Annotated in this window: 109 protein-coding genes and 2 pseudogenes (1 of these 111 only partly in view); 73 read left to right on the top strand and 38 right to left on the bottom strand. The window is 60.7% G+C overall.

Features of this window, described 5'->3' with window-relative positions; genetic code table 11:
• The first annotated feature begins 76 nt into the window (after positions 1–76).
• From AC1DTQ_RS16930 to rarD, 3 genes are all read left to right on the top strand, one after another.
• Entirely contained in the window at positions 77–898 is an 822-nt protein-coding gene (locus AC1DTQ_RS16930; protein ID WP_477851080.1) for a bifunctional transcriptional activator/DNA repair enzyme AdaA, read from the top strand.
• Between the two features lie 208 nt (positions 899–1,106).
• The gene (gene yedA / locus AC1DTQ_RS16935; protein ID WP_477851082.1) at positions 1,107–2,054 is read left to right on the top strand and encodes a drug/metabolite exporter YedA; all 948 of its coding nucleotides are present in this window, start codon (positions 1,107–1,109) and stop codon (positions 2,052–2,054) included.
• Positions 2,051–2,965, top strand: coding sequence for an EamA family transporter RarD (rarD, locus tag AC1DTQ_RS16940; RefSeq protein ID WP_477851083.1), 915 nt, complete (start codon positions 2,051–2,053; stop codon positions 2,963–2,965). Before yedA ends, rarD begins: the two co-directional genes overlap by 4 nt.
• Here rarD and AC1DTQ_RS16945 read toward each other — a convergent pair.
• The 3 genes from AC1DTQ_RS16945 to AC1DTQ_RS16955 all read right to left on the bottom strand — a co-directional run bounded on the left by AC1DTQ_RS16945 (position 2,962) and on the right by AC1DTQ_RS16955 (position 6,399).
• A complete protein-coding gene (locus AC1DTQ_RS16945; protein ID WP_477851084.1) occupies positions 2,962–3,573 on the bottom strand; it encodes a hypothetical protein in 612 nt (203 codons plus the stop codon). The two genes, rarD and AC1DTQ_RS16945, sit on opposite strands and share 4 nt — an antisense overlap.
• A gap of 10 nt (positions 3,574–3,583) precedes the next feature.
• Positions 3,584–5,794 (bottom strand): xanthine dehydrogenase family protein molybdopterin-binding subunit, encoded by a 2,211-nt coding sequence (locus AC1DTQ_RS16950; RefSeq protein ID WP_477851085.1) that lies wholly within the window; start codon positions 5,792–5,794, stop codon positions 3,584–3,586.
• Positions 5,795–5,943: 149 nt separating this feature from the next.
• A complete protein-coding gene (locus tag AC1DTQ_RS16955) occupies positions 5,944–6,399 on the bottom strand; it encodes a (2Fe-2S)-binding protein (RefSeq protein WP_477851087.1) in 456 nt (151 codons plus the stop codon).
• Between the two features lie 95 nt (positions 6,400–6,494).
• On the opposite strand from AC1DTQ_RS16955, the gene AC1DTQ_RS16960 reads away from it, so the two are divergent.
• Together AC1DTQ_RS16960 and AC1DTQ_RS16965 are read left to right on the top strand one after the other, a co-directional pair.
• Positions 6,495–7,457 carry an XdhC family protein gene (locus AC1DTQ_RS16960; protein WP_477851089.1) on the top strand — a complete coding sequence of 321 codons (963 nt, stop codon included), beginning with the start codon at positions 6,495–6,497 and terminating at the stop codon, positions 7,455–7,457.
• Positions 7,454–8,080 (top strand): nucleotidyltransferase family protein, encoded by a 627-nt coding sequence (locus AC1DTQ_RS16965; protein WP_477851091.1) that lies wholly within the window; start codon positions 7,454–7,456, stop codon positions 8,078–8,080. The genes AC1DTQ_RS16960 and AC1DTQ_RS16965 overlap by 4 nt, the downstream gene beginning before the upstream one ends.
• Positions 8,081–8,083: 3 nt before the next feature.
• On the opposite strand, the gene AC1DTQ_RS16970 is transcribed toward AC1DTQ_RS16965, so the two are convergent.
• The 4 genes from AC1DTQ_RS16970 to AC1DTQ_RS16985 form a co-directional block, all read right to left on the bottom strand.
• Positions 8,084–9,394: an ABC transporter permease gene (locus tag AC1DTQ_RS16970; protein ID WP_477851092.1), complete on the bottom strand. Its 1,311-nt coding sequence runs from the start codon at positions 9,392–9,394 to the stop codon at positions 8,084–8,086.
• Positions 9,395–9,406: 12 nt separating this feature from the next.
• A complete protein-coding gene (locus AC1DTQ_RS16975) occupies positions 9,407–10,567 on the bottom strand; it encodes an ABC transporter permease (protein ID WP_477851093.1) in 1,161 nt (386 codons plus the stop codon).
• 10 nt (positions 10,568–10,577) lie between these two features.
• Complete coding sequence (locus AC1DTQ_RS16980; RefSeq protein ID WP_310091857.1) at positions 10,578–11,267, bottom strand: ABC transporter ATP-binding protein; 690 nt, start codon at positions 11,265–11,267, stop codon at positions 10,578–10,580.
• Positions 11,268–11,825: 558 nt separating this feature from the next.
• Positions 11,826–13,076, bottom strand: a complete 1,251-nt coding sequence (locus tag AC1DTQ_RS16985) for an efflux RND transporter periplasmic adaptor subunit (protein ID WP_477851095.1) — start codon at positions 13,074–13,076, stop codon at positions 11,826–11,828.
• A gap of 249 nt (positions 13,077–13,325) precedes the next feature.
• On the opposite strand from AC1DTQ_RS16985, the gene AC1DTQ_RS16990 reads away from it, so the two are divergent.
• The 4 genes from AC1DTQ_RS16990 (at position 13,326) to AC1DTQ_RS17005 (ending at position 16,895) form a co-directional block, all read left to right on the top strand.
• Positions 13,326–14,240: an ABC transporter ATP-binding protein gene (locus AC1DTQ_RS16990; protein WP_477851096.1), complete on the top strand. Its 915-nt coding sequence runs from the start codon at positions 13,326–13,328 to the stop codon at positions 14,238–14,240.
• Positions 14,241–14,251: 11 nt separating this feature from the next.
• Complete coding sequence (locus AC1DTQ_RS16995) at positions 14,252–15,034, top strand: ABC transporter permease (protein WP_477851236.1); 783 nt, start codon at positions 14,252–14,254, stop codon at positions 15,032–15,034.
• A gap of 91 nt (positions 15,035–15,125) precedes the next feature.
• Positions 15,126–16,211, top strand: coding sequence for a sensor histidine kinase (locus AC1DTQ_RS17000; RefSeq protein WP_477851238.1), 1,086 nt, complete (start codon positions 15,126–15,128; stop codon positions 16,209–16,211).
• Between the two features lie 81 nt (positions 16,212–16,292).
• Positions 16,293–16,895, top strand: a complete 603-nt coding sequence (locus tag AC1DTQ_RS17005) for a response regulator transcription factor (protein ID WP_477851097.1) — start codon at positions 16,293–16,295, stop codon at positions 16,893–16,895.
• Positions 16,896–17,067: 172 nt separating this feature from the next.
• On the opposite strand, the gene AC1DTQ_RS17010 is transcribed toward AC1DTQ_RS17005, so the two are convergent.
• Together AC1DTQ_RS17010 and AC1DTQ_RS17015 are read right to left on the bottom strand one after the other, a co-directional pair.
• A complete protein-coding gene (locus tag AC1DTQ_RS17010; RefSeq protein WP_477851099.1) occupies positions 17,068–17,595 on the bottom strand; it encodes an REP-associated tyrosine transposase in 528 nt (175 codons plus the stop codon).
• Positions 17,596–17,850: 255 nt separating this feature from the next.
• Positions 17,851–18,039 (bottom strand): hypothetical protein, encoded by a 189-nt coding sequence (locus AC1DTQ_RS17015; RefSeq protein WP_477851100.1) that lies wholly within the window; start codon positions 18,037–18,039, stop codon positions 17,851–17,853.
• Between the two features lie 211 nt (positions 18,040–18,250).
• Here AC1DTQ_RS17015 and AC1DTQ_RS17020 point away from each other — a divergent pair, with 211 nt between their 5' ends.
• Positions 18,251–20,581: an alpha-amylase family glycosyl hydrolase gene (locus tag AC1DTQ_RS17020; RefSeq protein ID WP_477851101.1), complete on the top strand. Its 2,331-nt coding sequence runs from the start codon at positions 18,251–18,253 to the stop codon at positions 20,579–20,581.
• A gap of 276 nt (positions 20,582–20,857) precedes the next feature.
• On the opposite strand, the pseudogene AC1DTQ_RS17025 reads toward AC1DTQ_RS17020, so the two are convergent.
• Positions 20,858–21,100, bottom strand: a pseudogene (locus AC1DTQ_RS17025) (leucyl aminopeptidase family protein); the annotation flags it as partial.
• Between the two features lie 38 nt (positions 21,101–21,138).
• Here AC1DTQ_RS17025 and AC1DTQ_RS17030 point away from each other — a divergent pair.
• Positions 21,139–22,404, top strand: a complete 1,266-nt coding sequence (locus AC1DTQ_RS17030) for a glycosyltransferase family 39 protein (RefSeq protein ID WP_477851102.1) — start codon at positions 21,139–21,141, stop codon at positions 22,402–22,404.
• A gap of 150 nt (positions 22,405–22,554) precedes the next feature.
• On the opposite strand, the gene AC1DTQ_RS17035 is transcribed toward AC1DTQ_RS17030, so the two are convergent.
• The 8 genes from AC1DTQ_RS17035 to AC1DTQ_RS17070 form a co-directional block, all read right to left on the bottom strand.
• Positions 22,555–22,890: a PLDc N-terminal domain-containing protein gene (locus AC1DTQ_RS17035; RefSeq protein WP_477851103.1), complete on the bottom strand. Its 336-nt coding sequence runs from the start codon at positions 22,888–22,890 to the stop codon at positions 22,555–22,557.
• On the bottom strand, positions 22,890–24,260 hold the full coding sequence (locus AC1DTQ_RS17040) for a leucyl aminopeptidase family protein (protein WP_477851104.1): 1,371 nt from the start codon (positions 24,258–24,260) through the stop codon (positions 22,890–22,892). The genes AC1DTQ_RS17035 and AC1DTQ_RS17040 overlap by 1 nt, the downstream gene beginning before the upstream one ends.
• A complete protein-coding gene (locus AC1DTQ_RS17045) occupies positions 24,257–24,979 on the bottom strand; it encodes an HAD family hydrolase (protein ID WP_477851106.1) in 723 nt (240 codons plus the stop codon). The genes AC1DTQ_RS17040 and AC1DTQ_RS17045 overlap by 4 nt, the downstream gene beginning before the upstream one ends.
• A gap of 124 nt (positions 24,980–25,103) precedes the next feature.
• Positions 25,104–26,207 (bottom strand): AI-2E family transporter, encoded by a 1,104-nt coding sequence (locus AC1DTQ_RS17050; RefSeq protein WP_477851107.1) that lies wholly within the window; start codon positions 26,205–26,207, stop codon positions 25,104–25,106.
• 297 nt (positions 26,208–26,504) lie between these two features.
• Positions 26,505–27,002 carry a protein sip-5 gene (locus AC1DTQ_RS17055; RefSeq protein WP_477851109.1) on the bottom strand — a complete coding sequence of 166 codons (498 nt, stop codon included), beginning with the start codon at positions 27,000–27,002 and terminating at the stop codon, positions 26,505–26,507.
• Positions 26,999–27,529, bottom strand: a complete 531-nt coding sequence (locus AC1DTQ_RS17060) for a phage holin family protein (RefSeq protein WP_477851110.1) — start codon at positions 27,527–27,529, stop codon at positions 26,999–27,001. The genes AC1DTQ_RS17055 and AC1DTQ_RS17060 overlap by 4 nt, the downstream gene beginning before the upstream one ends.
• Positions 27,530–27,538: 9 nt before the next feature.
• A complete protein-coding gene (locus tag AC1DTQ_RS17065; protein ID WP_310091825.1) occupies positions 27,539–27,910 on the bottom strand; it encodes a hypothetical protein in 372 nt (123 codons plus the stop codon).
• A 150-nt stretch (positions 27,911–28,060) separates the two neighbouring features.
• Complete coding sequence (locus AC1DTQ_RS17070) at positions 28,061–29,527, bottom strand: Do family serine endopeptidase (RefSeq protein ID WP_477851111.1); 1,467 nt, start codon at positions 29,525–29,527, stop codon at positions 28,061–28,063.
• 587 nt (positions 29,528–30,114) lie between these two features.
• On the opposite strand from AC1DTQ_RS17070, the gene AC1DTQ_RS17075 reads away from it, so the two are divergent.
• From AC1DTQ_RS17075 to AC1DTQ_RS17100, 6 genes are all read left to right on the top strand, one after another.
• A complete protein-coding gene (locus tag AC1DTQ_RS17075; protein WP_477851112.1) occupies positions 30,115–32,271 on the top strand; it encodes an adenosylcobalamin-dependent ribonucleoside-diphosphate reductase in 2,157 nt (718 codons plus the stop codon).
• Between the two features lie 182 nt (positions 32,272–32,453).
• On the top strand, positions 32,454–32,966 hold the full coding sequence (locus AC1DTQ_RS17080; RefSeq protein WP_477851113.1) for a hypothetical protein: 513 nt from the start codon (positions 32,454–32,456) through the stop codon (positions 32,964–32,966).
• A 121-nt stretch (positions 32,967–33,087) separates the two neighbouring features.
• Positions 33,088–33,936: a TSCPD domain-containing protein gene (locus tag AC1DTQ_RS17085; RefSeq protein ID WP_477851114.1), complete on the top strand. Its 849-nt coding sequence runs from the start codon at positions 33,088–33,090 to the stop codon at positions 33,934–33,936.
• Between the two features lie 75 nt (positions 33,937–34,011).
• Complete coding sequence (locus AC1DTQ_RS17090; protein WP_477851115.1) at positions 34,012–34,470, top strand: SHOCT domain-containing protein; 459 nt, start codon at positions 34,012–34,014, stop codon at positions 34,468–34,470.
• 172 nt (positions 34,471–34,642) lie between these two features.
• Positions 34,643–35,530, top strand: a complete 888-nt coding sequence (locus AC1DTQ_RS17095) for a hypothetical protein (RefSeq protein WP_477851116.1) — start codon at positions 34,643–34,645, stop codon at positions 35,528–35,530.
• A 337-nt stretch (positions 35,531–35,867) separates the two neighbouring features.
• Positions 35,868–36,326, top strand: coding sequence for a hypothetical protein (locus AC1DTQ_RS17100; RefSeq protein WP_477851117.1), 459 nt, complete (start codon positions 35,868–35,870; stop codon positions 36,324–36,326).
• A gap of 86 nt (positions 36,327–36,412) precedes the next feature.
• Here the strand turns inward: AC1DTQ_RS17100 and AC1DTQ_RS17105 are convergent, their stop codons facing one another.
• Positions 36,413–38,233 (bottom strand): hypothetical protein, encoded by a 1,821-nt coding sequence (locus AC1DTQ_RS17105; protein WP_477851118.1) that lies wholly within the window; start codon positions 38,231–38,233, stop codon positions 36,413–36,415.
• Between the two features lie 408 nt (positions 38,234–38,641).
• Here AC1DTQ_RS17105 and AC1DTQ_RS17110 point away from each other — a divergent pair, with 408 nt between their 5' ends.
• From AC1DTQ_RS17110 to AC1DTQ_RS17150, 9 genes are all read left to right on the top strand, one after another.
• Positions 38,642–39,436 carry a type I restriction enzyme HsdR N-terminal domain-containing protein gene (locus AC1DTQ_RS17110; RefSeq protein ID WP_477851120.1) on the top strand — a complete coding sequence of 265 codons (795 nt, stop codon included), beginning with the start codon at positions 38,642–38,644 and terminating at the stop codon, positions 39,434–39,436.
• Positions 39,437–39,609: 173 nt separating this feature from the next.
• Positions 39,610–39,936: a hypothetical protein gene (locus tag AC1DTQ_RS17115; RefSeq protein WP_477851121.1), complete on the top strand. Its 327-nt coding sequence runs from the start codon at positions 39,610–39,612 to the stop codon at positions 39,934–39,936.
• A 49-nt stretch (positions 39,937–39,985) separates the two neighbouring features.
• Positions 39,986–40,531, top strand: coding sequence for a hypothetical protein (locus AC1DTQ_RS17120; RefSeq protein WP_477851123.1), 546 nt, complete (start codon positions 39,986–39,988; stop codon positions 40,529–40,531).
• A 342-nt stretch (positions 40,532–40,873) separates the two neighbouring features.
• Positions 40,874–41,101, top strand: a complete 228-nt coding sequence (locus AC1DTQ_RS17125; RefSeq protein ID WP_477851124.1) for an XAC0095 family protein — start codon at positions 40,874–40,876, stop codon at positions 41,099–41,101.
• A 271-nt stretch (positions 41,102–41,372) separates the two neighbouring features.
• On the top strand, positions 41,373–41,834 hold the full coding sequence (locus tag AC1DTQ_RS17130) for a hypothetical protein (protein ID WP_477851126.1): 462 nt from the start codon (positions 41,373–41,375) through the stop codon (positions 41,832–41,834).
• Positions 41,835–42,152: 318 nt separating this feature from the next.
• A complete protein-coding gene (locus tag AC1DTQ_RS17135) occupies positions 42,153–42,626 on the top strand; it encodes a hypothetical protein (protein ID WP_477851127.1) in 474 nt (157 codons plus the stop codon).
• 946 nt (positions 42,627–43,572) lie between these two features.
• The gene (locus AC1DTQ_RS17140; RefSeq protein WP_477851128.1) at positions 43,573–43,896 is read left to right on the top strand and encodes a hypothetical protein; all 324 of its coding nucleotides are present in this window, start codon (positions 43,573–43,575) and stop codon (positions 43,894–43,896) included.
• A 58-nt stretch (positions 43,897–43,954) separates the two neighbouring features.
• Positions 43,955–44,239 carry a hypothetical protein gene (locus tag AC1DTQ_RS17145; protein WP_477851129.1) on the top strand — a complete coding sequence of 95 codons (285 nt, stop codon included), beginning with the start codon at positions 43,955–43,957 and terminating at the stop codon, positions 44,237–44,239.
• A 457-nt stretch (positions 44,240–44,696) separates the two neighbouring features.
• Positions 44,697–46,220, top strand: coding sequence for a tryptophan halogenase family protein (locus AC1DTQ_RS17150; protein ID WP_477851130.1), 1,524 nt, complete (start codon positions 44,697–44,699; stop codon positions 46,218–46,220).
• Between the two features lie 150 nt (positions 46,221–46,370).
• On the opposite strand, the gene AC1DTQ_RS17155 is transcribed toward AC1DTQ_RS17150, so the two are convergent.
• Positions 46,371–48,410 carry a M13 family metallopeptidase gene (locus tag AC1DTQ_RS17155; protein ID WP_477851131.1) on the bottom strand — a complete coding sequence of 680 codons (2,040 nt, stop codon included), beginning with the start codon at positions 48,408–48,410 and terminating at the stop codon, positions 46,371–46,373.
• 322 nt (positions 48,411–48,732) lie between these two features.
• Between AC1DTQ_RS17155 and AC1DTQ_RS17160 the strand changes: the two genes are divergently transcribed.
• From AC1DTQ_RS17160 to AC1DTQ_RS17175, 4 genes are all read left to right on the top strand, one after another.
• Positions 48,733–48,876, top strand: a complete 144-nt coding sequence (locus AC1DTQ_RS17160) for a hypothetical protein (RefSeq protein ID WP_477851240.1) — start codon at positions 48,733–48,735, stop codon at positions 48,874–48,876.
• A gap of 342 nt (positions 48,877–49,218) precedes the next feature.
• Positions 49,219–50,091: a tyrosinase family protein gene (locus AC1DTQ_RS17165; protein WP_477851132.1), complete on the top strand. Its 873-nt coding sequence runs from the start codon at positions 49,219–49,221 to the stop codon at positions 50,089–50,091.
• Positions 50,092–50,137: 46 nt separating this feature from the next.
• Positions 50,138–51,451, top strand: coding sequence for a discoidin domain-containing protein (locus tag AC1DTQ_RS17170; protein WP_477851133.1), 1,314 nt, complete (start codon positions 50,138–50,140; stop codon positions 51,449–51,451).
• A 184-nt stretch (positions 51,452–51,635) separates the two neighbouring features.
• Positions 51,636–51,989, top strand: a complete 354-nt coding sequence (locus AC1DTQ_RS17175; protein WP_477851134.1) for an FKBP-type peptidyl-prolyl cis-trans isomerase — start codon at positions 51,636–51,638, stop codon at positions 51,987–51,989.
• A 152-nt stretch (positions 51,990–52,141) separates the two neighbouring features.
• Here AC1DTQ_RS17175 and AC1DTQ_RS17180 read toward each other — a convergent pair whose 3' ends face one another.
• Entirely contained in the window at positions 52,142–53,332 is a 1,191-nt protein-coding gene (locus AC1DTQ_RS17180; protein ID WP_477851135.1) for a serine hydrolase domain-containing protein, read from the bottom strand.
• A gap of 426 nt (positions 53,333–53,758) precedes the next feature.
• On the opposite strand from AC1DTQ_RS17180, the gene AC1DTQ_RS17185 reads away from it, so the two are divergent.
• The 8 genes from AC1DTQ_RS17185 (at position 53,759) to AC1DTQ_RS17220 (ending at position 59,535) form a co-directional block, all read left to right on the top strand.
• Entirely contained in the window at positions 53,759–54,043 is a 285-nt protein-coding gene (locus tag AC1DTQ_RS17185) for a hypothetical protein (RefSeq protein WP_477851136.1), read from the top strand.
• A gap of 59 nt (positions 54,044–54,102) precedes the next feature.
• Positions 54,103–54,441 (top strand): hypothetical protein, encoded by a 339-nt coding sequence (locus AC1DTQ_RS17190; protein ID WP_477851137.1) that lies wholly within the window; start codon positions 54,103–54,105, stop codon positions 54,439–54,441.
• A 66-nt stretch (positions 54,442–54,507) separates the two neighbouring features.
• Positions 54,508–54,819, top strand: a complete 312-nt coding sequence (locus AC1DTQ_RS17195; RefSeq protein WP_477851138.1) for a hypothetical protein — start codon at positions 54,508–54,510, stop codon at positions 54,817–54,819.
• A gap of 601 nt (positions 54,820–55,420) precedes the next feature.
• The gene (locus AC1DTQ_RS17200; RefSeq protein WP_477851140.1) at positions 55,421–55,993 is read left to right on the top strand and encodes a dihydrofolate reductase family protein; all 573 of its coding nucleotides are present in this window, start codon (positions 55,421–55,423) and stop codon (positions 55,991–55,993) included.
• Between the two features lie 113 nt (positions 55,994–56,106).
• Positions 56,107–57,021, top strand: a complete 915-nt coding sequence (locus AC1DTQ_RS17205) for a DUF2268 domain-containing putative Zn-dependent protease (protein ID WP_477851142.1) — start codon at positions 56,107–56,109, stop codon at positions 57,019–57,021.
• A 117-nt stretch (positions 57,022–57,138) separates the two neighbouring features.
• On the top strand, positions 57,139–57,570 hold the full coding sequence (locus tag AC1DTQ_RS17210; protein ID WP_477851143.1) for a GNAT family N-acetyltransferase: 432 nt from the start codon (positions 57,139–57,141) through the stop codon (positions 57,568–57,570).
• 734 nt (positions 57,571–58,304) lie between these two features.
• Positions 58,305–58,676, top strand: a complete 372-nt coding sequence (locus tag AC1DTQ_RS17215) for a VOC family protein (protein ID WP_477851144.1) — start codon at positions 58,305–58,307, stop codon at positions 58,674–58,676.
• A gap of 790 nt (positions 58,677–59,466) precedes the next feature.
• Positions 59,467–59,535: a hypothetical protein gene (locus AC1DTQ_RS17220; RefSeq protein ID WP_477851241.1), complete on the top strand. Its 69-nt coding sequence runs from the start codon at positions 59,467–59,469 to the stop codon at positions 59,533–59,535.
• A gap of 66 nt (positions 59,536–59,601) precedes the next feature.
• Here the strand turns inward: AC1DTQ_RS17220 and AC1DTQ_RS17225 are convergent, their stop codons facing one another.
• Together AC1DTQ_RS17225 and AC1DTQ_RS17230 are read right to left on the bottom strand one after the other, a co-directional pair.
• Positions 59,602–60,996, bottom strand: a complete 1,395-nt coding sequence (locus AC1DTQ_RS17225; RefSeq protein ID WP_477851146.1) for a DUF1501 domain-containing protein — start codon at positions 60,994–60,996, stop codon at positions 59,602–59,604.
• Positions 60,997–61,012: 16 nt separating this feature from the next.
• Positions 61,013–62,815, bottom strand: a complete 1,803-nt coding sequence (locus tag AC1DTQ_RS17230; RefSeq protein WP_477851147.1) for a DUF1800 domain-containing protein — start codon at positions 62,813–62,815, stop codon at positions 61,013–61,015.
• A 607-nt stretch (positions 62,816–63,422) separates the two neighbouring features.
• On the opposite strand from AC1DTQ_RS17230, the gene AC1DTQ_RS17235 reads away from it, so the two are divergent.
• A complete protein-coding gene (locus tag AC1DTQ_RS17235; RefSeq protein WP_477851149.1) occupies positions 63,423–64,136 on the top strand; it encodes a carboxylesterase family protein in 714 nt (237 codons plus the stop codon).
• A gap of 193 nt (positions 64,137–64,329) precedes the next feature.
• Here AC1DTQ_RS17235 and AC1DTQ_RS17240 read toward each other — a convergent pair whose 3' ends face one another.
• Positions 64,330–64,863 carry a PadR family transcriptional regulator gene (locus AC1DTQ_RS17240; RefSeq protein ID WP_477851151.1) on the bottom strand — a complete coding sequence of 178 codons (534 nt, stop codon included), beginning with the start codon at positions 64,861–64,863 and terminating at the stop codon, positions 64,330–64,332.
• Between the two features lie 48 nt (positions 64,864–64,911).
• On the opposite strand from AC1DTQ_RS17240, the gene AC1DTQ_RS17245 reads away from it, so the two are divergent.
• The gene (locus AC1DTQ_RS17245; protein ID WP_477851152.1) at positions 64,912–67,038 is read left to right on the top strand and encodes a M13 family metallopeptidase; all 2,127 of its coding nucleotides are present in this window, start codon (positions 64,912–64,914) and stop codon (positions 67,036–67,038) included.
• A gap of 99 nt (positions 67,039–67,137) precedes the next feature.
• Here AC1DTQ_RS17245 and AC1DTQ_RS17250 read toward each other — a convergent pair whose 3' ends face one another.
• Both AC1DTQ_RS17250 and AC1DTQ_RS17255 read right to left on the bottom strand, forming a co-directional pair.
• The gene (locus AC1DTQ_RS17250) at positions 67,138–68,580 is read right to left on the bottom strand and encodes a M20/M25/M40 family metallo-hydrolase (protein ID WP_477851154.1); all 1,443 of its coding nucleotides are present in this window, start codon (positions 68,578–68,580) and stop codon (positions 67,138–67,140) included.
• A gap of 257 nt (positions 68,581–68,837) precedes the next feature.
• Entirely contained in the window at positions 68,838–69,803 is a 966-nt protein-coding gene (locus tag AC1DTQ_RS17255; RefSeq protein ID WP_477851156.1) for an NmrA/HSCARG family protein, read from the bottom strand.
• 113 nt (positions 69,804–69,916) lie between these two features.
• Between AC1DTQ_RS17255 and AC1DTQ_RS17260 the strand changes: the two genes are divergently transcribed.
• From AC1DTQ_RS17260 to AC1DTQ_RS17270, 3 genes and pseudogenes are all read left to right on the top strand, one after another.
• Positions 69,917–70,822 carry a LysR family transcriptional regulator gene (locus AC1DTQ_RS17260; protein WP_477851158.1) on the top strand — a complete coding sequence of 302 codons (906 nt, stop codon included), beginning with the start codon at positions 69,917–69,919 and terminating at the stop codon, positions 70,820–70,822.
• 460 nt (positions 70,823–71,282) lie between these two features.
• The gene (locus AC1DTQ_RS17265; protein WP_477851159.1) at positions 71,283–71,609 is read left to right on the top strand and encodes a hypothetical protein; all 327 of its coding nucleotides are present in this window, start codon (positions 71,283–71,285) and stop codon (positions 71,607–71,609) included.
• Between the two features lie 272 nt (positions 71,610–71,881).
• Positions 71,882–72,106, top strand: a pseudogene (locus AC1DTQ_RS17270) (Imm63 family immunity protein); the annotation flags it as partial.
• 139 nt (positions 72,107–72,245) lie between these two features.
• On the opposite strand, the gene AC1DTQ_RS17275 reads toward AC1DTQ_RS17270, so the two are convergent.
• From AC1DTQ_RS17275 to AC1DTQ_RS17285, 3 genes are all read right to left on the bottom strand, one after another.
• The gene (locus AC1DTQ_RS17275; protein WP_477851160.1) at positions 72,246–73,163 is read right to left on the bottom strand and encodes a pirin family protein; all 918 of its coding nucleotides are present in this window, start codon (positions 73,161–73,163) and stop codon (positions 72,246–72,248) included.
• 17 nt (positions 73,164–73,180) lie between these two features.
• On the bottom strand, positions 73,181–73,591 hold the full coding sequence (locus tag AC1DTQ_RS17280; protein ID WP_477851162.1) for a DoxX family protein: 411 nt from the start codon (positions 73,589–73,591) through the stop codon (positions 73,181–73,183).
• Positions 73,592–73,710: 119 nt separating this feature from the next.
• The gene (locus AC1DTQ_RS17285) at positions 73,711–74,322 is read right to left on the bottom strand and encodes an isochorismatase family protein (RefSeq protein WP_477851164.1); all 612 of its coding nucleotides are present in this window, start codon (positions 74,320–74,322) and stop codon (positions 73,711–73,713) included.
• A gap of 120 nt (positions 74,323–74,442) precedes the next feature.
• Here AC1DTQ_RS17285 and AC1DTQ_RS17290 point away from each other — a divergent pair, with 120 nt between their 5' ends.
• The 5 genes from AC1DTQ_RS17290 (at position 74,443) to AC1DTQ_RS17310 (ending at position 77,559) form a co-directional block, all read left to right on the top strand.
• On the top strand, positions 74,443–75,306 hold the full coding sequence (locus AC1DTQ_RS17290) for a LysR family transcriptional regulator (protein WP_477851166.1): 864 nt from the start codon (positions 74,443–74,445) through the stop codon (positions 75,304–75,306).
• Positions 75,307–75,603: 297 nt separating this feature from the next.
• A complete protein-coding gene (locus tag AC1DTQ_RS17295; protein WP_477851167.1) occupies positions 75,604–76,011 on the top strand; it encodes a DUF4259 domain-containing protein in 408 nt (135 codons plus the stop codon).
• Between the two features lie 59 nt (positions 76,012–76,070).
• The gene (locus AC1DTQ_RS17300; RefSeq protein WP_477851169.1) at positions 76,071–76,484 is read left to right on the top strand and encodes a hypothetical protein; all 414 of its coding nucleotides are present in this window, start codon (positions 76,071–76,073) and stop codon (positions 76,482–76,484) included.
• Positions 76,485–76,568: 84 nt separating this feature from the next.
• A complete protein-coding gene (locus tag AC1DTQ_RS17305; RefSeq protein WP_477851171.1) occupies positions 76,569–76,883 on the top strand; it encodes a hypothetical protein in 315 nt (104 codons plus the stop codon).
• A 220-nt stretch (positions 76,884–77,103) separates the two neighbouring features.
• A complete protein-coding gene (locus AC1DTQ_RS17310; protein ID WP_477851173.1) occupies positions 77,104–77,559 on the top strand; it encodes an SRPBCC family protein in 456 nt (151 codons plus the stop codon).
• A gap of 207 nt (positions 77,560–77,766) precedes the next feature.
• On the opposite strand, the gene AC1DTQ_RS17315 is transcribed toward AC1DTQ_RS17310, so the two are convergent.
• Positions 77,767–79,839, bottom strand: coding sequence for a putative bifunctional diguanylate cyclase/phosphodiesterase (locus AC1DTQ_RS17315; RefSeq protein WP_477851242.1), 2,073 nt, complete (start codon positions 79,837–79,839; stop codon positions 77,767–77,769).
• A gap of 404 nt (positions 79,840–80,243) precedes the next feature.
• On the opposite strand from AC1DTQ_RS17315, the gene AC1DTQ_RS17320 reads away from it, so the two are divergent.
• Positions 80,244–81,419: a glycoside hydrolase family 18 protein gene (locus AC1DTQ_RS17320; RefSeq protein ID WP_477851175.1), complete on the top strand. Its 1,176-nt coding sequence runs from the start codon at positions 80,244–80,246 to the stop codon at positions 81,417–81,419.
• A 208-nt stretch (positions 81,420–81,627) separates the two neighbouring features.
• Positions 81,628–82,440 carry a type II toxin-antitoxin system RelE/ParE family toxin gene (locus AC1DTQ_RS17325; RefSeq protein ID WP_477851177.1) on the top strand — a complete coding sequence of 271 codons (813 nt, stop codon included), beginning with the start codon at positions 81,628–81,630 and terminating at the stop codon, positions 82,438–82,440.
• 53 nt (positions 82,441–82,493) lie between these two features.
• Here AC1DTQ_RS17325 and AC1DTQ_RS17330 read toward each other — a convergent pair whose 3' ends face one another.
• Positions 82,494–83,423 carry a winged helix-turn-helix domain-containing protein gene (locus AC1DTQ_RS17330; protein WP_477851179.1) on the bottom strand — a complete coding sequence of 310 codons (930 nt, stop codon included), beginning with the start codon at positions 83,421–83,423 and terminating at the stop codon, positions 82,494–82,496.
• Positions 83,424–83,558: 135 nt separating this feature from the next.
• On the opposite strand from AC1DTQ_RS17330, the gene AC1DTQ_RS17335 reads away from it, so the two are divergent.
• The gene (locus tag AC1DTQ_RS17335) at positions 83,559–84,200 is read left to right on the top strand and encodes a YceI family protein (protein WP_477851180.1); all 642 of its coding nucleotides are present in this window, start codon (positions 83,559–83,561) and stop codon (positions 84,198–84,200) included.
• A gap of 113 nt (positions 84,201–84,313) precedes the next feature.
• Here the strand turns inward: AC1DTQ_RS17335 and AC1DTQ_RS17340 are convergent, their stop codons facing one another.
• A complete protein-coding gene (locus AC1DTQ_RS17340; RefSeq protein WP_477851182.1) occupies positions 84,314–84,793 on the bottom strand; it encodes a VOC family protein in 480 nt (159 codons plus the stop codon).
• A gap of 223 nt (positions 84,794–85,016) precedes the next feature.
• Between AC1DTQ_RS17340 and trmY the strand changes: the two genes are divergently transcribed.
• The 8 genes from trmY to AC1DTQ_RS17380 all read left to right on the top strand — a co-directional run bounded on the left by trmY (position 85,017) and on the right by AC1DTQ_RS17380 (position 94,280).
• The gene (gene trmY / locus AC1DTQ_RS17345) at positions 85,017–85,610 is read left to right on the top strand and encodes a tRNA (pseudouridine(54)-N(1))-methyltransferase TrmY (protein WP_477851184.1); all 594 of its coding nucleotides are present in this window, start codon (positions 85,017–85,019) and stop codon (positions 85,608–85,610) included.
• 23 nt (positions 85,611–85,633) lie between these two features.
• The gene (locus tag AC1DTQ_RS17350) at positions 85,634–85,930 is read left to right on the top strand and encodes a 3-keto-alpha-glucoside-1,2-lyase-like domain-containing protein (RefSeq protein WP_477851186.1); all 297 of its coding nucleotides are present in this window, start codon (positions 85,634–85,636) and stop codon (positions 85,928–85,930) included.
• Between the two features lie 21 nt (positions 85,931–85,951).
• Positions 85,952–86,470 (top strand): hypothetical protein, encoded by a 519-nt coding sequence (locus AC1DTQ_RS17355; protein WP_477851188.1) that lies wholly within the window; start codon positions 85,952–85,954, stop codon positions 86,468–86,470.
• A 379-nt stretch (positions 86,471–86,849) separates the two neighbouring features.
• Complete coding sequence (locus AC1DTQ_RS17360; protein WP_477851190.1) at positions 86,850–87,293, top strand: low molecular weight protein-tyrosine-phosphatase; 444 nt, start codon at positions 86,850–86,852, stop codon at positions 87,291–87,293.
• Positions 87,294–87,633: 340 nt separating this feature from the next.
• On the top strand, positions 87,634–89,409 hold the full coding sequence (locus AC1DTQ_RS17365) for a UDP-N-acetylglucosamine 2-epimerase (protein WP_477851192.1): 1,776 nt from the start codon (positions 87,634–87,636) through the stop codon (positions 89,407–89,409).
• Positions 89,410–89,516: 107 nt separating this feature from the next.
• The gene (locus AC1DTQ_RS17370; RefSeq protein ID WP_477851193.1) at positions 89,517–91,757 is read left to right on the top strand and encodes a polysaccharide biosynthesis tyrosine autokinase; all 2,241 of its coding nucleotides are present in this window, start codon (positions 89,517–89,519) and stop codon (positions 91,755–91,757) included.
• Positions 91,758–91,764: 7 nt separating this feature from the next.
• Complete coding sequence (locus AC1DTQ_RS17375; RefSeq protein ID WP_477851195.1) at positions 91,765–93,180, top strand: asparagine synthase-related protein; 1,416 nt, start codon at positions 91,765–91,767, stop codon at positions 93,178–93,180.
• A complete protein-coding gene (locus tag AC1DTQ_RS17380; RefSeq protein ID WP_477851197.1) occupies positions 93,177–94,280 on the top strand; it encodes a right-handed parallel beta-helix repeat-containing protein in 1,104 nt (367 codons plus the stop codon). The genes AC1DTQ_RS17375 and AC1DTQ_RS17380 overlap by 4 nt, the downstream gene beginning before the upstream one ends.
• Here AC1DTQ_RS17380 and AC1DTQ_RS17385 read toward each other — a convergent pair whose 3' ends face one another.
• A complete protein-coding gene (locus tag AC1DTQ_RS17385; protein WP_477851198.1) occupies positions 94,281–95,096 on the bottom strand; it encodes a 7-cyano-7-deazaguanine synthase in 816 nt (271 codons plus the stop codon).
• 387 nt (positions 95,097–95,483) lie between these two features.
• Here AC1DTQ_RS17385 and AC1DTQ_RS17390 point away from each other — a divergent pair, with 387 nt between their 5' ends.
• The 8 genes from AC1DTQ_RS17390 (at position 95,484) to AC1DTQ_RS17425 (ending at position 104,589) form a co-directional block, all read left to right on the top strand.
• The gene (locus tag AC1DTQ_RS17390; protein WP_477851199.1) at positions 95,484–96,677 is read left to right on the top strand and encodes a right-handed parallel beta-helix repeat-containing protein; all 1,194 of its coding nucleotides are present in this window, start codon (positions 95,484–95,486) and stop codon (positions 96,675–96,677) included.
• Positions 96,678–96,918: 241 nt separating this feature from the next.
• Positions 96,919–98,094 carry a glycosyltransferase family 4 protein gene (locus AC1DTQ_RS17395; protein WP_477851201.1) on the top strand — a complete coding sequence of 392 codons (1,176 nt, stop codon included), beginning with the start codon at positions 96,919–96,921 and terminating at the stop codon, positions 98,092–98,094.
• Complete coding sequence (locus tag AC1DTQ_RS17400; protein WP_477851202.1) at positions 98,091–99,380, top strand: MATE family efflux transporter; 1,290 nt, start codon at positions 98,091–98,093, stop codon at positions 99,378–99,380. The genes AC1DTQ_RS17395 and AC1DTQ_RS17400 overlap by 4 nt, the downstream gene beginning before the upstream one ends.
• A gap of 41 nt (positions 99,381–99,421) precedes the next feature.
• Entirely contained in the window at positions 99,422–100,534 is a 1,113-nt protein-coding gene (locus AC1DTQ_RS17405) for a polysaccharide pyruvyl transferase family protein (RefSeq protein WP_477851203.1), read from the top strand.
• Entirely contained in the window at positions 100,531–101,388 is an 858-nt protein-coding gene (locus AC1DTQ_RS17410) for a glycosyltransferase family 2 protein (protein ID WP_477851205.1), read from the top strand. The genes AC1DTQ_RS17405 and AC1DTQ_RS17410 overlap by 4 nt, the downstream gene beginning before the upstream one ends.
• Entirely contained in the window at positions 101,385–102,452 is a 1,068-nt protein-coding gene (locus tag AC1DTQ_RS17415) for an EpsG family protein (RefSeq protein ID WP_477851206.1), read from the top strand. The genes AC1DTQ_RS17410 and AC1DTQ_RS17415 overlap by 4 nt, the downstream gene beginning before the upstream one ends.
• An 8-nt stretch (positions 102,453–102,460) precedes the next feature.
• Complete coding sequence (locus tag AC1DTQ_RS17420; RefSeq protein WP_477851207.1) at positions 102,461–103,237, top strand: YdcF family protein; 777 nt, start codon at positions 102,461–102,463, stop codon at positions 103,235–103,237.
• Between the two features lie 305 nt (positions 103,238–103,542).
• A complete protein-coding gene (locus AC1DTQ_RS17425) occupies positions 103,543–104,589 on the top strand; it encodes a polysaccharide biosynthesis/export family protein (RefSeq protein WP_477851209.1) in 1,047 nt (348 codons plus the stop codon).
• Between the two features lie 130 nt (positions 104,590–104,719).
• Here AC1DTQ_RS17425 and AC1DTQ_RS17430 read toward each other — a convergent pair whose 3' ends face one another.
• Positions 104,720–105,148: a CBS domain-containing protein gene (locus AC1DTQ_RS17430; RefSeq protein WP_477851210.1), complete on the bottom strand. Its 429-nt coding sequence runs from the start codon at positions 105,146–105,148 to the stop codon at positions 104,720–104,722.
• A gap of 316 nt (positions 105,149–105,464) precedes the next feature.
• Between AC1DTQ_RS17430 and AC1DTQ_RS17435 the strand changes: the two genes are divergently transcribed.
• Positions 105,465–105,968: a DUF6496 domain-containing protein gene (locus AC1DTQ_RS17435; protein ID WP_477851211.1), complete on the top strand. Its 504-nt coding sequence runs from the start codon at positions 105,465–105,467 to the stop codon at positions 105,966–105,968.
• An 85-nt stretch (positions 105,969–106,053) separates the two neighbouring features.
• Here AC1DTQ_RS17435 and AC1DTQ_RS17440 read toward each other — a convergent pair whose 3' ends face one another.
• Entirely contained in the window at positions 106,054–106,860 is an 807-nt protein-coding gene (locus AC1DTQ_RS17440; protein ID WP_477851212.1) for an arginase family protein, read from the bottom strand.
• Between the two features lie 210 nt (positions 106,861–107,070).
• Between AC1DTQ_RS17440 and AC1DTQ_RS17445 the strand changes: the two genes are divergently transcribed.
• The 5 genes from AC1DTQ_RS17445 to AC1DTQ_RS17465 all read left to right on the top strand — a co-directional run bounded on the left by AC1DTQ_RS17445 (position 107,071) and on the right by AC1DTQ_RS17465 (position 110,669).
• On the top strand, positions 107,071–107,505 hold the full coding sequence (locus tag AC1DTQ_RS17445; RefSeq protein WP_477851214.1) for a hypothetical protein: 435 nt from the start codon (positions 107,071–107,073) through the stop codon (positions 107,503–107,505).
• A 109-nt stretch (positions 107,506–107,614) separates the two neighbouring features.
• A complete protein-coding gene (locus tag AC1DTQ_RS17450; protein ID WP_477851215.1) occupies positions 107,615–108,253 on the top strand; it encodes a glutathione S-transferase family protein in 639 nt (212 codons plus the stop codon).
• A gap of 108 nt (positions 108,254–108,361) precedes the next feature.
• Entirely contained in the window at positions 108,362–108,868 is a 507-nt protein-coding gene (locus AC1DTQ_RS17455) for a DUF2569 family protein (protein ID WP_477851216.1), read from the top strand.
• Positions 108,869–109,085: 217 nt separating this feature from the next.
• Positions 109,086–109,424: a YegP family protein gene (locus AC1DTQ_RS17460; protein WP_477851217.1), complete on the top strand. Its 339-nt coding sequence runs from the start codon at positions 109,086–109,088 to the stop codon at positions 109,422–109,424.
• A gap of 156 nt (positions 109,425–109,580) precedes the next feature.
• Positions 109,581–110,669 (top strand): hypothetical protein, encoded by a 1,089-nt coding sequence (locus tag AC1DTQ_RS17465; RefSeq protein ID WP_477851219.1) that lies wholly within the window; start codon positions 109,581–109,583, stop codon positions 110,667–110,669.
• Positions 110,670–110,701: 32 nt separating this feature from the next.
• Here AC1DTQ_RS17465 and AC1DTQ_RS17470 read toward each other — a convergent pair whose 3' ends face one another.
• The 3 genes in view from AC1DTQ_RS17470 to AC1DTQ_RS17480 are tightly spaced (at most 2 nt apart) and all read right to left on the bottom strand, a layout consistent with a single transcriptional unit that may run on beyond the window.
• A complete protein-coding gene (locus AC1DTQ_RS17470; protein ID WP_477851220.1) occupies positions 110,702–111,463 on the bottom strand; it encodes an NADPH-dependent F420 reductase in 762 nt (253 codons plus the stop codon).
• A 2-nt stretch (positions 111,464–111,465) separates the two neighbouring features.
• A complete protein-coding gene (locus AC1DTQ_RS17475) occupies positions 111,466–111,936 on the bottom strand; it encodes an SRPBCC family protein (RefSeq protein WP_477851221.1) in 471 nt (156 codons plus the stop codon).
• Positions 111,923–112,230, bottom strand: partial view of an ArsR/SmtB family transcription factor gene (locus AC1DTQ_RS17480; protein WP_477851222.1) — the 3' portion only. Its footprint extends 22 nt past the window's final position; only the last 308 of its 330 coding nucleotides appear in the window; the start codon falls outside the window, past its right edge; its stop codon occupies positions 111,923–111,925. The genes AC1DTQ_RS17475 and AC1DTQ_RS17480 overlap by 14 nt, the downstream gene beginning before the upstream one ends.

Consider the following 112,230-nt stretch of genomic DNA (forward strand, 5'->3'; position numbering starts at 1 on the left):
CTTCTCCCAGGGGGAGAAGGAAACGACAGCAAGAATCGGATAGCGGGCGCCCAGTGCGCCCGCTACGCTGTGGGCCATGGATACTAACGACGAAAAACTCGAACGCGCCCGCGTCCTGCTGGACGGCGGCGAACCTACGTTGAACGAATTGGCGGCGGCGGTCGGACTCAGCGCTTCGCACCTGCAGCGCAAGTTCCAGGCCCGCTACGGCATCAGCCCCGCCGAATACCTTGCGCAGAAAAAACTCGGCGCACTGAAATCCGGCTTGCGTGCCGGCAACGACGTCAGCGCCGCGCTTTACGACGCCGGCTACGGATCGCCTTCGCGCGTGTACGAACAGGGCGCGGTCAAGCTCGGCATGACGCCCGCTACCTACCGCGCGGGCGGTGCGGGAATGGAAATCCGCTGGGCGCTGGTAGACACCGTGCTGGGCAGCGCTTTGGTCGCGGCCACCGAACGCGGCATCTGCGCGGTGGAGCTGGGCGACGATGCGCAAGTCCTGGAAAAGCGCCTGCGCGAGGAATTCCCGCAGGCAAGGATCGAGCGTGTGGACGCGGGCAGCGACGACTTCCTTGCTCCGCGTTTGCGGGCGGTGGCCGAGCGCTTGGCGGGCCGCAGCAGCGACGTGCCCGTGGATCTGATGGGCACCGCCTTCCAAAAGCGCGTCTGGGATGCGTTGATGAAAATTCCTTCCGGCCAGACCCGCAGTTACGCCGAACTTGCCGACGCGCTGGGTTCGCCCAAGGCGACGCGCGCGGTGGCCAGTGCCTGCGCCAATAACCGCATCGCGGTGGTAGTGCCGTGCCATCGCGTCATCCGTGGCGACGGTTCCTTGGGTGGGTATCGCTGGGGCCTGCCGTTGAAACAGGCATTGCTGGAACGCGAGCGCGCCGCGTGAATGCATGCAGCCGGCTCTTGTCTGTAGGAGCGACGCGCGTCGCGAAGCTCTGAAACCTTCACGCCTTCGCGACTCGCGTCGCTCCTACAAAGGCGCGCTGCAGGCTTGAGCCAGACGCAACACTGCATGCCAAAGCTTTCAACCCGGCCTGACTGCAGCTGACCGGGACGCGGGATTACAATGGCTCCTTGACTGTCGGTTATCCCCCATGAACTCCTCCGTTTCCAACACGCCGGCTCCGGCGCGCGGTTTGGCCATTGCCGTTGCCCTGGCTGCCGTCTACCTGATCTGGGGCTCCACCTATCTGGGCATCCGTTTCGCGCTGGAAGGCGGCTATCCGCCGCTGCTGATGGCGGGCGGCCGCTTCCTGCTGGCGGGAGCGATGATGTTCGCCGTGCTGCGCCTGCGTGGCGAACGCGCGCCGACGCGCGCGCAGTGGAAGAACATGGCGTTGATGGGTTTGCTGATGATGGGTCTGGGCAACGGCATGGTCAGCATCGCCGAGCAATGGGTGTCGTCGGGCCTGGCCGCGGTTGCCATCGCGTCCACACCGCTGTGGATGGGCCTGTTTTCGCTGGCCCGCGGGCAACGCCCTAGCGGGTTGGAGTGGATCGGCATCGGGATCGGTTTCATCGGCGTGCTCTGGCTCAACGCGGGTAGCACGCTGTCGGCCACGCCCGCGGGCCTGGTGGCGCTGCTGATCGCACCGATCGCCTGGGCCTTCGGCTCGATCTGGAGCAAGGGCCGCGATCTGCCTTCGCCTTTCATGTCCGCTGCCGGACAGATGCTGACCGGCGGCCTGATGATGTTGCTCGCCGGTTTCGTCACCGGCGAAAGTTTCCACGGCATGCCGACGCTGAAAGGCACGTTGTCCGTCGTCTACCTGATGACCTTCGGTTCGATCATCGGTTTCACCGCCTATGTGTGGCTGCTGCACCACGTGCGTCCCACGCTCGCCGGCAGCTACGCTTACATCAACCCGGTGATCGCGGTGATGCTGGGCGCATGGCTGGCCGCGGAGCAGTTCACCGCTCACGACCTGGGTGCGATGGCGGTGATTCTGCTGGGCGTGGTCGCCATCACGTTGGGTAAGGGGCGCAGCCCGAGCACCTCCAAGCCGGCCGCTCTCAAAACCAGTCCGGAGCAGGCGGAATGACCGCAGCGGCCATCGACCGTCGCGGTCTTTGGGCCGCCGCCGGATCGTTCGTGATCTGGGGATTGATGCCGTTGTATTGGCATCTGCTCAAGAACGTGCCTTCGATGCAGATCGTGATGCACCGAATCGTGTGGAGCGCCCTGCTGGTCGTCGCTGGCTTATGCCTCACCCAAGGCCTGCGATGGTTGCGCACGGCTATGGCACGGCCGCGTGTGCCCTGGATGCTGGCTCTGAGCGGCCTGCTGATCGCCTTCAACTGGGGGCTCTACATCTGGGCCGTCAACGCCGGCCATGTGGTGGAAACCAGCCTGGGCTATTTCATCAATCCGCTGCTCAACGTGCTGCTGGGCGTGCTGCTGTTGCGCGAACGCCTGACCGCGGCCCAGTGGGTATCGGTAGCGGTCGCTGCCGCCGGCGTGCTGTGGCTGACCTTCAACTACGGCAGCTTCCCGTGGATCGCACTGTCGCTGGCGGCTTCGTTCGGGTTCTACGGTTTCATTCGCAAACTGGCGGTGGTGGATTCCATTCCCGGCCTGGCCATCGAAAGCCTGTACCTGTTCCTGCCGGCGGTCGCGGCGCTGGTCTGGCTCGAGAGCCACGGCAGCGGTGGATTCGTCGGCAGTTGGAGCTGGCAGACAGACGCGCTGCTGGTATTCGGCGGCGTGCTGACCGCGTTGCCGTTGATCGGCTTTTCCTATGCGGTGCGACGCATTCCCTACAGCGTCGTGGGTTTCATGCAGTATCTCGCGCCGACTTTGCAGTTGTTGATCGGCGTGCTGGTGTTCGGCGAGATCTTCGACCGCGATCGCGCGATCGGTTTCGTCTTCATCTGGATCGGGCTGGCGATTTTCGCCGTCGACGGCGTCTGGCGCTCGCGCAGGCTCGTGCCGATCGTCGCTACCGAAAGCTAGGCGTCGCCCGGGCAGGGCCCGCCCGCATCGGCCCACAGTTTGAAGGCGGCGACGAACTGGTCGTGCGGCACCGGCACCGGCGCGCGGCCTGCACCCGGATTCCAACCCCACAGCACCAGCTTGTCTTCGCCCACATGCTTGAGCAGTGCGGCGAAATCGCGGTCGCCGTTGCTCTTCTTGTCCTTGATCATCGCGCACAACTGTGCGGCGGGCAGTCCGATCCACGCCATCTTGTGTTCCGGCGGCGGCAGCGCCCAATGCGGTGCGCCCGGAGGCGCATGCGGTCCGTAGCTGGCCGGTGGATTGGCTTCGGCATGGCAGGTGGCGCAGGGCAGGCCTAACGCACCCTTTCCTTCGGGACCGCGCACCACGCCCATCTGGTGCGGCGTCTGTGCGTCGAACTGCAACGGCTGGTCGCCGGGGATGTGGCAGTTACTGCAGCGTGGATGCTGGAACACTTTCTCGACCGTGGCGAAGGCCTCGACGGCCTTGGCCTTCTGTTCCGGACTGACGCGCGGGCCGCAAGCGGTCAGCGCAAGCAGGAAGAGGCTGGCGAACAGGGGGCTTGCGAATAGAAGGCGCCCTTCGACGCGGCTCAGGACAGGCATCGTCGTCTCCTCACGCCTTCGCCGGCGCGGCCGGCGTCTGCGCTGCAAGCTGGAAGGGAAGTTCGCGCAGGCGTTGTCCGTTCAAGGCGAACAGCGCGTTGGCCACCGCCGGCGCGATCGGAGCGGTGCCGGGTTCGCCGACGCCGCCGGACTTTTCCGTGCTCGGCACGATATGCACTTCGACCGCCGGCATCTCGCTCATGCGCAGCACCCGGTAGTCGTGGTAGTTGGATTCCTGCACGCGGCCCTCCTTGAAGGTGATGTGGCTGTGCAGCGCCGCGCCCAGGCCGAAGGCGATGCCCGATTCTATTTGCGCGGCGATGCCGGCCGGGTTCACCGCGATGCCGCAGTCGACTGCGCAGACCACTCGGTGCACGCGGATCGCGCTGCTTCCATCAGACGTGGGCTCGACCGACACTTCCGCCACCTGCGCGATGAAGCTGCCGAAGGATTCGTGCACCGCCACGCCACGCCCGCGGCCTTTTTCCAGGGGACTGCCCCAGCCGGCTTTTTCGGCGGCCAGGTTCAGCACGCCCAGGTGCCGTGCGTGATTGGCGAGCAGGCCGCGCCGGTATTCCACCGGATCCTTGCCGGCCGCGTGGGCCAGTTCGTCGACCAGGCTTTCCATGGCGAAGGCGGTGTGGCTATGTCCGACCGAACGCCACCACAGCACCGGAATGCCGGGTCTGGGCGAATGCAGGCCGACGCGATGGTCGGGGACGTCCTTAAGGTAGGGAGAATCGGCGACGCCCTCGGTCGACGTTGCATCGATGCCGTTCTTGACCATCATCGGTTCGAAGAACGTACCGGCGATGATCGATTGGCCGGCGATCACGTGCTGCCACGCCATCGGCTTGCCGTCCGCATCCAGACCCACTTTCGCTTTGTGCACGAACGCAGGGCGGTAGAACCCTCCGCGCATGTCGTCCTCGCGGCTCCATACGGTTTTCACCGGCGCGTTGGCGGCCTTGGCGATGTGCACGGCTTCGAACGCGATGTCGGGCGAGGGATTGGCGCGACGGCCGAAACCACCGCCCAGAAAAGTGGTGTGGACGAAGACCTGTTCGGGTTTGAGTCCGGTGATTTCCGCCGCGGTTTTCTGTTCCAGGGTCTGGAACTGAGTGCCCATCCAGATCTCGCACTTGTCCGGAGAGATCATGACCGTGCAGTTCAGCGGTTCCATCGGCGCATGCGCCAAATACGGAAGGGCGTATTCGGCCTCCACCGTCTTGGCCGCCTTGGGCAGCGTGGCCAGGACATCGCCGGCCTGCGCGGCAGGCAGCCCCGGCGTGCTTGCGAGTTCGGCGAACTGCGCGCGCAGCGCCTTGCTGTCCAGCGCTGCGTTCGGCCCCAAATCCCATTCGACCTTCAGCGCATCGCGTCCCAGTTTCGCCGCCCAGTAATGGTCGGCGATCACCGCCACGCCAGTCGGAATCTGCACCACGTTGCGCACGCCGGCCACTGCCTTGGCTGCGGCCGCATCGAACGACTTGACCTTGCCGCCGAATACCGGCGAATGCGCGACAACGGCGGTCAGCAGCCCCTCGAACTGCACGTCCATGCCGAACTGCGCGCGGCCGGTGATCTTCTCCGGCGAGTCCAAGCGCTTGGTCGGTTTGCCGATAATCTTCCAGTCCTTGGGATCCTTGAGCGTGATCGCGGCCGCATCCGGCGCTTTCAACTTGCCGGCGGCGTCGGCGAGCGCGCCATAACGCACGCGCTGCGTGCCAGCGATGGCTTCGCCGTTTTCGGTGCGGATTTCCGCTGCCGGCACCTTGAAGTGCGCGGACGCGGCCTGCACCAGCATGGCGCGCGCCGCAGCGCCCGCTTGCCGGTAACGATCGAATTCGGACCAGGTGCTGGTCGAGCCGCCGGTGCCCTGCATGCCGAATACCGGACTGAAATACGCCGGCGCCGCCGGCGCGTGCTCCACCTTGATCTTCGACCAGTCCGCATCCAGTTCTTCGGCGATCAGCATCGGCAACGCGGTCCACACGCCCTGGCCCATTTCCGAATGCGACAGCAGCACGGTCACGCTGTCGTCGTTGCCGATACGTAAGAAGGCGTTGGGTACGAAGCTGGCGATCGCCGCGGCGGCCGCTGGTTGCGCAAGGGCCAGGCGTTTGGCGCCGGGGATGACGAAACCGATCACCAGGCCGCCGCCGAGCAGGGCGCTGGTTTTCAGGAACTGACGGCGCGAATTGCTGGATTCTGCGTTCACGGTGAGTCTCCGTTACTGTTCCCTTCTCCCTTCGGGAGAAGGTGGCGCGAGGCATCGGATGAGGGTGCAGCGGAGTCCCATGATGTTTCGGACGTTAGCGACTTCGCCGTACCCTCACCCCTCTCCCGATGGGAGAGGGGCTCTATAAATCAGCCCTTGTCTATCTCAGCCGCGCGATGCACCGCCGCGCGGATGCGCGGATAGGTGCCGCAGCGGCAGATGTTGCCGGACAAGGCCTGGTCGATATCGGTATCGGTGGGCGTAGGAATCTTCGCCAGCAAGGCCACCGCGGACATGATCTGTCCGGACTGGCAATAGCCGCACTGCACCACGTCCAGTTCCGCCCATGCCTGTTGCACCGGATGCTGTCCGTCGGCGGAAAGTCCTTCGATGGTGGTGATCTTCTTTCCTGCGACCGCCGCGACCGGCGTGATGCAGGAACGCAATGGCGCGCCATCGATATGTACGGTGCAGGCGCCGCATTGGGCGATGCCGCAGCCGAACTTGGTGCCGGTGAGTCCCATCAGGTCGCGCAGGACCCACAGCAAGGGCATGTCGGCCGGCGCATCGACTTCGCGTTCGGTGCCGTTGACGTTCAATTTCATGGAGAGTTCCCTGGCGGCAGCTGGGGTGCCGCTCACCTTACTACCGCCGTTACGGGTTGCCAACTGTGTCCGGCTTAGTCCATCGTCTAATGCCTATGAGCAGCTATCGTCGCATTCTTGAAACCTCCGCCGCCGCGCACCAACGCGGGGATTCCGCCGCGCTGGCAGTCGTGGTCGAGACCGAAGGTTCGACCTATGTCAGTCCCGGCGCGATGGCATTGTTCGGAGCGCGTGAAGGACAGGTGGGGTGGTTGAGCGGCGGTTGCCTGGAGCCCGAAATCGAAAAGCGCGCACACGACGCGGTGGCGCATTCGCGCATCGAATGGATGGACATCGATACCCGCGACGACGAGGACCTGATCGGCGGCTCTGCGCTCGGCTGCCGCGGCCGCCTGCGTCTGGCGCTGTTGCCGCTGGCTGCGTTGCGCGGCTGGCCTGTGTTGGTGGAAGCCTGGCGACAGGGGCAGGGAACGTTGCGGCTTTCGGTTTCTTCGGAGGGAGAAATCTCAGCCGAAGTCGGCGAGCTGAAACAGCAATGGCGGATGGACGCTGCGCATTCGGAAGAGTTCCATGCGTCAGCAGCAAGATGGAACCTGACGGTTTCCGCGCCGCCTGCCGTGCTCGTGTTCGGCGCAGGCCCCGAAACGCCGACCTTGCTGCCGTTATTGCGCAGCCTGGGCTGGATGACCACGCTGGTGGAGCGCCGCGCGCGCTGGCTGGCCGAAGCCCATCATGCTGATGCGCTGATCGAAGCTTCACCGGAAGCGGTGGCGTCGACGCCCGGGCAAACCTTCGATGCCGCGCTGGTGATGAACCACAACTTCGAAATGGATCGCGAGGCGTTGTACGCGCTCGCTGCCGGCGAACTTCCCTTCGTCGGTTTGCTCGGTCCGATGCGGCGCCGCGAAGATCTGTTCCGCGTACTGCCGGCGACGGCACGCGAAGCCCTGCTGCCGCGCCTGCGTTCGCCGATAGGGTTGAAGCTGGGCGGGCAGGGACCCGAAGCGATCGCCTTGAGTATCGCCGCGCAGTTGCAGGCCTACCGATTCCCGCAATGAATCCGCCATCGACTCCGCACGTCGCCATCGTCCTGGCAGCCGGCGGCAGCCGCCGGCTCGGCGCGCCCAAGCAGTTGTTGATGCGTGGGGGAGAAACGCTGGTGCATCGCGCGGTACGGTTGGCTATGGCGACGCACCCGCAAAGACTGCTACTGGTCGTCGGCGCTCATGCGGAGGAAGTGCGCGAGGCGGTCGCCGATCTGCGCGTGGATATTCTGACCAACGACGCGTGGCAGGAGGGACTAGCCAGCAGTTTGCGTGTGGCGGTCGGTGCGCTCAGCGAAGACGACGCCTCCGCATTGATCCTAGGCTGCGACCAACCGGCGCTCGAACAAATCCACCTGCAGCGATTGCTGGCGGGCGCAGCCGCTTCGTCCTCGGGCTGTGCGGCGACGCGGCATGCTTCGGCGCGCGGCGTTCCCGCGGTCGTGAATGCGGCCGTGCTTGGCGAGGCACGCGATCTGCAGGGCGATCGCGGCCTGCGCGGCTCACTGCAACGCCTGCCTTCCGACTCGATATTTTTGTTGGAGGCGGTCGAGATGGAGTTCGACCTCGATACGCCGGCAGATGTGGAGAAGGCCATCATCGATGGCCTTCTCGATTCGCTTTCCGAGACAGATTAGCTGTCAGGTTGCGCGCAACGCTTCCGTCACCGGCAGTCGCGCCGCACGCAGCGCCGGGAACAATCCGCCGATCAAGCCGATGCCCAACGCCCACTTCAAGCCGCTCCACAAAAGCTCCGGCGAGACCTTGAACTGGAATACCACTTGGCTGAAGTTCGCACCCAACGTGGCCACGCTGTAGCCGTTGAAGACGGCCCAGGCGATGAAGCCGCCCAATAGGCCTCCCAACAGCGCCAACAACATGGTTTCCAGCATCACCGCCATCACCACTGGCGTGCCGCGGAAGCCGATCGCGCGCATGGTAGCTATCTCGCGCGCGCGACCGGCCACTGCCGCATACATGGTGTTGAGCGCGCCGAATATCGCGCCGATCGCCATGATGCCGCCGATCACCGTGCCCAGGATCTTGATCAGCTTGGTCAGGCCGGTCGATTGCTTGGTGTAGTAGTCGCGCGTGGTCGAAACATCCAATTTCAGTCGCGGATCGCTCGCCATCGCATTCTTCAGCTCGGTGAAGCCCGCCTTGCCGTTCACGCCCGCGGTGACGGATTGATAGGCGCGGCGATCGTACGCGGACGCAAGCGTCTCGATGTCCGTCCACAATTCCGAATCGTGCGCGTCTCCGGACGCGAACACGCCCACCACCGTCCACGACTGATTGCCGAGCTTGACCTGCTTGCCGATCTCCAGCCCGCGGTACTGGCCTTTCGCGCCCTGTCCGACCACCAGCTCGCGCACGCCGACGTTGAACTTGCGGCCTTCGATGATCTTGATTTGCGGACGGATCGCCCAGGCCGCCTCGCTGACGCCGCGGAACTGCGCATTCGCATCCTCGCCAGAACTCGCGGTAGGCAGGTTGACCACCTGCGACAGCTCAGGCGAAAGGATCGGTTTGCCCGCTGCGTCCTTGCGGATGCCGGGCAGGGTGCCGATCAGCGGTACCTGGTTGCGCATGATCACCGAGTTGGTTTCGGCCTGCGAGCCGCCGCGCAGGATGATGGCGGTGTCGTCGCTGCCGGTCTGTTGGAGCGTGGCCGAGAAGCCTTCGCCCATCGCGAGCATCGCCACCAGAACGCCGACCACGCCGGCGATACCGACGATGATCACGCTGGACGCGCCCCAGCGCTGGGGCAGGCTGGCGATGCCGATACGGGCGGCGGCCAACGCCAGGCGGCCGGTGCGGGTGAGCATCAGCCACAATCCGAGCGCCACCGCTACCGCGGCCACGCCGTACCACGGCAGGATGATCCAGACCACCAAGCCGATCACCAGGAACAGGATCGAAAGCGCATTCCAGAGCCATTTCTTCTTCATGGTGTTCTCCTTTTAGCGTCCAGCCAGCGCGTCGACGATCTTCAGCCGCATCGCGCGCAAAGCCGGCAACGCGCCGACAACGATGCCGATGGCCAGCATCAGCGACAGGCCCAGGGTCCAGGTTTCGACCGGAATGTTGGGCAGGTTGAGCAGTCCGCCGCTGGCCGCGCTCAGCACCGGAATGATCACCGCCGCCAGCCCCATGCCGATCACTCCGCCCAGCACGATCAGCAATACCGATTCCACCAGCACCAAAGTGAGCACCGTGCCGTTGGTGAAGCCCAGCGTCTTGAGCACGGCCAGTTCCGGGATGCGGTCGCGCACCGCTTGCGACATGGTGTTGCCGGTCAAGAGCAGCAGGGTGAAGAACACCGCCGCCATGATCGCGGTGACGATCAGGCCGATGTCGGCGAACTGCTTGGCGAAGGACTGCTGGAACGCCTGTTCGGTCTGGCTCTTGGTCTCATGGTCCGAGTTCTGCGAGATCGCATCGATGGCCTTGGCCACGCGTGTGGCGTGGTCCACGTTGTCCAGCTTGACGATGTACCAGCCGACCATGCCGTTGGTGTACTGGTTGGCTTCGTCGAAGTACTTCCAGTGGAACACCAGCTGGTTCTCTTCGCCCTTGCGCTTGCTGTCGTTGAGCTTGAAGGTGCCGCTCATCTTCAGTGGCCAGGCGTTGCTTCCGTCCTTCTGCGGAAAGATGGTGGCCTGCAGCGGAATGGTGTCGCCGATCTTCCAGCCGTTGCGCTTGGCCAGAGACTCGCCGACCATGGCTCCGGTGCGTTCGGTTTGCCAGGCCTTGAGTTCTTCGGGTTTGATGACGAACTCCGGATACAGCTCGAAGTAGTTCTCGCTGACCGAGAAGTTGGGGAAGAAATCCTTCGGATCGCGATAGATGCCGCCGAACCAGGCCGCGTACGCCGACTTCTTCACGCCCGGGGTGGCCGCGATCTGCGGGGTCAGGCTGTAAGGCAGCATCTGCGTGATCGACAAGCGCGAAGCTACCACCAGACGGTCGGCGCCGGCCACGCTTCCGCCGCTATTGAAGGCGACGCGCACCGAGTCCAGCAGGCCGAACAGCAGAAACGCGGCGATCACCGACAGCAAAGTCAGGAAGGTGCGCGTCTTGCTGCGGAACAGCGCGGACCAGATGAGGGAGAAATATTTCATGGCGCCCTCCTCAGTGAGCGGCCGGCGTGTCGGCCAGTTCGCCCTTATCCAGGTGGATGGTGTGGGTCGCGTACTCGGCGGCCTTCGGGTCGTGGGTAACCATGATGATGGTCTTGCCGTGTTCCTTGTTCAGCAGCTGCAGCAGACCCAGCACTTCCTCGGCCGAATGACGGTCCAGGTCGCCGGTCGGTTCGTCGCAGATCAGGAAGGTCGGATCCGAGACGATGGCGCGGGCGATGGCCACGCGCTGCTGCTGGCCGCCGGAGAGCTCGTTGGGGCGATGCGAGCCGCGGTCGGCCAATCCCACCAGCTGCAGCGCGATCTCCGCGTTGCGCTTGCGCTGCGCGCCGCCAAGCTTGGTCAGCAGCAGCGGCAGTTCGACGTTCTTCTGCGCCGTCAGCGTAGGCATCAGGTTGTAGAACTGAAACACGAAGCCGACGTGCTGGCTGCGCCAGTGCGCGAGCTGTCCGTCGCTGAAGCTGTCGATGCGCTCGCCTTCGATCTCGATCTCGCCGCCGGTGGGCGTATCCAGGCCGCCGATGAGGTTCAGCAGCGTGGTCTTGCCGGAGCCGGAGGGACCCATCAGGGCGACGAAGTCGCCGCGCGGGATTTCCAGGTCTAGGCCATGCAGGACGTGGACCTGTTCGGGGCCGCGCTGGTAGTTCTTGGTGAGGTTACGGATGGAGACCAGTGAGGACATGTGCGTTTTCCTTCTTGTGAAGTTGCTTTCGTCTGAGGTTCCAACGCCGGGCGCTGATCGCGCATATCCCCGTCGCCGTCATCCCAGCGCAAGCTGGGATCCATCTTGATCTTGCGTTTATTCGTATTGTTTCCGCGTTTGCTTGTGCTTCTGCTTCTGCCTCCTCCCTTGCGCACAGCGCAGGGGAGGATTGAGGAGGGTGCCTTTGATCTTGCTTTGGTCGTTGCTCTTCAGTTCTTTATCTGAGCTAAAAGCGTTTCGCGCTTTGCGCGAGTCACTTTTCTTTGAACGGCAAAGAAAAGTAACCAAAAGAAAGCCGCCCTGCGTCGCGCCCCACGATGGAGCCGTGGGGTCCGCAAGCAGGCCAGGAATTTCCGGAAGACACATCCTGTGTCTCCGGAAACGGCGCACATCCTTGTGCGCCGCCCTTCGGGTTTTTCCTGACCTGCTTGCCGCGTCTCACGGGATTACTCAAAAGACGATGGAGCAACAGCAAAATCGACAGCAATTCCTACTTAATTCGTTCTGGGGAGATAGAAATCACGAGGCGGCCGTGTTTTATTCGGCCGCTTCCTCCGCCATCTTCACCTTCACGCCTTCCTTCAGTTCCGCCGGTGGGTCCAGGACCACGGATTCGCCGGCCGACAGGCCTTGCAGCACTTGGCGGTCGTCGCCCATTTCGCGGCCCAGCCGGAGTTCGCGCTGTTCCACGGTGTCTTCTTCGGTCACTACGAAAGCATAGTCCTTGCCGTCGCGGTTGCTGATGGCGGCGCTGGGCGCGCGGACGCCTTCGTTCTTCGGCTGCGTGCCGGCGGGCTTGGCCGCTTCCAGGAAGCTGACCTTCACGCCCATGTCCGGAACGATGCGCGGATCCTTCACGTTCAAGGCCACCCGCACCTTCACCGTGGCCTTGCTGCGGTCGGCTGTCGGAATGATGGCGATCACTTCGCCCGGGATCTTCCACTCCTGGTAGGCGTTGAGGGTGGCTTCGATGGGCATCTTCGGCTGTACGCGACCGATGAATTGTTCGCCTACTTCCACTTCCACTTCCAGCGAATCCATATCGACGATGGTGCCGATACCGGTGCGGGTGAAACCGCCGCCGGCCGACAGCGGCGACACGATCTCGCCCGGCTGTGCGGCTTTGGCGGTAATCACGCCGGCGAACGGCGCGCGCACCACGGTGTTGTCCACGCCGTTGTCGGCGATGGTCAGGCGGTCGGCGGACACCTTGGCGTTGCGCTGGGCGGTGACCAGCTGCGCGCGCAGGGAATCGCGCTGGGCGACGGCCTGGTCGTACTGCGATTTGGAAACCAGCTGCTGCTTGACCAGGGTCGACAACCGCCTGGCGTTGGCTTCGGCTTCCACCAGCTGCGCCTGCGTGCCGGTGACCTGGCTTTGCGCGGCGCCCAGCTGGGCCGCGTATAGAGAGCGTTCGGCGTTGGCGTCGATGGGGTCCAGGGTGGCGAGCACCTGGCCGGCCTCGACGCGCTGGCCTTCCTCGATCATCACTTCCTTCACCTTGCCGGTGATTTTGGCCGATACCGTCGCCATACGCCGCGCCACCACGTAGCCACTGGCGTCCAGCACAGAGGCCGATGCGGTGCCCGCGCCGATCGCGGCGGTCGGTGCGGTACGCACTTCGATCGCCTTTTCGCGGCCGAATACGAACCACCCGGCGATCGCCAGCAGCAGCAGGACCAGGGCGAGAGCCGGCCAGAGCCACAGCCCACGCCCTGATTTCTGCGGCGGCGGCGGCGCCTTGCGGTCGATACGGAGTTCTTTGAGCAGGTCTGCGGAAGTATTCATCGAGTAGCCAGACGGGGCAGGGCGGAGAGTGTGACCGGCAAGGTTAACCGAGCCCAGTTGCCGAAAGTCACTTTCTGCGGTTTCCGTTGCAGCGGGAACTGACAACAGTGGCGATGCGACGGCGGCCAGCTTGCCCGCGGCCATCGCAGGGAACCAGTGACAGCTGTCACCCGATTGGGCTGATGGCTTGCACTGCAACGCCGGCGGTATGCGGCGGAGGATGGCGTTACTTTCATTTGAGACGTCGCCATGTCTGCTTCCATAGTTTCCGCTCCTGTAGTCCTGGCCCGGCTGCGTTCTGCGCGCAAATCTTATGGCAAGGTCGTCGCACTGGACGAGATGAACCTGCAGTTGCGCAGTGGCCAAGTGCTCGCACTGCTGGGCGCCAATGGCGCGGGCAAGAGCACGGCGGTGTCGGTGATGCTGGGGCTATGCGACGCCGAACAGGGCGACGCCAGCCTGCTCGGCCAGCCCCCACAGGCGATGGATGCGCGCCGCCGCACTGGCGTGATGCTGCAGTCCACCCAATTGCCCGACACGCTGAAGGTCGGCGAGTTGCTGGCGATGACGCGCGGCTACTATCCGCAACCGCTCAGCGTGGCCGACTGCGTGGCGATGGCCGGGCTGGACGGCCTGCTGGAACGACGTTACGGCAAGCTGTCGGGCGGACAGCAGCGTCGCGTGCAGTTCGCGATGGCGATCTGCGGGCGTCCGCAGGTGCTGTTCCTGGACGAACCCACCACCGGCCTGGACATCGAGGCTCGCCAGCAGATGTGGGCGGCCATCCGCGAACGCGCCGCCGCCGGCTGCGCGGTGCTGTTGACCACGCATTACCTGGAGGAAGCCGAGGCGCTGGCCGACCACGTGGTGGTGATGCAGGCCGGTCGCACCCTGGCCGAGGGCAGCGTCGAGCAGATCCGCGAACGCGTGCTGCAACGGCGCATCCGCTGCCAATCGCGGATGGACGAACAAGGCATCGCCGCCTGGCCGGGCGTGCGCCGCGTACAGCGCGAGGGCGGCCTGCTGGAAATCCAGGCCGAACCGGTGGAACCGGTGGTCGCACGCTTGCTGGCCGAGGATCCGCACCTATCCGCACTCGAAGTGCACCGCGCCGGCTTGGCCGACGCCTTCCTTGAAATCACCCGCGCCGCGGAGGCCGCATGAACATACCCGCTATGAGCACACTCGCTACGAGCGCGCTCGCTCCAGTCCCTCTCTCTCCTCGTGCGATGGCCGCGCTATACCTGCGCGAAGCCCGCTTCGAATTCCTGCGCGTGCTTCGTGCGCCCGCCTTCAGCGTGCCCACGCTGGTGTTCGCACCGATGTTCTATCTGCTGTTCGGCGTGCTGCTCAATCGCGGCAACGCAGGCGCCGCCAGTTATCTGATGGTGACTTACAGCGTGTTCGGTGTGATGGGCCCAGGCCTGTTCGGTTTCGGCGTGGGCCTGGCGATGGATCGCGAGCGCGGCCTGTTGACCCTCAAGCGGGTGCAGCCGGTGCCGGCCTCGGCATTGCTGCTGGCCAAGGTCGGCATGGCGATGATCTTCGCTGTGTGCATCGGCGCGATGCTGCTGACCCTGGGCATCGTTCTGGGCGGCGTGGACCTGGACATATCGCAGGTCGCACGGCTGCTGTGCGTGGACGTGCTGGGGGTGATGCCGTTCTGCGCACTCGGCTTGTTGATCGGTACGCTGGTCAACGGCAGCGCGGCAGCGGCGGTAGTGAATCTGATCTACATGCCGATGGCGCTGCTGTCCGGCCTGTGGCTGCCGCTGCGCATGCTGCCGGAGATGGTGGAAAGGATCGCACCGCTGTGGCCGGCCTGGCACCTGAGCCAGTTGGGGCTGAAGATCGTCGGCCAGGACAGCGGCCGCCCGGTGTGGATGCACGTGACGGTGATGCTGGGCTTCACGGCGATATGCTTGTTCCTGGCGCAACGACGCCTGCAACGCTCCTGAGGCTGCCGTGACCATCGCTTTGTTCGCCTCATTGTTCCGTACCGCTCCGGATTCGCTGGCCCGCCAGCAGCAGGCCAGCGCCGATGTCGGCATGCGCTGGTTTCCCTGGATCAATCTGGTCTGGTCGGTCTGGCTGTTTATCACTCCGTTCTATGCCGCCGACCTCTACCGCGGCTGGCTGTGGCCCACGCTGGCCAGCTATGCGGTATTCCTTTTCCTGTTCCAGCGCTTCCACTACGACCACCCGCGCCACCGGCTGGCGATCGCGCTGGCGATCGGCGCGTTGGGCTTCGCGCTGCTGCCTTACAACCCCGGTTCGCAGAGCTACATCATCTATGCCTGCGCCTTCTTTCCGTTTTGCATGAGCGCGCGCAAGGCGTTGCTGACCATCGCCGCCTTGCTCGCCGCCTACGCAGCGGCGTGGGGTGCCGTGGACATCCCCATGATCTACATGAGCAGCGCGGTGATCGCTGGCGTGGTGGTCGGCGTGTTCAACATCGGCATGCTGCAGAAGCTGCGCGGCGAGGCGCAGCTGCGCCTGAGCCACGAGGAAGTCAGGCGCCTGGCCGCGCTGGCCGAGCGCGAACGCATCGGCCGCGACCTGCACGACCTGCTCGGTCACACGCTGTCGCTGGTGGCGCTGAAATCCAATCTCGCCTCGCGCCTGATCGGCCATGATCCGGCAGCCGCGCGCAAGGAAATGGACGACGTCAGCGGCGTGGCCCGCGACGCGCTGGCGCAGGTGCGGCGCGCGGTCAGCGGCATCCGCGCCGCCGGGTTGGCGGCGGAATTGGCCTCGGCGCGATTGCTGCTGGAATCGGACGGGGTGCGTTTCAGTTACGAAATGAGCGAGGTGGCGCTGACGGCCGAACAGGAAACCGTGCTGGCCCTGGCGGTGCGCGAAGCGGTGACCAACATCCAACGCCACGCACGCGCCGAAGGCGCCAGCGTGTCCCTGCGCAGCGCGGACCGGCAGGTCAGCCTGCGCATCGAGGACGATGGGCGCGGCGGCGCCATCGTGCCCGGCAACGGCTTGTGCGGCATGCGCGAACGCATCGAATCGCTGGGCGGCCGGCTGCGCGTGGATGCCATTCCGGGCCAGGGCACGCGCGTGGAGGTGACCCTGCCGCTGCCGGCAGCCGTCGCGGTCCAGGCCGTGGACGTTCCCGGCGAATAAACAAGCGGCGGCGAATGCGAAACGCCGGTCGGGCGTCCGGATTTGCTATTTTCGCCGCATGCGCACTTCAATCTCCCTCAAGTGATCGGCATCCTATTGGCTGAAGACCAGGCCATGGTGCGCGGCGCGCTGTCGGCGTTGCTGGGCATGGAAAGCGATTTCGAAGTGCTGGGCGCTTCGCCCGATGGCGAAGCGGCGTGGCGCGATCTGCAGCGGCTCAAGCCCGATGTGCTGGTGACCGATATCGAAATGCCCGGACTCAGCGGACTGGAACTGGCGCAGCGTATCCAGCGCCATCAGCTGCCAGTGAAGGTCATCATCGTCACCACCTTCGCGCGGCCCGGATTCCTGCGCCGCGCGCTGGACGCGGGCGTGCTGGGCTATCTGCTGAAGGAATCGCCGGCCGACCATCTGGCGCAGGCGGTGCGCAAGGTACATGCGGGCGGGCGCGCGATCGATCCGGACCTGGCGATGGAAGCATGGTCCGAAGCCGATCCCTTGAACGACCGCGAACGGCAGGTGCTGCGCCTGGCCGGTGAAGGCATCTCTGCGGGCGACATCGCCCTACAACTCAATCTGTCGCACGGCACGGTGCGCAATTATCTTTCCGAGGCTATCGGCAAGTTGGGCGTGGGCAATCGCATCGAGGCTTATCGCCTGGCGAGGCAGAAAGGCTGGTTGTAGCAGTGAAAGTTGTTGTAGCCTGGGTAGAGCGCAGCGAAACCCGGGGGCTTTTGATCCGGCATACAGGTGCCCCTAGCGATTAGTCCGCTTCCGCAGGCATCTCTGGACCATTGATTGTTCCCACTTCGGCGCCCCGGGTTTCGCTGCGCTCTACCCAGGCTACGTCAAGATGTCACTCCCCATTCGACTTCTTTTTTGCTTCGCTGCCGCCGGTCCAATCCGCGGGCAACAGTCCGCGCGAGACGAATGAGTGGAAAGAAGAATGCGGCCAGTCCGCCACGCGCTCGACGTAGCCGTGCTTTACCGGATTGAAGTGGAGGTAATCGATGCGACGAGCCAGGCTTTGATGATCACGGATCGTGTGTTCCCAGAATCGCCTGGCCCATAAGTCGCGCTCCCCATTGCCGCGATCACCGAAGTCGATGCCCTGCTTGCGAAGACGAACGGTGAAATCAGCTTTGATCATTCGCCACCGCATGGAATAGCGATCATCGCCCTCAGGCAGCCGAAGAACTGCATGCAAGTGATCCGGTAGGACCACCATGGCGCAGAGAGTGAAAGGATGTTTCGCTCGAACCGCGCGTACTGCCGCACGTAAGTGGTCGATATGATCCACGAGCGTAGTAGCAGATCGATCAGCCAAGGTTACGGTAAAGAAATACGTCCCGCCCGGAACGAGATTGCGACGATAGTGAACCATGCCGACAGCATGACGGCACGTCACGGCCAGCTCTATCGGGTCATGACCTCAACTTGCGTCAGACAAAACCTTCCAAGCTCACCGTAGCCTGGGTAGAGCGCAGCGAAACCCAGGGCGCCGAAGTGGGAAACCATCGTTTCAGATGATGCCTGCCGAAATAGGCGATCACGCGGGGCGTCCTACGCCAGATCAAAAGCCCCTGGGTTGACCAGCTTCGCTGTTGAAAGCCGCTGCGCTCTACCCAGGCTACGGTGCTCAGCCCACAGACGCCCGCAACGCAACCGCCAAAGCCTCGTCGCCGGAAACCAGATCATTCCATTTCAGCTCGATCCCTTTTCGTTTTCCCTTCTCGGTGAGCTTCAACCCGGAGGCATCCACTACCAAGGTGTAGGAACGGTCGCCGATTTCCAGCGCTCTGCGCAGGGGTTTGTCTAACGGGGTCATGACGGACTCCTTCAAGTGAGGTCCGCATGCTACCGCTGCCCGCTCGAAGCTCCGGTGAAAGCCGGGCATGCCGCGTAGGCGGCCGAAACAGCGCAATGAATACGAATGCATCACCCTCAACGGTCACGTTGTGCAGTTGCACCACGGCCCACAATGCGTGGGCGCGCTGGCGAACCGTCGCGCGTTATCGGCTACCTGGGAGGGTGCTGCGATGCGTAACGCAATGCGTCTGTTCGGCGGTGTGGGTGCGTGCCTGTTGTTTTCGTTCGTGCTGTCGCTTGCACCGGCTCCGGCCGCGCAGGCGGCGATCAATGCACAGAACCTCGGTGCGAAATACGACGGCACCCAGAGCAACATCACCTTTCGCGTTTATTCCTCACGCGCTACGCGGATAGAAGTCTTTCTCTACAAGACCCCGTCCGGCGCGCAGGAAGTGGTGCGCTACGTGCTGACCAAGGACGCCGCCACCAACGTCTGGTCGAAGACCGCTTCGGTGGCCACGCTCCAAAATACTTACGGCATCACCGGCACGGTCTATTACGGCTATCGCGCCTGGGGTCCGAACTGGCCGTACAACGCCAGCTGGACCAAGGGCAGCAGCACCGGCTTCGTCACCGACATCGACGCCAATGGCAACCGCTTCAACCCGAACAAGCTGTTGATCGATCCGTACGCGGTCGAGATCAGCCAGGACCCGAACACCCCCACCTGCACCGACGGCACGATCTACGCCAGCGGCGCCACCCATCGCAACAAGGACAGCGGCGCGTGCGCCAGCAAGGGCATCGTGCTGGCGCCCATCACCACCTCCAACGGCACCAAACCCACGCGCGCGCTGAAGGACGAGGTGGTCTACGAAGTGCATGTGCGCGGATTGACCAAGGATGACACTGCGATGTCGGCCTCGTTGCGCGGCACCTATGCTGGCGCCGCGCTCAAGGCTTCGACGCTGGCCAGTCTCGGCGTCACCGCGGTCGAGTTCCTGCCGGTGCAGGAAACCCAGAACGACACCAACGACGTCGATCCCACCTCCACGACTGGAGACAATTACTGGGGCTACATGACGCTCAACTACTTCGCGCCGGACCGCCGCTATTCGTCGGACAAGACGGCCGGCGGCCCCACCCGCGAATGGAAGGCGATGGTGAAGGCCTTCCACGACGCCGGCATCAAGGTCTACATCGACGTGGTCTACAACCACACCGGCGAAGGCGGGGCCTGGGGCGGCAGCGATGGCCTGACCGTGTACAACCTGCAGTCCTGGCGCGGCCTGGACAATCCGACCTACTACTCGCTGACCAACGATCTGCAGTATTCGTGGGACAACACCGGCGTCGGCGGCAACTACAACACGCGCAATACCATCGCGCAGAACCTGATCGTCGATTCGCTCGCCTACTGGCGGGACACTCTGGGCGTCGACGGCTTCCGCTTCGATCTGGCCTCGGTGCTGGGCAACACCTGCCAGCACGGCTGCTTCAACTTCGACAAGATGGATGCGGGCAATGCGCTCAATCGCATCGTGACCGAGCTGCCGCCGCGGCCGGCCGCGGGCGGCACGGGCTTGGATCTGATCGCCGAACCTTGGGCGATCGGCGGCAACTCCTATCAGGTCGGCGGTTTCCCGACCGGCTGGGCCGAATGGAACGGCATCTATCGCGATTCGCTGCGCAAGAAGCAGAACCAGATGGGCGTGGAAGCGGTGACGCCGGCGGAACTGGCCAACCGTTTCGCCGGTTCGTCGGACCTGTACGGCGACGACGGCCGCAAGCCCTGGCATTCGGTCAACTTCATGGTCGCCCACGACGGCTTCACCTTGAACGATCTGTATGCCTACAACAGCAAGCAGAACAATCAGCCCTGGCCGTACGGTCCGTCCGATGGCGGCGACGACAACAACCACAGCTGGGACCAGGGCGGCGTGGTGCTCGACCAGCGCAAGGCCGCGCGCACTGGGCTGGCGTTCCTAATGCTGAGCGCGGGCGTGCCGATGATCACCGGCGGCGACGAGGCGCTGCGCACGCAATTCGGCAACAACAACGTCTACAACCTGGATTCGTCGGCCAACTGGCTGTTCTGGACCCGCAATACGGTCGAAGCCAACCACGAGACCTACAGCAAGCGCCTGATCGCCTTCCGCAAGGCGCACCCGGCGCTGCGTCCGGCGAACTTCTATTCGGGCGTGGACAACAACGGTAACGTGATGGAGCAGCTGCGCTGGTTCAAGCCCGACGGCGCGCAGGCCGATACGGCCTACTTCACCAATGCCAACAACCACGCCATCGCCTGGCGCATCGACGGCAGCGAGTTCGGCGATTCGGCCAGCGCGATCTACGTGGCCTACAACGGCTGGTCGGGCAACGTGAACTTCACATTGCCGTGGCCCGGCGCAGGCAAGCAGTGGTACCGCGTCACCGATACCGCCACCTGGAACGAAGGCCCGGATACGGTGGTCGTGCCGGGTTCCGAGGCGTTGATTGGTGGGGAGTACACGGTTTATGGGTTGCAGGGGCGGTCGGTGTTGTTGTTGATTGCCAAGTAGAAGTAAGCGAGCGAGCGGCCGCCACCACAACCTCAAGGATCGTCATCCCGGCGAAAGCCGGGATCCAAGCCGGCGCGCGCGTGAAGTTGGGTCCCGGCTTTCGTCGGGATGACGATTCGGTTATCCACGTGGCTGCGTCTGCTCTGACTTTTAGCGCCAGGGTCGGCGCATAAAGTGGATAAGTTGGATCCGGGCCGGTCTCGTACGGCGTGCACGGCGCTTCATCCGGCGCTTTGCGCGGTCGCGCTGGCGCGAAGGCGAGGGCTCCGCGAAGCCTTACCGCGAATACCGCCCCTTCAACATCTCAAACGCCGCCCGCAACGCCATCGCCTCTCCCCCTGTCGGACGCCCCGCACGATCGCTGTCGTTCCACGAATACACATCCAGATGCGCCCACTTCTGCTGCGCGGGCACGAAACGTTCCAGATATAGCGCAGCGGTGACCGCGCCGGCCATGCGCGAACCTGCATTGGCCAGGTCGGCGATGCCGCTGTTGAGATAACGAAGATAAGGACGCCACGGGGCGCTGGTGATACGCTTCGCCTAAGGGGAAAGCGATGACCAACCGCACATTCAATCTGCTGGCCGCAGGCGTTGTTCTGCTGGCTCTCGCCATTCGCATCTATTACGTGCTGACCGTTCAGGTGGTGAATCCACTGGGAGGCGATGCCTTCGAGTACGTGAACTACGCCAAACATTTGCTGTTGGGCTATTTCGGCTCGGGTGAGGTTTCGGACGCCTACCGGTCTCCGGGATATCCTTTCACGATTGCCGTCGCAATGATGCTCGGCGGGGACGCATGGCCGCGCTATTTGCTGATCGGGCAGGCTTTCATGGGAGCAGCCACTGTCGGCCTGACAACGGCCCTCGCGCGGCAGTGGATGCCTATAGGGGCGGCGCTGGTTGCGGGGCTGCTGCTGACCTTCTGGCCACACCACATCGCCTTCACGGCAGAAGTGCTGGGAGAGGTCGAGCTGGGCCTGTGTTTGACTGGCGCGTTGCTCCTGACTGTCATTGCCGTTGAGCGCAAGTCTTCCGGCTGGGGAATTGCAGCGGGCGCCGCATGGGCTGCCGCGTATCTGGTAAACCCGATTGTTGCCCTATTGCCCGTCGCCATTGCGGTGATTCACTGGCGCCCGACCACGCGGCAAGCCGTCTTGGTCGTCCTCTTGCCGCTGGTGATCGTGGGTGGTCTGTGGTCTATGCGTGGCGTGTCCGGTGGATCGGATCGCGTCTGGATCAATCTAGTGCAAGGTTCGTATCCGCTCTATCACCGCGCCTACGTTTCGCGCAATGCGCATCCAGAGCCAGCGCAGGTCATGGCCGAGATCGACGCCGAGTCGGCACTGATGCAGCGCGACAAAGTGGCAGGCGGCCAAGCCATGGTAGCGCGCCTGTCTTCGGATGTTGGCGGCACCGCCAAATGGTATGCCAGCAAGGCGTATCTGCTTTGGGACTGGGACGTGCGGATAAGCGACGCCTTCGGGCCCTATGTCCACGTCGCGAATAACTCACCACTGGAGAAATACCCATTGGCGATCGCGATGTCGATCACCCGCACGCTGAATCCTGTGATCTTCTGGCTGGCTCTACTGTTCGCGGTGTATGCATTCGCAAGGGGTCTGCCTGCGGCCGGAATACTTGCGCTTTCCTTCCTCTACTTTACCGCCGTGCATATGGTGTTGCAGGCTGAACCGCGTTACTCGGTCCCCTACCGATCAATAGAATTGCTGCTGTTCGTCGGCGCGGTCGCGGCGATGATCGAACGCGTTATATCGCTTCAAAGAGGTCGTTCTTCTCGGTATACGAAAGCGGCGGCGTGAAAATCGCCAGCTTATCCCTCGCTCCCATCAACGGGGAATACGTGGTGCTGCCGCCGTAAATCCCCGCGCCCCTCAGAAGTCCCTCATAAACTTGGACGAAACCGTGGGCGGCGCTGATCTCTCGCACGTTGTTGACCCAATTTCTCGCTCTTATGGTCGGGGCTCCGCGTGATCATCATTTCGCGGGACCGCTTCGTCCGCCGACGCTTCCGCCTTTTGGCGCGCGGTTTCTTCCAAGGCGGCCTGGATGGCGATCATCGTGTCTGTATACGCGCCTCTCGGGCCGTTATTTCTCAGTAGCGGCGGCTGCGGAGGTACTTCTTCGTTTAGGAAGAGGTAGAGCAGTGGCCCTACGACGGGCACCAGCAAGACGACGCAGTAAACCGACTTCTCAAATGCGCTTCGCTTGCTCGACAACAACTTGTAGATGAAGAAAGCGCTAAGTGCACCGGGCAGGACAATCACCGCGACGGCGAAGGGGTTCATCACCTGACGTAGCGTGTTTTCAACATCTCAAACGCAGCCCGCAACGCCATCGCCTCACCACCCGCTGGGCGCCCCACGCGATCGCTATCGTTCCACGCGTACACATCCAGATGCGCCCACTTCTGCTGCGCGGGCACGAAGCGTTCCAGGTACAGCGCAGCGGTGACCGCGCCGGCCATGCGCGAACCTGCGTTGGCCATGTCGGCGATGCCGCTGCTGAGATAACGAAGATAAGGGCGCCACAACGGCATGCGCCACAGCGGATCGCGCGTGCGTTCGCCCGCCGCGATCCAGTCGTTGGCCAACGCATCGTCGTTGGCGAACAACGCCGGCAAATCCGGCCCCAACGCAATGCGCGCTGCGCCCGTCAGCGTGGCGAAATCCAGCACGATGTCCGGCTCCTGCTCGCCCGCATAGGTCAGCGCATCGCACAGGATCACCCGGCCTTCGGCATCGGTGTTGTCGATCTCCACGCTCAAACCCTGGCGCGTGGCGATCACTTCGCCCGGACGGAACGCATCCGGGCCGATCGCGTTTTCCACCGCCGGCACCAGCAGGGTCAACCGCACTGGCAACTTGCGCGACATGATCAGCTCGGCCAACGCCAGCGCATGCGCCGCGCCGCCCATATCCTTCTTCATGTTGCGCATGCCGTCGGCCGGCTTGATGTCCAGCCCGCCGGTATCGAAACACACGCCCTTGCCCACCAGCGCCACGTGCGGCAGACCGCTGTCGCCCCAACGCAGCGCGATCAGGCGCGGCGCGCGATGCGAAGCGCGGCCGACCGCATGGATGGCCGGAAAATTCCGCGCCAGCAGTTCGTCGCCGGCGATGACCTCAAGTTGTGCGCCATGCGTAGCGGCCAGTTCGCGTGCGACTTCCTCGAGCTGCTCCGGGCCCATGTGCTCGGTGGGCGTATTGACCAGATCGCGCACGCGCACGCAGGCGGCCAGCAGATCCAGCGCTTCGGCATCGGCATCCTGCAGCAGCAGGCGCGCCGGCGGGCGTGCGGGTTTCTTGTAGCGGTCGAAACGGTAACTGCCCAAACCCCAGCCCAGTTGCAGTGCCGCGCGCGCGCCGTCGTCCAGCGACGAGGCAAGCTGCCAGTCGCCCGGTGGCAACCCGTGCGGCGCGTGCGCGTAGGAGTAGGGATCGAGCGGATCGCCGATGCCGATCGCCGCCGCCGCGATACCGTGTTCGCCCGGCAACAGCACCAGCGCACCGGGCGCGGCGGAGAAATGCTGCGCGTCCACCCAGGCCTGCAAGGCGGGCGACAACGCGTTGCGCCAGTCGCTGAACTTATCGCGCTCCAGCACGTGCAGCGGCAGCGCGGAAGAAGAGGTGTCGATGAATCCGTTCGGCAGGCTCATGCGGCGGCGTGCTCCGTGTTGTGGAGGTGCGTTGCGTCCAGCCAGTCGGCCAGTGCGGTGAGGTCGGTGAATTCCAGATCGGGACGCAGCGTGGGATGGGTCCACGCCTGCGCCTCGCGGTTGATCCAGCAGCTGCGCAAGCCGGCCTGCGCGGCGCCGATCACGTCCATCTCGATATGGTCGCCCACATGCAGCACTTCGCCGCGCGGCACGCCCAGGCGTTGGCAGGCAGCGTGGAAGATGCTGGCTTCGGGTTTGGCCGCGCCGTGTTCGCGGGCGCCTAGTTGGAACGAGAAATGCCGCGAAAGGCCGATGCGTTCCAGATCGGCGTTGCCGTTGGTCACCGCCGCCATCGGCACGCGCGCGGCGATGCGCTCCAGCGCGGCCAGGCTATCGGGATAGCATTCCACCTGGTTGCGCGCGGCGTAGAAGATCTCGTAGGCCGGTTCCAACAGCGCGGCGTCGGCGCCGCTTTCCTGCAGCGCGCGGCGCAGGGTGATCCGGCGCAATTCGCTGAGGTCGTGGATCAGCTGCGGGTGTTCGGCGAAGACCTGCTCGCGCAGCGCGCGCATGGCGTCGATCGGAAAGCGCGCGGCGGTCTGCGGGCTGTGCTCCAGCATCCACGCGTGCAGCACCTGCTCGATCCGCGCGCCGATCGGCGCGAAGGGCCACAGGGTGTCGTCTAGATCCAGGGTGATGGCGCGGACGGGGAAATTCACCCCCGTATTCTAACGAGGCGGGGCGTGAGGGACACGCTGCGGGGGAACGGGCGTGTGCCTCCCCCTTTGCCAAAGGGGGCAAAGCAAGGGCCAAAGCAGCAAAGCAGAGACGATCAGGGAGCGCTCACTCCAACAGCCGCGCCCAGCCCTCCATGCCTTCCACCTGCGCCAGTACCAGCTTGATGCAGACCAGCAGCGGCACCGCCAGCAGCAGGCCGACGATGCCCCACAGCCAGCCGAACAGCATCAGCGCCAGGATCAGCACCAGCGGCGACAGCGCCATGCGCCGGCCCAACACGATGGGGGTGATGATCTGGCCTTCCAGCGTATGCAGTCCCAGATAGACCAGCACCGGCATCGCCGACAGCCACTGCTCGTTGTAAGTCACGAAACCCACCAGCAGCATCACGCCCATGCCGATCAGCGGGCCCACGTACGGCGCGAAGTTCAACAGCGCCACCATCGTGCCCCACAGCAAGGCCTCCTGCAGCGGAATGTCCAGCGCATACAGGATCGCCGCATACACCAGCCCCACCACCGCATTGATCAGGCTGATGGTCAGCACGTAGCGCGATACTTCGCGCTCGATGGAATGCATCAGGTCCACGCTGAACTTCTGTTTCTGCCGCCCCGGCAGCAGCGCGATCGCATGCCGCTGCAGGTTTTCGCCGTAGACCAGGAAGAAGAAGGTCAGCAGCACCACCGCCAGCACCGAGGCCAGCAGCCGCGGCGTGGCGTTGAGCACCTTGTACGGATCGTCCACCTGGGTGCGCACCACCTGCACTTTCTTGGCGCTCTCGCCGCCGGCGGCGCGGGCGATGTTTTCCGCGGCCCGATTGGCGTCCAGCATCGGCTTGGTCAACTGGCGCAGCTTGGGGGTCATTTCGCGCAGTTCCTGCGGCACGTCGCGGAACCAGTCGCTGGCCGGCACCACCAGCTGGTTGGCCAACGCCGCGGCCCCGGCGATGCCGCCCACCACCACGATCAGCGCGGCCACGAACCGCGGTATCCACAGGCGTTTCAACAGACGGATGATGGGGTTGGCCACCAGTGCGAAGAACATGCCCAACAGAATCGGCAGCAGCACGTCCTGCGCGGCCCACAGGGTGTAGCCGACCGCCAGCGTGGCCAGTACCAGCAGCGCGTTGGAAGCGCGCGGGCGGCGTGGGGCTGGCGAGGGTTCCGGTCGCGGATCGGTCGACAGCGGATCGCTGGGGGAAGTACTCAAGTCGGCGGCTCGCGTGGGTTAGGGAAGGGGTGGAAGTTGTGTATCCGGAAATCTGGTGCGGGTTGCCGACGTATCCCCTCTCCCCTTTGTGGGAGAGGGTGGCCGAAGGCCGGGAGAGGGGTCGGCTTTTGATCTACCGGCCAGCACCTTGATACCTCGAGGCGGAAACAAAAGCACGCTCGCTACGCTCACGCTCCCCTCTCCTGCCCTTCGGGCATCCTCTCCCACAAGGGGAGAGGAGAAAGCGAAGAGCTCGCGGCGGGACGCCGCTCCCACGTGCCGCTGCCAGTCGGGTCCTCAGCGCTCGGATACTTCCGTAGCCGCTTCGGCCGGACGCGGTTGGGTGGAATGGACCTGGTCGCGGGTCTGGCTCATGCGCGCGGCAGGCGCAGCGTTTTCCGCTTGCTTCGCCGGTCCGCTCGCCTGGTCAGTCGCGACTTCTTCTGCCGTATCCGCCGCTTCCTCCGCCTGCTCGGCCGCGAAGGTCGCCTGCGCCGAAGCGAACAACCCCGACAACGCGCTCACCATCTGCAGCATGCGCGCACCGGTCAGCGCGCGCAGCGGTTCGGCGCGGCCGACCAGGAAGCCGCTGACCAGGCCGACAGTGATGATCCGCACCGGCGTCCAGCCCTTGCGCCAGGTGTCGCTGAGCTGGCGATAGCGATCGACCAGCCGCTGTTCGCGCATTTCCAACACGTCTTCGGCGCGCTCCACTTTGCGCACCAGATGCTCGAAGCTGACCCGGGGCCGGGAATCCTTTTTCGTAGCGGCGGGCTTTATGGCGGCGGGCTTCATGGCGGCGTGATCCTATTTCCGTCGGCGTTCCTTTCCGGCGTAGTCCGCTGGTTCACCGTGTCGCGCGCCGATTCGGACGAACCCGGATCGGGCGCGACGTCGGCCAGTTCGCCGATGCCCAGCCGCGCCAGTTGCCGCCGCGTGGCTTGCATGCGGGTGTGGTCGAAGTAGTAATCCGCGCGCCACGCCGCCCACAAGGTGACCGCGCCGCTCAGCAAGGCGCAGATCAACAACGAAACGGCCCAGGGCAGACCCAGCTGGCGGCTCAGGAAAACGATCAGCGTCGCCATCAGCAGCAACCAGCACGAAGCGCCGAACACGATGGCCACGCCGGTCAGGGCCATGGCCCTGCCGAACGCGCTGCGCGCCAGCGACACATCGGCGGCCAGCAAGGCGCGGAACGCCTTGGCCGCGCCACCGGCTTCCTGCAATCCCTCGCGCGCGGCCTTGCCGACGTCGCGGATGGCCTCGCCTAGATCGGCCTCCGCTTTGCCGGAATTCGGGTCGTCCTCGCGCGTCTCGTTCACGCGCCGGGCTTACTTGTCGCCACCGCCGCTACGGGCCAGCTTGGCGATGATCCAGCCGGCGGCGAAGGCCACACCGAACGACGCCAGCGGACGTTCGCGGATCAGGTCGGCGGCGCTGTCGATCAGGTCGCGGCCCTTGTCCATCAGGTGGTCCACCTGTTCCATCGCGGCGGCGCCGCCATGTTCGGCCGCGGCCAGGCCCGACAACGCGCCATCGGCCAGTTCGGCCTTCACGTTGGCCTTGCCCAGCTTCAGCTCGTCGCCAGCGGAACCGGCCGCGCCTTTCAGCGCTTCGCCGGCGGCGGCGGCGGCGGACTTGAGATGCGCGCCGGCTTCGCCGAGGTTGCTTTTCAATGCATCGGTCGCGGTGGGGTTGTTCATCGTCATCTCCTATGAAGAGGAAGGCAGAGTGCGCCTACCGGGGACGCCATCTATAACAGGTCGCCATTAACAGCCTGTCAGTAGCAGGGTCTGCCAGTAGCAAGGTCTTCTATCAGTAGCAGGTCCGCGCGTCTCTGCGATACGGAGCGGTCACTGCAGCAGCAGATTGCCGACGGCATTGCCGCGCTGGATGGACAGCACCAGTTGCGGCGGCTTGGGCGAGAAGCTGGCCTGGAAGCCGGCCAGGTCGGTGATTTCTTCCGAGCTCGCGCCCCTCACCACATCTCCGGGCTGCAGGCCGCTTTGCGCCGCACGACTGCCACGCGCCACGTCCTTGACCAACACGCCGTTCAAGCCGGCCTGGCGCAGCGATTCGGGCAGCTCGGCGAATGAGGCGCCGGTCAGGCGCGGATCCAGCGTCGCGCCCGCCAGCGCGCGCGGCTGTTCCTTCAAGGTCGCGCGCAGCGTCAACGGCTTGCCGTCGCGACGAATTCCCAGCGCCAGCGGACTACCGACCGGTTGCAGACCTTCGTAGTTGTGCAACGACTCGGCGCTGTCGATGCGTTCGTTGTTGGCCGACACGATCACATCGCCGGTCTTCAATCCGGCCGCGGCCGCGCCGGAGCCGGTGTAGATCCGCGTCACCAGCGCGCCACGGGTATCGGTCAGGCCCAGGCCCTTGGCCACGTCCGGGGTCAGCGTCTGCGATTCCAGCCCCAGCGTGCCGCGGATGACCACGCCGTTGTTGGCGATCAACTGGTCCTTGATGCTGCGCGCCAGATTGCTGGGAATGGCGAAACCCAGGCCGATGTTGCCGGCCATGCTGCCCTGCGGGTTGAAGCTGGCGGTGTTGATGCCCACCAGTTGGCCCTGCAGATTGACCAGCGCACCGCCGGAATTACCGGGATTGATCGAAGCATCGGTCTGGATGAAGTTCTGGTAACCCAGTCCGCGAATGCCGCTGCGGCCCACCGCCGACACGATGCCGGAAGTCACTGTCTGCCCCAAGCCGAACGGATTGCCCACCGCCACCACGAAATCGCCCACGTTCAAGGCGCTGCTGTCGGCCAGCGGAATCTCGGTCAGGTTGCCGGTGGGGATGCGGATCAGGGCCACATCGGTATCCGGGTCCGAACCGATGAACTGCGCCTCGACGCTGCGGCCGTCGCTCAGGGTCACCGACACGCCGTCGGCGTTCTCGATCACATGATGATTGGTGATGACGTAACCATTCTTCGCATCGATGATCACGCCCGAACCCAGCGATTGCTGCACGCGTTCGCGCGGCATGTCGGGGATGCCCAGCATGCGGCGGAACACCGGGTCGTCGGCGAAGGGGCCCATCGGGCTGCGCAGCTTGACCGTCTGCCGGCTGTAGACATTGACCACCGCCGGCATCACCCGCTGCAGCATCGGCGCTAGTGACGGCGAGCCATTGCCGTCGGGCAGCGGTTGCCCGTTAACCACCGGCGGCAGCGCGCCCATGGAGGGAATGACCGCCGGCGCAGACGGCGCCGCCTCGGCGGGGGTGTCCAGCGCGATACGGAGTCCGGTGGCGGCAAAGCCGCCGAAAGCGGCGGCGGCGGTCAGGGCAAGCAGGGTGGGGAGCGGGCGCATGGGTCGGTTCGGCAAGGAGATTCGACAAGGAGATTCGATAAAGGAAGGGGGCTGGCGAGGCCGCCGGATCCGCCGCGGGGAAGCGACGGCCGGACAAGGCAGTTCGGCTATATGAATGAGTGTGCTTACCGCTGCTTAAACCCGCAATGAAGTCGAACCTGGCCGTCCCCGGACGGGCCTTAAAAGCTGAATAGGGGACCTTTGCAATTTGACCGTCAACCCGTTGACAGGCCGGCCGCCCGGGCGTAGCTTGCAGCCTTCGCTCTGCCACTAGATATAGCGGTCGTTTGCGAAACGGACCCAAGCAGTAGGGTTTTTGCTTGGAAACAGGGCGCTTCGGGGATAGCGCATGACATCGACGGCGACGCTGGTTTTACGGGACGGCACGCACAATTCGCAGCCCACTGCGGTGCTCACCACGCCGCTGTGCGCGCCGACGTCGCTGTCGCTCCGGTCCGTGACACATTTATGCAACGCACGCACTGGCCGGCCCGACCGTCCAGGCGCATAAGAAACGCAGTCCAAACAAAAATTAGACACCACAGTTTCAGACACCACAGTTTAAGAACAGGGAGAGCAACACAATCATGAGCACGGTGCGCCTCGAGGCGGTTAAGACAGAAGAAGCTGCAGGGTCCCTGGTCCCGATGCAGCCGGCCTCGCAAGACATCTGGGACAAGAAGTACCGGTTGAAGACCAAGCAAGGCGAAGCGATCGATGCCGACATCGACGGCACCTATCAGCGCGTGGCCCGGGCCCTGTCCGACGCCGAACCCACCGCCGAGAAGCGCGCCTACTGGTACGAGCGCTTCCTCTGGGCGCTGCGCCGCGGCGCCATTCCCGCCGGCCGCATCACCTCCAACGCCGGTGCGCAGGAACACAAGCCCGCCACCTCCACCATCAACTGCACCGTGTCCGGCACCATCGAGGACTCGATGGACGGCATCCTGGACAAGGTCCACGAAGCCGGCCTGACCCTGAAAGCCGGTTGCGGCATCGGTTACGAATTCAGCACCCTGCGTCCACGCGGCGCCTTCGTCGCCGGCGCTGGCGCCTACACCAGCGGTCCGATGTCCTTCATGGATATCTACGACAAGATGTGCTTCACCGTGTCCTCGGCCGGCGGTCGCCGCGGCGCGCAGATGGGCACCTTCGATGTGTCGCATCCGGACGTGAAGGACTTCATCCGCGCCAAGCGCGAGGACGGGCGCCTGCGCCAGTTCAACCTGTCGCTATTGATCACCGACGGCTTCATGGACGCGGTGGCCAACGACGCCGACTGGCCGTTGGTGTTCCCGGTCAACGCCAAGGAACAGCACGAGATCAACGTCGACGACGAGTCCGAAGTGATCTGGCGCGAGTGGCCCACCCACAAGAACTACGTCAGCCGCGACGACGGCCTGGTGGCCTGCAAGATCTACGGCCACATCCGCGCCCGCCACCTGTGGGACATGATCATGGTCTCGACGTACGACTACGCCGAGCCGGGTTTCATCCTCATCGACCGCGTCAACGAGATGAACAACAACTGGTGGTGCGAAAACATCCGCGCCACCAATCCCTGCGGCGAGCAGCCGCTGCCGCCCTACGGCGCCTGCCTGCTGGGTTCGGTCAACCTCACCACGTTCGTACGCAAGCCCTTCACCGACCAGGCGACCTTCGACTGGGAGGAATACAAAGAAGTGGTGCGCGTGTTCACTCGCATGCTGGACAACGTGGTGGACGTGAACGGCCTGCCGCTGGAACAGCAGCGCGCCGAGATCCTGCGCAAGCGCCGCCATGGCATGGGCTTCCTGGGCCTGGGTTCCACCCTGACCATGTTGCAGATGAAGTACGGCAGCCCCGAGTCCTGCGAGTTCACCGAGTCCATCGCCCGCGACATGGCCGTGGCCGGTTGGGAAATGGGCCTCGCGCTGGCCAAGGAAAAGGGCGCCGCGCCGATCATGGAAGAACTCTTCGACGTCACCGCCGCCATGCTGCGCCAGCGCCCGGAAATGACCAAGGACGGCTGGCGTATCGGCCAGCAGATCCCCGGCAAGGTGCTGCACGCCAAGTACAGCCGCTACATGCAGCGCATCGCTTCGGTGTCGCCGGAACTGGTCGACGAGCTGGCCGAGATCGGCAGCCGCTTCACCCACCACAGCTCCATCGCGCCCACCGGCACCATTTCGCTGAGCCTGGCCAACAACGCCTCCAACGGCATCGAGCCCAGTTTCGCCCATCACTACAGCCGCAACGTGATCCGCGAAGGCAAGAAGTCCAAGGAAAAGGTCGACGTGTTCTCCTACGAACTGCTGGCCTACCGCCACCTGGTCAACCCCTCGGCCATTCCCTTCGCCGAGGACGCGGCCGCCCGTCTGCCCGACTATTTCATCAGCGCCGACGACATCAATCCCAAGGAACACGTCGACGTGCAGGCCGCGGCGCAGAAGTGGGTGGACAGCTCCATCTCCAAGACCGCCAACGTCCCCACCGACTACCCGTACGAGCAGTTCAAGGACATCTACCGCTACGCCCACGAGCAAGGCCTGAAGGGGTGCACCACCTTCCGTTTCAACCCGGCCGCCTTCCAGGGCGTGCTGGTCAAGGAAGCGGACCTGGAAAACACCACCTATCGGTTCGAGCTGGAAGACGGCAACGTGGTCGAGGTCAAGGGCAACGAGCAGATCGAATACGACGGCGAAATGCACACCGCCGCCAACCTGTTCGACGCCCTAAAAGAAGGCTATTACGGCAAGTTCTAAGCTTCGCGTTTTCTCCTCTCCCCTCGTGGGAGAGGATGCCCGAAGGGCAGGAGAGGGGGAGGCGAAGCGCAGCGAGCTGCTCTTCGCACCCACCCAACCATTCACGCAATCACTCCACACCTCGCACCAACCGGTATAGAGTCGGCTCTGTACCAAACCCACGGCCCCAGGAGGGCATCTACATGAGCAACGGAAACGGTGTGGTAGCGACCCTAACGGGCGCTGCAGAAAGCGTGAAAGAAACCGCGAGCAACATCGGCAGCTCAATCGCCTCGACCGCCAGCGACGCTGTCGCCTCGGTGAAGAAGTCGGCGAAGAAAGCGCAGAAGGCCGTGAAGAAGCGCACCGCCGCCGCCAAGAAGGCGGTCGCCAAGCGCACGGACAAAGCCAGCAAGGCCGTGAAGAAGACCGTGGCCAAGGCCAAGAAGTCGTTGGCTTCCGCCAGCGCCGCCGCCAAGGCCGAAGCCGCCGCCCTGAAGAAGAAGGTCGGCAAGAAGCCCGCCAAGAAGGCCGCGAAGAAGGCGGCCAAGAAAGTCGCCAAGAAATCCGTAGCCAAGAAGGCGCCGGCCAAGAAAGCGGTGAAGAAAGCCGTCAAGAAGGCCGCGCCGAAGAAAGCCGCCAAGAAAGCCGTAAAGAAGGCGCCTGCCAAGAAGGCCGCCAAGAAAGCAGTGAAGAAAGCCGCAAAGAAAAAGTAAGCCCAAAGCAAAAAGCCCCTCTCCCCTGGGAGAGGGGTTGGGGTGAGGGCCACTACTTCAGCGCCCTAACCGAACCACCTACCAAGTCGCACCTAATAACAAGCAATCAGGAACCAGCTCCATGGCCGTCAAGATCGACAAAAAAATCAAGGGTTACTCCGTCCTCACCCCGGAAGACCGTGCGCGCGAAAGCGCTGCCGCCATCCAGGCCGAGTCGGTCACCCGCGCCAAGGCCGAGGCCGAATTCCCGGTCGCCGACATCATCCACATGCACGAGCGCATCGAGCGCCCGGAAGTGCTGATCGGCAGTACCTACAAGATCAAGTCGCCGTTGGTGGAGCACGCGATGTACGTGACGCTCAACGACATCGTGTTGAATCCGGGTACGGAGCACGAGCTGCGCCGTCCGTTCGAGATCTTCGTCAATTCGAAGTCCATGGAGCATTTCCAGTGGATCGTGGCGCTGACGCGCATCATGTCGGCGGTGTTCCGCAAGGGCGGCGATGTGACGTTCCTGGTCGACGAGATGAAGGCGGTGTTCGATCCGCGCGGTGGTTATTTCAAGGCGGGCGGGGTGTACATGCCGTCGCTGGTGGCGGAGTTGGGCGCCATTGTGGAAGACCACATGAAGTCGATCGGTCTGATCCACGATCCGGAAATGAGCGATCACCAGCGGGCGATCCTGGCCGAGAAGCGTGCCGCTTACGAAACCCGCGCAAAAAAAAACTCTAACGTAAGCAACATTCCAAACCCTTCCCCCGCTTCTGCGGGGGAAGGTGCCCGCAGGGCGGATGGGGGCGCTCTTAGCGCGAACACCGACCCCGCCTCCCACGAAGACATCTCCGTCACCGGCGACGGCACCAGCTTCCCGCCCAGCGCCACGCTCTGCCACAAGTGCAACACGAAGGCGCTGGTCATCATGGATGGGTGCGCTACGTGTTTGAACTGTGGGTATAGCAAGTGCGGATAAGCGCACCTTAGTTGCGCCATTTTCGGATTCGGATTGCTCGGGGCCGATGAGTGACAAGGGCTATTGGGGAAGGGGATGAAGAGGCTTCAGTTGGTGTTGATTGCGGGGATGTTTGCGACCGGCCCAGCTTTGGCTAAAGATCCAGAGGTCATTCAACTGTCTGCTGACACCTACATGGCCACATATCAGAATCATGCGGGCATCTTTGCCAGAGACACTACGACCAAGAAGAAAGTCATTGAAGCTGCAACAGCATTCGCCGAAAGTAAGGGTATGGCCTTGCAGCCCCTTTCGATGGACTTCAGGGATGTTGGCAATGGTCCAGGACAGTGGCCCTCGGCGGATTACACCTTCAAGCTTGTGCCAAAAGGGCAAGATAACGTCGTAGCAAAGACTGCTCATACGAGTGCCTCTTCAAACTCGGATATGTATGCAGAGCTTTTGCAGCTCGATGATCTGCACAAGCGGGGCATTCTTACGGACGCAGAATTCGAGACTCAGAAGGCAAGAATCCTAGCCGCCCGTCGCCCCTAGTCGGAGCCGGCGCAGTCCTGGCGAGTGGGGTGCACCCGTGGCGGCTTGCCCACGATCTCCCGGTTCCGGGGTGTGAAGTTTGGCCTTGCCTAGCCACTTGCTTCTCATGATTTGCAAGGAGACTTTGCCCTTGGAAAGTAGCGCACGCAAGCAGGAACGAATTCTACGGCACATGGAGAATCCATGGGTACGGCTTGCTTTTCTCGTTGGCATGAGTGTTCTTGTCTTCGGAAAATGGCTCACGCAGAAGCCAAAGGGTTTGCTGGTCTTGGCAATCACAGCCTATTTTGCAGCCCCCGTTATTCTCGCAAGCCGGCCGCTGAGTTTTGGTGAGCTTATTCTTTGGGTGGATGAGCAATCCCCAGAGACCAAGGTAGCAATGAGCACGGTCTTAGTAACCGTGGTGGGCTTCCTATTGGCGTTCTCCGTTGCCCACTCCGCCTGGAGGGCTCAGCAAAGAACTCAGATCCGATTAGCGGCGGAGGACGAGATATACGCCTTCTTCTCTGAGTTCTGTGACCTCCTCCTAAGCTTGGAGCTGTACGCAGAATTCCTGGTCGAAGCTCATGCAGAGATCAAAAGTGATGTCGTTCCCGATGAAGGTGCTGTTGAGTTTCTAGCCAACCAAGTCGAAGAGAAGACCTCAAAATTTTGGCCGGACCGTGCACGCCTTTCCAGAATGTCCATTGAAGTTCATGCGCTGCAGTCCAAGCATGAACTGGTTCTGGCGCAACAGCGCTTTGCTATGCCAGCATTTGAGAAAATTAAGGCTGCTGTTGAGTTGGTGACACAAGAAATGTGGTTCTACGCTCCCTTGGGTATGATGGATCCAATTCGCAGACTCGCGCTGGTATCTCTGCGCGACCCGAAAGAATGGGCAGAGTTCGCGCAAGTTTGTGAGGAACGCAGAACAACTATTGGCGTTGCCAACGGCGCCATAAGAGGGTTGATTCTGGGTGAACTCATTCATCCAACAGGGTCGAGTGTGCTTAGATTCTTCGGGACCAGCAAAGCAGTTGTCGCAATTGGAATTGAGAAGAACGCGCGTACAACGAATTGAACCTTTCCATCAGTCAGCGTAGCCGGGTAAGCGAAGCGCACCCGGGGCGCTTCACACTGAAACTCTGCCGAAACAAGAGTCAGAGTACGTTTTTCTACACGTATACTTCTGACCGCCAGTTTTTGGCGTCGTCGGACTAGAGGTATGTCAATAATCCAGCCTGGGCACTACCGCCTCCTTCAGCCAAACAAGAAGCTCTAGAAAAACGGGGTCAGAGTACGTTTTAAAGAAATGTACTCTGACCCCGTTTCTAGACGTTAATCCCGCGTGGTAGAACGCGCCAAAACTCGGCGGCGGACACTCAGGTAGAGCGCTTGTATCAGACGAAGAAAACTCAATGGGCACTACGATGCACTGGACCGGTTACATATCTGCTTTCGCGCTGCCGACTATCGGGCTGGTCGCTGCATGGATAGCGTTTCGCCAATCCAAAATTGCACGAAACAAGCTCAAGCTGGATCTGTTTGACAGGCGCATGGCCGTCTACGAAGTAGCTCGGCGGGCTCTTGGCATCGTGGGCAGCAAGGGCCGACTAACAAATGAAGAACAAGTCGACTATCTAGCCGGCACTCGGCCGGCTCGCTGGCTGTTCGGACCGGATCTTTCTAAATATTTCGATGAAATCCTTTGGCACAAGATCGTCGATCTTGAACTTTACAATTCTTTGTCAGAAGGGCCGGCTGGTGACGAGAGAAGTAAAGCGATCACGGCTAGAGCTGAGACGATGAAGTGGTTGGTATCTCAGTTCAAAGAAATGGACAGGCTATGCGAGAAATATCTTGCCCTTGAGCACTAAAATCGGCCAACCACTAATAGGGTCAGGTTCATTTCTCACTTTTAAAAACGGACCTGACCCCTTTCATTGCGGACCCGAATATCGGTTTATCTTGCTCCCACCACGGTCAGAACACCGCCCAACCCGGCAATCTGATGTGATGCACTATTTAGGAGCGTGCAAAGTTGACCGTGCGGTTTGGTGTTGCCGCGATTCCTGAAGGCCGCGCGCAACGTGTGAGGTTGCACGATTACCACATGGAAGTTGATTCTTCCTGCGCTCCAAGTACTGATCGCATTGACGAAGCCAGATGCCGGTGCACTCGCAATCACACCGTTCTGTATATTCCATGCTGGCTTGGTGCTATTCGCCGGAATTCGACTTTGAAGTGCGGACACGACATTAGCTTTGTTTAGGCTGCTTATATTCTTTATTGCTTGATTTATGACAATGTCGTGCGCCGAAACAGAGATGAGGCGAGTGGGTCTGTCCGAGTTGGAAGCCTTGACGTGAATTAGCGTCAGGTGATGATGGTTGTCGAGCGTGGTCGCATGAAGAAAGTCAGATATCTCGCCGGAACCGTCATCGCAGACAAGCCAGTCTGAGCCAGTTGCCATCCTCAGATGCGAAAGGCGTCGAGTCTTTGTTCCCCTCATCAGAGCGTGGTACACCCACGAGAAGAGTGAGTCTTCCCCGACTGCCCCGATATTTGACAGGAATGCGCCGTTTGCTGGTCTATTGGGCTTCTCCTTAAGCACGTTGAACCGCGAGAAGTCAGACCAGTACATTCCAGTAAAAGGAGATGTCTTATAACTAACTTCATAACATCCTCCGCCTGTGATGACGTGGCCGCTGTCGTACCAAGCTCGAACAAGCGGTGGATGTGAGAATATCCGAGCGAATTCATCAAGCTTGCCGGACTGTCCTCGTTGCACGTCTACCTTGGTGGCTTCGAATTTGAGCTGACCGCGAACAAGAGCAGGCTCCGCATGGATCTCGCCAATATAGGAACGAAGGCCATTCTGCTTGTGATTAATTCTAAGCCTTACCAAATTGTCTTGGACAACCTGATGGATAAGGTCGAACTCATATTCCAAGTCGATTTTGTCGAGAAGAGAAATCCTCGCAGCGCCGAAAGTTGTCCCTCCGGAGGTTTCAGCGTCAACAATTGAAAAATCGAACGCGCCAATCATGGTGTCTGTATCGCTTATTGGATGTGAGACGGTTTCGAGTGGAGTGCTTGAGGTCTTTCCATTGGCTCTGCGCAATATTTCGGTGAGTGCATCGCATGCGGCTAAGAACTCCGGCCAAGTGTTCATTCGATATAGCCAAAGATACGATTCCGTGAGATTCACGCCAAAGGTGCGATCCCTTCGCAATAGTTCAACATTTCCGCGTAGTGAATTGTAGGAATAGCTCTGATCTCCGCTTGGGTCGAGCGCCATTCTCAGGTTGGAGCCCGTAAGGGCCTTACTATCTGCTTTGACTGAAGTCCTGTTGTGAATACCGTGAAGCCATAGCGTCTTTACGTCACTTCCTTCAATGAATGCATAATTCAAGACTTCCCTGGAGATCTTTCTCACCGGGAAGGTATCAGCATCGAGCAATTCGAGAAGAATCTCTTTGACGTCATTGTCGGAGCAATGGAACACGAAGTACCCATTCGCGATTCCTACGCTGAAATACGCGTAATTGGTTTCACGGACTTCTGAGTTGGGTGCCCAATGAGGAGGTCGTTGATAATAGAAAAAACAAGTTATATAGCGCCCACCATGTGCGTCGTCGTGGTCGTGCGATAACCATTCGGCCCTAAGTTCTTGGCTGATCCGCTTCTTTAGTGTTTGCACAACCAATATCAGACCGGTTGGACTATCTGCACGTGCGAGTACTACGCCGCAGTACGGGACGATGTCGTCAGTAGCGAGCATGGCTTATCCACATGGCTGCTCCCCAGCAACGCAAGATGCTTTCGTTGCTTCCGAAAGCGGATAGTCTGATGCTGCTCCCGAATGTAGGGACCGTCAAGTTGTCGCTAAAGGGGACGGAGGTAACTAAGCAATTTAGTTGCCTCCGTTTCCTTTCCGTTCTCCTCTTTAGGGCCGTAGGCTGGGTTAGCTTTACCAACCCAGCGCTTTCGTTCGAGGCTCTGCATGCGGGTTGGTGAAGCTAACTCAGCCTACGTAACCGGCAATTCTGCTAGTTCTGTTGTGTACATGACAACGTAAATAATTCACATCAAGTGGAATCTTCTGTGAGTCTAGTGCGACTAGACGAAGCGGCGTACGCTGGGAGCTAACGGCCTGGGGAGGTCCTGGATTCAGAGGGGGGAAGACAGCATGGCTTCGGTGCCTAAGAAAGTTGCTGAGCGGCTAGTGGCGGGGATAAAGCGTTATCAACCCATTCTGGCCGCGGCTAAAGCGCGTGATGTTGGTGAGGCCGACACTGTAACGATAATCAAAGACATGCTTGCTGATGTCTTCGGCTACGACAAGTATTCGGACGTAACCTCCGAGTACTCCATTCGGGGAACCTACTGCGACTTGGCCATCAAGATGGATGGTCAGCTTCAAACCCTAATCGAGGTCAAGGCAATAGGACTGGATTTGAAAGACGCGCATGTAAAGCAGGCCATCGACTACGCTGCCAATCAGGGGGTGGACTGGGTCCTACTTACCAATGGGGTTACTTGGCGCGTGTACCACCTCATTTTTGCGAAGCCGATTGATCAAGAACTCGTGTTGGAGATAGATTTTTGCGCTCTAAGTCCACGCTCTGAAGGCGATATAGAGCTCCTTTACCTTTGGTGCAAGGAAGGCTGGCAGCGCTCAGTGCTAGGCGAGTATCACACTCAGAAGCAGGCGCTATCACGTTTCTTTGTGGGCGCTATGCTGCAGACTGATTCCGTTCTTGATGTAATCCGACGAGAGCTTCGCAGACTTTCTCCGGACGTTCGGATCGATTCCGAGCAGATCAAGGCAGTATTGGTAAACGAAGTCATAAAGCGTGAAGTGTTGGAAGGTGACAAGGCGAACGAAGCGCGTCGGAAAATTACCAAGTCAGCAAACAAGTCACTACGCGTTGCGTCCGCGAAAGCCATGAAAAATCCGGATGATGCTCAGCCCAGCGCTTAGACCCGTTGGCTGGGCTAGTTTCATCCACTCGTTCCTAATTAGTCGTCTCGACATGCTTAGTCACCAACGGGGAAGAGGGCGGCTAGATTAAATGGGTTAACTGCCGCCATCTGTTTTTGTCGTCGCTGCGAGATGGCGCGTATGCTTCCTCGACAACTAAGGGGCGGATTGTTATGAAACTTTACAGATGGAAGACGGTGATCGCCATTGTCGGAATTTCGGCAGTTACGACGGCAGGGGCGTATGTTACGGGCGGATCGAACTTCTCCATGAGTCGATATCCAGAGCCAGATTGCGACGCACCTTATTCCAAGCCAAGCAGACCCTATAGCAACGACGAATGGGCAATCGACCAGTACAACCGTGAGGTTGAGCGCTACAACAGCGAAATGCGCGAGTTCCAGGAATGTGGCGTTGAATACATCGAGAATGCCAACAACGATATCAGGCGCATTCAAGAAGCAGTACAAGATTTGGTGAGCGAATCTGAACGGCTGTAAGTGCAAGGTAGGTAAAAGGTCGCCGATAGTCAGCCAGGGAGAATGAATCGTGAAGAGATGGGTAATTTTCTCGCTGATATTTCTCTCTGTTGGTTCGCCTGTAATTGCGCAACAGCAACGGGTCGTTTCTGGACAAGTGCATTCGTATATCCAGAACGGAATAAGGCACTATTCTGCCAAGCCACCGCCGCCTGGTAGTATCGAGCCCCGCGCAATCAACTATTCATTTATTGAAACCATTGCCGGCGATCCAAGTGCTCGGCTGCTATACAGATGCTCAGACAACGGCGTTCCCCTATACACATCCAAGCCTTATGTTGGTTGTGTTGTCATCGGAAACTATAGGCCTCAACGAGTGCTGGCCACTCCTGCCGTCCCGAAGTATTTCGGTGACCATCCTTGTAGTTACGATTGCAGCGGCCACGAGGCCGGGTATGCATGGGCTGAACGCCAAGGAGTTGAAACTCCAGACGAATGCGGCGGACGATCCCAATCTTTCATTGAGGGTTGTGAAAGTTACGCAGAAGAGGTTCAGCAGGAATTGATTGAAAGCGGCGATTGCGAAGATTCAGACCAGGACGAACTTTGCGACTAACACGCATAAGGCGGGTTGGGCCATGTCAATGGCCCCGCACCCCTCCGAAATCGCATTTCGGCTGGCTACAAGTGTGAGTTGACATCACACCATCACCTTCGCAAACTCACTTCCAAGGAGCGTCGAAACTCCTCACGTAGCGGTACCCACCTCCGTCAATCTGGTGGGTTTTTTGTGCCCGCGTCTTGGGTGCAACCGGCGCACTGTTCCGCGTCGGGAGGGCGGCTGAATACAACACCCGCAAGGGAAATATGCCCGCCGGCTACGTGCGGTTTCGAACCTCCCGACACCTTGCGCGCGCACGCGCAAGGCATTCCATCGCGAAGAAGAAAGGAGACCGTCATGCGCCAAGGAACGCCATGCGAGCCCGGCTACCACCTGCCGGAAGAAGCCCACCACCAACTGCAATGCCTTTGCGAATACCTGCACCTGCTGGCAGACCTCAGCCAACCCGAACACCTCAAACCCGACGCCCTCATCCTGTCCCGCACCGGCCTGGCCCACTGCTTCACCCACCTGGCCGAAACCGCCGACCAGATCGCCGCCACCACCATCTTCCGGCCAGGGTAAGGCGAGCCTGTCCGAGAAAAAATGGTTCCGAGTACGTTTTCTAGTACCTGCACCTGCTGGCCGAACTCAGCCAGCCAGAAATCCTCAAGCCCGACCACCTCATTCTGCCCGCGCCGGCCTAGCCCACTGCTTCACCCACCTGGCCGAAGCCGCCGACCAGATAGTGGCTACCTTCCACTTCCGGCCTTCGCGCTAGGGCCGTAGGATGAGTGGGGCGGAGTTTCTGACCCCACCTTTCCTTCGCTTATCCCATCACTGGCGGGCGCGGTCCATGGAACCAGAACGACTTTCCTCCAGAACAACGATTGCCTGGAAGTATGTGGTGGCGCCGTTGTGGGTTGCGATGTGCGCCGTCGGAACGGTTTTCTTACTGATACGCCGTGATGGGATGGTTGCGATTTACCTCATCATGACCTTGTTTGGTCTTGGCTTCTATTACTACAAGTTCGCCAAGGTGCGGCACGTCTATCTGCGGGAAGATCGCTTCCACATTGCCGACCGTGGCCGGCACTACGAAGTACCCGTGTCGCAGCTGCAGCGGGTCGAAAGACGTGATTGGATCAATCCGAGGACGGTAATTCTGCATTTCAGCGGTGACACCGGATTCGGGAAGACAGTGGCCTTTATTACGCGTTGGCAGTGGTGGTCCGGTTTCAAGCAACACCCGGTTGTCGGCAAGCTGGACAGACTGATCCGCCGACATGATGGCGATCAATCGAAAGGGGGCCGCTAGATCGTCCCCCCTTTTCCGTCATCCTGCTCCGCACTGGCCTGGCCCACTGCTTCACCCACCTGGCCGAAACCGCCGACCAGATCGCCGCCACCACCACCTTCCGACCCGGGTAGCGCGCGTCAGCTAAGCCTGTTCGCGATCGCTCAGGGAATGCTCGATCTTTTACCGCCTAATTCGCACAGGTGCCGCGGTCTCTGCCGGCTCGGCATCGCCGTAACCCTTGTGGCGCGCAAATGGAGCGTGATTGACGACCTCCCAGGCCACACCCACAATCGGCGCTACACCCCACTGTGGGGTCTAATCGAAGTTAGGCGCCACATGGATATTTCGCGATACTTTGAAAGCGATGATGGCTCTCTTCCTGAGATCGACGTCGACTTCAAGAATCAAGAGTCTCTCCACCAAGCGTTCGCCTACTTCTTTGAACTAGGCGCAGAGAACGTCGCTAAGAACGGCTCTTATCTTTGGCTCCGGAAAGAACTCCGCGAAGTGCCTTTCACAGGCCCGGGAGACGCCGAACTGGTGACCGCTGGGCTGGCGGATTCATTCCATGTCGTTCTGGACTCAATCAGTACCGACGACCATATACTGCCAACTCTAGGGATTCTTGTTGATCCCGCATCTCTCGTCATCGATTACCGCATGGGGCCACACTGGAGCCCTGCAAACGTTGGCGCCTTGCTCAACCTACTCAAGTTGCAAAGCAGATTTGGCGGGAGCGTTAGTGTCACAAGATGGTGGGGTGCCACTGGCCAAGAAGATTTCGGTCGCTATCTCGGCAGAGGTGCCTAACAGGCCCCGTAGGATGCGGTAAGCCGAAGGCGCACGGCATCGTTCGCGTTGTTGCCCGCAATTGATGCGGTTCGCTGCGCTCGGTGTTCCTCACTCGCGAAGACGACCGGCCGAACGCAGAAGCGAAAGGATGCGTAGCCGGGCTCTAGAAGCGCTAGCGCAAGCTTCTTAGCTCCGTTCGCAAAGCTCCAAAGGCGGGACTCGGCACATTTAGCTTTGCGCGCAAAGCAAATTTCCTTGCGCGCAAGGTGTTGAGAGACATGCTTGCAGCTCCGCGCTTCGCGGGAAGCCTTATTACGGTCGGCGTCCGGAGCTCCCGAAGGTAATGGCGAAGTAATTTTCTTTGCGCGCGCAGTTCTTCGGGTCGCGCGCGAAGCACGGAAGCTTGCGAGCAAGGCATTTTTGCTTGCGCGCGCAGTGGAAGCAGGTCAAGCGTCGCCTCCGGAACCTTGCGCGCAGAGCAAATTGGCTTGCGTGCAAGGTTCCGAACCTTGCGATTCGGGGTGGCTAACGCGCCAAGGCGGTTAATACGCTGCCGACCCGCGATATCGCCGTAATCCCTTATGCCGTAAGACAAAGTCCGATTGACGGGCCTCCCAGGCCACACCCACAATCCGCGCTACACCCCACTTTGGGGTCTAATCGTAGTTAGGCCTCAAAGGAATATTCCGTGACGCTTGAAGAAGAAGCCGTAAGTGCCACTGAGCTACTAGCTGGAAAGGCCGTGAAAACTGTCTTGCGTCATCGACGGGAAGAGTTGGTTATCCAGTTCACTGACGGAAGCCGCCTCCTTGTGGACGTCAATGGTAGTGTCCTCGAGCTTTCCATTACGGACAGTAGCAGTGGCTAGCGTATCCGCACTGGCAAGGCCGCTGTGTTTGCGGCCTAACAATTCATTCAAGCCGAACCCGCTTCGCGGGTCGGCTTAATTCAGGCGTTAGGCATCATGAGAAAGAATCTCGCTCATTCAACGGCACACATGGATCTCTCCATCCTCAAGAACGCGATCGGCTCTTGGTATCACCAAGACGCATACCTGGACTTTGCCTCGGATGAGGAGATCTGGGCAGACATCTATGCCGGCCACGACGCTACAACGCGCTCCCTACTCGTTGCGCAGCTCGCGAATTTACTGCAACAGAGCGACAGCGCGATCCTTGCCCTTTGGAGCTCGGAGGCACATTCGCATACTTTTACTAGCGGGGATGAGGCCAGGGATTTCCTTGGTGCCATGCACATGTTCTTTGCGGATCGCGAGCATGGCGCCTAACAATTCATTCAAGCCGAACCCGCTTCGCGGGTCGGCTTAATTCAGGCGTTAGGCACCCATGCCACTCTTTCGTTGCTTCATTCGCGGTGACAACTTTCCGGGCAAGCTTATCGGCCAAGAAGAGTCGGTCGGCTTCTACACCACCCGTTTCGTTGAGGCTGATTCCCCGGAACAGGCAGAGATGCTTGCGGTCGATCTCTTGCGTAATGACGCAGACCTGGATGTTCCGCCGGAGCACCAGACCCAGAATGCCAAGGTGTACTTTGAGGATATTGATGAGGTGACTGCTGAGACGGAGCGAAAGCCCAACAAGGGTTTTACCTTCTTTACAATGGGTGCCTAACAATTCATTCAAGCCGAACCCGCTTCGCGGCACGGCTTAATTCAGGCGTTAGGCCGCATGAAGCAACTCCTTCATCTGTTACTTTTTTCTGCAATAGCAGCTTCGCTGCCCGGTTGCTCGTCCGGTTGCGAGTACACGTAGGGCGGAACCCGCGAAGCGGATGACCAGCTGCGCTGTTGAGAGCCCGCCGCATGTCTGTCCTCTGCCGGCATTGCATCTATCCGCGCATATCCGGCCGGCTTTCAACAGCGAAGTGGGTCATCGTCTACGACGGATCCGCATTACGCCTGCTTCGTTTCGATCCTAGGCAACCTGATGCTTGCCCGGTGGGCCAAGGCCCACCCTAACGAAAAGTGGTCAGGCTCATCCTTTAACCCAGGAAATGAACCTGACCCCTTTTTTAACCCATGCCGTCAGGCAAGGAGTAACCTGACCCCGTGTCCGGGGAGGCATGGCCATGAACGAGCGTCACATACGCCGGATCGTCATCGTCGGCGGCGGGACCGCCGGCTGGATGGCGGCGGCGCCCCTGTCGCAGCAACTGCCCCGCCAAGGGCCGACGGGTTGCGAGATCGTGTTGGTGGAGTCGCCCGATATCGCCACGGTCGGCGTCGGCGAAGCCACCATTCCGCCGATCCGCACCTTCAATAACCTGCTGGGGCTGGACGACACGGAGTTCACCAAGCGCACCCAAGGGACCTACAAGCTGGGGATCGAGTTCCGCAACTGGGGACGCATCGGTCACCGCTTCTTCCACGGCTTCGGCGATTTCGGCCCGCCGATCCAGAACCGCCCGGCCCACCAGCACTGGCTGCGACTGAGCGCGAAGCACCCCGATTTCCCGTCGTATGAAGATTGGTCCACGTCCAGCGTGATGGCGCGGCACATGAAGTTCACGCCGCCGCTGGCCGGGCCGCGATCGGCCCACAATGCGTATTCGTACGCCTACCAGTTCGATGCCTCGCTGTACGCGGGTTACCTGCGCGAGTACGCGATAGCGCGTGGCGTGCAGCGCGAGCTTGGCACCGTCGTCGACGTCGAGCTGCGGCCCGAGGACGGATTCGTGGCGGCCGTTCGCATGGCCGACGGTCGGCGCATCGAGGGCGACCTGTTCATCGATTGCTCGGGGTTCCGAGGCCTGCTGATCGAAGGCGCCATGAAGGCCGGTTACGAGGACTGGCGAAAGTGGCTGCCCTGCGACCGCGCGCTTGCGGTTTCCAGCGAACGCACGGAGCCGCTGCGGCCCTACACCACCTCGACCGCGCACGCGCCGGGCTGGCAATGGACGATTCCGCTGCAGCATCGCACCGGCAGTGGCCTGGTCTACAACAGCGACTGCATCTCCGACGACGAGGCCAGCGCATTGCTGGTCGCCAACCTCGAAGGCAAGCCACAGGGCGTGCCCAACCCATTGCGCTTCGTGACCGGCCGGCGCAAGCGTGCCTGGGTTAAGAACGTGGTCGCCCTCGGGCTGGCGGCGGGCTTCGTGGAGCCGCTGGAGTCCACCAGCATCCACATCATCATGGACGGCGTGGGTTGGCTGGTGGAGTACTTCCCGGATCGCGACTTCCATCCCTCGCTGGCCACCGAATTCAACCGCCAGCATGCCGCGCAGTTCGAGTCGACCCGCGATTTCATCGCGATGCACTACCACCTGACGCAGCGCGATGATTCCGAACTGTGGCGCTACTGCGCGAACATGAAGCTGCCCGAGACGCTGGCGCACCAGATCGATATGTTCCGCGGCACCGGGCGAGTGGTCATGCACCACCAGGCAGGATTCCTGGAGCCCTCGTGGGTGTCCATGTACCTCGGCCTGGGCCTGCGGCCCGATCGGCTTGATCCCTTCGTCGAGCACGTGGACGAGCAGGCGCTGCTGGCCCATTTCATGCGCGTGCGCCAGGCGATTGCCGGCACGGTGGCCGAGATGCCAGGCCATGCGGCCTATATCGAGCGCCACGTGAAGGCCGATCCGCCCTGAGGCTAAAAAAAAGGGGTCAGGTTCACTTTATCGACACAAGAGCCGCCTCTGATCCCATTCAATCAGATGCGTTGATTTCCGGCCGTCAGAGCACGATAAGGGAGGCCGCTCAAATTCGGCCATTTGCACGCTCTGATTTCCTGGTGGCTCCTACCAGATGCGCACTCGGTTTGCAGGCGCGAGATAGAGCTTGTCGCCGGGCTTCACGTCGAACGCGACATACCACGCGTCCATATTGCGCACGACGCCATTGACGCGGAATTCCGCGGGACTGTGGGGGTCGGCGGTGAGGTTGGCGCGCAGTTGCGTTTCGCGAATGTTCTCGCGATAGGTTTGGGCCCAGGAAAGGAAGAAACGCTGGAGCCCCGAAAAGCCGTCCATGACGGGCGGTTCGTTGTTCCGCAATGAAATCTGATAGGCCTCCAGCGCGACGCTGAGACCGCCGTTGTCGCCGATATTCTCGGCGAGGGTCAGGTTGCCGTTGAGGTGCGTGCCGGGCAGGGGTTCGAATTGCGAATACTGTGTCGCGAGGCTCGCGACCAGCGTCTTGAAGTGGGCGACGTCTTCGGCTTTCCACCAGGTGCGCTGGATGCCGTTTTCATCCGACTTCGATCCTTGATCGTCGAACGCGTGCCCCATCTCATGGCCGATCACGCCGCCGATGCCGCCGTAGTTGACCGCGGGGTCGGCCTCGGCATCGAAGTAGGGGGGCTGTAGGATCGCTGCGGGAAACACGATTTCGTTGAAATACGCGTTGTAGTAGGCGTTCACGGTTTGCGGTGTCATGCCCCACTCGTCGCGGTCCGTCGGCTGGCCGAGGCGTGCGATGCGGCGACGCCATTCCCACGCTTTCGCGCGCTTGCGGTTGCCGACGGGATCGCCGGGGCGAATATCCAGCGTCGAGTAGTCGCGCCACGTGTCCGGGTAGCCGATCTTGACGCGAAACGTATCGAGTTTTCGAAATGCCGCTTGCTTCGTTTCCTCGGACATCCAGGTCGCACGCGCGATCCGCGTGCGGTAGGCGGCACGCAAGTTCTCGACCAGCGATGCCACTTGCGCTTTTGCTTCCGGCTTGAAGTGCTTGCGCACATAGAGCGCGCCGACGGCTTCGCCTAGCGCGGCATTCAACGCTACGGTCGCGCGTTTCCAGCGCTCACGCTTCTGCGGTTGTCCTGAGAGCGTCTTGCCGTTGAAGTCGAATGCAAGGTCGTCGAGGTTTCTCGGCAACACATCCGCCATGGCGTTGAGGTACTGGAACGTCATGTATGCGCGCCATGTCTTTACGGGTGTCGCGCGGAATAGTTTCGTCAGCTCACCGATGGCATCGAGTTCCTTCACGACGAAGAAGTCCTGATGTGGGATCTCCGCCGCGGACAACGTCGCCAGCCACGGGAAATCCGGCGCGAACGCCACCAGCTCGGCCCGCGATTTGGGGTGATAGGTCAGATCGCGATCGGCGCGCTTCTCCGCGGACCAGTGCAGTGTCGCGATCTTCGTTTCGAGCGCGGCAACGGCGTTGGCGGAACGCGCCGCCTGTGGATAGCCGCCCATCGACAGCAGTGCCTCGATGTAGGCGTGATGCTTGCGGCGTATCTCGACGAATTTTGCGTCGTCCTTCAGATAGTAGTCGCGGTTCGGAAGGCTCAGACCGGACTGGACAATGTTCACCGCGTAGCGATTGGGATTTTTTGCGTCAGGCCAGGGCGTGATCGAGACGGGGCCGCCCACGTCGATGTCGCGGCGTCCCATGAGGCGCGCGACATCCTCATGCGAGCGCGCTGCAACGATCGCGGCCAGGTCGTCGCCGATCGGTGCGAATCCCGCCTTCTCAATGGCTTCCGTGTCGAGGTACGAGTTGTAGTAATCGGCGACCTTCTGTTCGATCGATCCCGCCGGATTCGGCCGGCTTGCGACCGCTTCGACGATGGCTTTGATAGCCGTCTCGGCATTCGCGCGCAGAATGGAGAACGTGCTCCATGACGCGCGATCCGGCGGGATGGGGGTATTGGTCATCCATGCCCCGCCGCTATAGCGGAAAAAATCGTCTCCCGGCTTGATCGTTCGATCCATGCCGGCCAGATCGAATCCCCACGGGCCACGGTGTGGCTTGCCCGCTTCGCCATGGGAGACGTTGAGTGATAGCAACAACAGGGCCACCGCGACTAGCGCGCGAACGCCGTTCGATGTCATGGCGAGTCCTTGGAAGCGGTTGACGTATCGTTCACGGCGCGAGGCGATCGAAGAGTGGTCTGCATTGACATATTCCGTAGATGCCTACGGATTGAGATGACTGTGAACGAGAAAGGGTTTAAAGGCGTTGCATTGGCCCCTTTCCCTGCGGGGTGTCGGATATACGACCCGGCGCGGGGGCGGCACCTTCAAATCCCTGGAATGGTTAGCCGCTTAGGAATCAAAAATCGACAAAGTGACGTAGCCCGGGTAGAGCGCAGCGAAACCCGGGACGCCGACGTGGTAGAAAACAGGGTCAGAGTAGGTTTTCTAGTACCTGCACCTGCTAGCCGAACTCAGCCAGCCCGAAATCCTAAACCCCGACGACCTCATCCTGCCCCGCACCGGCCTGGCCCACTGCTTCACCCACCTGGCCGAAACCGCCGACCAGATCGTGGCCGCCACCACCGACCAACCAACGTACTAAGACTTGTAAAAAAATCCGGGAGCATGCGATATCGCAATCCCCGGGCGCGGCCCCGTATCAAGTACGGGGCAAGCTCTTTGGCTTTACCCGGCTACTCGCTGCCGGTGTGAATTATTTACGTTGCAACCACTTGCCGCGGATGCTCCGATGCGGCTGGGCGCTGGCCCGCTGCTGCTCCCGGAGGAGCGGCTTCCAGCCGCGAGTTCCCAGAGGGGATAGGGTCGCCAGACGATAGGCGGCCGGCCGTTTTCCGGTCGGCTCTACCCATTCGACTGCGCGCTAAGGCTGTTCCGTGATGCCAGGGGATCGACAGGCGCCTTGGCGCAGACCGTGGAGGTAGCCGTGGTTACCCGCACCAACATTCTCGGGAACAGTTCCGCCAGCAGTAATTACATCAATGGCGTGCAAACGCTGAAAGCAAGCGGTCGCTACGATAACTACATACGGATGCACCTGGCCGCCATGACGTTTCCATTGGGCGCGGCCACCGGGCGGATCAACGCTGCGCATATGTGCGCGGCGTTCCTGCCTTGGCATCGGGCGCTGCTGCATGCTTTCGAGGCCGATCTGCAACGTGTGCTGGGAGATTCCAGTTTCGGGCTGCCTTATTGGGATTGGTCCGCGGACGCGGCACTGGCCAACCCGACGGCGTCCGCGCTCTGGGACGACAACTGCATGGGCGGCTCGGGCGATCCGATCACCACCGGTCAGTTCGCCAATTGGCAGACGATCGACCCGTTAGGCAAGCCCAGCACCCGTGGCATCTCGCGCGATATCGGCGCGCAAGGCGACCTGCCGAGCTACGCGAGCATCGCGGCGATCATCGGCATGACCCCCTACGATGTGTCGCCTTATTCGACGGCCAGCAAGACTGGTTTCCGCAACGCGCTGGAAGGTTGGGCGAATACCAGTTCCAGCGCGATGCACAACGAAGTGCATGGATGGGTCGGCGGCCTGATGGGAATAGTGCAGGTATCGCCGAACGATCCGGTGTTCTTCCTGCACCATGCGAACGTGGACCGGATTTGGGCGATGTGGCAATCGCAGCATTCCACCCAGACCTATGCGCCGATCACGGGCGGCTTGCCGACACAGCAGCTCAACGACGTCATGGGTGGTTTCCCCATTCCGCCCACCCATATCGCCTACACGCCCGCCCTGGTCTGGAACACCCTGGATCTGAACTATTCGTACGACCAGTACCCGCCCTTGTGACCGGCGTCGTCGCCACGCCTCCCGCTCTCCCATAAGGAGTTAGCACATGCCCGCTATGACATGGTTTCTGGGAATCATCGAATCGTCCTACGATCAGGCGCTGTCGCTGGACTTTGAAATAGAAAACGCATCACCGCAGCAAAAGCTGGTTTTACATACGGGGCATATCACCGATCATGTCTGTGCCGGCGTTTCCATGGTCATGCTGGAAATCCCGCTGCGCGGCATGGTGATGTTCATGCCGAACGGACCCCTGGCGGCGGGCGTCGACATCCAATTCGGCAATCTTGGTTGGACCTACCTGGCGGGGTCGGGACAGGATCCGCCGCGGCTCGATATATTCATCAACGAGATCGGCACGCCGCTGTTCTACACCGGGGGGACATCGACAATCACGCCGGACCCCGGGCAGGGGGTGACGATGTGGGGAATCGATGCGAGTCCTTCCCTCGCTACGTGGAGCATGTGGAATGCCATCGACGGCGATCTGACGTCGAACTGGTCGAGCATCGCCTACACGAGCGCGCAGCCCGCACCCGACAACCTGCCTTGGATCGAGTCCAAGTTCTCGTTGGCGATGCCGGTCACGCCGGGGCGTGTGGTGTTGTACCCGCGCTGGGGGAACAGCGCGGCCAACGTGATCCAGCCCCTGTGCTTTCCGAGCGAGTTCACGGTGAGCGGGCACGACAGCGCGGGGCATTCCTGGGATATCTACAAGTCCGGTTCCAGCTTTACGGTGCCGTCGGTGATGCAGGTCGGTCTGTGCTGGCGCGACACGAACGGCGCGGCCTACCACCGCGTGCGCGCCACCGGTAAGCAGCTGAACAGCGATGGATCGACCAACCCGACCAACTACTATTTCCAATTGGCGGAGATGGAGCTGTACACCAATGTCATTCCGGTCCCTACCGGAGGAGCCACCGCTCAATCGATACTAGCGCCGGGCAATTGGGGAGCGGAGAACCTGATCGACGGCACGTTCCAGTACCCATGGTCGAGCCCCTATTTGGACGGTACGTTCCCCGAGTCCGCCATCGCGCTCAACCTGGGCCAGCCGACCTCGTTCGACCGCATCGTGTTGTATCCGCGCTGGGACAAGCCCGCGGGCGCGCCGACCGGAAACGACAGGGTGCTCGGCTTTCCGATCGACTTCACCATCTCCGCTTCTGCGGACAACCAGAATTGGAACCCGCTGCTAACCGTGGATAACTTCGATATGCCGTTGAATTTGAACGCCGGCATTGCCATTCCGCTCGGCGATCAGTTCTATCAATATATCCAGATCATCGTCACGTCCAGCGGAACCGATGGCCATGGCGCCATCGTGCAGTTGTTGCAGATCGAGGTGTTGCAAAGCTGAGCCAGCGTAGCCCGGATAAGCGAAGCGCATCCGGGGCGCTTCACACTGAAATCTACGTTCCCCAGGTGCGGCCCCGTATCAAGTACGGGGCAGGCTCTTTGGCCTTACCCGGGCTACTCGCTTCCTTTTTTTGGTTATCGCCTCGCGAACCATTAAAATCCCCAATCCCAACAAGAGAAATCCCATGGCATTCACCACCACCACCTCCGGCCTGCAATTTGAAGACACCGTCGTCGGCAGCGGCGCCGAGGCCAAGCCTGGCCGCAACGTCACCGTGCACTACACCGGCTGGCTTTACGAGAACGGGGAACAAGGCGCCAAGTTTGATTCCAGCAAGGATCGCGATGAGCCTTTCATTTTCTCGCTCGGCGCCGGCATGGTCATCAAGGGCTGGGACGAAGGCGTGCAGGGCATGAAGGAAGGCGGCCAGCGCACGCTGATCATCCCCGCCAATCTTGGCTACGGCGCACGCGGCGCCGGTGGCGTCATCCCGCCCAACGCCACGCTGAAGTTCGACGTCGAACTGCTGGGTACCTGAGATCCAATAGGGTGGGCCCCAGGGCCCCGTAGGATGCGGTAAGCCGAAGGCGCACCGCATCGTTCGCGTGATGATGCCCGCGATTGATGCGGTTCGCTTCGCTCACCGCATCCTACGTTCTGAATTAATGAAGCCAACCCAGCCTACGGGCCCTAACGGGTTGCTTGTGCGCGGTCGCGCGCGAGCCATCGTCGGTACTGTCCGGGGAAGGGCGAGGCCGGGTCGAGCAGTTCCACGAGTTCCGGCATTGCCTCCAATCCACGCTGGTTCGGCGCGTTGAGAAAAATAATCAGTCCATCCCGAGTCGGGAGCCGGAGGTAGCCCAGCGCGACCTCCGCCCAATCGTTTCCGCCATGGCCAAGAATTCGCATGGCGTCATAGTCGATGACCAGGAAGCCGAGGCCATATCCTTGTGCGCGAGGGCAATCGATAGTCGTGCTGTCTTCGCAGTCGACGACCGCATCATCGCCGGTATCGACTAGGACACTACTGGGCGCGATGGGTGTGCCGGCGTTGCCGGACTCGTCGCGAGCGACCATAGCAAGGAAGCGCGCGTAGTCTGGAACGGTTACCAGCAGGTCATCGGCGGCGGAATAGCTGCCTTCTTCGCGACACCCGCCCTTCGGCCGGCACCAGACGCGGTAGGCGGTGCCCTCGTCGTCGATGGGAAGGGCGACATCGTGTAGCCCCTCGCGCCGTATCTCCATCACCACATGCTGCATCCCAGCCGGTTCGAACACCCTCTCCTGTACCACTTGCGGGAATGGGCGCTGCAGTTTGTTGGAGATCGCACGCGCGAGGTACTCGAAACCTTCACCGGAATAGCCGTAGGCCTCGCCTGGCGCGCGAACGAAGGCGAGCTTTCCATCGCTGCGGAAGAACCGCCAGTTGGGAAAGCCGGTGGTGTGGGTGAGGACGGTACGTGCGGTCAGCAACTGCAGTCTTGGGTCGCCGGCGATATCGGGATCGACCCAATACGCCGCCAGTGGTTCATCGAGGTCCAGTTCACCGGCATCGACGAGCCGCAATGCGGTTTCAGCAGTCACGGTTTTGGTGATGGAAGCGACGTTGAACCGCGTAGCCGCGTTGGCCGGCACGCCCGGCGATGCATCGCCGTGGTACAGCGCCCAAGCGAGCTTGCCATCCACAAGAAGGCCGAGGCCGGCAGTGACGATGCGATGTTGGTCGAGAACATTCCGCAGCTCTTGTTCGACCGCAGGTGTCGGCGGCCTCAGGCCGCGACCGGTCTCTGCTGAGTGGCGCGACGCGGTAGCACAGCTGCCGAGCAGCATGGCCAGGATCAACCCAGACAGGCAGGTTGGAACGATAAGACCGGTGCGCATCGCAGGGTTCCCCAGAGTGAGCGTCCAGGAGGTTGATGCGGGTGGGAGACGAAGGGTTTAGAGGTAGGTCAAAAACGGGGGTCAGAGTAGGCTTTCTAGTACCTGCACCTGGTCGAACTCAGCCAACCCGAAATCCTCAAGCCCGATGACCTCATCCTGCCCCGCGCCAGCCTGGCCCACTGCTTCACCCAACTAGCCGAAGCCGCCGACCAGATCGTGGCTACCACCACCTACCGACCCGGGTAGCGCGCGTCAGGCTAGGTCTGTTCGCGATCGCTCATCAAATACTCGACCTCTTACCGCCTAATTCGCACAGATATTGCCGCAAGCCCTGTGCCGCGTAGACGCCTGATTGACGAGCCTCCCAGGCCACACCCACAATCCGCGCTACACCTCACTTTGGGGTCTAATCGTAGTTAGGCACCCATGCCACTTTTCCGTTGTTTCATTCGCGGTGACAACTTCCCAGGCAAGTTGGTCGGCAACAAAGAGCAGATCGGCTTTTACACCACCCGTTTCGTTGATGCCGAGACATCGGAGCAAGCCGAAATGCTTGCGGTCGATCTCTTGCGCAATGACACGGATCTGGACGTTCCGGCTAAGCATCGAACTCAAGATGCCAAGATCTATTTCGAGAAGATTGAGGAGGTTCCCGCCGAGATGGAGCGAAAGCCTAATAAGGGTTTTACCTTCTTTACAATGGATGCCTAACAATTCATTACCCGCTTCGCGGGTCGGCTGTGTCAGGCGTTAGGCGCTTAGGAGAGTTCATGGAAGTTGTATATGCAATTGCAAAAGCGACCGTTCTTTTTTCCGTGCTAGTTCAATTTGTTATGTTGGCTCTCCAGGCTGCTGCGTTGAAGCGACATAAGCAACGACCATTTTGGATTCTTTGCACTAGCACGATGCTTATTATTCTTTACACCGTCCTGGTTAATTTTCCATATTTCATATACGTTCAACCGACGGCAGCAGTGACGATTCTCAAGGTGGCTACGCCAATCGGCATGGCGGGAGCAGCGATGGGGGTTTGGGGTACCGCGTCCTTATTCAAATCGTATCGAAGGCTATCTGAACTCGTGGGCCGTAATGACACGATCAGCGCCTAGCAATTCATTCAAGCCGAACCCGCTTCGCGGGTCGGCTTAATTCAAGTGTTAGGTCGCTAGCAAACCATGACACTCGCCTACTACACTGCACTCGCGCTGCTGATCGCTGCAGTCGCGAACAACTACTCGATAGTTCGTCGGTTCCGGGCGCTCACTGCCGAGAAATACCCTGATCACCCGGAGCTTCACTCGTTGAGCCTGCTTGCTTCGCCTCTTGGTCTTGTTCTCAATCTCGGCAGGCTCAAGTACTCACGCGTGTTTTTGGAGTTCCCTGAGCAGGAGCGGAAGTTGCTCTATATGCAGCGCAGGGTTCAAGTGATCATTTTTGTTCTGTTCGCGCTCTCTGTACTCATGCTATCCCTCCCGATGGCGGCCTAACAATTCATTCGAGTCGAACCCGCATCGGGTTCGCTAGTTCAGTTGGGTTCTGGGTATCATCGGCTTCGGTGCTGGCCCATTGCGGGCCGGCTTAATTCAGGCGTTGGACCGCTAGGGAGAGCAGATGAGATCCATCATTGCCATCACAGTATTACTGCTGCCGCTTCCACTTCTAGCTGGCGGCACCGCACCCACTGTCCCAGATAGGTTTATTGGCTACTGGGCCGGAAGCCCCACGTCTTGCGGGTCAGATGCTGATGACCTGATTCTTCGCATTGGCGCTCGTCAGATTTCCTACTGGGAAAGCGAAGGCCCAATTAAAGCTGCTGTCACCCGCGGGGACAACGAGATTGCGTTAATTGCAGAGCTGTCGGGTGAGGGCGAAACTTGGCTTGCTACGGCAAAGTTCAAACTTTCTCAGGACGGACACAGGCTGATTGACGATACAACTATCCCGGGTCAAGAGGTGGTGCGTTACAGGTGTCCAAATCCGATCGATACGCGATCTAACAATTCATTCAAGCCGAAGCCGCTTCGCGGGTCGGCTGTGTCAGGCGTTAGGCGGCACAACCTACTTTCGTATTGAGCTGAAAGACAGAAAATGACAACCCAGTACTACACCGCATCGAGCATCGATGGCTTTATTTCTACCGAAGATGATTCGCTAGATTGGTTGTTTCCGTTAGCAGACCTGGAAAAAACGAGCTATCCCACCTTTATATCTGAGGTCGGCGCCATAGCAATGGGCTCTTCAACCTACGAATGGTTGCTGAGGCACGCTGTCAAACTCGGCGCTGCGGATGAGAGCGCCTGGCCTTACTCGCAGCCCGTATGGATTTTCTCCAGTCGCAAACTCGACGCTCCTGCGGGGGCGGACATTCGCTTTGTTCAAGGTGATATTCGACCTGTCCATGCTCAGATGAAGGAAGTCGCTGACAGGAAGAATGTTTGGGTCATGGGCGGAGGCGATCTTGCTGGGCAATTCTTTGATGCGGGGCTTTTAGATGAGATCATCGTCCAGATCGGTTCGGTTTCTCTTGGTCATGGTAAGTCTGTTTTCCCACGCCGAGTCTTCAGTCCTGTCCTTCAACTTGTCTCTGTAAATCGCGTTAACGAGGGCATGGCTGAGCTACGTTATAAAATAGGCAAGGCGAGCCAAGCAGGTGCCGCCTAACAATTCATCCAAGCCGAACCCGTTTCGCGGCTCGGCTGTGTCAGGCATTAGACGTCAGAGGAAAATACGACTCTAGTTTGGGAGAAAACGTGGATCGGACCAGTATCAGGATAATGATCGTCGCCTTCGTTCTTGCGACGACTTCGGCAGCAGGCGGCGTGGCGGCGTCGCCCGTCGACAAAGCCGTGGAGCCCGTCATCGAGACCGGCGACGTCGACCGGTTCTATCAGGTCTACGATGCGGCGGGCGGGCGCCCGACGGCCGAAGCACTGCAGCACGACTATCTCGATCTTGGTTCGGACGGGCTGCATGAACTCGCACGGATGCGCAAGGTCACTGGTCAGTCGATCGCCGATGCCATTGCCAAAAGGCCGGAGATCTATTTGGAGGCGCGGGGCTGTGCCGATACCCTGCCACACGTGCGCGAGAAGCTGGCGGTCGTTATGCGCAAACTCGGGGACCTCTATCCCGAGGCGCGCTTTCCGCCGATCACGATCGCGGTGGGCCGGGGCAAGCCCGTCGGCGTCGGCGGGCGCGAGTCCGGCGTGCAGATCGGCCTCGAAGCGCTGTGCGCGACCGACTGGATTAATCCTGATATCGAAGACCGGTTCGTGGGTGTCATCACGCATGAATACGTCCATGTCCAGCAAGCGGTGGCTTTCTCCGAGAAGGAGAACGTCACCGTCCTCGCCGCTTCGCTTGAGGAAGGCGCGGCCGAATTCGTCACGGAGCTGACGACCGGCTCCATTTCCTATTCCTATATGAGCGGATTGACCGCGGGGCGTGAAAGGGAGATCGAAACGGCATTCGCCGCCGATGCGGACAAAACCGACCTGTCGGACTGGCTCTACAACAGCACGCCCGAACAGCCTGCCGATCTCGGTTATTGGGTCGGCTATCGCATCGTCAAGTCCTATTACCAGCACGCCGCCGATAAGCGCCAAGCCCTTCGCGACATTCTCAACATGACGAACCCGAAGGAATTCCTAGCCAAGAGCGGCTGGCGGCCAGGAATTGCGCTCGATTAGATCCAAGCACGGCAGGACGCCTTATTCTCATGGCTCTATTTCCATCACATGCCGCCTAACAATTCGTCCAAGCCGAACCCGCTTCGCGGGTCGGTTCAACTCAGGCGTTAGACCTCGATGACACTCAACATCGCCCACGCAGAAACCGACGACCAAATTGCCGCGACCTTCGAGGTCATGCAGCAACTTCGGCCCCATCTCGAGCAAACTCAGTACGTCCCAATGATCCGGAGCTTGATGGCAAGTGACGGACTCAGACTTCTGGCGCTTCTGGACGAGAATATAGTTAGGGCGGTAGCCTCGTATCGCGTCATGAACATGCTGTACTGCGGGAGTCTTATCTACGTTGATGACCTGGTTGCCGACGAGCGTGTACGTTCACGTGGCTATGGCGCAAAGTTGATTGCCAAACTCAAAGACGAGGGGCGTGCGCTTGGCTGTAGTGAAATCCAGCTGATCTCTCGCGTCACCCGGGAACAGGCGCACCGGTTCTACTTTCGTGAGGGTTTTGGAATTGAGTGCTTTCACTTCCGCAGCAAACTCTTGTGAATTCCTGGGCAGGTCTAACAATCCATTAGAAAACGGTAAAAAACGGGGTCTAAAAAACGGGGTCAGAGTAGGTTTTCTAGCCGCTGCATCTGCTGGCCGAACTCAGCCAGCCCGAAATCCTCAAACCCGACGACCTCATCCTGCTCCCGCGCCGGCCTGGCCCACTGCTTCAACCACTGACCGAAACCGCCGACCAGATCGCCGCCACCGCCGCCGAACCCGCATCGTGGTTCCGTTCAAAAATCCTGATTCTGTTGTAGTCTCGGCTCACAACCGCTCCGTTGCGGGTCGACCTAATTCAGGCGTTAGGCTGCAATGTCAGAGAATCCATACGCTCCACCCAAGAGCAGCGCCGCGAAGGCGCGCGATGATGGCTGGCCTGTCTCGTTTCTATTGCCAATGCTGGCTTCCTTGATAGCCGTGCCACTAGGACTCGCCTTGATGGGCGTATTCCGGCGCGCTCCAGACCTATTTGCGAGAGCGGATTTCCTCATTCCGTTATTTGCTGGAGCATTCGTAGCCGGCACAGTACTTCACAATTACCGTAGCGCCGTTTGGTTCGAGCGGGTGGTCTTCGCCCCGCCGATTTGCTTTGCAGTTTACTTCGGGGTACTTGTTATCTGGCGTTGGGCTGCAGCCTAACAATCACCCAAGCCGAACCCGCTTCACGGCTCGGCTGTGTCATGCATTAGACTGCTATCGAAGACTCTCGTTAACTCCACAAGGAGATTGTCATGGCAAACAATCCCATCGGCTGGTTCGAAATCTACGTTGAAGACATGAATCGAGCCAGAGCATTTTATGACTCGGTCTTTGCTACACGGCTAGAGCGGATGGAAGGCACAAATATTGAAATGTGGGCTTTCCCTAAGGCGCCCGATAGACCCGGTGCACCAGGCGCCCTCATCAAGATGGACGGCTTCCCCTCCGGGGGCAACAGCACCATTGTCTATTTCACTTGCTCGGATTGCGCCGTAGAGGCTAAGCGCGCCTCTGAAAGCGGCGGCAAGATTCACAAAGATAAGTTCTCTATTGGTCACTACGGCTTCATTAGTCTGATACTTGATACTGAGAGCAACATGATTGGGCTGCACTCCATGCAATGAGGGAGCAGCCAAACAATTCATTCAAGCCGAAGCCGCTTCGCGGCTCGGCTGTGTCAGGCATTAGGCGGCGGGAGAAGCAACATGGTGGTCAGAGTGGCACTTATCGTCAGCGTCCTACTTCTATCAGCCTGTTCGGCAAAGTATTCGGCACTTCCGCCTCCGCCGGAGCAACCAGCAATCTGGGTTGATGATCCAAAGACATGTTGCGATGACCCGTGCACAAAACCAAAGGCAACCTCCGATGACTAGAAACACGGGTCAGAGTGCTTTTCTTTAATGCGCTCTAAAATCCTTCTTACCCGCTTTTTGGCTCACTTCAGGCGTTAGGCGCTTCATGGCACTCTTGTGAATCCGGTCTCGCAATTCAGCTACGTTGACGCACTTGGAACTTGGCTTATTCCAATCTTGGTAATCGCATTGCTAGCGTCTCCGCGTCCTCGTCGCTTTTGGATCCGGTGCGTGATTGCCGCATTCGCCGGCTGGCTTTGCACCGTGCTTTTCGTATCGCTTGTCTACAATCCCTCTGGCATTGCGGCAGACCACGCCCTGGGGCAGCACTTTCCCGAAGGGCGGTATGACAACAACACTGTAGGTATCGCGATCTTCTTCGGATGGCTATGCCCCGCGGTCCTCGTGGCCATCTTCGCTGGCATTCGTTTTTGGTGGCGTCGCCTCCGTCGCAACGGCGCCTAACAATTCATTTAAGCCGACCCGCTTGCTGAGCGGGCTACCCTGCAAGCGCCAGCCTTGCGAGCCCGGCTAACACCTGCCGGAAGAAGCCCACCAGCAACTGCAATCCCTCTGCCACGACCTGCATCTGCTGGCCGAACTCGGCCAACCCAAAATCCTCATGCTGTAATGGAATCCTGGAAGGCGGGTCAAGACCCGCCCTACGTGGGCTGATCGGGCTGCCTGGACGACATGGCTACACCGTCATGAACCCCAGATCGCGGCTCGCGAAGTTTCCGAGGTTGGGAAACACCACATCCAATTCGGATTCGCTGACCCCGAACCAACGCGCAAGCGTCGCTGCGTACTGGTCGACTGAGGTGGTCGGGATCATGCGGCCGGCCTCTACATCGTCAGGTCCGCCGTTGCGTAGTTCCGGCATCCGGCCGTAGAAGCGGCCGCCGCGGACGGCGCCGCCGATGACGAAGTGATGGCCGCCCCAGCCATGGTCCGAACCATCGCCGTTCGACGACAACGTGCGGCCGAAGTCGGATGCGGTGAACGTTGTGACCTGCTCGGCCACGCCCAGTTCGACCGTGGCGTCGTGGAAGGCTTTCAGTGCCTGGGAAAGTTGCGACAGCAGCCGCGGATGCTGGCTGAGCAGGCCATCATGGTGATCGAATCCACCCAGCGAAACGAAGAAGATCTGTCGCTTCATTCCAAGCGCGGCGCGCACCTTGATCAGTCGCGCGACCATCTTGAGCTGGGTCGCCAAGTTCTCATTCGGAAAGGGCGTGGCGAGTGGTGACGTCTCCGTCAGCGCGATGTCGACGCTGGAAGCCGTCATGCGCGTGCGCCGGAACGACGCCGCGAAGCTACGCTCGAAAGGCGATGCCTGCGGGTCGTCGGCATGCAATGCCAGATAGGCGTTACGGACATCGGGGTCCCATTCCAGATAGCTGAATTGGCGCGCCCCTTCGTTGCCGATCACATACTGGTGGCCGCTCTGGGAGCGCAGCAGGATGCTTTCGTAGTTCAACGAAGTGCCCATCGGGACAAAGGCGTCCGGATTGGCGGCATGCAGCACGTCGGCGATGCGCCCGGCCCAGCCCGTATCGCCGCCGCGGGTGCTGGACACCTGCCAGTAAGCCTGTTGGTCGTTGTGGGAGAAAAGCTGCGGCGGCACTTCCACGCGGTTGGCCAGGTAGTCGGTCTTGGTCGTGGGCCGGATCAACGTACCCACGTTGCCCACGATGGCCGCCCTTCCCGTGTTGAACAGCTGCTGCAGATCGCTGGCGCCCACCGTATCCGTAGCGTTGGTGCTAGCCTGGATCGCGTAGCGCACGCCATCGGAGGCGCCGCCACCCGACTGCGCGGTCAGCGGCAACAGATCTGCGTGCGATACGGCCAGCGTGGCGCGTGCCTGTCGGTACTGCTGGTACGCCGCGTCGTCGTAGGGGATCACCGTGTTCATGGCGTCGTTGCCGCCGTTCAAGAACACGCAGACCAGCGCCTTGTAGTCGTTGAAGGCGCTGGCGCCGTAGGCGCGAGTCGCCGCTTCGACCAGGCGCAGGTTGCCCAGTGCGGTGCAGATACCGGCGCCGCCGAGCGCCGCGTAAATGCCTTTGCGCAGAAATTGTCGGCGTTTCATCATCATTGCGGCGTCCTCACTTCTGCACGACGTATTCGGGGGAATTGACGATCAAGTACAGCGCATTGCGCACGCGCTCCCGTCGCCCGTCGATGGTGGAAGCCGGGATCGCCTGCAGATGAGCGACCAGCGTGTTCTGCATCTTCGGCGACATGCGACCGGACAAAAACAGCAGGTTGTAGCGCGCGACCAAAGCGGGTGCGTCCGCCGCCAGTGGCAGGTCGCGACCCACGTTGACCGCGAACGTTCCAGTGGTGTGCGGCGGGCCTTCGACCGTGTGATCGACGGCGCGCCGGAAGAAGTACGCCTCATGACTGGGCAGCAAGTAGTCGGTCGCCAGCTGCAGTTCCGGCGCCACCAGGCCGGCATTGGCCAGCAGTCCGGGCGGCATGTAGCGGGGACTGAAGAAGTTGAACACCGAGGGCGCCGACATCGGCATCTGGCCGAGGTCCGACGACAGGGTCCAGAACTCCTCCATGTGACCGGTGCCGGCGCTAGCGTCCGTGGCACGCAACAAATGCGTCAACCGCAGCAACGGTTCGCGCACCTTGCCGAAGTTGACGGGCGGATTCGCCTGCCGGGCCTCGTTGTCCAGCAGGATCGCCCGCACCACGGCGCTCATATCGCCGCGCACACCGCTTCCGTTGTTATCGAATACCTGCGCCACGCGCTGCACGTAGGCTGGACTCGGATTGCTGGTGACCAGTCGCTGGATGAGCTGTTTACCGATGAATGGGCCGACGTTGGGATGGTGAAAGATGTTGTCGAGCGCGGCGTCCAAGTTGCTCTCAGGTGTGCCGCCCGCCGCCAGCACGCCACCGGGCAGCGCGCTGCCCGGATACACGAGAAGTTGCTTGGTTTGCAAGGACGCGTGGTATTGCGGATAGCTCATCATCGGGCGGACCCACGCCGGGCTCGTCTTGTCGTAGGCGTAGCAGCCGCGGAATCCCGACGGGCACTCGGAAAACGACCAGCCGGTGAAGACGTGCGCGAATCCCTTGACGGTGTCCTGGCCGTAGCTGGGGTCCGGCCTCCCATCCCCATTGCCATCGAGCGGCGCGCCATCCTGCCCAAGCATGACGGTGCCCACACTGAAAAGCTGAAGGACCTCGCGCGCGTAGTTCTCGTCGGGACGAATATTGTTGGTGGTGTCCGGCTTCTCGTTCCCCAGCATGGAAAGGTAGACGCCCATCACCGGATGCAGGGTGACGTCCTTGAGCAGATCGCGGAAGTTGCCAAATGCACCCCGTGCCAGCGTGTCGTAGTAGTCCGTCATGCCCTGGGGGGCGCCACCCAAACTGTCGGAAGTGGCATCGGAAACGACGAAGATCTCGCTCAACGCGAAAGCGACGCGTTGGCGAAGCTGGTCGCGATGGATCATGTTCGGATCGAACGGATCACGCCCGCCCAGCGCATGCGTAAACCAAGCGTCCAGTCGCCACTCAGGTTCGCTCGTCGCACCGGCGGCGCGCAGAAAACGCAGCTGCGATGACAGGGGGTGAGCTACCTGCTCTTCGATCCAGCCGACGTAGCCGAGTTGCTTGACCCGTTCGATGTCCTCAAGCGTGGGACCGAAAGTGGCCTGGGCCAGAAATCGCGCGCTGTCTTCCTGGCTGAGCGGCATTCGACGCGCCGGCAAGTTGCCGCCCGTCACCCGCGCCTGTGCAGCCGACACACCGGACAACGAGGTCCGCGCCGGCGATGCGGCTGTGGATGCGGGCGCTCGCACGTCCTGACGCAGCAAGGACGCGAACACCATCAGCGCAAACAGCAGGCGCCATAGCGGCGACGCGGATAGCGACAGGTGCCAGATTCTCATGATGTCCCCTTTTCATCCCTTGACCTTTCCCGGTCAACACGTGGCGTCCGTGCGCGAGGCCATCAAGGCGCGCCATCATCGATGCGGCACATGCCCCACGCTGTGCTTAGCGTCTCAGTTTAGCGATCATGGCAAGTCTTGCACGTTGGCAGACCAGTACCCCTGTACCTCGCTTGCCGGGCTGCGCTTGCTTGGACTCTGACCTCTATTCTAGTTTTCGGGGCACGACAGACACCAAACTTCTCTGTCATGTCTGTATTTGACGGGCCCAAGTGAGAAAGCGGGATCACATGGGTCCGGATCGGAATCCTTCACAGGAGAATTCGGGCAACAAGGACCGGGCAGCTATGGCCGCTGCAACGGCCGCTTTATCTGGACTACGTCCGCGCTCTTTGTAAGGATGGGCCCTAACAATTCATTCAAGCCGAAACCGCTTCGCGGCTCGGCTTAACTCAGGCGTTGGGTGTTACGCCAACCATAAAGGTTATTCATGCAAAAGTTGTGGCCGTCCGCGTTGCTCGTCGTACTCTGTATTGCTGCAACTGGCTGTGCTTCTAGCGCCCTTAAGCACGAGATCGTCAGGAACCCTGCACCTCTCGCTAAGGACGTGGTTGCTTCCATTGAATCGACTGAATTTAACATTGCGGAATTCAAAGCATCAGACGGTACGGTGCTGCAATACCGGTTCCTAGTCCCGTCGCGCTATGTCCAAGGAAAGCACTACCCGCTGGTGTTGCAGCTACACGGCTCAGGCGGTATTGGTACCGACAATTTGAAGCAGCTTGACCGCCTTGCAAAAACCTGGGCCATGCCAGAGGTACGAGAGCGCTATCAAGCCTATATTCTGATTCCTCAGTTCCCAATCAGAAGCGCGAACTATGGGCCGCCAGCCACAGATCAGCATGCGGAACACTCCACGGCACTGATTGCTGCACTTGAACTTGTAGATGAGTTCTCTCTAAATAACTCCGTTGACAAATCTAGAATCTATGCAGTCGGATTCTCAATGGGCGGATCAGCGGCATGGCTTTCGCCGATCCTCAGACCAATCCTATTTGCAGCAGTAGTTCCACTTTCTGGAATCGCACCGGAGAATTCGTTCGCCCCATTCTTCAAGCGCTTGCCAACTCTAGTAATCCATGGAAACTCAGATACCGAGAACCCAATAACGGCTGATCTCAGATTTGTCCGTGAAGTCGACCGCATTGGTGGAAAGAAGATTCAACTTAGAGAATACCAAGGGTTGGATCACCAGCTGCCGGCTGAGATTTATCCAGGATATTGGTGGCGAGATTGGTTATTTGAGCAGCATCGCAAGTAGTACCTAACAATTAATTCAATCCGATCCGCTTCGAAAAAGGGGTCAGAGTGCCTTCTCCGAAAACGGGGTCAGGTTTACTTAGTCGACGCAAGAACTGCAGAATACGGGGGTCAGAGCAAATTTCCTAAGCACAAGGCACTCTGAGCCCGTTATCGCTGGCGTCCATTTCATAGCGTTCCTCTCAATGCAATCACTACGGATTCTCAACCTCGTCGAGCCAGGCTAACCGCGTGAGTTGCAGACGCAGGCATAGATCGATGCTTACCTTCTCGATCGTGTCCTTGTTCTTCGAGAAATCCTTCAGGTAAGCGATGTCTTTCTGAATCTGCGTGCGCATGTCGGCCAAGGTCTGCTTCTGCTCCTTGGGTTTCAGTCCGCTCCATATTCCGGCCCTGAGCCGAAACGGGTCGATTCCCACGCCAACGGCCAGAGCTGCATTCCGAGCCCAGGAATGCATGGCTCGCTTGCCAGCAGGCGTGACAGCCAGAAGTCTTGAAGATCTGGCGTCTCCTGAGTCCACGCCCTGAATCAGGCCCTCGGACTCCAAGCGCTTGATCGCCGTATAGACCGCTCCCGCGCTGCCCCTCCATTCCAGAGAAGGCGATTCTGCGAACGAACGACGGACCTTGAAGGCTGTCTGCCGGCCACGGTGGACAATTTCCGAAAGGATTGCCCCTTCCAACTCGGTTAGCAACTTGACCTCTATATCCCGCATAGGGATTTGCATTCTAGACAACTGTCAGTATAGTCCGAAACGGACTATATGGACTTTGCCATGAAGAACCGTGAATCACCCAGAATCGAACGCGCCGCGGCCAGTGCCCGACAGCACGCGCCCGACCGTTTTTTCCGGTTCAAGATTGCTCGTTGGAGCCGCAGGGCAATTCTGCCCTGCCTTGTGGCATGGGCCTTGGCTCTTGCGCCTGCCGGTTGGGCGATTGAAGCCACCCGGGTGGCCCTGTCGGGGGTCCAGGAAGCCAATATGGACAGAGGAGTGCGCCCGCAAGACGACCTATTCGAATACGCCAATGGCACCTGGCTGAAGAACACGGCCATTCCGGCCGACAGATCCAGATATGGCGTGGATTCCATCATGCAAGAGCGATCTTTGGTACAGCAACGAAAGCTCCTTGAGGAGGCGCGTAGTTCATCGGACCAGAATGCGCGCAAGGCAGGCGATTTGTATGCCAGCTTCATGGACGAGGCGAGCATCGAGCGGCAGCACATCAAACCGCTTCAGGCAGAGCTCGGAGTCATTTCAAAAGTCGCCAGCCGAGACAGCCTTGTTTCGCTGATGGCCCACCTGGACCGGATAGGCGTATCGACCCCTCTTGGAACCTATGTCGACGTCGATGCCAAGGACGCGTCGCGGTACGCGTTCTGGCTCTACGAGAGCGGACTTGGCCTGCCTGATCGAGACTACTATTCCAGCAAGGATGCCAAGTACGTGGCGATCCGGGCCAAGTACCAGGTTTACATCGCTTCGATGCTGCAGGCTTTGGGGGGCGCGCATCAACAGAATCGCGCTCATGATGTCTTTGACCTGGAGTCGCGGATCGCTGCTTTGCACTGGAGCGTCATGGACGCGCGCGATCCGCAGAGAACCTATAACCCCCTCGCATTAGACAAGCTGCAAGAGCTGGCGCCATCGATCGACTGGAAGGTCTATCTTTCAGCGCAAGGCCTAGACGATGTGTCGGCCACGAAATTGATCGTTCGTGAGCCCGATTACTTCCAGGGGCTGTCGCACCTATTAAAGACGGTGCCGCTGGAAGTATGGAAACATTACTTGAGATTCAAGCTTTTGGAAGTTGGCGCGCCGTATCTGCCGAAAGCGTTCGCCGAACGTAGCTTCGAGTTCAACGAAGGCGTGCTCAGGGGCACGAAACAGAACCAGGAGCGCTGGAAACGCGGAGTCGCGCTGGTCGATCGCCTTATGGGTGAGGCCTCAGGCAAGCTGTATGTCGATGCGTACTTCCCGCCGGAAAGCAAGGACAGGGCCGACAAGATGGTCGCCAATCTGTTTCTCGCGTACGAGCAAAGCATCGATGGCCTGGACTGGATGAGCCGGACCACCAAAGCAGAAGCGATCAAGAAACTCCACAGGGTGCGGGTAAAGATCGGTTATCCGGATACCTGGCGCGACTACGGCGACCTAACCATCTCCGCCACGGATCCGCTGGGAAACGTGTTTCGGGCGAACGAGTTCGAGGCAACCCGGAAGCGGAGCCAGCTGAGTGGATCTGTCGATAGCACGGAGTGGCATATGACGGCGCCTACAGTCGATGCGTACTACAGTCCTGGCGCTAACGAAATGGCTTTCCCGGCCGGCATCCTGCAGTTGCCATTGTTCAACACGGAGGCGGACGATGCGTTCAACTATGGCTCTACGGGCGCGACGATCGGTCATGAAATGAGTCACGCATTCGACAATAGAGGAAGCCAATACGATGGGGACGGCAATCTTCGCGACTGGTGGACGGCCGAAGACCACGCCAAGTTCAAGGAGCGGACCAACAAGCTCGTGCAGCAATTCTCCTTGTACGAGCCCATTCCGGGCTACCGGATCGACGGTGCCCTGACGTTGTCCGAAAACATCGCCGACCTGGTGGGACTGGAGATTGCCCACAAGGCCTATATCGCCTCCCTCAATGGAAAGGCGCCCCCGGCCATCGACGGAATGACGGCAGACCAGCGATTCTTCCTGGGATATGCTCAGAGTTACATGGGTAAGCGGCGCGAGGAACTGCAGATTTCCCAGTTGAGGTCCAATCCCCATTCGCCGGAACGATATCGGGTCAACGGCATCGTAGTGAACATGCAGGCCTACCAGAAGGCCTTTGGGCTGGTGCCGGGTGACAGGATGTATCTTGCCCCCGAAAAACGAGTGACTATTTGGTAAGGAATTATCGATTTGATTAAGCTGGCGTTCCCTAGGAGCGCTGCGCTTATCCGGGTTACTTGCTAAGGGGGTGAAAAATTTACGTTACTACGCTTACCTCTACCCACCCACTCGAAAAACCGGCGCCGGGCCGCCGGTGACTCTGACGCGCGCGGTCTTGGCGGTTTCGGCGAGGTAGGCCAGTGCGAACTGTGCGAATTTGACGCTGTGCTGCGCGGATTCGCCCATCGTCGCCAGTGTGTCGCTGGTGGTGTGGATGTAGGGGAAGTCACCGTTAGGGTCGCCAGCCTCGAACATCATCGCGGCGGGATAGCCGGCGTTCGTCCAGGAGGCGTGATCGGAGCAGGCGTAACCGCAAGTTACGCTGCCGCGCGTGAGACCCATTGGCGCCAGGTAGGTATCGAACAGGGTGATGGAGAAGTTCTTCAGATCGGCGTTGGAGTAATCGGCGATCAGATTCATATCCGGTACCGCGCCGGATTTGTAATTGGTCATGTCCAGCTGCAGTACGCCGACGACGTTGACGCCGCTGGTGCGGAAGGACTGCGCGATGGCGTTGGACCCGCGCAGGCCGACTTCCTCTGCGGCATAGCCCATGAACTTCACCGTGCGCCGCGGCCGCCAGCCTTCGGATAGGGCGATGCGCAGCGTTTCGGTGAGGGTGGCGATGCCCGACGCGTCGTCGTCGGCGCCCGGCGCAAGCTGGTTGAGGTCGGTGCGGTTGTTGGCGTTGATCGAATCCAGGTGCGCGCCCAACACCACGACTTCGTTGGGCAGGTCCCAGCCCGTGATGGTGAGGATCACCGAAGGCTGGGTGGAGCAGTTCGCGCAGGCGGTGAACAGTTCGGTGGTGATATCACTGCGGCCGGTGGCGAGCGATTGCCAGTGGGTGCGGATCCATTCGGCCGACGTCTTGCCGAAACTGCTGGCGTAGTAGCGGTTGCGATAGCTCGAGAGGTGATTGATGGTGTCGTAGAGGCGTTGTTCCTGCACCTGCGGCATCCAGTGGTTCACGGTGTCCTGATTGTCGAGCGTGTAGCTGGCGAGCAGCGATTTGGTCATCGCCTGCCGCGAGCGATCCGCGCTCACGAAAGCCTCGGCCTGCACGCGACTGGGGAACGCGAAAAAGCCGCCACAGCGGCGCTCTCTGACATGCACGTAGCGGCCGATCTCGCCGAGGCGATCGGCCCTGGTTTCGGCAATCACCAACGGCATGCCGGTGCTGTCGCGCCGCGCGACCGCAGCACGGGCCAGGCCGCGTATACCCTGAAAGGTGTCGCGTGAAGTCACGATGTACACCGGCGCGAACGGATCGGTCTGCGGCCACGGCGCCGTTGCCGTCGGCGAGGCGACCGTGCCGTCTGTCCGGGCGAGATGCAGACGCGGCGTGTCGGCTGCAGTCGCAACGTGCTGCGCATGAGGTGCGGCAAGTGCACCGACGGCGGACGCTTGCGCCGCGCGCATATCGTCCGATCGCAACATCACCGTGCTGATCAGCAGGTAGAGCAGTAGCGTCGTCGGACTCAGGAAGAACGGTTTCATCGTGGCATCCCCGGATGACCGCTTGCAGCTTTTCTGCTGCCACGCTACCACTTTCACGGCCGGTCCGTTGAATCCGTACTGGCATCGATGTCCGCGCATCCGATCAGCCAGCGTAGCCCGGGTAAGCGACACTTCACACGGAAACTCCACGTCCCCCGGTGCGGCCCCGTATCAAGTACGGGGCAGGCTCTTTGGCCCTGCCCGGGCTACCCGCTATCCGGTTGACGCCGGCTAGTGGATACCCGACCACGGCCTCATCAAGACGCGAACGCTCGCAGATCGCCTTTCCAGTCCGTGCGCCTCAGAAACGCGTCCCAGGTCAACGCGCCAGCGTCGATGTCACGACTCCACGTCAAGTCGCGTTCGCGTGCGTAGTAGCCATACTCAACGGCGTATTCCACCATTCCTATCAGTTCGCGCACCAGAGGTTCATCGGCGGCGAAGCCGGGGAAATGATGCAGGAGTTCTTCGCGTGAGTACGCGGATGCGTAGCGGGCCGGCTGACCAGTGACCCGCACAAACGTATCCACCATTTCCCGTGCCGTCAGGATCTCGCCGATTACCGGCAACGTCTTGCTCGCGTACTTTTCCGGATGATCGAAAATCTCGCGTACCGCAGGACCGGCGGCGGTGAGCGGGTCGCAGAATGGCATGGGCACGTCGGGTGGCAGATAGATGGGAAACGTGAGGCCATCGCTTCCGCGTTGCGGAACGTAGTATTCGAGGAAGTTCGTGTAGAAGAAGGCGAGGTAGACGAACGAACTGCGGATAGGCAGGCTGCGGATGTGGTCTTCTATCCTCGCTTTGTCGGTGAAATGCGGCGCCCATTTCGTGCCGTCTGTCCGGGCTTCCACGTTCTCAAGCCCGCTGAAGACAACCTGTTCGACGCCAGCTGCCACCGCCGCATCGGCCATTTCCCGTCCTATCGTGAACTCAATGTCGGCAGGCGGCACCCGCACGATGGGCGGGGTCATCAGGAACGCTCCCGCCGAGCCCTGCATGGCGACGGTTAGCTCTGCCTGCATTCCGGGCTGAAGAGGGGCAATCACAACCTCGGCGCCTTTGCGCGCCAAACTTTGCGCCGCCTCGCTGTCGTGTCGCCGCGTTAATGCGCGCACCCGGTAGCGTCCGCTATCGAGCAGTGACTCCGCCACGCTGCGGCCTTGCTTGCTCGCGGCACCGACGACGGTAATCAAGGGTTTGGAAGAAGCGATTTGCGTCATGGCGAATCTCTGAAGTGAAGGTCAATCCCACCTCGGGATGTACTAAGGCCGATATATTCCGCCGCCTCTTGGTATCTGCCAAATCAATATATTTTGTCGCTACAATCCAATTTATGGATACCAGACGTCTGGACCTCAATCTGCTCATCACGCTGGAGACGCTGCTGGTGGAGCGGAGCGTGACCAAGGCTGCGTACCGCTTGCACCTGAGTCAGCCCGCTGTTAGTTCTCAGTTGGCGCGTCTGAGACAGGTATTCGACGACCCCCTACTCATTCCGGCACAACGGGGAATGACGCCTACGGCAAAGGCGATCGAGCTGATCGACCCGCTTCGACAAGCACTTGATCAAGTCCGCGCCACCTTGGTGACACATCGGAATTTCGACCCGGCGACGGCCGAGCTGACGTTCTCAGTCGCGTGCACGGATTACTTGCAGGCTGCGGTGGTCATGCCCTTTATCAAGACGCTGCGCCAGCGGGCACCCAAGGTTCGTATCGCGGTTCGGTACCTCGATCTGCGCGAGTTGGAAGCACAGATGGCGCGAGGCGAGGTCGACCTGGCGCTCATGACGCCTCAGGTGGCGCCCCCAAGTTTGAGAACGAGACATCTGTTCGACGAACGTTACGTGCTTATTGGCCGGCGCGATCACCCGCAGCTACGAAAGGGCATGTCGGTAGAGCAGCTTGTGCAGCTCGATCATGTCGTGGTTTCCCTTAGCGGCGGCACCTTCGAGACCCCGGTGGACGACGTTCTGGCCGCCCTTGGGCATCGGCGCAATGTCGTTGTGTCGGCGGCTTCGTTCATGCTTGTTCCAGAACTGGTGGCTCGGTCGAATTTCGTGGCGCTCGTTCCGGAGCGGCTGGTTCACGAGCGACGGCGGAACATCGAGCGGTTCGAATGTCCGTTCCCTGTGGAAGGGTTCGCCGTGGCCATGGTCTGGCACGAACGTAGTCACGGGCATAGCGGGCTACGTTGGATTCGAGAGGCTCTGGTCTCCGGGCTCGATGAAAGACAATGACGGCAACGCGCGTAAGGCTAGACAAAGCCTAATTGACGGGCCTCCCAGACCACACCCACAATCCACGCTACACCCCGCTTTGGGGGCTAATCGCAGTTCGGCGCCACAACAAGCATGACTAATTGCCCGCACTGTCAAAAGCCTGCACTTTCCCAGCTTAAGAAATCATTTCTAGGGCCGGCACGGTCAGTAATCTGTCAGTCCTGTGGCAAGAAAATTTCCGTACCAGCAAAAGCCATACTTGCTGTTACTCCATTTATTTTCAGCATTATTCTTGCAGGGCTCCTGGCGCCGCATGGCTGGTTGTTTCCGGCTCTTTCACTCTTGACTGGTTTCGTGTCCATGGCCGCAATACATGCATTTCTTGTTCCATTGGTGCCGCGTGGCGCCTAACAATTCATTCAAGCCGAACCCGCTTGGCGGGTCGGCTTAATTCAGGCATTAGGCCCCACAACCAATCATGCTCATCTTCTTCAATATTCTCTTCCTGGTTTCCTTGGCCTCAATGGTTGTGGTTTATCCAATGTACTTCTTTGAGCTATCTGGCTTCGGAAAAGTCATGCGGCGAGACCACCCGGAACTACTTGGAGCGGGCGACAACAATCTCGCTGATGTTTATGGGATTCTCAATAAGGTAAAGGGTGGTCAACTCGGCGGAACCACGCTTTCACCGGAGGCTGCGCTCGCGCATTCTCGTGCTAAAAGGTTGCTCTACCTTGGAGCAACCCTATTTCTCGTAGTGCTGTTTATCGGCCTGACGGACGCCGTGCTTAGCAAGCATGGTTAGGGGCGGGACTAACAATTCATTCAAGCCAAAACCGTTTCGCGGCTCGGCTGTGTCAGGCGATAGGCACCATGGCAGATATTCTTAGCCTCCTTCAAGAACAGTATGAACTCCTACTGAGCAAGCTTTTGCCCCACACCCCAACGTCCGTGTTTCATACAAAGATTCAAACCAGCCCCACCAATAACGGGGACGCCCACGTCGAAGTCGTCGACGGAAACTTGAACTATGTAGTTACTGAGCGTGGTTGTGAACTCCATTGACGAGTAGCAAGCAGCAGTGACGAACTGCTTTACTGGATGATTGATGACGTAATAGAAAGCATCACTTACAAACTCAGGCCATCATTCTTGTTTCGATTATCTCGAAAGGATCCCAGGCGTCACAGATTCGCTACGCACATCAAACTGCTGGAAAATGTGTGTCCTGAGTGGGCTCGTAGAAAGAAGGACAATTATTCAGAGGTGCTCCTGCGTCACCCGTATCGGGATGAAGCCTAATAGTCATTCGGGCCGAAGCCGCTTCGCGGCATCGGAAAGCTCGTAAGATCGTAACGCGCGTAAGGCGGGTTAAAACTGTTTTAATGACATTGCATCGGTGCAATTCCCCGAAGGCTTTGCGGATTACGACGAAAGGCCATTAGCGGAATACCGGAATCGTCCCGGAAGCAGTACGTCGATCTCCCGCTTCTTTCAACTTCTGGCCGAGCTCAGCGATGCGCAACTCGCCAGCCGCGAGTGCCTGCGCCGAGGTATGAACCGAGTAGTGGCCAAGGTGCAAAGGATAGGGATGCGGTACCGCTGATCCTAGAACGAAGACCGCGCCCTCATCGCTGAGGGCCTCAAGTGCAATGGATGCTTCTCCTTGCTCGAAGATCGCCATTTCCCCGGTCTCGATGCGGGAGCTTGCGCTGAGCGATCCTTTCGCCAGCGCTAGCCAGGCAACGGTGTGACCGGCGGGCGGATGGTAGGTCCAGCGCTCGCGGGCCCGCAGGTTGACCAACAAATAGTTGATGCCGCCCGGGGCCGGGACCGGACTTTGTACGCCCTCATAGTCTCCGACAATGACATGAGCAGGTCCGGCGCGCCGCATGTCCTTGGCTTCGACATAGCGGCTCACCGGTTCGCTGTTTTCCAGATCAGCGGGTAGCGCGAGCCAAAGCTGGAAGCCCTGAATACGCGGAACGTCGTCCGCCGACATTTCCTTGCCGTGCCAGATACCGCGTCCAGCGCGCATCCATTCGACACCGCCATAACCGATCGTTCCGGATCCGATCGCCGAATCGTCGTAGCGCATGCCGCCCTCGGTGAAGACGGTCACGGTGGCGATGCCCGAATGAGGATGGAGCGGCATGTCGCCCATGGCGTGGATGTTGGCCTCGTTGGCATCGAAGAGATCGAGAAATACGAAAGGCTTCAGCATCTGCCCCAGGTCGGACGGGCTCATCAGTCGTGTGATGGGACCGGCCGAGCCGTGGCCGCGCGTGCGATGGACGATGCGCCGCGACGTCGGCGATTGAGAGGTCAGTGACTGATTGCGGGTGGAAGGAGAGGTCATCTGCGTTGCTCCAGGTCTCAGGTTCGGCCGAAACGGCTCAGCGGCGCTGCGAAGCTGGCGCGGTGCAACCAGGCGACCGTCGCAGTGATCAGCAGCAGCACGATGGCCGGCACGGGACTGCCGCCGATGACGAAGAGATGAGTCAGAACCCCAAAGACCATAGTGACGGCAAGCAGCAGACCACCGAACGCAGCGGTCGCCGGAACCAGCAGGGCAATGGCGCTGACTACCTCAACCAGGCCCGTCACCACCCGGAACCATTGGCCGATACCGATATGGTCGAAGATCTCGACCATCATCGGTACGCCGGCGAGTTTGGCGCCGCCGGCGGCTAGGAAGGCGGCGGCGGCAAGAATCCGCAGCCCCCAGGAGACCAACTTGGTCGTTCGGCTTGAAGCAGCCGAAGCCGTCATGGATTTCTTATTCATGTCATGGACCTTTTTGAATGGGTTGCTTGGTTGCTCGCTCACCGCATCAGGCAGCGCTTCCACCGCAACTTGCGGTGGAGCGCTAGGCCTTCGGCGCGAGTGATGGCTATCGGCGACTCTTATCGCTTGGCGGCGAGCTTCTGCGCCTCGGGCATGTACCACTTCAAGAGGTCACGGGCCTTGTCGGCAACAGGCGACTTCCAGTCGCGGAAGAGTTCGGTGACCAAAGCCAGAGACGTGTTCGGAACCGCACCCGCCGCGGTCAGGCGTTCGATCGCGGTCCGGTGCGCGAGCTGTGACATCCCACCGACGGCATCGACGACAAACATGGCTTCGTAGCCGTCGCGCATCGCGTCGACCACGGGGAATGCCAGGCAGATCTCCGTATACAGGGCGCCGAAGATCAACCGCTTCTTCCCGGTCTGCGCAACGGCAGCACGGAATGCTGCGTCTTCCCACGCATCCATCGAAGTCCGGTCGATCACCGCAAGGCCAGGCAGCTCGTCCTGGATTGAGGCCCGCGTTGGACCGTTCACTCCCATCTCGACCCCGACGGTGCTCAGCACCACAGGAATATTGAAAGCCTTGGCCGCCTTGATCAGCAGCCGGACGTTCAAATCGATCTGGTCCGGGGTGGTCTCGGACTTCACGTTCTCGAACATTTCCTTTTGATAGTCGATCAGGACCAGAGCGACCTCTTCCGAGGTCCAGACACCGTTGGCGTGACTCATGACGGATTCCTTACGTTGGTAGACGCCCCAGCGGCGTCCTTGCTGCAAACTGTGGCGTTCCTGTTCGAGGTAAGCTAGCCCCGAATTCAGACATGCTGTGTCGCATAAAGTGGAACGCCAATGGATATTGAAGACTTGCAGACATTCGTCGAAGTAGCTGACGCAGGCGGTGTATCGCCGGCTGCCCGCCGGCTCGGTGTTTCGAAATCTATCGTCAGTCGACGGTTGGTCCGGCTGGAAGACGAGCTGGGAATCCAGTTGCTTGCGCGAACGACACGGGGTGCGGCCCTCACCGAGGCAGGTGCCGCGTTCCGCGAACATGCCGCACGGGTCTGCGCCGAGATGGATCTGGCGCGAGAGACAATCCTGCCCGCTGGCGACCTGCAGGGCCTCCTGCGGATTGGAGCACCGCTGACGTTCGGGCCCACCCATTTGGCACCGGTGTTCGCCGAGTTGGCACGCAGACATCCGCGTCTGCAGGTGCATGCGTATTACAGCGATCGCTTCGTCGACATCGTCGGCGAGGGCTTCGACTGCGCGGTCCGGCTTGGCTATCTCAGCGATTCAAACCTGATCGCGCGTCGCGTTGCCCGTATGTGCGGAAAGCTCGTCGCGAGCCCGGCCTATCTCCGGGAGCACGGGGCTCCCGAGACGCCAGACGAACTGCTTGCGCACCAAGCACTTATGCAAGGCACGGAGAGTTGGCGTTTCATGGACGGCGACAAGATGATCAGCGTGCATCCGCAGGGGCGGTTCAAGGCAGACAACGGCACCGCCCTTGCCGCTGCAGCCGTAGCGGGTCTGGGGATCGCGGCGCTTCCGGATTTTCTCATTGCGGACCATGTGGCTTCCGGCGCCTTGGTACCGGTGATGACGCGTTATCCGCCTCCGGAAGCCGGCCTATATGTAATCCGGCCTCCGGGCCATCACCCTGCGCGGAAGATTCGGGTGCTCACCGAATTGTTGATCGAGCATTTCGGATGAATGGAAGGACTCTAACGAATGGCCGCTTTGGCCTTGGATTCAGCCGCACCTGTAGTGGTCACCTGCAATCTGCGCCGAACTCCATCGAACTGCGACCTCTTCAGCGTTGAGCATTAGACGGTCTCTGTGCCGGCAAAAACCCGCAATATCGCATTGCACTTCCGACCCGGGATATCGCCGTAATCCCCTTGTGCCGTATAGGCAAAGTCCAATTGACGGGCTTCCCATGCCTACCCACAATCCGCACTACACCCCACTTTGGGGTCTAATCGTAGTTAGACCTGCAGGAGCAAATTCATGGGTTGTTGGGCAATTGGTTCTTTTGGCAATGACAGTGCCGCGGATTGGCTGGCCGATCTCTCGGAGAGAAGCGACCTTTCGCTTGTCCGAGAGACGATCGGCCGGGTCTTAGTTGCAGATGGCTATTTGGATTCACCGGACGCAACTGACGCATTGGCTGCGATTGAGGTTGTAGCTGCTGCACTCGGTCGTCCCACAGCGGATGCTCAAAACGAGACTGAACTCCTAGAGTGGATTGCTCGGGTAAAGCCGTCGCCTGACGCTAAGCTTGTCTTTGACGCTCAGCAAGCAATTGACCGGATCCTGGGCCCAGAATCCGAGCTTCGAGAATTGTGGGAAGACACCGAAGATTTCAGCGACTGGCAAGCTGAAGTGACTGGTCTGCGGTCCCGGTTGCAGGTCTAACAATTCATTCAAGCCGAAGCCGCTTCGCGGGTCGGCTTATTTCAGACGTCAGGCCGCAAATGCAAGAGCGCAGCGTTTCCACCAAGACCCTACTCACGGAGACGTTTCGCCTCCTGCTGCAATTCCTGATGCTTGTTGCATTGTTGGGCATCGCCTGTCTTATCCTTTATCTCTGGCTCGGCACCGCGAAGCTATTGGCCGTCGTTGTTGCGTCGTTGTTCGCGCTGGCTTTCTTCTCAGCGCCTCTTGCCTCCTCTGCCGTTCGGTTAAAGCGCGGGTTGCGGTTATTCACACGAGCCGGAGGTAAAACGCTGTTGTTCTCGTTTTCATGGGGGTCTATTGTCGTGGCAATGTTTATTGCAACACTGCAACTTTGGAAGGGCATGGAGGCGACGCCGCTCAACTACATTGCATCAATGGCAGCGGCGGGCATTTTCTGCGCTGCTATGGCCACAATTCCCTCTGGTCGCTAGCCAGTATGCGGCCTAACAATTCATTCAAGCCGAACCCGCTTCGCGGGTCGGCTTAATTCAGGCGTTAGCCCAACTCGCACACTCATGGCACTCGCCTTTTTCATTGGAGATTTGGCTGGAAGTGTTCCTCCAGCGCTGTCATTGCCTGAGCAGGTGCACACTCAGCTCTTTCACCGCACTGATGAGTTGCGCCGATTGCCGCTGTTGGGGCGTATGGCTGACTTCTATTCGGATGTCAGCTACGAGGGAGCGGACCTTTTGAGTTTGAGCCAGGAGCTACAGCAGGTCATGCCCGCATTTGTTGGCAGGCCACAGATGCAGGCGACCTTTCGACAGCTACACGAGATTTGTCAGACGGCGATCACTCAAGAGAGCGGATTGTATGGTTTTTGTGACTGACCATTGGCCTAACCATGCGCTACAGCGAACCGGCGGGAGCGTCCTGGTTGCAATCGTTGCGTCCCGTGTGCTGGGTCACTGAGCTCGGGTCGTTAGGCGTCAGTCAGTACCGTCTTTGCGCCCATGCCGGGTTCATACCCCCCCTTGCCATTGTCGAATTCCTAGGAGCTCAATCGTCGTAGTCAAGAGGGACTTCCTCGGCAACGCAGTGGAGCAACTTATGCCAGCACTCAAGCGACTTCAGTGGACGGTAGACATTGCCGCGTCGGCATCCAAGGTCTACCAAATGTTGATCGGACCCGAGAGCTACAGGCAGTGGACGTCGGCCTTCGGCGACGGCTTGTACTTCGAAGGCTCGTGGCAGAAGGGCCAACGAATTCGCTTCTTGACTCCGGAGGGGCATGGAGTGATCTCGGAGATCGCCGAGAACAGACCGAACGAGTTCCTCTCGATCCGACATCTCGGCTACATCGCCGACGACGGAGTTGAAGACATGAGCAGCGAAGCGATCCTTGCTTGGGCGCCAGCCTACGAGAACTTCACCTTCACCGCCACGCCGCAGGGAACGAGGCTCAGCGTCGACCAAGACATGACGGACGAGTTCGAAAGCATGCCGGAAGCCTGGCCGAAGGCACTGGAAAAACTGAAGGCGCTCTGCGAAAACCGCACTCAGTGACGCCTAACATAAGGTGCTAGGCGCCCGTGAAGCTAAGCAACTTGGTTCGCCATTCTTCACTGCATGGCTCGCGCATTCCTCATCTCTGGTCCGCGCCCGTGTTGCCATATCTTCGGCTGAAACAGGATCAGAGTATTTTTTTAAATGTATTCAGACCCCTATTTGTCCGGCGCGAACCCGGCACCGTCATCGCTTAGATCGGCGAAATCACCGTGCGGTTGTTGGCGTCCAGCCGAACGCCAGCTGTTTGGCGTCGACCGGCCGACCCAGGTGGTAGCCTTGCAGGGAAGTGCAGCCCAGCTGGGTCAACAACTCCTGTTGCTGCGGAGTTTCCACGCCTTCGGCGATGATGTTCAGATTGAGCGTCTTGCCCAAGGCGATGATCGCGGCGACGATGGCCTCGTCATCGCTGCCTTTCGACAAGTCCTTGATAAAGCCGCTATCGATCTTCAACTCGCTGGCCGGCAGCTTCTTCAGATACATCAGGCTGGAATAGCCAGTGCCGAAATCGTCGATGGAGATGTGCACGCCGATGTCGGCCAGTTCCTGCAGGATCAGCAGGCTGTTTTCCGGGTCGTGCATGGCGGTGGACTCGGTGACTTCCAGGGTTAGTGCCTCGGGAGCGAGACCATGTCGCCGTAAGGTGTTGCGCACCCGGTCCGGCAGGCCTGCGTAGCGGAACTGCGTGGCCGACAGGTTCACCGCCACACTCGGTACCTCGTGTCCTTCACCGTGCCACTGGGCCAGCTGGCGACAGGCCTCGTCGAGCACCCAATTGCCGATCTCGATGATCAGGCCATTGCGCTCGGCCAGCGGGATGAATTCGTCCGGCATGACCAGACCGCGGCGGGGATGCTGCCAGCGCAGCAGCGCCTCCACGCCCAGTAGCGGGCCGTCCGGCGCCTTCAATTGCGGCTGGAAATGTAGCATCAGCTCATTCCGGGATAGGGCCATGCGCAAGTCCTGGACCAGGGCCAGGTGCTCATGCGCGCCCAGATTCATCGAGGCCTCGAAGAAACCATAGCCGTTACGGCCCTGGTCCTTGACGTGGTACATCGCTGCGTCCGCGTGCGCCATCAGTTCGCGCGCATTGGCGCCGTCATCGGGGAACATCGCGATGCCGATGCTGGCGGTGATCTGGACCAGACCGTGCCCAAGATCCAGCGGTACACGGGCCTGCTGCAGCAGCTTGTCCGCCACCATGGCCGCGTCCTCAGGCCCGCTTACCTCCATCAGCAGCACGAATTCGTCGCCGCCCAGACGAGCGATGGTGTCCTGGGGGCGGAGCACGTCACGGATGCCGGTGGCCACCTGCGCGAGCAGGCGATCGCCGACCGGATGCCCGTAGGCGTCGTTGATGGTCTTGAATCCATCCAGGTCCATGAACAGAAGGGCGAAACGCGAGAGCGAACGCTGGGCCTTTTCCACGGCCTGAACTAGCCGGTCCTCCAGCAGCAGGCGGTTGGGCAGGCCGGTAAGCGAGTCGTGCAAGGCGAGGTAGGTCAGTTTCTCGTTGGCTTGCTGCAACGAGTGGGACAGCCCGGTGGTGCGCTCCTGCATGCGCCGGTCCAGAAGCGAGACCACGATGGCCACGCCCAGGATGGCGAAGCTGCTGATTCCGACCAGGCTGGCCAACCATTGCGAGGAGACGCCGTGGCTCAGTGCCGCGCCGCAGATGCTGCCCATGGGGAAGCGGGCGGCGGCCATGCCGGTGTAGTGCATGCCGACCACGGCCAGGCCCATGACCAGCGCAGCCAGTAGGCGGATACGGCGGATGCGCCTGCGTTCGCTGCGCAGGTGATGGGCGATCCACAGCGCCGCGCCGGCGGTGACCATGGCGACGACGATGGACAAGGTGAACCACAAGGGGTCGTAGTCGATGCCCGGCTGCATGCGCATGGCCGCCATGCCGGTGTAGTGCATCGCAGCGATGCCGGCGCCCAGCATCAGCGCACCGCCCAACAGGCGCAGGTGCGGCAGCGTTGGCTGCGACACCAGCCACAGCGCGTAGGTGGAGGCGGCCACGGCGATGATCAGCGAGTAGAGCGTGATCGCCAGGTCGTAGCCCTGTGGGATCGGCAGCTTGAAGGCGAGCATGCCGATGAAGTGCATGGACCAGATACCGACGCCCATGGCGGTACCGCCGGCGTGCAGCCACCAGCGCGATGTGCTGCCCTGGCTGGCGGTGATGCGGCCGGCCATGTCCAGGGCGACGAAGGAGGCCAGTGAAGCCACCAGGTAGGAAATCGCGACCAGTCCATAGTTGTAAGTGCCGATCAATTCCATGACGCGCCGCTTCATGTGAGGGTGCCAGGTATCCGCAATATTCATGCCAAGCCAACGAGGGCGCGGAAGGCCGGCGCGTGGCGTAAGCGGGACCTGCGCGAGACAGGGCCAAACCCCGCGAGGGCTGACCCTGAATGGCGATTTGTGACGCATTGCTTATTTTTGTCGCGGACCCGCAGGAGGTGATGCTAGTTGGGGACCCACAAAGCGCTAGTCGAGCACTCATGCCATTAGCGTGGTTCGCAATAAGGGGCACCTTGTTCGCCTTGCGCCCAAGACGTAAACAGGTTCCGTAGGATGGGTTGAGCGAAGCGGTTTTCAACAGCGAGGCTGGTCTACCCATCACCAACCGACAAGCATCGCAACTATTAGCTCTAAGCACCACTGAGGAAGAACACGTGTTTCGACGAACCCTGATCGTCCTTCTCACCCTGGCCGCGAGCGTTGTCTTCACTCTCGCCCATGCCGCTGACACGTCCACCACGAAGGTCATCGGCGCCTATTACCCGAGCGGCTCGGCTGCGCGCTATCCGATCGCGCAGATCCCGGCCGACAGGCTCACGCATCTGTTCTACGCCTTCGCCCGCATCGAGGAGGGACGCTGCGTCATCGGCGCGGAAGCCGACGCACATTTCGCGGAGCTGGCGCAACTCAAGCGCAGCCATCCCCACTTGCGCATACTGATCTCGATCGGCGGTTGGGAGGCGGGTGGGTTCTCCGATGCCGCATTCACGGCGGCCAGCCGCAAGCGTTTCGTCGCGTCCTGCCTCGCGCTGTTCTTCCAGACGCATCGCGGAAGCTTCGACGGAGTCGATATCGACTGGGAATTCCCGGTCTACGGCGGGCCGAAGCACATCGCCGCGCGCGCCCAGGACCGGCGCAACATGACCTTGCTGGCGCAGGAGTTCCGCCGCCGGCTCGATGCGCTTGGCAAGCAGCGCGGACAGGCGTTCGAGCTCACCGCGGCGCTGCCGGCGGGGCGCATGCAATCGGCTGGCGCATACGATCCCGCGCGCAGCTTCGAACTCGGACCGCTGGCCAGTACGCTCGATTTCATCAACCTGATGACTTACGACATGGGCACCACGTTCTCCACGATGTCCACCTTCAATGCCCCGCTGCGCGAAGTCCCGGACGATCCGCTGAGTCCGGAGCTGCGGCGCTGGAACAGCGTCGAGGGCGGAGTCGACTATTACCGCAAGCGTGGGGTACCGGCGCACAAACTGGTGCTCGGCGTGCCGTTCTACGGCCGCGGATTCCGTGTGTCGACCGATGCCAATCATGGCCTGTACCAACCTTACAGCGCACCGTTCGAAGTCGGCGATTGGCGAGCCATCAAAAACAAATTGCTAGGCGACCCGCAGTGGCAACAACATTGGCACCCGATCGCGCAGACGCCGTGGTTGTACCACCCCGAGGAACGCATCTTCGTCAGCTATGAAGATCCCCGATCGATCGGCATCCGCGCCAATCTGGCCAAGGATCGCGGCTTGCGCGGGGTTTTCATGTGGGAGCTCACCGGCGACGACGAGCAGCACAACCTGTTGCAGGCGATGGCGCGGCCGTTTGAATAGGTCGGTGCCCCAGCCAGCGAAGCCTGCGTAAGGCGGAACCCGCGAAGCAGATGATTCGCTTTGCGTTTGAGAACCCGCCGCATGCCTGTCGCTAGGCAAAACGGGGATGACTCGCTCCAACCCCTGACGCGTTACGATGCCGCACCCCACCGTTCGCACGCCGTAGATTCCGCATGAAGTTCCCCACCCCCGCCGCACCTCCGGCGGCATGAGCAAAGCGCCGAGCCCAGCGGATTCCCGGGCCGAAGACCGGATCGAACGCTTGCAGCACTGGACCGCCGTGCTCCTGAGCGCGTTGCTGCATCTGCTGTTCCTGATTCTGATGATGTTGACCCCGCCGATAACTGTCGCGCCGCCGGAGGGCGCTGCGGCCGGCGGCAGCAGGATGGCCGTGGACTTCATCGGCGCCACGACCCCGCAACCCACGCTCGCGCCGCCGGTCAACAAGCCGCCAGCGAGCAAATCCGCCAGGAAGTCCCGCCCGAAATCACGCGTCCAGTCCACCCCGGTCATACGTGCCGACGATCCGCTGCCGTCTGACGCGCCGGACGAGGCCGAGCAGGCCCAAGCGCCCGCCACGTCCCCGCCCCCAACGCCGCAGCGTCGCACGCATGTCTGGGGACAACCACCAGGCATGCTGCAGGAAGACACCGCTCCGGAGAACGCGGGGCTGGCCAGAAGCCCTTCCATCGACCGCGGCCGCGGCGGCAACGGTTCCGGTGCGGACACCAGCCTGGAAGTGGGCGGCTATCAGGTCTATTACGACCTGCGCAACGAAATCAAGCTGCGCGCCTGGCGCGACCAGGGAATGACGGAGATCTTCCTGCCGTTACCGGGTTCACGGCAGTACATGGCCTGCCCGCTGGAAACCGCGCTGAGGCGCGACTCGGGTCCCTGTCGTCTGGTCGACCCGGCCTCTCCGGAAATGAAGGCCATCGGCGACGCACGCGACGTTATCGACATGCAAAAAGTCTACCGGCGTGGGGAACTGGTCTGGAGCGGTCCAGGACCGTACCGGTGAGTCAGCATAGGGCCGCAGGTTTATGGCCTGACGAGGGGCGACAACATCCCGCTTCAGTCGATGGAGGCTTTCAACGCCTTCGTGACTTCGCTGGCGATCTCGTCCTGCACCATCAACTTATCGTCCAGGGGCCGATCATAGTTTTCGGACCAGACCACGAAGCCGTTGTCGGCGCGTACAAGTCGCGCCGAAACGCGCAACGCGGCACCTGACTTTCGCACGCTGCCATCCAGAATGTAGGCCACGCCGAGAGACCTGGCGATATCGGCGACCGCGGTTTGCTTGCCCTTGAAATAGAAGGAAGCGGTGGGTGCCGGCACCCGCAGGCCCGGGACCTTGCTCAGCTTGCCGATCAGTTCCTCGGTCATGCCGTCCGCGAAGGGTTCCTCGTTCATCGCATCGGTCAGGTCGAGGAACGGCAGCACCGCGATGGATTTGGGATCGGTCGCCGCGCGTGCCGATGCGGCCGTCGCCTGGGCCGCGGGCGGGCGGCCGACGAGCTGGTAGGAAACAATGCCGGCGACGATGAGCAGTGAGATGCCGATAGCCGTCAGCAGGGGTGACCTTGCGCGCGGACCGGCCTTCGGCGCGCGGAGGTGCGGCAGGCCAAGGTCTTCGACGATCGCTTCCGGCACCGCCGCGACCGCGCTGTCCGCTTGCGCGTCGACCGCTGCGATCAGTCGATAGCCGAGCCGTGGCACGGTCGCGATATAGGTGGGCTGCCTGGGGTCGTCGCCAAGCATGCGGCGGAGCGATGCGACCGCCTGGTAAACGGAATCCGGCGTGACGATCACGCCCGACCAGACATGGTCCAGCAGCTCATCGATGCTGACGACTTGCCCGGCGCGCTCGGCAAGGCACAACAACAACCGCATAGTTCGCGCTTCCACCCGGATGCTTTCCCCCTCCCGCGATATCTGGCCCAGGGCCGGCTCGACGCGCCAGTTGCCGATGCGGAGCGATGGTGCAGGTGATCCGTTCAATCTCGCCCCGGCCAATAGCGTGTCTTTTCAGGAGTTTTCAAGGTGTTTCAGGGTTGTTTCAGGACTTCCGGGGTCTCGGATTGAGAGAGTCTCTGCCGCTCGCACTCTCGATTCCACCTCGATCAAGGACTCATGATGACATACCGCATTGTTCTCGCCGCCGCGCTTGCTCTGGCATCCGCCTCGCTTTCCGCTACCACCTACACGTTCGAACCCAACTACACGCAGGGGGTGTTCCGCTGGGACCACCTGGGCTTCGCGAATCCGACCGCGCAATTCAGCCAGGGCGAGGGTACGCTGGAATACGACCCGGCCGACCCGACCCGAGCGTCGGTCAAGGTCACTCTCTCGCTGGCCAACGTGCATACCGGCGTGCCTGCGCTCGATGACCATCTTCGGTCGGAGGATTTCTTCGAAACGGCCAGGTTCCCGAACGCGACGTTCACCAGCACCCGGGTGGAGAAGGGCGATGCCCCGAACCGACTCAAGGTCACTGGCCAGCTCAGCCTGCATGGCGTGACTCAGCCGGTCTTCCTTGACGTCACCTTCAACAAGATTGGCGCCAATCCCAGGAGCGATCTGCCTTCGATCGGCTTCGATGCGAAGACAACGCTCAAGCGCTCCAGCTTCAACCTGGGCAAGTACGTGCCGCAAGTGGGCGACGAAATAAACGTGCAGATCACGGTCCAGGCGGCCGAAGCCAAAGCTTATGCGAGGTACTTAAAAGCCAGGGAGGAAGAAGAGGCCGCAGCCGCCAAGGACGCAGCGAAGAAATAGGGCAGTAGGCGGGGTCGACTTCATCAACCCGACGCCCTTGATCGGTTGTCCAGACAGGCTGGGTCGATAGGGCCGACCCGGCCTGCGCACTTCTTTTGGACCAACTCAGAGCGTCAGCCGCGCCGTGCCGCTTCGATAGCGGCGATATCGATCTTGCGCATGGTCATCATGGCGTCGAACACGCGTTTGGCGGCTGCGCGGTCGGAGCCGGTGATCGCGTCGGTCAGTGCGCGCGGCGTGATCTGCCACGAAAGGCCCCACTTGTCCTTGCACCAACCGCACGCGCTTTCCTGGCCGCCATTGCCGACGATCGCGTTCCACAGACGGTCCGTTTCGGCCTGGTCGTCGGTCGCCACCTGGAACGAAAACGCCTCGCTATGCTTGAATTCCGGTCCGCCGTTCAAACCGAGGCACGGCACTCCCAGCACCGTGAAATCGACCGTGAGAACGTCGCCTTCCTTGCCTGAAGGAAAGTCGCCCGGAGCGCGATGGACAGCGCCCACGGCGCTGTCGGGGAAAGTTTCGGCGTAAAACCTGGCAGCATCCAGCGCGGTGCCGTCGTACCACAGGCAGATCGTGTTCTTGCTGATCATTCGGCTACTCCCGAAAATAATTGGCACGGATCAAGGTGTGCTGGTCACTTTTACATCATCCCTGTTATGGAAGCTTGAAGGCTCATAGGGCTGGCTCAAAGGGCCATATGCTCGGTAAGCTTCATCAACCCAGCGCTCTCGATCGGTTGTACCGGCTTGCTAGATTGACGGGGGCGCCCCGGCCTACGCGCTTCCACGCTGCAACGAATCGGTCAGGAAACACATGCGAACCTTTGTACTGAGAGCGCGCGCGGCACCCACGGACAGCCAAAAGCTGTTGGCTTCCATTGGCAAAGAAGCCCACACCGAAATTCTGGCGCATACGCTGATGAATGCCATCTTCGTGGCCCAATCGCATCGCCCGGATGTAACGGTCTATCTGGTGTTGGAAAGCACCCAGGACTTCTCCCGCACGATTCGGTTCGAAGTCAACGTCATGCATGACATCGGCGGCTTCGACGAGCGCGCGCTGCTGGGCAAGATCGCGCAGGCGCTGGACGCTTCGAGAGGCATGGGCAAGGAAGAGACTCGACCGGTGGAATCGGGCGTGACGGTGCGCACCTTGAGTTTCGAGCGGTTAGTGCAGGAGCTGGCCGAAGATCACCAACTATTCGTGATGGACAGGAAAGGCACTCCGATTCGTGAGCAAGCGTTCCAGGGCAACCCCTGTTTCCTGCTGACCGACCATATCCCGATGCCAAAGAAGATCTTCCCCAGTCTCGAACGCATGGGCGCAAAAATAATCTCACTCGGGCCGAAAATGCTGTTCGCCTCGCAATGCGTCGTATTGATCCACTACGAGCTGGACCAGCGGTAACGCTCTTATCAGGGCCATAGGCTGTGCTAAAGAGGGACGGAGCTGTTGAACCATTCAACTACTTCCGTCCCTTTTGGTTTCCTTCTGGTGGCCCCTTTGGCCACGTATCCAGAAAGTACGGTTTCATTGCACCCAGCGAAGACGCGGGAAAAGGTCCAAATGAGTGGCAGACCCTGGACATCGCGCTGATCGGGCGTAGGATCGCCGTCGTGGTCAACGATAAAGCGGTGATCTGCGATCAGGAAATTCCCGGCTGGGCTAGCTTTATCAAGCCAAGGTTATCGCAACTATTGATTGCAATACAAAACCATGACATCTAAGAACTTCAAGGGAGCTATGGCATGACCGCAAAACAAATATTGTTTGCATGCGTTGTTGCTCTTCTCGCTCAGTCAGCATATGCGTTAGATTCCGAGCCGGATAAGGCGAGTGTCAATCCCGTTGAGTACTCGCCGGCTCGTTTTAGAGAACAGCGAGCGGACATTGAACGCAAGCTTGCCGACGGTAAAACTTATGTAGAAATAAAACCGGCTGACAAGCGTGCTGTTCTAGAGGCTTTTGCCCGGATTGAAAGGGCAATAGGTAGCCACGAGAATGCTCTCGACCTTTCCGAGGAGAAGAAGAGGCAAGTCTTCAACGATCAGGAATTCATAAATGTAATACTCACCAAGGCAAATGCAGACAGCAGATTGTATTGTGAGTGGATCGTTCGCACCGGATCGCGAGTGAAGCAATCCTTCTGTCAAACCGTCGCAGATCGTCGTCGAAACTTGGAAACATCCGTATCTACTCTTGAACAGATACAGCGCAGGACTCCGTCCCTGGCCGAAGGAAGAGCCATCGGTATGGGCAGAAAATGAAATTGCGTCCTGACATTGTTTGTCCGAGACCCGGCTCTAGGAAGAACTAAAGGGACAGAGGCAGTTAATTTATTTAACCGCCTCCGTCCCTTAGTCGCTCCCGTAGTTGAACCTGCCTTTCGTGGCCGGCAACAGGAACGCAGAACTGCGACAGTAGGGCGTCATCGATCAGCCTACGCATTGCGGCGGGAACGGACACGTACGCCGATGCGTGCGCGTGGCGGTGAGCGAGGCCGGCATCCTCAAGCCTGAATGAAATTAAGCTGGCGTGACGGCTTCTTGCGACGCATCGGTTGGCGGTTGCTGAGCACGATCACTTGCTGAGCACGATCAACAGTCAGATGATGAGTCTTAGTTCGCCTCTTCGCCAGACCCGGTTATGGCCATGATAGATCGCGTGCTGATCGTGTGCGTCGGCAACATCTGTCGCAGCCCTATGGCTGAGGCCGTATTGCGCCACCAGCTGGCCAAGGACAGGAAAATCGTGGTCGAGTCTGCAGGCTTGGCGGCCATGGCGGGCAGCCCTATCGATCCATTGGCCGAGTCGGTTCTTGCCGACCATGGACTCAGCGGGAAATCCCACCTTGCCCGCCAGATACAAGGGACGCTTGTCGAAAGCGCCGATGTCGTCTTCACGATGGACAAACGGCAGCGTGCCGCGTTGCTCGCATTGGCCCCTTGGGCCCGCAGCAAGGTGGTTTTGCTGGGGAAATGGCAAGGCGACGCGGAAATTCCAGATCCTTATCGTCAGCAGCGGCCCGCGTTCGAACACGCCTATCAAATGATCGATTCCGCAATCAGAAGCTGGCACGAACACCTCTGATTCCCCGGTCTGATGTTCAAGAACATCAATTACAGATCACAAATATCACGCGCTACCAAACATGCGCGGCGGCCTTGCCGACGATGGGTATTTTTCATCCACTCGTCATCTTCTTAGCACTAAATTCGCCGTGCCTTAATACCGAGGTGAAAATTCCCGCACGAGCAATTTCACTTCGCGGACAGAAGAATTCGGTTAGGGAAAATGTTCTGCTCACGGGCACGGATTAGAAAGACTAAGAGAAACGTCCGAGGCCAAGCGTATGTTGGACCAAAAATTAGTGGCGGCAAGCGCCATTGCGCTTGCGGTGACTTTGTTTTCCATATTCTCGATGCGGCCTTTGGCCCGCAAGCTCGGGTTGGTGGACAAACCGGACGGGCGCAAACGCCATAGCGGCCGTGTTCCGCTGATCGGCGGCCTGTGTTTCTTCCTGGGCACTTTGGTAGGCCTGTGCTATCTGGGCTACGTCGATCATTTCGTCATGAGCCTGGTGACCGGCGCCACACTGGTTATGGTCACGGGTCTTATCGACGACTTTCACAACCTGAGCGTGCGTTCCCGCCTGGCCGTAGAAATAGGCGTCGTCGGATGGGTGATCGCCATATCCGGTATCTATATCGACGACATCGGGCCGTTGCTGGGCAACCAAGGGCTCAGACTCGGGTTGTTGGGCATTCCCTTCACAATCATAGCGGTGATTGGGCTGATCAACGCTTTCAACATGCTGGATGGAATCGACGGACTCGCGGCGGCCGCGGCGATGATCAGCATCGTGGCAATGCTCGGCTTCGGCGATTTCGCCGGCCCTTCGCTGGGTGCGCTGATGCTCCTGCAGATCTTATTCGCCTCCCTGATTCCCTACGTCTGCGTGAATCTGGGCTGGCCGGACGGGCGCAAAATATTCATGGGCGATGCCGGCAGCACCTCGATCGGATTCTTGCTGGCCTGGAGCCTGGTGTACCTGAGCCATGGCACAGTCGCGCGGCTGCAGCCGGTGGATGTGCTGTGGTGCGTAGCGTTCCCGGTAATCGAGACGGTGGCGGTGATGTACCGCCGCGCGCGCTTGGGTCGCTCGCCGTTCAAGCCGGATCGGCAGCATCTCCATTACCTATTGCTGGATGCGGGCTATACGCCGCGCGCATCCCTGCTCATCATCATCGCTGTAATAAGCGCGTTGACGGCGATAGGCTACGGCCTGCGCGGCTTGCCGCAGCTGGTGAGCGCAATCGCATTCCTGGCCGTAATGGTCGGCTATGTGCTGCGGCTTCCGCAGGGAATAGAGCTCCTGCGCAGGCAGCGCGCGTTGCTTTCCAGTGGCGCAGGGCCGGTGCCCCTGTTCAAGCTCGGCGCTATCGGCCTCGGATTTCCGGGATCGCGATTGAGCAGCGACGCGGAAGCGGGCCGAACCGGCGTTCCGGAGAATCCGAAACTCCCCTCAAATACTCCGGTGGCGTTGGAAACAGCGCAATCGCCGGTGAAAGCGCTTTGCGTCATGTCCGCGCCCGCCGATGCGAACAAGATTGCTCCCATTGTGCAACAACTGTCGCACGACAATCGCTTCGATTCGAAAGTCTGTATCGCGGCGAAGTCCAAACAGGAAGCGAAGCAAGTGCAGGACATGTTCGACTTGCACGTCGATTTCAATGTTGATGTGGCGGAGCTGGAAACGAGGACGCCTGGTATCACTTCCCTCGCCTTGGACGGCATGGAACGGGTCCTCAGCGATGCGATGCCCGATGTGGTCTTGGTGGCGGGAGACGCGACGACGACGTTGATCGCCACCCTGGCGGCCTATTCGTGCGACGTTCCGATCGTTTGCATCAGCACGGCCGAAGTTCCGCCGGAAGACGCATACCGGGTCGACGATGCCGACCGCAAGATCATTCACGCACTGGCGACCTTGCACGTTGCTTCGACCGAGTCGGTGAGAAGCGAACTGGTAAGCGAAGGAATACGGGCGCAGCGGGTGCTGGTCGCCGAGGACGATGGCGCCTGCCAGAAGATTCTGGAAGCGCTGGTAGAACTACGCCCAGTCAGGATCGAGCCCGAAGCCGTGTCGCCCGGCATCGGTCCGGTTATCGACGCCGGGGTGGAATCGATGCAGAAGGCTTCATGAATTCCCAGTTCGTTCGTCGCCCGGGTCGCCGCATTAGCACCGGGTAGCAGCGTCTCCACGAATCAGAGAGCAGACAGCAGAAGGTGAGGCAAATGGCTACCCATCTTATGACCAGAACCGAAAACTACGGCCAGATCGGGCCGATCGCCCGGGAAGACGATATCGACCTGCCGACGCTCGTGGGTACCCTGGCCGAGAACAAGCGCCTGATTCTGTTCGGCACGGCGCTCTTCCTGTTCGCGAGCCTGGCTTATGTGGTGATCGCAACGCCGAAGTACGAGGCCAGTGCGGTGGTGCAGGTGGAAAGCCGGACACCCACGGTGCCCGGGTTGAATGCCGAGCCGTCGATGGAGTCTCCGGCGACAGTGGATGCGGCTTCGGCCACCGAGATCCAACTCTTGACCTCGCGGCGCGTCCTCGGTGAGGCCCTGCAGAATCTGAACCTGGATATAGAAGTGGTCCCGCAACGCTTCCCTGTGATTGGCGATTTTGTCGCGCGCCGGTTCCAGCAGTCCTACCCGGGGGAACTGGCGACGCCCTGGCTGAAGCAGTCGCAGTACGGCTGGGGCGGCGAACAACTGGAAATCACCCAGCTGGAGGTTCCCCAGGATCTGATCGGCGTTCCCCTGCAGCTGACAGCCGGCGACAACGGCAATTATGTTTTGTCCGACAGCCAAGGCAGCGTACTGGTGCGTGGACGCAGCGGCGAGTCGATCGAAGCCGGCGGAATCAAGTTGACGGTGAAGAATCTCAACGCCAATCCCGGGATGCGTTTCGAAGTCGAGCGCCTGGATACCACCGCGCTCATGGAGGGGCTCAAGAGCAATATCAGCGCTACGGAGCAGGGCAGGAATTCCGGCATCATCGCCTTGACCTACGACCATACCGATCCCGTCCGTGCCAGAAGGGTGCTGGATGAGATCACCAATGCCTATGTGCGGCAGAACGTGGCCCGCAATTCGGCCGAGGCGGCCAAGCGCCTGGCGTTCGTGACGGAACAGTTGCCCAAGGTTCGCAAAGAACTGGCCAAAGCGCAGGCCGCCTTGAGGAATTTCCAAGCGCGTACCCAGACTTTGGACGTAGGCGTCCAGAACAAGGCCCTGCTGGACCAGAGTCTGGCCTTGGATTCGGGAATCAACCAGCTTCGCGTGGAGATGGCCGGTATCTCCGGCCGCTTCACTCCAGAGCATCCCACCTATCAGGCGTTGCAGCGTCAGATAGGGCAATTTCAGCGGGACAAGGGCGCGCTGCTCGGACGCATCAATCAGCTGCCCGACACCGAGCAAGGCCTGTTCCGCTTGAATCGCGATGTCGAGATAACTAACCAAACCTACGCAAATCTGCTTGATCAGGCGCAGCAACTCAACATCGCCAGTGCCAGCGCGGTAGGCAACGTACGGGTAATCGATCAAGCCGCCGTCAATCTTGAGAACCCGACCTGGCCCAAACCCATTCCGACATTGGTGGGCGGCACAGCGCTGGGCGCGATCCTCATGGCCGCCTTTGTGTTGCTGCAGCAGATGTTCAAGCGAGGGGTGGAAGATCCGGCCGACATAGAACTGCTGGGCCTGCCGGTTTACGCTTCTATACCGCTCAGCACCAGGGGCAGAGAGCTGACCCAAAACGCAGGACGTTTCCATCGTGACGGCCGGCAGCGCCTGCTGGCTTTGCAGGCGCCGACGGATCTGGCCATGGAAGCATTGCGCACCTTGCGTACCAGCTTGCATTTCGCGCGCCTGCAGAACAGGAACAATCTGCTGATGATCACCGCGCCGAGTCCCGGCGTCGGCAAGACCTTCGTCTGCGCCAATCTGGCGGTGTCCATCGCCCAGGCCGGCCAAAGCGTGATGCTGGTGGACGCCGACATGCGTCGCGGAACGTTGCACAACGCATTGGGGGTGAGATCGGAAGACGGTCTGTCCGAATTGATATCCGGACAGATCGAGCTCGACGACGCGATCCGTCGGATCAGCGGCGCCGAGAACCTTTCATTCATTTCGCGCGGCGCGGTTCCCCCCAACCCTTCCGAGCTGCTGATGCACGACAACTTCACTGATCTGCTGCAGAAGCTGACAGAACGCTACGACATCGTGGTGATCGATACTCCGCCGGTGCTGGCGGTCACCGACGCCGCGGTCATCGGCCATCATGTGGGCACCTGCCTGATAGTGGTCCGCTGGGGCCTGAACCAGCAGCGCGAAATCGCGCTGGCCAAGCAGCGGCTCGAACAGAACGGCGTGGAAGTCCGGGGCGCCATTTTCAACGGCGTGGAGAAGCGCGGCGCCGGCCAGTACACGTACACCTACTACGAGTACATTCCGGCACGCAATCCGGCCAGGGCCAGGTGAGGCGTCCATGCAGATCACCATGTCTCCTTATTACGGCGAGCCGGATTTTTCGGTGCTCGCCGAGGGGCGCGCGGCGGAGAAACGAATCGACCTGATATCGGTAGCCGATCTCCTGCGCAACGCATTCGTGTTTCCGCCGCATTCGATCTTCGAAGACGTGAAGCTGGTGACCTTCGGGTTCTGCCCGCAGCACGACATGAACACCGAACCGACGTTCAAGTTTAAGTTCCGCAATGCAGGTGAAGTTCCCGAGGTGGTCGACGAGGTTCAGGATTGGGTAGCCATCTACCACCATCTGTTGTGCCAGGCGGTCGCCAGCAGTTGCGAGCCCATGCGCGCGCCCTGGCTGTTGCAGAGTGGCGGTAAGGATTCGACCACGCTGGCCATCGCTTGCGCCGACGCCCGACCGGACACCGTGTGCATCACCTACCTGGGCGGCCGTGAGGAGAACGAAGTCGAATCGGCCACTTATGTCGCGCAGACTCTGGGGCTTAAACATGAAACGCTGATGTGCGATCCCGGACGCGCCTACGACCGCTACCTGGCCGCAGTGCCGCGACTGCCCCTGCTAACGGCGGACTTCGCCCTGCTTTCGTATATGGATCTGGCGACAGAGATCAAGGAGCGGGGTGGCGATGGCGTCATAGACGGACTGGGTGCGGATAGCTATTTCGGGACCCCCGTAGACCGGCACCACCGGATACTTGCCCGACTCGCCCGGAATCTGCGGCTGCCGAGCGGCATTTCCGAGCTGCCGCTGGTCGATCGCAGCTTCCAGCTCTGCTTCGTGCTCGGCACCTTGCAGATGAATGCCATAGAACGCGTCTTCCCTGGTTCCCGTTTCAGCGATGAGGAAGTCGACGGCTTGTTCGGCCGTCCCATCGCACGGGAATCGCGTGCTCGGTTGGCCTTATTCAACGACGAGATCGCGTCGGCCACCAGCCTGTGGGAATGGCGCGACATGTCGATGTCCATCGCGGGTTCGGCTGGCGCTTTCGCCAAAGGGCTATACACCGCCAGCGCCCTCTCGATGCATGCGGCCTATCCATTCTGCGACCGCATGCTGCGCGAATGGATCCATCGCGAGGTGCCTCGCGATCAGAAGGTCGACCCGGTCACCCATGTCAACAAGATGCTGATACGCAAGCATATCGCCACGCGCTTCGCGGATCTGCCCTACGTGCGCAAGAAGGGTAGCTTCCGCTTCGATCTATGCGGCCTGGGCGCGCAACGCTTCGAGCGGGTGCGCGACTACGCAGAAGAAGCCGGCGACCTGCTGCCGGGCGCTGTGCCTTGGCTCGACCGGAATCGCCAGCGATTGAACAACAAGTATCACGCCTCGAAGTTCTATCTGCTGGCCATCGTACTGCCGTGGTTGACCCATCATCGTCGCAACCTCCAGCAGCAGGCGGTCGCTGCATGAGCCCGGACTGTCAAGAAGGCGCCCTATCGGCGTCGCGAAGGCATTTCCTGGATGGGCTGCTTAAACTCGCTTCCGGCGTAGCCTGCGGGTCGTTGGCGTCGTACGCGGGCCCCGCCGTCGCCGTTTCAAGAGTGCGGGGTCAGGCCACCACCAACGTGCGCGCGTATGGCGCCAAAGGCGACGGAGTGCGCGACGATACTGCTTCGTTTCAGGCTGCGATCGATGCATTGCCGCAGGCGGGGGGCACCGTGCACATCCCATCCGGGGCTTATCTCATCGACCCTACACGCAGCGTTAGGTTGCGTAGCCGGATGCACTTGTCACTGGACCCCGGCGCCAAGCTCCTGGCCAAGGCGAATGCCGCGTCGCGCGCCTATGTGGTGTTGGCCCAGCTATTGGAGAACGTGGAAATTTCCGGCGGGCGCATCATCGGCGACCGCGATTCGCATCTGGGTACGACTGGCGAGTGGGGACACGGCATACGGATCCGCGGTTGCTCGGCGGTCACCGTTCGCGACATCCACATTTCCCGTTGCTGGGGCGATGGCATCTCCGCGGGAGGCATCGCGCCTGCGAAAGGCGGGCCATCGCGTCCTGGCCGCGACTACGTCTTCGACAATGTGGTGTGCGCAGGAAACCGCCGCCAGGGATTGACCCTCGGCAGTTCGCGTCATGTGCGGATCCAAGGCTGCACATTCAGCGATACCGGCGGAACCCTACCCGGGGCGGGTATAGACATCGAACCCGATACCGGTGCCGCGAGCGACATCATCATCGAAAACTGCCTGGTGCGAAGCAATCGAGGCCCCGGCATCTCGCTCTACAAACGCGCCAGCGAGGTAACTGTCAGGAAGTGCGTCATCGAACGCAATCGCGGCGACGGCATTCTGGCCGTGACTGCCATCGATTGCGACTTCACCGACAACATCATTCGCGACAACGTCCTGAAAGGGATACTGGTCCGTACCGGTTCCCGCAATGTCCGGGTAGCGAGAAATCGGCTCAGCGGAAACGATCGAGGCCGTGGCGGCGAGCACCAGGTACGAGTCGCCGACGACAGCTCGACGATACGCATCGAATCGGATAACGTCATCGAATGATCACGGGAACCGCGGGTCTCGACCTATTCCGAGCTGCCGCAGGGCGGCCTTGGCAGGCGCTTTCATCGGCTTAACCAGCGCGCGATAGAAAATTCCCTTGATGCGGTTGCGGCGAGGGATCCGCCAGCCGAATCCTTCATCGACTGCGTAAAGACACGGGTTGCAATATCCGCACGGTTCGTTGTTCTTGCCGGGTTTGTGGCAGAACCAGGTCATGCGAAGGATGTCCAGCCACCCTTGTTCGGCAGCGATAGTTCCGGTTTCCTGCTTGTTCAACTCGAACAGCGGAAAAGAGAATCCGCCAAAGACCGCGAACTCTTTCGTGTCCGAATGCGCGGAGTCTAGTCGGTAAGACACGTATCCCTGGTCTGTAGTCTTCACCACCATCGCGCCAATGATTCCCTGGATTCTGCCGCCGCGATGGCCGGCCGCAAGCTCCAGCTCCGCAATTCCCAGCTGCTTGCAGAACCTCGCCAGCCAGTCGTACTGGCTGCCTATGAAACGCTCGCCCACAATCTTCCGGAACGCCTCTGTGATGGTGGCGTCCGGAGCCAGCATGGCTATGTCGAAGCTGCGGAGGGGCCGGAGAAGGGCCTGGGTATGAGGGTGTTTCTCGAACAGGGCGCTGCGTATCCGCTCCATTGCTTCTAGTTCCGCCCGGGTAGAGGCGCGGGTCGGGTCCAGCAAGTAATGGGGAACCACCTCTCGCCGATGCTGCAACAACAACTGGAGCAAACGGAAGCTCGAATCCCAGCCTCCCGTCCAGAGCAGGTTCACTGGGGGAATGGATTCCGAATTACCTTCGTCGGCGTGCATGCCCATACCAATATCCTTTGGGAAACAGCGCCACTGACGCATGCCTCACCATTAAGGACGGGACCCTGTCGTCAGCTCGTGAGCGGGAGTCCATGCGGGCTAGCCGCCAATTCGTACGCTGTCATTCAGCGGCGTGAAAGAAGGCCTTTACATCGCTCTCAGTCAGTAATGTGAAGCGATGCGTAGTCATAAACATAAACGCATAAAACGACAAAAATTAATAGGGACAGGCTGAATAAATACAGCTGAAAACCCGGTGTTTCATCACATATATCGGAATGCACGCTGTGGTTGAAAGGCGTATGCATATAAATTGCATACGCCGTAAAAAAGACGTGAAAAACCAGCATTCGCGGCTGCTCAAACACATCTCACATAGGAAAATTAATGAAGAAGAATGAACTTGCGCGCCAGGCGTGCGAGCCGGGAATGGCGCGGCGCGATTTTTTGACTAAATCTCTTTTCCTTGCGGTGCCTGCATTGATCGGCGTTGGGGGGCCCGCGGCGGCGGCGGTCTCCGCTGTTTCTAACTATTCGCTTCCCACCCTCAGGCGGGGCAGCACCGTGCTGAGCGTGCGGAACTATGGTGCCCTTGGCGACGGTATCCACGATGACACCGCTGCGTTCCAAGCGGCCATCAACGCGCTACCCGCCGCCGGCGGTACGGTGGACGTGCCGGCAGGCACGTATGTGATCGACCCGAAAGTCTCCGTGCGCCTGCGTAGCTACATGCATTTGCGCCTGGCTTCGGGAGCCATACTGGCGGCCAGGCGCAACAGCGAAGAGCGCGCTTACGTGCTGATGCTGTTCAAGCTGTCCGACGTCGAGATTTCCGGCGGCCAGATCGTGGGCGACCGCGATAACCACTTGGGAACCACCGGCGAATGGGGCCATGGCATCCAGGTGCTGGGTTCTACTCGAGTAACTGTACGCGACATCCTGGTTTCCAAGTGTTGGGGTGATGGAGTCTGTATCGGCGGTGCAATGGTCGCCGATGCCGCTCCGATCCCTTCACGCGACGTCATGATCTCGAACATCGTGTCCACCGGCAACCGCCGTCATGGGATGACGATCGCCAATGCGCATGGCGTAAAGGTGTACGACAGCGAGTTCAGCAGCAATCGCGGGCTCAGCTTCGCGTGCGGGATCGATGTCGAGCCCAGCAATGACAACGCGGCTTCGAGCGTGCTTATCGAGAACTGCGACATCCGCAAAAACCAGGCCAACGGAATCATGGTCTACAAGCGGGTCCAGGGCGTGACCATCAAGAAATGCTACGTGGAGGAAAATAGCGGCTACGGAATCCTGACCATCTCGCCTTACGACGGCTACATCACTCAAAACAGGATCCGCCACAACATGCTGGTCGGTTTGATGATTCGGGTGCGAACCGACAACTACCAGGTCAGCGGCAACTATTTCCGCAACAACAACGCTAGTCTGCATGGCATCCAATACACCACCGCCACGGCGGTGCCGATCGTGGGGATGGTAGACGGGAACAACGGGACCGGAGCGCACATCGCGAAAACAAGCGATTGCACCAATATCAAGGTTCTGACCAACTATTACGCCAAGTAGGCGTACGCCATGTAAGCGCCCGCGGCGGGGTGCGCGATGCATCCCGCCGTGAGCATTCCGCTGTGAATAGGGCACGACATTGCTTAATGACGTGCTAACCGGCCAGGGGCTCGGCCGGTAAGACGGGAACATTGCTGCGCGGCGCCCAAATACAATCCGGGCGCCGCCTTCAATGGTTCGCCGCCGACATTGAACCGCCCGGGCTATCCACGGGCTTGAGATGACGGTCGGTGAAAGCCCGATGAAAATAGCGTACTTCGCCAACACCGATTGGTATCTGTACAACTTCCGGCTAACCTCGGCGCTGAGGCTGCGGACGTTGGGGGTGGAGGTGGTGATGATTTCGCCGCCCGGGGAGTTCGGTGCGCGCTTCGCCGAGTACGGAATCCGTTGGTTGACGCTGCCGATGGATCGTTCCAGTCTGAATCCTTTGCGCGAAACCTGGCTGCTGAGCCAGCTGGTGGGGTTGCTGCAGCGGGAACGTCCGGATCTTCTGCACAACTTCACGGTGAAATGCGCGGTGTATGGCGCCGTCGCAGCCCGCGCGGCCGCTATTCCGGCGGTCGTCAATGCAGTGGCCGGCATGGGCTATGTGTTCACCAGCGACCACGTTAAGGCGCGCATGCTGCGTCCCCTCGTCGTCGCGCTGATGCGACGCACGCTGGCGAACGGAAACTCGCGGATCATTTTGCAGAATCCCGATGATGCCGAAGCGTTCGCCAAGCTCCGGCTTGCCGCACCGGAGAAGATCCGGCTAATCAGAAGCTCGGGCGTGGACACCGAGCGTTTCTGTCCAGCCGTGCGCGAAGACACCGCAGATCGTCCCCTCAAGGTGCTGCTGGCTGCGCGTCTGGTTTGGGAGAAAGGCATTCGCGAGTACGTGGATGCCGCGATACAACTGCGCGCGCAGGGTCGCAAGATCGAATTACTGCTTGCAGGTACGCCCGATGCGGGGAATCCGCGTTCGGTGCTGCGCCATGAAGTGGAGGCTTGGCACAGGGACGGGCTGCTGCGGTGGCTGGGGCACGTGGAGGACATGGCGCAGTTGCTGGGGCAGGTGGATGTGATGGCGCTTCCCAGTTATTACCGCGAGGGTGTGCCCAAGAGCCTGATCGAAGGCGCTGCGTGCGGGCTTGCCCTGGTCACCACCGGACTGCCAGGCTGCCGCGAAGTCGTCACCGAGCACGGCGTGGACGGATTGCGGGTGGAGCCGCGTTGCGCCAGATCGCTGGCGGAAGCGTTGGCGCAACTGGACGACGACCGTTCCTTGTTGCGACGCCTCGGCCTGCAGGCGCGCGAGCAGGCACTTCGGAATTTCGATGAGCGCATCGTCATCCAGAAGACCATCGACGTCTATGGTGAGTTGCTATGCATGCCGTCCGCCGAGATCGCGGCGAACCACGCCGTCGCGCCATGATTCCCGCCGCATGGCGGTCGGCGATCGCGGCGATTTCGATGCTGTGGGTGGCTACCATGGCGGGCGCGCTTTTCGTTTTCCTGGCCCAGGCGATCCTCGCGCGCCATCTTGGCCCGTCGGATTACGGACTGTTCGCTTCCTCGCTGGCAACGGTGTCGATGGTCGCGCCGCTTGCCGGCTTCGGACTGTCGCAGTTGCGTTTGAGGGTTTACGGAGCGGAAGGATGGGACGCCGATCGCTGGCTGTCCGCGTCGCTGCGCTTCAACGTGCTGACCACCGCGCTGGCCATAGGAGCGGTGATCGCCTGGGCGTTGTTCGGAGCTCCGGTCGATGCGCCGACGCGCTCGATGCTCCTGCTGCTTTCCCCGGTGATACTGGGCCTGCTTGCGGTGAATCTGGTCGGCAGCAGATTGCGGCTGGAGGACCGTTACGGCGAGTTGGCGAGCTTGCACCTGCTGATGCCGGGCGGCCGCTTGCTGGTCGCGCTACTGGTCTTCGCAATTCCGTCGATGGACGCTCGCGCGGTGGGGTGGGGCTATTGTGCGGTGGCGTCGTTGGTGTTCGTTCTTTCCTTCTTGCCCAGGTTCGCCATGCGAGAGGGAAAGATGGACCTGAAGGGGCACGGCCCGCGCGTGGTGGGCGCGCCCGTGGCGGCCCCGGGGCTCCTGGACCTGTGGCGTGAAGCCTGGCCTTACGGGCTCGCCGCTATACTTTATCCGGTGTTTTTCCAGGTAAGTACGGTGCTGGTCAAATACATCAATGGCGACGTCCAGGCAGGTCGATACGGCATCGCCATGGCAGTGATGACGGCGATCTATCTACTGCCCGCGACTATCTACCAGAAATTTCTGCTATCCAAACTTCACCGTTGGGCGGTGCACGACAACCGGAAATTCTGGCGCGTGTATCGCCAGGGAAATATCGCCATGCTGTTGCTGGGTGCCGCGACCGGATTGGGCTTGGCCGCAACCGCGCCGCTGCTGATACCTCCTATTTTCGGTGAAGAGTATCGCAAGGTCGGCAGCATTCTCATGGTGCTGGCGGTGTGCGTTCCTATTCGCTTCCTGTCCACGTCGGTGGGTTCCGCGCTGCTCAGCGGCGGCCATATGCGTTATCGGGTCCGCGCCATGGGCTGGGCGACCGCCGCCGCGGTAGTCCTCAATGCGATCCTGATCCCGGAGTACGACGAATTCGGCGCCGCCGTGGCGACGGTTGTGGCAGAAATCCTGCTGCTGTTTTCCATGTATCGCGGCGTGCAAGAAATCAGGCGGTCCGCGGAGGAATAATGGAACGCGATCTGCGCGCCAGCTTCACCGGCTATTACGGCATGCGCAATTTCGGCGACGACCTGTTCGGGGCCATTTGCGCCGCCGCCTCGCGCCGGTTCTGGAACGCTACGCCCAGGATGATCGGCCCGGCGATCGCGGCAGTGGATTCGCTTTACACCATGCCGGGATGGTATCCGCCCGCTGTCTACGGCGGCTCGGGTCTTCTTGGCAGGACAGGCAGGCTGTATAGCTTCCTCCGTGGAGTACGCAATACCGATCTGCTGGTAATGGGCGGAGGCTCGGTGATCAACGGGCGGGGGTCGTTCCGTGAGCCGTTGATGTTGTCCGCGCAGCGCCGCGGTCGCCTGAAACTTGCGGCGATCGGTGTATCGGTCGGTCCGTTCGAGGATGCCGCTTCGCAAGAATCGGCCAAGGCTTTCATCAGCCGACTTTCGTACCTCGCGGTGCGTGATCGTCGGTCTTATGAGTTGGCGCGCGAGATGGGGCTCGGCGAACGCCTCCATCGGGGCCGCGATCTCGCGGGCCTGTTGTCCATGCTGCTGCCGCCGTCGGGGCGCCCTCGGTTGCCCGCACAGGGTGAAAAGCTACGCATCGGAGTGGCCCCGTGCCGCTATTCGTCAAGGCCGGGATATTCGACGCCCGAGGCGACGACGTTGCAGGAGTCGATGATCGAAGCTCTGAAGGCCCTGAACACTCGTTATCGCCTGCAGGTGGAAATCTTCAGTCTCAATGGCCACTCTCTTCACGGCGACATGGAACTGGCGCGAACCTGGCATCAGGCATTAACGGCCCATGGCGTTCCGGCACGGCAAATCGATTATCTCCATTGCGATCCCATTGCGACCGCCCAAGCTATCGGAGAGTGCGATGCGTTCATCAGCGCCCGTCTGCACGGAGCGATCGTCGCTTACATGGCCGGCGTGCCCTTCATGATCGTCGATTACCACCCCAAATGCGCCGATTTCGCCGACGATATCGGCCTGCCTGCCTCGCGCCGCATCACCGCGCAACATAACGGAGCCGCTGCTTTCGCTGACGGACTGGAAACAATGATTAGCGGCGAAGACATGCCAGGCCTGTCCCGCGAAGACTATGCGGTGCAGGCTCGGGAAATCTTCCGGCGCGCCCCCTGGGCAGTACCGGTGCCATGACCGCGGACCTGTCCCTGTTGAGCATGCGGTCCCGCGCGCCGGTGAGCGCGGTGGTGCCGTGTTTTCGTTGCGCGGACACCATTTCGGCCGCAGTCGCCTCGATAGCAGCGCAAACCCTGTCGCCCGCCGAAGTGCTGCTGATCGACGATTGCAGCGGCGACAACACTTTGGAAACGTTGCATGCGCTCGCAGCCGAGTACCCCCCCGGCTGGATTCAAGTAATCGCACTGCCCGCCAACGGTGGTCCGTCGCGGGCTCGCAATGCCGGTTGGGCGCGGGCCACCCAGGACTACCTAGCGTTCCTGGATGCGGATGACACCTGGGTTCCGCGCAAGATAGAACTTCAGACACAAGCGCTGGCTGCAGATCCGAAAATCGCATTGATTGCGCATCGCGTGAAAGTACGCGAGCGCGGGCTGGAACCCCTTCCGTTGCGGATGCCGATACGCACGGAAATCGTCGGGCGCCGACGGATGCTGCTGAACAATCCTTTCCCCACGCCTTCGGTCATGCTGCGCCGGGATCTTCCTTTCCGTTTCGACGAAAAGTTCCGCAGGGTCGAGGACTTCCTTTTATGGGCGCAGATCGCCCATTCCGGATATCGCTGCGCAAAGATCAACCAGGCGCTGGCCTACCTGCATAAGCCGAGCTATGGCGCAGGCGGTCTGAGCGGGGATCTGGAAGCGATGCGGCACGCAGGCCGCCAGGTAGGCGACGAACTGCAAAGATTGGGCCTGGTGACGGCACGTGAACGCATGTTCACGCGTAGTGTAGGCATGATTCGGCGGGCGCGTCGCCAGATGCTGCTGATGCTCCGGCGGATCCATTCGGAAGGGAGGTTTTTCCAACGATGATCACGCCCCCTGCGACCAGTCCCGATCCCCTCCTGCGTCCCCATCACCATGCCGATGCTTCGGCGGCGAATGTCCTCAGCCTGCTGCTGTTGCTCGCCGTAGCGATTTTCGGCTGCTGGCTGATCGGCACTCGGTCGCTCGATACCGGTACCGATACCGATGCCTATGCCGGCTTCTACCAGAGGCTGGGCGGCGGGTTGGTCGAGACGCGGCTGGAACCCGGCTTCGTCTATCTGAGCTACGGGCTCCGCCGACTGGGCCTGAGCTTGATCGGTTATCAGGTGGCGTTGTTCGCATTGCTGCTGGCGACCGCCGTGGCCGCCACCCGTCGTTACTTCCGCTACCTCGGCGGCACGGCGGCCGGTTACTACACCTTCCTCAGCGCTTCTTTGATGTTGCTGCTGGTTTCGCCGATGTTCGTCAACGCGTCCATCAACGCGATCCGGCAGGGGTTGGCCGCACTACTCATTTTTGCATCGTTGCTGGCGTTCCACCAGCGACATTGGTGGAAGTTCGCTCTGTATGGCGCTTTGGCCAGCAGTTTCCATGTATCGGCGCTTTTGTATCTCGTCCTGGCCCCCGTCCTTTTGCTGCGACCCAACATGCAGCGCTTCCTGGCCGCCGCCGCCTTTCTTTCCTATATCTCCGGACTGTCGCAGAAGGCGATAGGCATCCTGTTCCCCGCTCTGTACCACACCGTCATGGAATACACGGCTACAACGCGCTTCGAAGCGGGTGTGCGCATGGATTTCGCAGCGTTCTCCATTTTCTGGTATGTGCTGCCTCACCTGCTTTCCCCACTGATCAAAGCCCAGTACCGGGAGAAGATCATGGACAGCACGGCGGTCTATCTGGTCATGCTGCTGCCGTTCTTCGCCGTCGGCTGGGGTTATTTCTCCAACCGCTACCTGCTCCCCGCCTGGCTCGCAGTGTCGCTCATCCTGGCGGCTATTCTGTGTTGCAACCGGCTATCGCTGCTGCGCCAGCCGCTGCTGATCAGATTCTGCCTGATCGTCGCGTGCGCGGTGTTTTACCTCTATGTGTCCAGGGGGATAGTGATCTGATCGCATCGATGCAGAGCGCCGCTGCGCTGACGGACAAGTTCCTGGTATCGCTGACCTATCCGCCGACTCTGTCGTTGTGGGTCGGGCTGTGCGGCTTGTTGTTGATGATCCTGCGCCGGCGAAAGACCGCCATCGCACTATGCTCGTTCGCGCTGTTGTGGTCGCTGCTTTGGTCGGTGCCGGTGGTCTCGGACTGGCTGCGCGGCACGCTCGAAAACAGGTATCCGATAATGGACGAAGCCGCGCTTCCGCGGGCGGACGCCGTTGTCGTACTGGGTGGAGGCAACGACTATGCGTGGTTGGACCGTCCGCAAGTGCATCCGAACCAACTGGAAGGCAGCAGGCTTGCCGCTGGCGCGCGCGCATGGCTGGCCGGGCGCGCGCGGGTGATCGTTCTTTCTGGTGGCGGTGGCGGAGGGAATGGCGATAGCGAAGCGTACCGAATGGCCGAGGCCATCGCCCGGCTGGGTGTTCCGGCTTCGGCGCTGATGCTCGAAGAACATAGTCGCGACACCCGCGACAACGCACGCAATACCACGGCAATGCTCAGGAGTCGCGGGATGAAGCGGGTGTTGCTGGTCACCTCGTCGTTGCATATGCCGCGCGCCAGCCTTCTTTTTCGCCAGGCCGGCCTCGAAGTCCTGGCGGTGCCGGTGCCGGAGCCGGCCAATCGCGCCACTTGGCGGCAGCGGTGGTTTCCATCGCGCAGAGCCCTTTGGCGCAGCGGTCGCGCATGGAAGGAATACGCGGGTCTAATGGCCTTTTATCTGCAGATCTCGGACTGAAATTTTCGTTTCACTCCGCGGTTGCGGAATATTCATTTTCGTTGCCATGAAAGGCCTGGTCGAGCCAGGATTTTTCACACGCCTAATGCAACCGGCTCACTACGCTCTCCATGCCGAAAGACCGCAATCGCGCGGCTCATGCTTCGATCAAAGCATGCTTCGATGAAAGGCAACCGGGCACTCCCTCGCCGCAAGGTAAAAGGCGAGAGACAGAAGGCATCGCATTCGATGCCGGTGCCATCAGTAAGAGGGTTCCGAAAGTGAACAATATTACTCATTCCTGTGCCGTCACAATCATTTCGATCATGCTCGTTGGATGCGCGGGCCAGCAGATGTCCACCCGAGGATCGGGCAACGGTGAATTGGTCAATGGCACCGACGTCAGAATGGTCGCCATCACTCCTGAACTGGTCGCGCCACAAAGAATCACCGAGCCGGTGCCGGCCGAATTGGCCAGCTATCGACCCGAGACCTACCGCATCCAGCCGGGCGATACCATTCTGGTCACCGTGTGGGACCATCCGGAACTGACCACGCCCGCCGGCAGTCAGCAACAAGCGGTAACCAATGGCCGTCTGGTGCAACCGGATGGAACCTTCTTCTATCCCTACGCCGGCAAGATCAACGTGTCCGGCATGAGCATCGAAGAGTTGCGCAGCACCCTTTCCAGTCGGCTGGCCAAATACCTGCACGATCCGCAGCTGGATGTGAACGTGGTGGGTTTCGGTAGCCGCGTTGCCCTGCAAGGCGCCTTCACCGACACCTCGCCGCAGGAAATGACCACAGTTCCGCTGACTCTGGCGCAGGCGATCGGCAAGGCGCGCATCGACGTCGAGCAAGCCGACCTGTCTGGTTTCGTGCTCACCCGCGATCAGCGCAATTATCGCCTCGACCTGGACGCATTGAATCGCGATGGCAGCGTTGCGCCGACCATCTATCTGAAACCAGGGGACCATCTGTTCCTGCCGTTCAACGATCGCAAGGAGGTGTACGTAATCGGTGAGGTGCTGAGACCCCAAGCAATCACCTTCAAGACTACCGACATGTCGCTGACGCAAGCGTTGGGCCGCACTGGAGGGCTGAATCCGATCACCGCAAAAGGCGAAGCGGTGTATGTCATACGCGGGGTCGAGGACATGCAGCGTTCGCCGGCTACCGTTTACCACCTCGATGCGAAATCGCCCGCGGCCTTCGCACTGGCCGATCGATTCTCTCTGCGTCAGGGCGACGTAGTATGGGTAGGCCCAGCCGGCGTCACGCGCTGGAATCGATTCCTGAGCCAGTTGTTGCCTCTCTCCGGGCTTATCAGCAACGCGGCTTCGGCGCAGTACAATTTCGACCGCGGCAACTGACGAAATGCATTCGACTGGGATAACGAATGAATAGCGGCGTCAAGCGTGCATGTTGCGGACCTGGCGCCGCGCCATTCCCCCGTTCGGGTTCCGGCGTGAATAGTATCGGAGCCGTTTGCCGGAGCGACACTTAGGCGACGCGCATCGGCGCGGAGACCTCTTTGACGACTTCCGCGGTCGCTTTGCTTTTTCCCGCCAGAGCGATGTCGGCCAATGCAACGATGCCGGCGAGCTTTCCGGAAGCATCCACCACTGGGACTCGGCGCACCTTTGCTTCCTCCATTAAGGAGATGCAGTCCTTCAAATCGCTATCGGCTCGCACTGTCTTGATCGGCGAGGTCATCACGTCGCCGGCGGTGGCCGCTACGTTGCCGCTTTTGGCGACCATGCGTATGGCGATATCGCGATCGGTCACCACGCCCATCGGTCTGTTCCGATCGTCCAGTACGGGAATCTGGCCGCAGTCGTTATCGAGCATCATGCGGGCGACGTCGCGCACAGGCGTGTTGATCCTGCATGCGGCCGGATTGGGGGTCATTACGGCGCTTACGCTGGTCATGACTGTTCCTCCGTTGCGGTTGCCGAACTGCGATGTTCGTCTTCTTTGAGTTTCACTCACGTGAATCAGAACGCCGCCGATTCTCACCGCACCGCAACGTTCGCGATTTCATGAACTCTTCGTGCAGGTCTTCGCTGAAGTAGAACGCTTTCGCATCGCTATGTTGACCGAGCTGTAACGTCGATAGCGTTACGGTCCGTGTGCCGGAGAAGGGTCGATCGTCTCGGCTCAAGGTAGTAATGGCCTCCGGTAGAGGATCCAGCCAGCCGTCGAGGAATTCTCCTCGGCGCTGGGTCCTCTAACTGGGAGAACTCTCATGCCAGAGAAGCAGACCATAGAGCGTGCTAAACGAGATAAGCGCGAAGGGAAATCGCCGAGCACGCAGGCCGGCGAATTCGTACACGAGGAAATGGAACATATCCGCGAAGGCAAGCACGGCGCCAGATTCGCCAAGCAGGCGATTGCGATCGGTTTGTCGAAAGCGCGCCGCTCAGGCGTCGATCTGCCTCCACCCAAGAAAGGAACGGCCAGCGCGGAAACGCGGCAAAAGGCGGAGAGGGATATCGAAGTTGGAGATGGAGCGGCGAAAAAGACTCCATCGCGTACGCGTTCGAATGCGGTGAAGAAAGCGCTCAAGCGTGAAGACAGCGCGGCGGCATCGAAACGCGCGTTGTCGCGCCAGGCCAAATCCGCATCCGGCAAGCGCAGCGCTGCTGATCGCTCGGCCGCGGCCAAGAGAGCTGCGAAAACCAAAGGCAGTGTGGGTCGTTCATTGGCCGCCAAGAAAGCGGCGCATACGCGTGCCGCACATGCGAGCTGAGTGAGGTATCGATTCTGTCCGCGTTAACGCCATCCGCGTGGCTGCGTTGAGGGCATCGCGGACCGGCTCGCATTCCTCTTCGGCATTATGGATTGGCGACTGCTTCGCATAGTCTTGCAATCAACTTGCTGCCTTCGCGGGCCTCTTCTTCATTGGAGGGGGCGAATTCGGTGATGGTGAGGCCGACTACGTCAGCTTCACGCGCGATACGACTAACGAGTGCGATCGCCTCTTCGATACCGACGCCGCCCTCGGGATAGGCGACGTAAGGAAATTCGTTCGGATCGAGCACATCCAGGTCGAAATGGATGTGGACCGGACCGCTGAGGGCCGTTTCCGGATCCAGCAGCTTCAGGTCCAGTTCGCGCTGCAGCGCCCAGTCGCCGTCGTCGCCGATCCGGATGCCGAAGTAGTGGAAGCGGGCCGGATCGATCGGCGCGCCCAGAAAGGGCCGCATCGGCTCCGGTGCGCGCCCCAGGATCGCACTCACCGGCATGCCGTGGAAGTTGCCGCTGGGAGAAGTCGCGGGCGTGTTGGCGTCGAGATGGGCGTCTACCCAGATCACGTTGAGCCCTGGATGGGTTCCGTTTAGATAATCGATCACCGCGACATCCACGGCGCAATCGCCGCCGGCGGTCAGCACACGGTTTGCGCCGGAGCGCGAGAGAATATCCTGTGCGCTGCGGAACTGCGCGAAGATCGCTTCCCAGCGCTGGACGCCGTGCGCACTTTCCGCATTGTCGTGGCTCAACGGCACGAGCACCTGCGGCGCGTACTGTCCGCACACCGTAGCCGCCGCGGCTGCACCGCGCGCGAGATTCTCATGCCGGCCCGATCCCTGCCATTGCGGGTAGGCGAGGCTGAGTTCGAACGGTATCCGGGAAGATTGCATTTGTTTCGTGCTCCATTCCGATCGTTGCATCTCGATCATGCCATAGCACTCGGTCCGTGATCTGGCATCGATCAGTCGCCGGTGGGCTAAGGCGGTCGCTCAAGACTCGAAGAGGTCAGGACCCGGAGTGATTGTCCGCTTTCAAACCAGTATTCCCTCTGGCTCCTCTGTCCGGCGCGCATGAGTCCGTCCTGCCGCTATCATTCCGGCATGGACGCTACCGACAATCCCTATCAGGCACCAACTGCTGAACTTTCGAAGGAAATACGGCCCACGGCGCCCGCGGTCATCAAATTGTTGGTGGGCCTGTATGTCGCTACGTATCTACTTGCCCTGACCAGCGTGCTTGTCAAAGGATTGGACGCACCCCTGCTGTCCATTCCCGCATGGTTGCTTATTGGCGTGTTCACGGCTGGCATCAGCTTGGCGTTGCTCCGCGGCAAGCAGTGGGCGCGCATGTGGGTAGTGCTGTTGACCTTTATACCTGTCATCTCGCTTGCGGAACTCACGCCATGGACCGCAGGCCTCATCGATGGAGGTTTGGCGATGGCTCGTATTGTCACGCGCATCGCCGTGGGTTGCATGATGTTTCTGCCCTCGATACGAGTGTGGTTCGCACCGGTGGTATGGCGGCGGAATCCATAAGCAGGACCGCTAAAAGCGGCGCGAACGTTCCTAAACGGCTTGCCGAGAACAGTATGGAGTACGTTTTCCCTTCGCAGCCTCGGCCTCCATTTCAAAGGACCAGCACGCAATGAAACTGCTCTTCAGCCGCAACCCCAATCCACGCCTCGCGGTGGCGGTGGCCCGCCACCTGGATGCGAAGGTCGAGTTCGAGTTCGCTGCGCCGCTGGCTCCGGGCCAGAGTGAGCGGTATCGCGCACTTAACCCGAATTTGCTGTTGCCCATATTGCTGGGCCCGGGGAAAAGCCTCTGGGAGACCGATGCCATCGCCTGCCGGCTGTCGCGCGACGCGCGTTCGGATTTCTGGCGTACGGACGACGACGAACCCGAGATGATGCAATGGCTCAGCTGGGGCAAGGAGAACTTCGCAAGAGCCTGCGACATGGTGCATTTCGAACGCGGGACAAAGCAGCGGTACAGACTCGGTCCGGTGGATCAGCAGCAGCTCAAGGAGGGACTGAGGCGCTTCGGAAAGGCAGCCGCACTCCTCGATGCCGAGCTTTCCGGGCGGGGATGGCTGGTTGGCGATTCGGTGTCCTATGCCGACTTCCGAATGGCGGCATTCCTGCCCTTCAACGATGTCGCGGGACTGCCGCTGAGCGACTACCCCTCCGTCGAGCGCTGGTATCGCCAGCTCGAAGAGATCGACGCGTGGCGCGATCCGTTCAAGGGCCTGGAGGCGCCCGAGCTGCCGCCGGTGCCGGGCTGACAACGGAATCAGATCGAGCTCCATTCCTCCTCCTACGCCCTTGACCTTAACCCAGACCGTGCGCGCATCGGGCACACTAGGCGGGTGGGGAAAGCCCGGGGGGGCGAAGTGAACGAAGAAATTAATGAGTTGGACGGCCTGTGGGGATGGCTGCTCCTCTTCACTGGATTCGTCATCTGGCAGATCGTCAGGGTCGGCATCCTGATTGTTTCCACCTTCCTGCCTCTATTCCGCGACGGCACCTGGGAAGCGCTCACCCGGCCCGACTCGCCCATCTATGACCCCATGTGGCAACGCGTTCTGCTGTTCCAGCTAGCAGGGAATATCGCCATGGGGGCGATGGCCATGATCACTCTGGCATTGCTGGTCGTTCGTTCCTCGTATGCGCCAAAGTCCGCCATTAGTTTGCTGGTGGGCAGCTTTGTCATAGCGGCCGCCTACTATGTCATCGCAGGACAGATCCCTTCGCTTGCCGATCGGGGAACCGATTATGAGGGCCTCGCGATATTGTTCCGCTCAGGCATCGCGATGCTGATCTGGGTGCCGTACTTTTTGATATCCAGACGCGTCAAAGCGACCTTCGCCGATCGTCCTCTCACCGAATCATCCTCGTAACCGAGCAGGGACACACCCGATTCGATGGCGGGGTCATTCCCTGGGATGTGAACTATTTACGTTGCGTCCCGTAGCTCCGAGTGCTCCCATAAACCCGGGGCACGGCAGGGACGGAGGCAGTCAATCGGCTTGACTGCCTCCGTTCCCTTTATTTCTACCTTTGTGTCCGCGGATTGGCGGAAGACGCTCCAATACGCCGACCTTGAGAGGTTAGGTGATGGCTAGCAGATACTTATTGACCGGGCCAAGTGGTGGCCAGTATCACTTTGTGCTGAAGGCTGGAAACGGGGAGACGATCCTTACCAGCGAGCATTACACGACCAAGGCCGGAGCAAACAACGGCATCCAGTCGGTCAAGACAAACTCATCCATCGACGCACGTTACGTCCGCAAGAACGCGACTAACGGCAAGCCCATGTTCAACCTCAAGGCCGCCAACGGCGAAATCATCGGAAGCAGCGAAACGTATTCCTCCGATGCGGCGCGTGAGGGTGGAATCACCTCGGTAAAGGTCAACGGTCCGAGCGCGCCAATCGACGATCAGACTACGGGTTAACGGGTATGGCGGATGTGGATCTCATCATCCGCCGTGCTCCCGAGACGAAAGCGTAATTGACGCCGTCGACGCATAGAGGGCCGCGTCCGATAGGGTGCCCGTTGCGGTACGGGCCGTCGCTTGTGCGGAGTAGCCGATGCTTGGGAAGGAGGGAGCATGGTTGAGGGTGGGGCTTTCGATACGCTTTGGGCGACGGCACGCGACATGGATGCCACCTTGCGCGTGGCCGCGAAATACGCGGCATCCTTGGCTAGAAAGCAGGTGCACGCAGAGCCGTACTCCCGCGGCGCCATGTTCCAGAAAATGGCCCGGCGCGAGGTTGCGGTTTTTCGTGGGGTGCCGATCTTGGTCAAGAGCCATCGCTCGGCAACGATGCAGGATGCGCTGGTGCATGCGTTGAGCCATCGCTTCCCGCCACGTGAAACCTCGCGCGTCCAAGTCGGGCCTTCTCACGCGCTCAAGCGATTGCCTGTGCGGGAAATCATGCGCAGGTGGTTGGGCGGCCGGGCAATCGTGGGCGTAACGGACCTGCACATTCGAGGAACCCGTGTCGAAGAAGTCATCGACACCCGCGCACTCAGCGACTTCAACACCTTGATCCGCGGCTCCGACCACCTGTCTGAGCAAGAGATGATGACTTTGGTCATAGCCTCCAAGGGCAACGTGACGGATTCCCACTCTGACGATCCCGACGGCACCAATCATTGTTTCTTCGGCAAGAAACTCTGGCTGGCTTGGGATGCGTTCGAAGGCATGGCGGCAGGACTGGAAGATGTGGAGCGCCAGCATGTAAGCGGCGAGCAAGCCGCATTCGACATCGGTACTTTCGTGGGCTTGCGTTCGTCGCGCTGGTTCCTAGTGTCCACGGGCGACACCTTGTACTTGCCTGGCAACTTGACGCATAAGGTATTGACGCTGGAATCCTATTTGGGCGTTGGCAGCTTCCATATTGGCCTTCCCGGCAGCCTGGACACTTTCACGCGTTGGCTTCATCGCGGTCCGCTGTGGTCTATGGACGATCGCAGTAAGGCGAATGCGGGACTCGTAGACGAGGCCGCAATAGTCACGCTGCGGATCGCCGACCGCGTCCGATCCGGGTCATCAAGAATAAGAGAACGTTGGGGCTTCGATGCGTTGCGCGAATCCTATGAGGTCTGGAAGAAATCCATAAACCGTGCGACACGCGAAGAGGTCCTGCAGCATCGTAGCTTCCGGAAACTCGTCGAAATGGCGCAATCGGCGTAGCGTAGAGATAGAGGGTTCGCGTAGATTGGGTCTTAAAGCGGATTCAATGAGCGGTTCATAGCGATGACACCGGCATGGGCCTCGGCATGAGTCGGGTTGTTGGCATAGAGTCTGCCGTATCCTTCTCTCCACTCGTTGTCGCGGATATTCTCCGCCTTGCCTTTCGCCGCTGCCTTTATCCCTTCCCGCGTCTTCGCCGCGCCATAATCGCAACAATAAGCGGGAGTCGAAGGCTGCTGCCGCCACGATTCTTCCAACGAACCGCCGTCGACCGGATCGAAACCTATTTCGTTCACCAGTTCCATGACGATACGCTTGGTTCGGACATCATCGCCAGCCACGGGAACAGCCAGCCGATCCGGCGAGCCTTCGGGCTTCCCCAGTTCGGAGAGCGAGTGGAAAAGTATGCTGTTGAACGCCTTGAGAACCGGGCGGCCAAGCTGCTGCGATATCCGCACGCTTTCCGGCATGCCGGCATCGATCTCCGCGAGGCGCGGGTCGCGCACTTCGGGGTAATAGTTCCCCGTATCGATGATCGCCACGCCGTCCGCAGCCCGGTCGAACAAGTCATGGGGCAGCTTGGCCACAGCGGGAAACGGAATGGACAGCAACACCACGTCCGCACCTTCCACGGCCCCGTAGATATCGGCGGCATCGGCCCCGATTTCGTCCGCCAATCGCCTGACCGCCTCGGCCCCACGCGAATTGGCGACGCGCACCTGGTGGCCCTTCTCGCTCCATCTGCGTGCCAGGGTTCCTCCCATCTCGCCAATGCCGATCACACCGATCTTCATGATCAGCTCGCCACGGGCGAACGGGGGAGCGCGCGACCGGTCTCGAGGAACGTCTTGAAATTGGAGAGCACCTTCGGCCAGCCGCCCGATATGCCTTCGAGCATTTGCGGGTCCAGGTCGTCATGGGTAACGGTCAGGCGGATCAACCCCTCACCGTACGGTTCTATATCGAATGCGACGCGGGAATGTTTCGACTCGTCGCCGGCTTCGCTGGGCCTGGCCCAGGTGAACGCGAGCCGGCGCGGCGGGGTGTTCTCGATCACCTTGCCCACTATGTCGACCGTACCCGTAGCGTCGACGCGAGTGTGCTCCCACCGGGAACCGGGCTTCCAGTCCGATACGTTCACGCGGGCGCAACCCGCACTCGGATCGACCCACCACTCGCGCATCAAATCCGCGTCGAGCAACGCCTGCCAGGCCTTCTCGGGCGTGGTGGAGATGTAGGTCACGTACACATAATCAGGCTTTCTCATCGTCGTCACCTTCCAGTTTCTTCTTGAGGTCGCGCAACGCACCGAGGCGGCCGCGCTCGAATTTTCCGATCCAGCGCACGTAGATTTCGTGCAGCGGAACCGGGTTGAGGTAGTGAAGCTTTTCCCGGCCTTGCCAGACGACCGCGACCAGGTTGGCATCCTCCAACAGTTGCAGATGCTGGGTGACGGCCTGGCGCGTCATATCCATGTGCCCACACAGGGCAGTGACTGTCTGGCCGTTCTCCTGGTACAGCTGATCGAGCAGGCGCCTGCGGGTGGGGTCGGCCAGCGCTT

This window comes from Pseudoxanthomonas sp. P4_B2, assembly GCF_056402315.1.

Bases quoted from the DNA above. Each gene is read 5' to 3' on its own strand.
- AC1DTQ_RS16930 (WP_477851080.1), top strand. From the start codon at position 77: ATGGATACTAACGACGAAAAACTCGAACGCGCCCGCGTCCTGCTGGAC.
- yedA (WP_477851082.1), top strand. From the start codon at position 1,107: ATGAACTCCTCCGTTTCCAACACGCCGGCTCCGGCGCGCGGTTTGGCC.
- rarD (WP_477851083.1), top strand. From the start codon at position 2,051: ATGACCGCAGCGGCCATCGACCGTCGCGGTCTTTGGGCCGCCGCCGGA.
- AC1DTQ_RS16945 (WP_477851084.1), bottom strand. From the start codon at position 3,573: ATGCCTGTCCTGAGCCGCGTCGAAGGGCGCCTTCTATTCGCAAGCCCC.
- AC1DTQ_RS16955 (WP_477851087.1), bottom strand. From the start codon at position 6,399: ATGAAATTGAACGTCAACGGCACCGAACGCGAAGTCGATGCGCCGGCC.
- AC1DTQ_RS16960 (WP_477851089.1), top strand. From the start codon at position 6,495: ATGAGCAGCTATCGTCGCATTCTTGAAACCTCCGCCGCCGCGCACCAA.
- AC1DTQ_RS16965 (WP_477851091.1), top strand. From the start codon at position 7,454: ATGAATCCGCCATCGACTCCGCACGTCGCCATCGTCCTGGCAGCCGGC.
- AC1DTQ_RS16970 (WP_477851092.1), bottom strand. From the start codon at position 9,394: ATGAAGAAGAAATGGCTCTGGAATGCGCTTTCGATCCTGTTCCTGGTG.
- AC1DTQ_RS16975 (WP_477851093.1), bottom strand. From the start codon at position 10,567: ATGAAATATTTCTCCCTCATCTGGTCCGCGCTGTTCCGCAGCAAGACG.
- AC1DTQ_RS16980 (WP_310091857.1), bottom strand. From the start codon at position 11,267: ATGTCCTCACTGGTCTCCATCCGTAACCTCACCAAGAACTACCAGCGC.
- AC1DTQ_RS16985 (WP_477851095.1), bottom strand. From the start codon at position 13,076: ATGAATACTTCCGCAGACCTGCTCAAAGAACTCCGTATCGACCGCAAG.
- AC1DTQ_RS16990 (WP_477851096.1), top strand. From the start codon at position 13,326: ATGTCTGCTTCCATAGTTTCCGCTCCTGTAGTCCTGGCCCGGCTGCGT.
- AC1DTQ_RS16995 (WP_477851236.1), top strand. From the start codon at position 14,252: ATGAGCACACTCGCTACGAGCGCGCTCGCTCCAGTCCCTCTCTCTCCT.
- AC1DTQ_RS17000 (WP_477851238.1), top strand. From the start codon at position 15,126: ATGCGCTGGTTTCCCTGGATCAATCTGGTCTGGTCGGTCTGGCTGTTT.
- AC1DTQ_RS17010 (WP_477851099.1), bottom strand. From the start codon at position 17,595: ATGGTTCACTATCGTCGCAATCTCGTTCCGGGCGGGACGTATTTCTTT.
- AC1DTQ_RS17015 (WP_477851100.1), bottom strand. From the start codon at position 18,039: ATGACCCCGTTAGACAAACCCCTGCGCAGAGCGCTGGAAATCGGCGAC.
- AC1DTQ_RS17020 (WP_477851101.1), top strand. From the start codon at position 18,251: ATGCGTAACGCAATGCGTCTGTTCGGCGGTGTGGGTGCGTGCCTGTTG.
- AC1DTQ_RS17030 (WP_477851102.1), top strand. From the start codon at position 21,139: ATGACCAACCGCACATTCAATCTGCTGGCCGCAGGCGTTGTTCTGCTG.
- AC1DTQ_RS17035 (WP_477851103.1), bottom strand. From the start codon at position 22,890: ATGAACCCCTTCGCCGTCGCGGTGATTGTCCTGCCCGGTGCACTTAGC.
- AC1DTQ_RS17040 (WP_477851104.1), bottom strand. From the start codon at position 24,260: ATGAGCCTGCCGAACGGATTCATCGACACCTCTTCTTCCGCGCTGCCG.
- AC1DTQ_RS17055 (WP_477851109.1), bottom strand. From the start codon at position 27,002: ATGAAGCCCGCCGCCATAAAGCCCGCCGCTACGAAAAAGGATTCCCGG.
- AC1DTQ_RS17065 (WP_310091825.1), bottom strand. From the start codon at position 27,910: ATGAACAACCCCACCGCGACCGATGCATTGAAAAGCAACCTCGGCGAA.
- AC1DTQ_RS17070 (WP_477851111.1), bottom strand. From the start codon at position 29,527: ATGCGCCCGCTCCCCACCCTGCTTGCCCTGACCGCCGCCGCCGCTTTC.
- AC1DTQ_RS17075 (WP_477851112.1), top strand. From the start codon at position 30,115: ATGAGCACGGTGCGCCTCGAGGCGGTTAAGACAGAAGAAGCTGCAGGG.
- AC1DTQ_RS17080 (WP_477851113.1), top strand. From the start codon at position 32,454: ATGAGCAACGGAAACGGTGTGGTAGCGACCCTAACGGGCGCTGCAGAA.
- AC1DTQ_RS17085 (WP_477851114.1), top strand. From the start codon at position 33,088: ATGGCCGTCAAGATCGACAAAAAAATCAAGGGTTACTCCGTCCTCACC.
- AC1DTQ_RS17090 (WP_477851115.1), top strand. From the start codon at position 34,012: ATGAAGAGGCTTCAGTTGGTGTTGATTGCGGGGATGTTTGCGACCGGC.
- AC1DTQ_RS17095 (WP_477851116.1), top strand. From the start codon at position 34,643: ATGGAGAATCCATGGGTACGGCTTGCTTTTCTCGTTGGCATGAGTGTT.
- AC1DTQ_RS17100 (WP_477851117.1), top strand. From the start codon at position 35,868: ATGGGCACTACGATGCACTGGACCGGTTACATATCTGCTTTCGCGCTG.
- AC1DTQ_RS17105 (WP_477851118.1), bottom strand. From the start codon at position 38,233: ATGCTCGCTACTGACGACATCGTCCCGTACTGCGGCGTAGTACTCGCA.
- AC1DTQ_RS17110 (WP_477851120.1), top strand. From the start codon at position 38,642: ATGGCTTCGGTGCCTAAGAAAGTTGCTGAGCGGCTAGTGGCGGGGATA.
- AC1DTQ_RS17115 (WP_477851121.1), top strand. From the start codon at position 39,610: ATGAAACTTTACAGATGGAAGACGGTGATCGCCATTGTCGGAATTTCG.
- AC1DTQ_RS17125 (WP_477851124.1), top strand. From the start codon at position 40,874: ATGCGCCAAGGAACGCCATGCGAGCCCGGCTACCACCTGCCGGAAGAA.
- AC1DTQ_RS17130 (WP_477851126.1), top strand. From the start codon at position 41,373: ATGGAACCAGAACGACTTTCCTCCAGAACAACGATTGCCTGGAAGTAT.
- AC1DTQ_RS17135 (WP_477851127.1), top strand. From the start codon at position 42,153: ATGGATATTTCGCGATACTTTGAAAGCGATGATGGCTCTCTTCCTGAG.
- AC1DTQ_RS17140 (WP_477851128.1), top strand. From the start codon at position 43,573: ATGAGAAAGAATCTCGCTCATTCAACGGCACACATGGATCTCTCCATC.
- AC1DTQ_RS17145 (WP_477851129.1), top strand. From the start codon at position 43,955: ATGCCACTCTTTCGTTGCTTCATTCGCGGTGACAACTTTCCGGGCAAG.
- AC1DTQ_RS17150 (WP_477851130.1), top strand. From the start codon at position 44,697: ATGAACGAGCGTCACATACGCCGGATCGTCATCGTCGGCGGCGGGACC.
- AC1DTQ_RS17155 (WP_477851131.1), bottom strand. From the start codon at position 48,410: ATGACATCGAACGGCGTTCGCGCGCTAGTCGCGGTGGCCCTGTTGTTG.
- AC1DTQ_RS17170 (WP_477851133.1), top strand. From the start codon at position 50,138: ATGCCCGCTATGACATGGTTTCTGGGAATCATCGAATCGTCCTACGAT.
- AC1DTQ_RS17175 (WP_477851134.1), top strand. From the start codon at position 51,636: ATGGCATTCACCACCACCACCTCCGGCCTGCAATTTGAAGACACCGTC.
- AC1DTQ_RS17180 (WP_477851135.1), bottom strand. From the start codon at position 53,332: ATGCGCACCGGTCTTATCGTTCCAACCTGCCTGTCTGGGTTGATCCTG.
- AC1DTQ_RS17185 (WP_477851136.1), top strand. From the start codon at position 53,759: ATGCCACTTTTCCGTTGTTTCATTCGCGGTGACAACTTCCCAGGCAAG.
- AC1DTQ_RS17190 (WP_477851137.1), top strand. From the start codon at position 54,103: ATGGAAGTTGTATATGCAATTGCAAAAGCGACCGTTCTTTTTTCCGTG.
- AC1DTQ_RS17195 (WP_477851138.1), top strand. From the start codon at position 54,508: ATGACACTCGCCTACTACACTGCACTCGCGCTGCTGATCGCTGCAGTC.
- AC1DTQ_RS17200 (WP_477851140.1), top strand. From the start codon at position 55,421: ATGACAACCCAGTACTACACCGCATCGAGCATCGATGGCTTTATTTCT.
- AC1DTQ_RS17205 (WP_477851142.1), top strand. From the start codon at position 56,107: ATGATCGTCGCCTTCGTTCTTGCGACGACTTCGGCAGCAGGCGGCGTG.
- AC1DTQ_RS17210 (WP_477851143.1), top strand. From the start codon at position 57,139: ATGACACTCAACATCGCCCACGCAGAAACCGACGACCAAATTGCCGCG.
- AC1DTQ_RS17215 (WP_477851144.1), top strand. From the start codon at position 58,305: ATGGCAAACAATCCCATCGGCTGGTTCGAAATCTACGTTGAAGACATG.
- AC1DTQ_RS17225 (WP_477851146.1), bottom strand. From the start codon at position 60,996: ATGAAACGCCGACAATTTCTGCGCAAAGGCATTTACGCGGCGCTCGGC.
- AC1DTQ_RS17230 (WP_477851147.1), bottom strand. From the start codon at position 62,815: ATGAGAATCTGGCACCTGTCGCTATCCGCGTCGCCGCTATGGCGCCTG.
- AC1DTQ_RS17240 (WP_477851151.1), bottom strand. From the start codon at position 64,863: ATGCAAATCCCTATGCGGGATATAGAGGTCAAGTTGCTAACCGAGTTG.
- AC1DTQ_RS17245 (WP_477851152.1), top strand. From the start codon at position 64,912: ATGAAGAACCGTGAATCACCCAGAATCGAACGCGCCGCGGCCAGTGCC.
- AC1DTQ_RS17250 (WP_477851154.1), bottom strand. From the start codon at position 68,580: ATGAAACCGTTCTTCCTGAGTCCGACGACGCTACTGCTCTACCTGCTG.
- AC1DTQ_RS17255 (WP_477851156.1), bottom strand. From the start codon at position 69,803: ATGACGCAAATCGCTTCTTCCAAACCCTTGATTACCGTCGTCGGTGCC.
- AC1DTQ_RS17260 (WP_477851158.1), top strand. From the start codon at position 69,917: ATGGATACCAGACGTCTGGACCTCAATCTGCTCATCACGCTGGAGACG.
- AC1DTQ_RS17265 (WP_477851159.1), top strand. From the start codon at position 71,283: ATGCTCATCTTCTTCAATATTCTCTTCCTGGTTTCCTTGGCCTCAATG.
- AC1DTQ_RS17275 (WP_477851160.1), bottom strand. From the start codon at position 73,163: ATGACCTCTCCTTCCACCCGCAATCAGTCACTGACCTCTCAATCGCCG.
- AC1DTQ_RS17280 (WP_477851162.1), bottom strand. From the start codon at position 73,591: ATGAATAAGAAATCCATGACGGCTTCGGCTGCTTCAAGCCGAACGACC.
- AC1DTQ_RS17285 (WP_477851164.1), bottom strand. From the start codon at position 74,322: ATGAGTCACGCCAACGGTGTCTGGACCTCGGAAGAGGTCGCTCTGGTC.
- AC1DTQ_RS17290 (WP_477851166.1), top strand. From the start codon at position 74,443: ATGGATATTGAAGACTTGCAGACATTCGTCGAAGTAGCTGACGCAGGC.
- AC1DTQ_RS17295 (WP_477851167.1), top strand. From the start codon at position 75,604: ATGGGTTGTTGGGCAATTGGTTCTTTTGGCAATGACAGTGCCGCGGAT.
- AC1DTQ_RS17300 (WP_477851169.1), top strand. From the start codon at position 76,071: ATGCAAGAGCGCAGCGTTTCCACCAAGACCCTACTCACGGAGACGTTT.
- AC1DTQ_RS17305 (WP_477851171.1), top strand. From the start codon at position 76,569: ATGGCACTCGCCTTTTTCATTGGAGATTTGGCTGGAAGTGTTCCTCCA.
- AC1DTQ_RS17310 (WP_477851173.1), top strand. From the start codon at position 77,104: ATGCCAGCACTCAAGCGACTTCAGTGGACGGTAGACATTGCCGCGTCG.
- AC1DTQ_RS17325 (WP_477851177.1), top strand. From the start codon at position 81,628: ATGAGCAAAGCGCCGAGCCCAGCGGATTCCCGGGCCGAAGACCGGATC.
- AC1DTQ_RS17335 (WP_477851180.1), top strand. From the start codon at position 83,559: ATGACATACCGCATTGTTCTCGCCGCCGCGCTTGCTCTGGCATCCGCC.
- AC1DTQ_RS17340 (WP_477851182.1), bottom strand. From the start codon at position 84,793: ATGATCAGCAAGAACACGATCTGCCTGTGGTACGACGGCACCGCGCTG.
- trmY (WP_477851184.1), top strand. From the start codon at position 85,017: ATGCGAACCTTTGTACTGAGAGCGCGCGCGGCACCCACGGACAGCCAA.
- AC1DTQ_RS17355 (WP_477851188.1), top strand. From the start codon at position 85,952: ATGACCGCAAAACAAATATTGTTTGCATGCGTTGTTGCTCTTCTCGCT.
- AC1DTQ_RS17360 (WP_477851190.1), top strand. From the start codon at position 86,850: ATGGCCATGATAGATCGCGTGCTGATCGTGTGCGTCGGCAACATCTGT.
- AC1DTQ_RS17370 (WP_477851193.1), top strand. From the start codon at position 89,517: ATGACCAGAACCGAAAACTACGGCCAGATCGGGCCGATCGCCCGGGAA.
- AC1DTQ_RS17375 (WP_477851195.1), top strand. From the start codon at position 91,765: ATGCAGATCACCATGTCTCCTTATTACGGCGAGCCGGATTTTTCGGTG.
- AC1DTQ_RS17380 (WP_477851197.1), top strand. From the start codon at position 93,177: ATGAGCCCGGACTGTCAAGAAGGCGCCCTATCGGCGTCGCGAAGGCAT.
- AC1DTQ_RS17385 (WP_477851198.1), bottom strand. From the start codon at position 95,096: ATGCACGCCGACGAAGGTAATTCGGAATCCATTCCCCCAGTGAACCTG.
- AC1DTQ_RS17390 (WP_477851199.1), top strand. From the start codon at position 95,484: ATGAAGAAGAATGAACTTGCGCGCCAGGCGTGCGAGCCGGGAATGGCG.
- AC1DTQ_RS17395 (WP_477851201.1), top strand. From the start codon at position 96,919: ATGAAAATAGCGTACTTCGCCAACACCGATTGGTATCTGTACAACTTC.
- AC1DTQ_RS17400 (WP_477851202.1), top strand. From the start codon at position 98,091: ATGATTCCCGCCGCATGGCGGTCGGCGATCGCGGCGATTTCGATGCTG.
- AC1DTQ_RS17405 (WP_477851203.1), top strand. From the start codon at position 99,422: ATGCGCAATTTCGGCGACGACCTGTTCGGGGCCATTTGCGCCGCCGCC.
- AC1DTQ_RS17410 (WP_477851205.1), top strand. From the start codon at position 100,531: ATGACCGCGGACCTGTCCCTGTTGAGCATGCGGTCCCGCGCGCCGGTG.
- AC1DTQ_RS17415 (WP_477851206.1), top strand. From the start codon at position 101,385: ATGATCACGCCCCCTGCGACCAGTCCCGATCCCCTCCTGCGTCCCCAT.
- AC1DTQ_RS17420 (WP_477851207.1), top strand. From the start codon at position 102,461: ATGCAGAGCGCCGCTGCGCTGACGGACAAGTTCCTGGTATCGCTGACC.
- AC1DTQ_RS17425 (WP_477851209.1), top strand. From the start codon at position 103,543: ATGCTCGTTGGATGCGCGGGCCAGCAGATGTCCACCCGAGGATCGGGC.
- AC1DTQ_RS17430 (WP_477851210.1), bottom strand. From the start codon at position 105,148: ATGACCAGCGTAAGCGCCGTAATGACCCCCAATCCGGCCGCATGCAGG.
- AC1DTQ_RS17435 (WP_477851211.1), top strand. From the start codon at position 105,465: ATGCCAGAGAAGCAGACCATAGAGCGTGCTAAACGAGATAAGCGCGAA.
- AC1DTQ_RS17440 (WP_477851212.1), bottom strand. From the start codon at position 106,860: ATGCAATCTTCCCGGATACCGTTCGAACTCAGCCTCGCCTACCCGCAA.
- AC1DTQ_RS17445 (WP_477851214.1), top strand. From the start codon at position 107,071: ATGGACGCTACCGACAATCCCTATCAGGCACCAACTGCTGAACTTTCG.
- AC1DTQ_RS17450 (WP_477851215.1), top strand. From the start codon at position 107,615: ATGAAACTGCTCTTCAGCCGCAACCCCAATCCACGCCTCGCGGTGGCG.
- AC1DTQ_RS17460 (WP_477851217.1), top strand. From the start codon at position 109,086: ATGGCTAGCAGATACTTATTGACCGGGCCAAGTGGTGGCCAGTATCAC.
- AC1DTQ_RS17465 (WP_477851219.1), top strand. From the start codon at position 109,581: ATGGTTGAGGGTGGGGCTTTCGATACGCTTTGGGCGACGGCACGCGAC.
- AC1DTQ_RS17470 (WP_477851220.1), bottom strand. From the start codon at position 111,463: ATGAAGATCGGTGTGATCGGCATTGGCGAGATGGGAGGAACCCTGGCA.
- AC1DTQ_RS17475 (WP_477851221.1), bottom strand. From the start codon at position 111,936: ATGAGAAAGCCTGATTATGTGTACGTGACCTACATCTCCACCACGCCC.